The sequence below is a fragment of the Cellvibrio sp. GW822-FHT04B05 genome (genome assembly GCF_058800985.1).
Genome location: NZ_JBXAMU010000002.1, coordinates 230,686 through 346,028, shown reverse-complemented (window position 1 = coordinate 346,028; position 115,343 = coordinate 230,686). Strand labels below are relative to the sequence as shown.

Genomic DNA, 115,343 nt, shown 5'->3' with positions numbered 1-115,343 from the left:
TCATTATCCAATAGCTCCAATGCCAACTACTCATCAACAGCGGGATAAGGAATAAAAAATACATCAGTAATACAAAGCACATCCAACTGTAAGTGCGATGTTTTGGTTTGAGTAAACCCGGGATAAAAATAAGGAGCGGAAATATGGACACTATCCAGGTCGCCAGCTTTACGTTGTCGTTAATAAAATAATTAAGGGTGAATACTGCTAACAGCGCGACGTAACACGTATTGCAAACACCTTGGCCAAGGCGCAATTTTTTATGCAACAGCACGGAATCTTCATCGGTAATGACAATGATTTTTTTGGGTTTTTCATCATCGTACTGTTGTTCATCAGGAGTTTGCGTCATGGATTAGCCTTTCAATTGAAGCGCGAGTATGGCGACGCGTTTGCCCAGTGCCTGGCAAAGTGCAATTTCATCGCTGCTGAGTCTGCTGGGGGTATCGCCACTGGCAAGATGCGATGCCCCATAAGGTGTGCCACCAGTTCGGGTCGTGCTGATACCTGCTTCGCTGTAGGGGATTCCTGCAATCACCATTCCCTGGTGCAGTAATGGCAGCATCATCGATAAAAGGGTCGACTCTTGTCCACCGTGCAATGTGGAGGTGGAGGTAAACACCGCAGCAGGTTTGTTAATCAAATCCCCGTTCAACCAAATACCGCTAGTGCCGTCGAGAAAATATTTCATCGGTGCTGCCATATTGCCGAAGCGGGTAGGGCTGCCGAGAATTAAGCCGCTGCAGTGTTTTAAATCCGCTTCGCTGCAATAAAGCGCACCGCTATCCGGAATTGCTGGCTCAGTCGCTTCGCTCACTGCCGATACCGCGGGAACAGTACGCAAGCGCGCTTCAATGCCGCTAGCCTGTTCAACGCCGCGCGCAATTTGTTTTGCCATTTCGAGCGTAGAGCCGTTGCGGCTGTAATACAAAACTAAAATGTAAGGCGTCATAAATAATTCTTTTGATTCGGATGTTGAAAAGAGTCCAACACCAGCCTGATTAGTATGCGAGACGTGCCGTAAATACATCCCTGTAGGCTCGACTTCGGCGTCCATGTCTCAGACGGTCTTGCATACTAATCAGGGTGGTGCGGAACTCTCGCTATTAAATTACTTGCAAAACATTTTCCGGCGGACGGCCAATCATCGCTTTATCGCCATTAATCGCAATCGGGCGTTCAATCAGTTTTGGGTTTTCCACCATGGCTTTAATCAGCGCGGCCTCGCTCAATTTTTCATCGGCAAGGTTCAGTTCCTTATAGGCGTCCTCACCTTTGCGTAACAAATCGCGTGCACTGATGCCCAATTTAGCGAGCAGGGCTGTAAGTGCTTTGGCATTTGGAGGGGTTTCCAGGTAAAAAACTATCTCAGGCTCATGGCCCTGTTCACGCAACAGGTTCAACGCATCGCGCGATTTTGAACAGCGCGGGTTGTGATAAAGTGTGACCATAATTCTCTCTCAATAACGTCTATTCGCGATGGTGCGGCAGATTATAACGGCTGCGCCCCGACTTGGTTTAAGGATTTAACGTTATGCTTCAAATGCACTCCCTGCGTGAGCTGGCTCATAAGACCTATCGCTGGTTGTGGGGATTTTTCTATTTGATGGTGCGTCAGTACCAAGCCAAAGAATGCCAGAAAAGTGCGGCTTCGCTTACCTACGTCACCCTTTTTGCGACTGTACCGATGATGACGGTGACTTTCTCGATGTTTTCCGTCATTCCGGCATTCCAGGATCTTGGTGGTGAGTTGCAATCGGTTTTATTCCAGCACTTCCTGCCCAATAGCGAACAGGATTTAGGCCGATATTTAACGGATTTTTCCGCCAAGGCGCGCCAACTTACCGCATTTGGCCTGTTATTTTTGGTGATATCTGCTTATTTAATGCTCAAAAATATTGAGCAGAATTTCAACGCGATCTGGGGTGTGGCCCGCGGCCGGCGCGGCGTCGCCAACTTTTTACTGTATTGGGCGATTTTGAGTTTGGGCCCGTTGTTACTGGGCGTCGCACTGGCGATGAGTACCTATCTCACCTCGTTCCGGTTGTTGGTTGGCACTTACGATAGCCTCGGTTTTTTTGAGTGGGTGCTGCAATTTGCCCCCTGGGTTTTAAACTGGGCGGCGTTCACCTTGTTGTTTGTCGCTGTACCTAATTGCAAGGTATCGGTGCGTCACGCATTAATCGGCGGATTCTTCACCACTTTGGGCTTTCAAGGGCTCAAGGCTGCATTTGGGTGGATTGTTGGCCATTCGTCCTTCTCCCTTGTCTATGGCGCTTTTGCCGCACTGCCGTTATTTCTGTTGTGGGTTAATTTGATTTGGACGGTGATCCTTGGTGGCGCGGTGTTTGTGCATACTATCGGCGCCCACCAGATCGACCTGCGCGACCGCAATTATCCCGATCTGTTGGCAAGTTTGCTGATTCTATGGCGCTGTTATCGCGCCTCGGCAGATGGTGCGGCTGTGTCCGAGCGAACGCTGATGCATCAGGGGTTATCGGCGGAGCAGTGGGATCGTATCCGTGAGGCCCTGGTGAAAAACCGGATTATCACCGCCAATTACCAGGGGGATTTCCTGCTTAGCCAGAATTTGAAACTACTTACTTTGCAAGAACTGGCGACTATCCTGAATTTGCCGCGCCAGCTTCCGCAAGATCATCGATATTTACACGGCCTGCCGTGGGGGCCGGCGGCAATCCAGTATTTGGGTGATGTAGATGCCAGCCGGGAGGCATTATTGTCGGTGAATGTCGCCGAGCTTTTTGAGCAAGAGCCTGGCTCCGCAAACAACATTAAGGCTGACTAAACGAAAAGCTGGGTAAAAAATTCTCTGTGGGCAAAAAACCCTGACTATACTCTCCAGTAACTTATGGCAAATGATCGCCCACTATTTCGGATGATCAAATTACCACCAGATGACTAATTACTTTCACTAATTAAAAGATACGTTTACCCCATGGCGACACCTCTGCTGATTTGTGATGATTCCATGATGGCACGCAAGCAAGTTGCGCGCTCATTACCCGAGGGATGGGAGGTCGATATCACCTTTGCTACCAACGGTGCAGAGGGGTTACAGGCAATTCGCGAGGGTAAAGGCGAAATGGTGTTCCTTGACCTGACCATGCCGGAAATGGATGGTTATCAGGTGTTGGAAGCGGTGAAAAAGGAAGGGCTTGATGCCATGATCATTGTGATTTCCGGTGATATCCAGCCTACTGCACATGCCCGGGTCACTGAACTTGGTGCAATCGAGTTTATTCAAAAACCGGTTAACGCTGAAAAATTGGCCGAGACTTTAAAACGATTTGGTCTGATTTAATCCTCTAGTGTTTTCCCATCGTACCCGCTAGATTGCACGGCTTTTGCAAGTCGTGTTAATCAATCTGGTGTTTCTCTATGCAACTCTCCCGTTTCGGCCAAAAACTCTGCACTGATGCCGGTATAGTCACCTTGATGGATGATTTGGGCGAGGCGCTGCGTGTAAATCCCGATATGATTTTTATGGGTGGCGGCAATCCGGCGCGTATTCCTGAAATGGAGCAGGCGTTTGAAGATGCATTGCGGATGACGCTCGATAGTCCCGACAAAACCCATCAATTGTTGGGTCTATACCAACCACCGCAAGGCGATGCCGAATTACTCGATGCTATCGCCGCGCTCTTGCACAGCGAATATCAATGGCCGATTACGCGCGCGAACATTGCGCTCGCCAACGGCAGTCAATCCGCATTTTTTGTGCTGTTTAATTTATTCGCTGGTGACTATGCGGACGGCAGCAAAAAACGTATTCAATTGCCGCTGACACCCGAATATTTGGGTTATAGCGATTTGGGTATCGATACCGATTTTTTTACCTCAAGTCGCCCCGGCATCGAAATGCTCCCCGACGGTTTCTTTAAATACCATGTGGATTTTTCGCAATTAATTATTACCTCAGAAACTGGTGCCCTTTGTGTGTCGCGCCCGACTAATCCTACGGGCAATGTGATCAGCAATGAAGAGTTGGTCAAACTGGATGAACTCGCGCGCTTACACAAAGTCCCTTTTATTGTTGACGGCGCCTACGGTACACCCTTTCCGAATATTTTATTTACCGATGCCGGGCCGCATTGGAATGACAATACAATTCTGGTGTTGAGCCTTTCCAAATTGGGTTTGCCCGGCGCGCGAACCGGCATTGTTATCGCTAATCCTGACGTGATTAACGCCTTCGCTAAAGCCAATACAATTCTCAGCCTCGCAACAGGAAATTTTGGTCCTGTGTTAGCGCGACATTTATTGGCGGATGGAAAAATTCTGCAGTTGAGCCGCGAAATCGTCGCGCCGTTTTATCGCGCACGCATGGAGCATGCAGTGGCAACATTTAAAAAACATCTCGTTGATCTACCTTGTTTTATCCATAAACCGGAAGGTGCGATCTTTCTGTGGTTATGGTTTAAGGATTTGCCGATGAGCAGTGAGGAGCTTTATCAACGCTTAAAAGCGCGCGGTGTTCTGGTTGTTTCCGGACATCATTTTTTCCCGGGTTTGAAGGATGATTGGCAACATTCCCACGAGTGTATTCGTGTGACCTATTGCCAGGATGCCAGTGTAGTAGAGCAGGGGGCGCAAATTATCGCCGATGAGGTCAAGAAAATCTTTAACGTATAAGTGATAGGATGCAATTAATCTTTGCCTGGCTTAAGCATGCGTACCAGCGTGCGGTCGCGCAAAAAAAAGTGATGGATAAGCGCTGCACCAGCGTGAATAAGTACCAGCCCGATCAAAATCCAGGCTACATACTTGTGGGTCAATCCTGCGATGTTCAATTGTTCCACTTCCAATAAGACAACCGACGGAACCTGGAATAAGCCAAAGACATTAATCGATTGTCCTTCGGCAGTACAAATTAAATATCCACTGATCAATATGATAAATAGAAAAACATAGAGTAAAAATTTACTCAGTGGAATGCCGATTCTCGCAGGAAGGGAATTGACAAGTGTCCCGGGTGTCCTGCTGGTCAAGCGCCATAAGAGTCTGACAGTAATTAGGCCCGCTAGAATAATTCCCAGCGCGTAATGCAGATGCGCAATACTCAAATAGTCAGGAGAGTAATAACCGTAGCTGGTGAGATAGGCGCCCACACCAAATAAGAATAAGGTCAGTCCGGCACTTACCCAATGGAAAAAAATGCTCATAATGCCGTAACTGTGTTTTGAATCTCTGATCATGGTTGCGCTCGCTCATTATTTTTATTGTCATCAGTCAGGTTGACTGCTGATGCGTTATTTATATCAAAAAAATCGCCATGTACTTGCCGGAATGTACACAAATACTTCACATTCCGGTAGTTACATGGCGATTTTTTTAATCAATTCGGCTCGCTATGGATCAAATTAATAATCCATAGCGAGACGGGTTTTACAGACCTGCAATAGTGGGAACACTCCAGTCACGATATGCAGCGCCATGTGGACTTTGGTCTGCACGTAGTTTCTGGCCGAGTGTTTGGTAGATTGACGCTTGTGTTTTACCACCCATTTCCACCAGTCGACCACCGGTGATACCTGCCCCGGCAACCAGCATTGGTACATCGGCATTACCATGCTGGTCGGCGTTACCCATATCGGACAATTGAGTCACTATGGTGGTACTTAACAGACCTGCCGAATTCAGTTTATCCAGCAAGTTTTTGGTGAGGCCTTGCATGTAAGCGATGTCTTCCGTGTACTGGGCTTGGTTAAAGTGGTGGGATTGGTGCGAAGAACGACCACCCAATTTATCAAGAATATGGTTGTGGCTGTCATCACCAAACGCAATCGAGACTGATGCGGTCAAATTACAATTCAACGCGAGGACAATAATGTCCGTTTGTAATTTTGACAGCGCATCAAAACCGACCGCCGCAGTATTCGCCGGCTTCGGACATGAGCCGCCACCACCACCGCCAGAGCCAATTGCAGATTCGATCTCTTGAATCGCCGTGAAATGGCTATCCAGTTTATCTTTTTCATGCTGGCCCAATTTCGTTTTCAAACTGTTAACTGCAGGGTAGTGCAAATCAACAATTGATTTTCTGGGGGCAGTCCCGGAGGTGGTAGTGGTACCGCCACTGAACAATATGTCCAATGCTGCCTGCGGGCTGGTGATAGTAGGAATTTCACGCGAACCTTCACGGCTTAAACTGGACAGTGGTGTAGTTCCTACGTTCAGGTATTTGACTGGAAAGTTCGAGCCAATTGTGCGCCCCATATTCACATCAAAGCTGTCTTTTCCCCAACTGGCATTATCAAAACGATGGAACATTACTCCATGGCCAGCACCACTCAGGGAAGCGCCTTTCATCATAGCGATTCTGCTGTAATGCGTTTGCAGTGGCGCTGATTGTGCCGGGAATACGCCGCCATTCGGGTACCATAGGTTGGTTTGGCAACCGCCACCTGAAAACACCAGGCAACTTTTGCTGGGTGTGCCGCTTTGGGCCTCAGCAGCACGTGCCAACATAACCCCACCGATCAAGCTGGATGCTCTGATCAAACCGGCAGAAATACCGGCACGCTGTACGATGCGCAGAAAATCTCTACGCTCTTTATCGAAGCAGTCTTTATATCTCATTTTATTTACTCCAATTCGTTAACAAGGCGAGGGAAGGGTGGGGGGCGCTTAGCGCGCCCACTCCTTCCGATACATCACAGATTCCAATACCGGGATTTCTTCCAGCATTGCGCGTGGGCCTCTAGTGCTTAATACGTTGGTCAGACCAGCAATGTCGCAGCGATATGCGTTCTCTTCGGCTTTGCTAATGCGTCTGTAACCAACATCTCTATCCGAATCGATAAGGAATATGGAGTTGATACCAGAGCTATAACTTACGAATTGGGTAGCCAGACAGGTCTGGGCCAAATTCGATACCTGTGGATGTTCAACGATGGTACGAGCCAGGTCTTTAGCACCGTTGAATTGGATCGCAGGTGAGTAGATGACGCGGTCCGGATCGTTCAGGAACTGCAACTGTGGATAGGGCGAGAAGAAAGTACCGCTAGACACAATGGCATTGCCTTTCAGATCGGTTGTACGAAGACGACCGGCAACGTCAAAGTTTTCCAATCCACCACCCAATGGGTTGATGATTTCGCCGTGGCAATTAGAACAACTGGTGCCTGCCGTAATGCGGTCGAAGATCATACGTTGGGTAGTATGTGGATTTTCATAGAACTCTTTGTCGCGCGCAGCCAGAGCTTCGCGGTCAAGGCTCACGCCAGATGGTGGCTCAGGAATATCCTGGCACATCAGCTTTCTGCGGATTGCTACAGCACGGGTGATCATGTTGGAATCGGTAGTGCTTGCATAACGCGACATGAAGGCACCTGACATCAGGATACCGCCACGCTCGGTGGTTGTTGCTCTGACAAAACCGTCTGCATCCTGAGTACCGCTGAATGGAATACCGTAGTGAGTCGCCAGGCGTGAGTTGACGTGGGTATACGATGGGTTGTAGATACCTGCAAAGGTGCCTGCGGTATCCAACATTGCGTAAGCGAAGTTTTTACCCAACTCGTTTTTCATGTCAGCACCAAGGGTTGCGAAGTTGTTAACCGCAGGTTTGGTGAGCGTCTCGATTTTCTCAGTCATTAGCCAACGGTTCACCAGATCACTCAACAGCAATTTGGTGGTCGCCGAATTCAGCAGGGTAGTTGCTTGGGCGCGAATGCCTGCTGCCGTATTCAGGGTGCCGTTGCCGGCAGCAGTCAGGAGCGCAGCGGTTGGCGTTGTACCGGTGAAGGTGTAACTGAGGTAGGTCGCCATTTCGTAGCCGGTAAGCTTGTAAACACCGTTGCTTGAAAGCTCACCAATTTCCGAGCGATACAAGAATTGTGGTGATGACAACATGGCCGTCAGGGCAACTTGCATACCGTCGGTAACAGAACGGCTACCGGTGGTGCCGTTAGCAACATTCAGGTAAGCAGTTTGCTCATCGGTCGTCAGCGGACGACGGAAGATACGTGGACCCAAAGTATTTACCAGGGTGCTCGCACAGCTGGCCGACGGCGTACAACCCAACACTGCATTCCAACGTGTCGCTACATCAGTAGCAATACGTTCAGCGTGGGCCAGATAAGCGGTGTAACGGCCTTTATCAATGGTCAAGGTGTTGTTATTCACAAACGCACCGGAGATAAAGTCGTCAGGCAAGCTTGAAACCACATCAGTTTGGTAGTTCACCAAATCTCTCACCGAACGTTGGTACTCAGCTTTAGTCAGCAAACGTAAGGTTCTTTGACCATAACTTTGCGCGTTAGATGGGCAGCTGAAGTTGGATACAGGATTATCCGGGATACCGTCTGATGGTTTGCGCCAGGTATGGATGTAGGCTTCAAGATCCGCCGCACATTGTCCGGTACAGCTACCTTCGTTACCCAATGGCATCCAGCGTGCAATGAAATCACGCAGTGAGCGATCCTGGGTATCCTGGCTGTGACGATAAACAGAGCGGTTCGCATTGAGTGATGCAATCACTACGGTACCGTTGGCATTCTTCTCGCCATCGACACCATGACATCCCACGCAGCCGCGTTGGGTCCAAAGCGACGCGCCCCGCGTTGCATCACCTACCAGGACACCGCTGCTGCTCGAGCTACCAGATGAAATGCTGCTGGATGACCTGACAGACGATACCACTGATGAACTGTAAACAGTGCTCACAGAAGATCTTGATGATGTTGATGTTGAAGAACCGGCTGCATACACCAGGGTTAATGGGCTGGTTGCTGCTGATGGAATGCTGTCGGTATAACTGATGATCTTGTAGTCATAGCTGCCGGGGACAGTCAATGCATCGCTGTAGCTGACAGTATTCGCTGCTGTACCGGTAACAGTTGTCCAAAGCTCTGTTGTGCCCAGTTTACGACGTACCAAAAAGCCGGTTTCGTTGTTGCTGGCATCTGCCCAGTTGAGGCTGGCTGAGCCGGTAACATTGCTAACCGAGCCGGTCAGGCCAAGCGGTGCATTGGGTGCAGTTGCCAGGCTGATCGCCGGAATATTGGTGGGATTGTCGCGGTTAAGGAACACTTTGAAATAGACCGGGACTTTCTCGCCAATAGTGGTGAGGCTCATCAGCACTCGTAGCGCTTCAATACCGGCATTCATATCGAAATCAGCTGAATTGATCAGGATAGGTTTGCGCGGAGAGAAACTGACGCTGTTGTTAGCATGCTTCACGACTAATGCATCAAATACCAGTGATTTGATCACGCCATGCAATATCAGGTTACCCGTCACGCTTTGTACTTTAGTGCTACCGGCGGCCATAGCATCAATCGCTGCCAGGTCGAGTTGAGTAGTGAAGTGCAGACTCGGCAAGTATTGGGATTCAAACAGGAAATCCTGCAGGCGTGTATTACGCAGGTCGACACCGGAGGAAATACTGCTCAGCGGGATGGTCAACGTTGCTTGGCCATTGGCTGCCACAGTACCTTGCAACTGGGTAAAGGTCATACTTTCGGGTGTTTCCACGCCGGCGGTATTTTTCTTCACGGTAACAAAGTTGAAGGTAGAGTTGGTGCCATCGAGTAACCAACGGGCAGCGACGGAGGGAACACTGCTGCTACTGCTGGTTGTGGGGGTACTGCTGCGGCTACTGCTGGTTATAGAGGCACTGGTCGCAGGAGCACTGCTGGGAGTACTACTGGCAGCACTGGTATTACCACCACAAGCAGCACCATTCAGCGTAAACGCCGTCGGGATTGTACCCGGGTTATTGACGAGGAAACCAAAGGTTGCAGAGCCATTAGCCGGCAAATTGGCATTGTATGGTGCATTCTTCACGCACACGTTCTTACCGGTTTGGGTGACCACACCATCCCACAGGTTGGGGATGGTGTCGTTCCCGGCAAACGTCCAGCAAAGTTCCCAACTGGTTTTTGCCGCGCTGGTATTGGTGACAACCACCTTGTATTGGCCGCCATTGCCCCAGGTATTAACAGTATCGTAAGCCACACTACAGGCACCCTGGGCATTAGCGCCACCGGATGCCATGATCCCCAGGGTCATTAACCCGGTGGAGAGCATCGACAGTTTCAATAATTTTTTCATGATAGGTTCTCTCTAAGCTTCATCCAATTAACGGGCGTCAAAGACGAGCGCGAAATCCACTGGCACAGCGACGCTGATCGAGGCAATGCCAACTGCTTCACGCAGGGCTTCCACACCATCGGTGAGTGCATAGTCACCAGCCTTAACCAAGATGGGCGACAGACTTTGTACCAGGACACGGCTACTGGACAGTTTTTGGACAGAGACTTTGGTGGTAAGCGCACCATTCACACCATGCAGGTTCAGGCTGGCTGAAATATCGGTAGTGGCTGATTGGCCAACTGCGAGGCTGCTGATCAAGCTGGTCGGTACTGCAACGGTTACGGTGGCGGTCGGGAAGCTTCCTGTCTGGAACAGGAGATCGCGCATACGTTGGTCGCGCAGTGCGACGCCGGTATTCACGGTGCTCAGGTCAATGGTCAGGGTTGCCACATTGGCGCTGCTGATTGAACCGTTAATCGTAGTGAAGTTATGCACTTCCACGTTGTGGGTGTTTTTGGTAGTGACGAAGTTCAGGTAGGACGCAGTGGCATCCAGGGTCCATGCAGCAGTGGTCGCTACCGATGAGCTTGAACGGCTGCTGGAGCTGGGTGCTACTGACGATGGTACTGAACTGCTGGTTACTGCCACACTGGACGATGAAAGGACAATCAGGCTGGAAGAAGATGAACGGCTTGAAGACGACGGAGCCACTGAGCTGGGAGCGCTGGAACTGGCAGGAGGGGTTACAGTCCCGCAGCCGATTGGTTGGGTGGATACCACAATGTCGTCCATCCACACATCGGCAGAACGACCGCTGAAGCTATGGAAGCCAAACATCACATAGTTGAACTTGTCGCTCATCCAGTCAGCACCCAAGGCGCCGTTGTTCCAATCGTTGGCCGAAGTGATGGAGTGAACTTCAGTGCCGTTTACACGCATTTTCAAGGTGTCATAAGCCTGATCAGCCAAATAGTCCACCTCAACGCAGTACCAGGTGTTCGCGGCCATTTGCGTGCCTGAATACCACTGGCTCATCTTGGGCGCAATGTTATCGCTGGGGATATGGTTGGTTCCCAGTACACCTTTGATTTGGCCTACACGGATTTCATCGTTGGCATCGAGAGTTTTCTTGAGGCCGAAGATATGCTCATGGTTATCGCCAGCCACATTACCCATTGCCACACTCATATTGACGTAAGCACGGGTATAAAGACGTTGGGTACCCGTTGGCAATGCGCGGACGATTTGTGCCGGAGCAGCACCGCCTTTGAAGCGGATGGACTTGCTGCCGTTATAGGACTTGGTACTGTCGATCAGGGCGTATTGTGCACCGGTAGCGGTATTGCTGTTATTAGGCACCCAGCCGATAAAGTTTTGCCAGCCAGCTGGTTGGGTGTTAACAGTACCGTTTTCAAAGGTTTCGCTAAACAGCACACCGCCACCGTTGTTAACGGAGGAGCTGACCGAGCTGGGGGCTACCGAGCTTGGAGTACTGGAGCGCGAGGAGCTGGTCACAGTACCGCCATTTTGGCTGATGATGTTATTGCGCACCAAAGTTCCGGAGGCGGTCAATTGGGCTGCAGTCCAACCACCATTGGCACTGGCACCCGGAACCAACGCCGCCGAACCTTCGGCCTTATCGGTCAGCGACCAGTTGGCATGGCTGATGCCGTTGGTTTTGAGGAAGTTGAGCCAGGCAGTAGTTTCAGCGGTATCAACCGCACCGTCACCATCGGCATTGACTGAACCCCATTCGGTCACAAACAGGGCAATACCGTTATTCAGCGCGGTTTGGGCTTTATTGCGCAGGGATTGCTTGTGGGTGCCCGCATAGAAGTGCAAGGTGTAGGCGATGTTGCTGTAACCGGTGATCTTGTCTTGTGATGCTACATCAACATCTTGTGACCAGGTGGGCGTGCCCACAATAATCAGGTTGTCTGGATCAATGGCGCGGATTTCCCTGATCACGTCAGTCGCATAAGGCTTGATCACGTTGCTCCAGGAGACCTGTAGCGGCTCGTTGTACACCTCGTAAATCACGTTGTTGTAGTTACCGTATTTGGTGGCCATCTCTTTGAAAAAGGTGATGGCGGCGGCTTTGTTGGCTTCTGCAGTATGGGTATGCCAATCAATAATTACGTACATATTGTTGGCGATAGCCGCATCAATAACCGTCATTGCGCGGGTTTTGTTCGTTGAATCCGTCAGGAGTCCACCATCTGCTTCAACACCTACCGCCACACGCACCAGATTGGCTTTCCAGTCAGATTTCAACCAGGCCACGGTCTGTGCATTGTAATACTTCTCACCGCCCCAGCCAGTGTTGCTCCAGAACAGGCTCATACCGGCCAAATTGGCCGGTTGGCCATTGGCGGTCACTTTGTTGCCTTGTACTACCAGTGGCGCTACGCCTTGATTGGTGGCAGAAGACGCAGAAGAACGTGAGCTTGATGCTATCGGTGTCGATGAAGGTGCAGCCGAAGAAGTGGCAGTACCGCATACAGAGCCATTGATTACCGGTATTTCAGCATTGGCCGCGCCTTTACTGCCTTGAAAGCCGAATTCAACCGACTGGTTGGGCGCAATACTGCCGTTCCAGCTCAGGTTAGTCGCGCTGTAAGGATTGGTACCGGTAAGCATGGCGTTATAGCTACTGGTAATGCGGTTGTCGCCGCTGTATTGCCAGTTAATGTTCCAGCCATTAATCGCGGTAGACCCATCGTTGGTTATTTTTATTGTGGCGGTAAATCCATTATTCCACTGGTTAGCGACTACATACTGGCAGCCGGCATAAGCCTGGGTGGAAAGAGTGGATACAGCCAGGGAGAACCCTGCCGCATAGAGGGAGCGTGTTAGCACTCCCGCCAGGCGAGGGTTGATCGCAGAGGCTTTAAAGCTACTCATAGTGTCTTCCTCGGAGGTAAATACCGGCTTGCACCGGCAACGGTCATCAACAATCGTTATTGTCAAAACGGGTAAAACGGTGGAACAAAAACAAGAAACGCAAAGAGTCGGGTTGTACAGTCAGGTCGTGTGGCAAAGCGATTACAACGCTGTCATTGCGACCAAAGGCTCGATACGTAAAATATCGAGCCGGGTTTAATCAAACTTGCGGGAGGCGTTTAACCGGATTTGCTCGGTGAGTGTCGGTGGTTCCGGCTCTGCGCGGCGCATAGCGCGCAGCACTTCACCCGCCACTATGAAGGCGGCGATCAACAGACCTGAGTAAATAAACATGACGAAGCTGTAATCCACGGTGTAATTCCAGGGACGGGCAATACCGAGATAACAGGCGAATAACCATGAAACGGAAGAAAGGGCACCTGTCAGCACGACGAGAATTTGTTCGAATGTCGGCAGCCCGAGCAGCCCTTTACGCGAAGTAACACGCGGAAAACTGAAGTAGTGGAGGGCAATCCCATTGAGCGTGAGTAGGGATACAACCGTAAACTTGGCCCACAATTTTTCATTCATCAGGTATTGCTGCGGGTTTTCCAGATAGCCGAGCAGCACCAGGGCCAGGCCGGAAATCCACAATACAACTAATGCAATAAACATAATTTCAGCAGATTTGGTGAGATCCCTGATGGCTGTTGCCGACAGGGCACTACCTTTGGTTTTGGCGAGTGCCAAGTCCTGGATAAGCAAAATACCAACGGCCACACAAGCAGCCAAGAGATGTGCATAAACAATCAACGTCTTCATAGTCGTCCGCGCCTTTGTTGTTGTTTTCAGTCAGGTTATTGTTATTACATTGTTATATTTTGTGATTTATGATTGCGCTAACAAATTGTCAATAAAGGCTTCGGAGGAAAAATTAATAACGAATTTTTACGACCGGAAAATTTCTTTAAAAACGCTCGCGCGCAAATTAATTTCTACTGGAAGGTGAAGCAGAAAAGTGCATAACTCTCGCGAATTGAGCACCTGTTTCCCTCGTTCTTATCACGGTTTTTATAATATTGGCGTCTTAATTATCCGTTTGACGCTATGTGCTAATAACTAAAAATGGCTACTTAACGGTGGATCTATTTTTATGTTTATTATTCCACATTACAGCAAATTGACAGCGCGATCAATTCACAAAAACAAGAAAACTCATCTCATTTTTGACTAAATTAAAAAATAAATCGCCTAAAGCAGATTTTTTATTCATAGGTAAAATTCACATCAAATAAATGTATCAGCAACGAGCTGCGGCCCTGCTTAATGTCCGATTTTCTAACAATTATTGATTTGCACAATTGTTGCCACTGCTTGATGCCGCTGAGCTGATCGAATTAATGACGGAGTTGGCAACTGGGCTTGCTGCCGAACTCGCCATCGAACTTGCAATAAATGAATTTACGCTTGAGGCGGTAGCGCACGCAGAAACCATTCCAAACGCTGCCGGTTGGGTAGTGCAAGTGTGGCAGAGGCTTTGAAGATGGCACCCTTATCTGTACTTATATAGAAGGTACTTCCAGAGAGTCTGGAACGTGGATGGGTTAACACGATCCGCTTCTGGTTCCCGATGCGGGCCTTTCCTGGGGGAACCTTGCCACCAGCTGCCGCCAGCATTCGTAGTAATAACGATGCCCTCGGTCACGTTGGTGGCGAAGAGGCGAATCATGAGGCAGGCTTTTGCTCATATATCCTCAATAAGCAAAATTTGTCACTTAAATGTTAGCGCAATCTTGCATTGACACTATTTGTGGTATACAAGTGCGCAATGAGAGTTTATTCGCAGATAGTAGAGCGCAAAATAATAAATAATAGCGTTAGGGTCATGAAGGAGTAATTCTGTTTGCCAATACACTCCTTATTATTTTATCCGCGAATTTCACTAATAAAAATCATAATTAATGGTGCAATCTATTGGTTTATTAAAGGATTATAGTGTTTTTATTCACGATAAGTTAAGTCGCAATCTTTAGGTTTTTCATTCTAAAAATATCATTTTTACTGTGTTTGATGAGCTTGCCCGGCTTGCTTACTTCCAATAATTAAGATTGCGCTAACAAATCTATTGATGGATCGATAATGTCACAGACAAATTCGTGGCAGCCTTACCGGAATGTAGGGATAAATCAGCGTCGGTGGTCACTGGCGCGAAATAATAACGAGGCTTCTACAGCCTTCCTCACTGGAATCCAGGAGAACTTGAATGACAACTCCCCTAAGAAAAACGTATGGCTTGGCGGCATTGCTAAGCTTTGGTCTGGCCGCAGCCAGCCAGGGTGCTGCCGCTAGTTGTGTCTATAAAATCAGCAATGAATGGAATACCGGTCTCACCGGTGAAATCGTGATTACCAACAGCAGCACAGCAGCAGTGAATGGCTGGACTGTAGGTTGGCAATACGCTACCAACCGCGTCACCAGCTCATGGAACGCAAATTTCAGCGGTAGCAACCCTTATACCGCATCAAACCTCGGTTGGAATGGTGCTTTGCAACCAGGCCAAAGCGTTAGTTTTGGCTTCCAGGTTGATAAGCGTGGCGGCACCGCAGAGGTTCCAGCACTGACTGGCAGTATCTGCTCGGGTACGTCGGTTAGTTCAGCAGCACCTTCCAGCGTGCCAACCACCAGTTCCTCTCGTTCAAGCAGCTCTGCACCTGTGATTGGCAGTTCCAGCTCCAGCGTGATCAACAATGGCGGCCAACAATGCAATTGGTACGGTACTCTCTACCCACTGTGTGTGACTACGCAAAGTGGATGGGGCTGGGAAAACAACAAGAGTTGTATTGCTCGTTCAACCTGCTTGAATGTGGTCGGCGGTTCGTCCAGCATAGCGCCGTCATCAAGCAGTGCTCCAACAACCTCGAGCAGTGTTCCATCTACTACCTCGCGTTCAAGCAGTTCGGTTGTTACAACAACCAGCTCAAGCTCCAGCGTGATTTCACGTTCCAGTTCCAGCGTTACGACGACGTCAAGCGCTGTACCAAGCAGCTCTTCTGTTGCACCGAGTTCACGTTCAAGCAGTTCTGTATCGTCCAACAATTCCAGCCGTATGGATAACCCCTTCGTTGATGCGCGCTGGTACATAGATCCCATCTGGTCCGCTAAAGCACAAGCTGAAACCAATGGTTCAAAAATCGCCGGTTACAACACCGCTGTATGGATGGACCGTATCGGCGCTATCGCACCGGCAGATGGCAGTTTTGGTTTGCGTGATCACCTGGACGCGGCATTGGCACAAAATGCAAATGTAATCCAGATCGTTGTATATGACCTGCCGAATCGCGACTGCCATGCTCTGGCTTCTAACGGTGAATTGGCACAAGGTCCGGAAGGTACTGCCCGTTACCGCACTGAATATGTCGATGCAATTGCGGCAATTTTTGGTGATAGCAAATACAGAAGCTTGCGAATCATTGCAATCATTGAGCCTGATTCATTGCCAAACCTGGTGACCAATTTGAGCGATCCGGAATGTCAACTGGCGACAGATGCCACTCACGGTTACGTAGCCAATACCCGTTACACCTTGAGCAAGCTGTACACCATTCCTAACGTTTACTCTTACGTTGATATCGGCCACTCAGGCTGGTTGGGTTGGACTGATAACTTCGGTAAAGCGGTAACATTGATCGGCGATGCAATCAAAGGCGCAACCGGTGGCGTTAACACTATTGCCGGTTTCGTATCCAATACCTCTGGTTACACGCCGTTGTACGAGCCATTCCTTGATTCCCTCGCTAACAGCGCTTTCCCTGGTAGTGGCGGTGGTACCCAAACCCGTCAAGCGAAATTCTATGAATGGAATCCGCATTTCAGTGAAGTTGCTTTCGTTCAAGCATGGCGTACTGCAATGATCTCTGCCGGTTTCCCCAGCACTATCGGTATGTTGGTAGATACCGGCCGTAATGGTTGGGGTGGTCCAAACCGTCCAACTGCGCAATCAACCAGCACTGTGTTGGATACCTTTGTTGATCAATCACGTCTTGACCGTCGTAGCCACCGTGGAAACTGGTGTAACCAAAGTGGCGGTATTGGTGAGCGTCCACGCGTAGCACCTGTTGCCGGTATCGACGCCTACGTTTGGGTGAAACCACCGGGTGAGTCAGATGGTGCTGCATCGCTTGCGTTGTCTTATGACCCACAAGATCCGGCAAAAGGTTTCGACCGCATGTGCGACCCAACCTACAACTACAACCCGGGCAGTGGTTCTAACGTCGATACCGGTGCGCTGCCAAATGCTCCGGTAGCTGGCCGTTGGTTCAAAGAAGGTTTCCAGATATTGCTGAACAATGCTTACCCACCGTTGCAATAAGCGGGTTAAGCACATCGAGTGAGAGTGAGCATGGACAGGCATTTGGAGAGATGCCCCGGTCAAGGACGACTTTTTCCCCAATGGATTCAGGCGGGCGGGACGGTTTAATTACAGCTCCCGACTGCTTGCCGGATTCCAGGTGTTATCCCTGAAAACAACTGTGAATTTCCGACCTGCATCGCGTGCGAGGTCGGTTTTTTCATGATCCCCATACGTTACTTTAGATTATTTTTGCCGGTTTATTTTTTTTAGGTGATTCGCCAAAAATAATTTCAGCAATGAATTTACGTTTAACCAGGTCAACACTCAGGACTTGCTCGATTCATGGAGTGAATCGCCCATAACAATAATTTATCTTTTCACTACTACAGCAGGGGATACGACCATGCAATCTGCGTTTATGAAAAAAACGCTGGGTGTGGCGACTATGTTGGCGGCAAGTTTTTTCGCGCAACATTCTTTCGCACAATCAGCAAATTGTAGTTACAACATTAGCAACGAATGGAATACCGGTGCGACCGGTGAAATCACCATTACCAATACCAGTATTGCAGTGATCAATGGTTGGAACATTGGTTGGCAATATACGACGAACCGTCTTTCGAGTTCATGGAATGCAAATGTCAGCGGAAGTAATCCTTACGTTGCATCCAATCTCGGTTGGAATGGCACTATCCAGCCGGGGCAAAGTGTTTCGTTCGGTTTTCAGGTTGATAAACGCGGTGGAAGTGCCGAGCGTCCTACCGTAACCGGCAGTATTTGTGGTGCGAGTACGTCATCAACACCTGCGTCTTCTTCTGTGCCTGCTAGCAGTGCGAGAAGTTCTTCGTCTGTCATTACGGTAAGCAGTAGTGTGAGCAGCAGAAGTTCTGTGGTGTCGAGTGCAATTGCATCGAGTGTGTCAGGTAGTCAGCAATGCAATTGGTACGGCACGCTTTATCCGTTGTGTGCCACAACGCAAAGCGGTTGGGGTTATGAAAATAACAAAAGTTGTATTTCGCGTGCGACGTGTACGGGCCAGCCTGCACCTTATGGGGTAGTGGGAGGGAGTTCAAGTATTGCTTCCAGTATTGCACCCGCTAGCTCAAGTGCCCCTTCGAGTGTTACACGATCAAGTTCGAGCGCGTTATCCAGTGTTGTTGCTTCACGCTCAAGTATTGCGTCCAGCATTGCGCTTGGCAGTTCAAGTATTCGCTCATCGTCGAGTGTCGCAAGCAGTGCAAATGGTTTGAGTTTAAAAGCGCTCGCTGATTTCCCGATAGGTGTTGCTGTGCGCGCCGGTTCGGAAGCCAATAGCATTTTGAGCAGCAGCCAACAGCGATCTGTTTTGTTCCAGCATTTTGATCAATTGACTGCTGAAAATATTATGAAGATGAGCTACGTGCATCCGAGCGAAACAACATTCAGTTTTGCCGATGCCGATGCGCTCGTTGATTTTGCCCGCCAAAATGGTATCAGCGTTCACGCGCATGCATTGATTTGGCATGAGGATTATCAAGTACCGAATTTCATGAAAAGTTATTCCGGTGATTTTCCTGCTATGTTGAAAACACATGTGCAAACAATTGCCGCACATTTCTCCGGTAAGGTAGCTAGCTGGGATGTAGTAAATGAAGCTATCGCTGAAAATGGTGATGGTAATGCTGTTAACGGTTTCCGCAATTCCGTGTTCTATCAAAAAATGGGTGTTAATTTTATTGACCAGGCATTTATTTGGGCCAATGAAGCCGACCCCGTTGCCGATCTTTATTACAACGATTTCAACACAGAAACCAACGATGAAAAAACAACGCGCATGCTTGCTCTGGTCGATGGGTTAAAAGCACGCGGTGTCCCCATCGATGGTGTGGGCTTCCAAATGCACGTGCTACCGGATTGGCCAAGTATCGCTAATATCGAAGCGTCATTCCGCGCAGTTGTGCAGCGTGGATTGAAAGTAAAAATTACCGAACTCGATGTGCGTATCAACAATAAATACAACTCGTCAGCACCGGTGTACACGAGCTTGACAGCGGCAGCTGCTGCCGCGCAAAGCGAACGCTACCGCCAAATTGTAGCAGCGTATTTGCGTACGGTTCCCGCTGCACAACGTGGTGGTATTACAGTCTGGGGTATGTGGGATGCACAAAGCTGGTTTGCCCAAGATCCGGATTGGCCGTTGTTGTTTGACAATAATTTCCAACCCAAACCTGCGTTGCAAGGATTTGCGAATGGTTTGACAGGGCAGTAAATCAAAATAAAACAACACCTGCCCTAAAAAAATCCCGCCTATATTGGCGGGATTTTTTGCCTGTGATTGATCAGTTTTGCGGAAAAGGTTAATCGAACCTCTGCTTTCAGGTAAATTTTCTTCTATTTCAGTGAAAAATTTGGCGATATGCACTGGCTATGCTATTTATAACGGAATGACCGAATAATAACGGAGACCCATCATGCCAATATCCCCTGAATTAGTTACCGAAATGCAAGTACTGCGCATGTTTGATACCAGTACCAACCAATCCGGGTTAAAGGTCCATTCGGATGCTTCTGCAGAGATTATTGCCGCTACCCGTCGTCTTTTCGAAAAACAATTAACAACCCAGGTGGATGGCGGTTACCTGACTCCGTTAGGTTATGAATCCTCGGTACATTTACAGCAATTATTGCAAATATTGAATTCAAAACCGTTGCTGTAACCAGCCGATTACTAATACCAACACAATAACGATATATATCCAGCGTAGATATTACGGCACACCACAAAAAAACCTACAAAAATATTCTGTGAGAGAGCAAACATGCCCACTAACTGTCTCTTTTTGCCAAGGGTTGTTTTGCTTATGTTTTTATTTTCCCCATTGTTTGTGCAAGCGGAAGTAGCACGTATTTCGCTGAATAATGGCACAGTCGCGCTTGACATTACGCCGGATATTGGCGGCCGCGTGTTATCCGCATGTCTCGTCGGTCAACCGAATTTTTTGCGTATTGGTGCTGCTGTTGTTAGCGATCCGCATCCGTCCGTAACACCCGAGTCAAATAATATCAGCTACTTTGGGCATGAAACCTGGGTTGGCCCGCAGAGCCAATGGTGGCTTCACCAGCGATTAAACGATGAACGCCGCGAGGCAAAAGCAGTTTGGCCGCCCGATCCGTTTTTAATTCTTGCTAAAAATACAGTGCAGGAAAAAAGCGGGCAGAAAATAGTGTTGCAAAGTCCGAGCAGTCCTGTCTCGGGTGTGATAATGCAGAAAACATTTTCGTTCGTTGATGGCAAACCTAACCAAATCCGATTGGATGTGCGTGCGCAAAATATTCGCGATTCAAATATCGCTTGGGATATTTGGTTTAATTCCCGTGTACCCCATACCACTCATGTGTATGTTCCTGTCGCCAGTATGAATGATGTTCGTATCGAACATTTTACCGATGCAACCTACGGCCCATTGGAGCACAGCTTTAATGACGGAATTTTTGCACTGAAAAATCATTCATCAGCTACCCATCATGGACGTAAGGGAAAAGTGTTTATCCAACCCAGCCAAGGTTGGATGGCCGCATTTAGCGGCCAACAATTATTGATCATCCAATTTGCTTTGCAACCCAAAAGTGCGATTCATCCGGAGCAGGGGCAAATTGAACTCTATCAGGAGTTTTTAAATTCCAGCCTTGATGACGGCCTGTTGGAACTGGAAGTTCATGCACCCTATAAAACGCTTAAGTCACGTGAATCTATGGCTGCAACAGAAATATGGACTCTCTTACCTTATACCGGCGAACACACACCTGTGGCTCACACAGCATTTTTACGTGAACTTGCTATTGGCAACTGATATCACTGTAATAAAAACCGATGCTTGAAGCGGAAAATGTAGTTGCAACACACAATCTGCATAAGTCTTTATCCAGTGAATAAATAAGCCATTTATTTTTCATCTATAAACAAAATTCTATTTGTGAATTCCTTCGCATAATAAATCTTATGTCGTCAAAAGCGTTGGTTCTTATCGTTGTTGATGTCTTATCAATCTCATTAATCAGTAGTATGTAGTTCTGCTGACTATTTTGATCGCAGAGTGTTTGAGCGATCCTTCTTTCTCGAAAATCTTGTATAGCGACCGCTGTATCTAGTCCAAGGCAGATCCTCTCGTCCGTGGGCGATGTTTTCCCTGTGTCGAGTCAATAACAAATAACAACAGGAAAACTACCTGATGAATATCTCGCCGCTCAAAATCCGGATAATTTTTATTAAAAGTTTGAGTAGTTGTATTCACCCTTACACGTGAGTCATGCAAGAGACTCACGTTTTTCGCCATTCGGAGCTCGCAATTTTTCGCTCTGAAAATTCACAATAACGATAGGAGAAATACCTGATGAATATTTCGCAGCTCAAAAAACTCGCGGCGGCGGCGCTGCTTGGCGCAAGCCTGTTTGCATCGCAAAGTTCGCTCGCGCTAAGCTCTGTTGCCCCGATTGCTAACTGCAAATATGTAGTGAATAACTCTTGGGGCAGCGGCGCAACCGCCAGTATAGAAATTACCAATATGAGATCAACGGTAATCAACGGTTGGAGTGTAAATTTGACTTATGGCAGTAACAGGATTACCGGCAGTTGGAATGCGATCGTTAGTGGTAGCAACCCCTACAGTGCTTCCAATTTAAGTTGGAACGCGAGCATCCAACCGGGCCAAACTGTTTCATTCGGTGTGCAGGTTAGTAGTGATGGTTCCATTGAAATACCGATTGTGTCTGGGGCAACTTGTACTGTAAGTGTTGCTAATTCATCTGTAGCAACCAGTAGATCTACTTCTTCTTCAACTGTTCCTTCAAGTCATTCATCTTCATCGAGTCTTGTACCTTTATCCAGCAGTTCGTCCAGCAGTGTGGTTTCATCCAGTTCTTCGCAGGTCTGCAACAACAGTAGCGCGCAATGTAATTGGTACGGTACGCTTTATCCTGTTTGCACAAGCACGCAAAGTGGTTGGGGTTATGAGAACAATAAAAGTTGTATTTCACGTTCCACTTGTACAACGCAGCCGTCACCATACGGTGTAGTGGGCGGCGCATCTTGTCCGGTATCAAGCTCTTCAATGAGTTCGGGTTCGAGCAGTCGTGCACCGTCCAGTTCTTCAGGTTCATCATCATCGCTGTATTGTCCGCAAGGAAATAGTTGGCCTGATTGTCCGTGGACGACCTGGAGTCCGGAATATTGCGCATTGTATGGCCCACCGAGTTGCAGAAGTTCTTCCAGTGCCAGCTCGCGCTCTTCAAGTTCGACTAGCTCAGTAAGTTCAGGTGGTGTTAACAGCGTGGAATTAACCAAGCGTATGGGAATTGGTTGGAACGTTGGTAATTCATTGGATGCAATCGGCGGTGAAACAAACTGGGGCAATCCATTAATTACCCAACAATTAATTAACTCGGTAAAAGCAGCAGGATTCAAAACGATTCGCTTGCCTGTGGCCTGGAGTAAATTTTCTAATGAATCAAATTTTACCATCCAAAGTGCCTGGATGGATCGTGTTGAGCAAGTAGTCAATTACGCACTCAATGCTGATATGTATGTCGTAATGAACATCCACTGGGATGGCGGTTGGATGCAGCCCACTAATGCACAACAGGCGTACGTGAACAACCGGTTGAAAATTATGTGGACGCAAATCGCCACGCGTTTTGCCAACTACGATGATCGTTTGTTATTTGCAGGCACTAATGAAGTCATGGTGGATGGTGATTACGGCACCCCAACCGCTGAATATTACACAGTGCAAAATAGTTTTAACCAAACTTTTGTAACCACTGTGCGTGCAACAGGCGGTAAAAATGCGACGCGGCATTTGGTAGTGCAGGGCTTCAATACCAATATTGACCACACTGTAAACTTCGCAAAAATCCCGACTGATACTGTAAGCAATCGTTTAATGATGGAAGTGCATTACTACGATCCCTATAACTTCACGCTTAACACCAGCAGCAATATCACCCAATGGGGCTCAATCGCCACCAACCCAAGTGCAACTGAAACCTGGGCCAACGAATCCTATACCGATGCACAATTCCAAAAAATGAAAGTGAATTTTGTGGATAAAGGAATTGGTGTCATTCTCGGCGAATACGGCGTGGTGTCGCGCACTAACATTGCTGATCACGAAACTTATCGCAATTACTGGAATGAATACATCACTAAATCTGCTTATACCCGCGGTCTGGTTCCGGTGTATTGGGATAATGGCTTTGGCGGCAACGGTGGTATGGCCTTATTCGATCGCGCCTCCGGCGCCCAGCTGTATCCAAACCTGATTCAGGCGATTGTGAAGGCGGATGATTGATACTGTGACCTAAGTCTTTTATTCAAGTAATGGTAAATAGTCCCCCCAAGTGGGGGACTATTTTGGGGTCTGAAAATTATAAGGAGTTATAAAAATACTCATGTCTGATCAGGCTGTTCCGGTTCAGTCGAGCCTTTGGTCTCAGAGGGATCAATCGATTTCTGTGGTGATTGCTGATCGGTTCTATTTGCTTCTTCAACTACTTCTACAGCGTGTTGCCAATACGCTGTAGCTTTTCCTTCCGGTTTTCCATCTGCTTCCCACAATTGGTAAGCCAATTCACGAATACGCTCTTCGTTACTGCTCATAAAGCACCTCATCGGTTAAATAAATTGTTATATGCCAGATGCCGGCTTAATTGGTCGGTGTGATGTACCTCATAAGCGAGTTTTTTGTTTTTTCCTTTCGCGCACAAACATGGATCCTGCCAGGCCAATTCCCGGCAGCACAAGTGAACTGGATTCGGGTACAAATACGGGTGTAATCGTCCAGTTACCAAAATTGCTAGCACTATTGATTATGATCTTTCCGTAAAACAGTGAATGAAAATCGGGCAGGGAATATTCATTGCCAATAGTGGTATCGGTAGATACCTTCGCATCTTTAATTGTGATTTTCAGTATATAAGAGATGATGTGGATAGAATGCCTGCATTGGTTGATAAAGCATCGAGATTTGCATTGCGAGAGTTTAGTAGCCACATAAGCTAAGGGTATCGGACCAAAGCTGATACAGAGAGCTGTTAACCTGCAAGCCCTCCATAAGTGAGTAAAAGGTGTTGATCTTGATAAATAAACGTCGTATTGCGTGAACTAAAGCAACTAGTCATAACCAAATAAATATGGCTTATATAGCGGGAGAACTTATATGCAATCAAGCCTTTCGGAACAGGATAAAAGAGAACTCCAGGTTGCAAAAAATCTGTTGGAGAATCCTGGCGTCGCTGCAAAGGTTACTAATTTTATTGGCACTCCTATAGAGAAAGGGCTTGCCTTATTACCCGATAGTTGGAATAAAAATATTGGTGAAGTGACACAGGCGGCTTTACTTAAAGCATCACAAGCAGCCATTTTTACTATGAAAGATATTCCAGGTGAAGAATCATCCAATATTTGGCACAAACTTGGTGTGGCTGTCAGTGGCGGTGTTGGAGGGTTTTTCGGAATTGCCGCATTGACCATAGAATTGCCCATATCTACTTCAATAATGTTACGTTCAATTGCAGACGTTGCGAGGAGCGAAGGCGAATCAATTTCCGCTATGGAAACGAAACTGGCGTGTTTGGAAGTTTTTGCTCTCGGTGGCAATAGCGAGTCTGACGATAGTACGGATAGCGGCTATTATGCAGTGAGGGCCACATTAGCGAGATCGCTAGCGGCAGCGTCAGAATTTATGGTGGGGAATTCTTTAGCGGGCGAGGGAGCCCCCATGTTAGTTAAATTTATTGCAACTGTTGCCCAACGTTTTGGAATTCAAGTCACTGAAAAAGCTGCAGCTCAAGCCATACCTGCCATAGGGGCCGCCGGTGGGGCGATAATTAACACGATATTCATAGATCATTTCCAAGACATGGCAAGAGGCCATTTCATAATAAGAAAACTTGAAAGGAAACATGGTAAAGAATTAATTGAAAGCCTATATATGCAGCTTCCTAAGCTTGGCTAAGATATTTTAGTGTCTCCAATGCGCAGCTGAAAAACTTTAAATATCATTCGATTTTTCTACTAAAAAATATCCAGGCATGGCTTGTTAAATTATAAATGGCATAGTTACCTACATCCCGCTTAATCAGCTTGATCAACACCGCGACTTACATTGTCGCCATCGTTTTTGCGTAGCGACCAAAAAGACAGTGATGACACGATAGTTAAGCCACCAAGCGTCAGGAACGCATGGTGCAGTGCACTCGCGACGGCTAAGCGATTTGATTGCGGAAGATCACCGAGGTACAACGCGGCAATGATGGAGGCGAATGCCAGCCCAAAGCTGATGGATAACTGTTGCAGTGAGCTGGCAATAGTACTGGCCATGCTGGCTTCTTCTGCTGATACGTCGGCATACGCCATTGAATTCATGCTGGAATATTGCAATGAATTGAAAAAGCCCTGCGCCAGGCTAATCGCTACAATCCATGCGATGGCTGTTGTGCTATCGACTGCGGCAAACAGCATGATGGTGAAGCCGATCATCAGGGTGTTGACGATCAACACAGTACGATAACCGAATTGTTTTAGCACTCGGATCGAAATTACTTTCATAAACATTGCCGCTGCGGCAGCGGGCATCAATAATAAACCGGATTGCCAGGCGGGGAATCCCAAGCCGATTTGATAAAACAACGGCAACAAAAACGGCATGCCGCCGAGCCCGAGTCGGGTGATAAAACCGCCGGCCACCGCGACACGAAATGTTCTGGTCCTGAACAGGGAAAGTTGCAGCAGGGGATGAATATGGTGGCGGGCATGCCAGCCATAAGCTGCAAGCAAGGCCAGCGACAAGCTCACCAAAATACCTGTCGAGGTCGCATCCAAATAATGTTCGCCGAAAATTTCGAGCACCCACGACAGTAGCGCTATACCGCAACCAAAAAGGACGAAGCCAATAATATCTACCGGGGGTGTATTCGCGGAGCGGTAGTCGGGCATGTGACGGCGGATCATCCATAATGCAGCGAGACCGACAGGTACATTGACCAGAAAAATAGCTTGCCACGGCAACCAGTGCACAATTAATCCACCGATGGTTGGTCCCAAAAGTGGTCCTATTAGCGCGGGAATGATGACGAAGTTCATCGCGGCTAACAATTCTGATTTGGGGAACGTCCGCACTATGGCGAGTCGCCCTACGGGCAGCATCATCGCCGCACCAATGCCTTGAAGGATACGCGCAGCGACCAGCATCGGTGCATTCAATGCCAGCCCGCAGAGAATCGAGGAGATGGTGAATATTCCGACAGCCGCACCAAATACACGGCGGGTACCAAAACGATCTGCCATCCAGCCACTAATCGGAATGCAAACTGCAAGGCTCAATACATAACTGCTAACGACTGCCTTCAGGCTTAATGGAGTCACCTCCAGACTGGCTGCGATAGCCGGTATTGCGGTATTCAGGATGGTCGCATTCAAATGCTCCATGAATAGCGCAATTGCCACGACCCAGGGCAGATATCGTTTTACCGTCGAATTTTCCATTAACTCAAATGTCCGGCGTTAAGAATAGGAAGGAATTCTAACGCGGCCTGGTTACCTCGGCAGTTTGATTTCGCACAAAGCGATGAACAGCTACTGGCTTACATAAATGGATTTTGACGGGGTACAAAAAATTCGTTCAGCGGGAATACCTGCCTGCTCGCTTTTCCTGCGATGGTTGCCAATGCCTTGATGTTGCTACAGCATTGCAGGAATAAATAATGAGCGTCGACTTATGTGTTTTCCGGACACCATAAATTTCCCATCACCGATGTAATGCAACGTCTCAATATTTTTGGGTGACTTGGCAACATGGGCTTTAACGACTTCAAAGATAAAAAAATTGTATTTCTTAACCAGCGCGGAATCATACAGTCGGCATTCGAAATTTGCGTGGCATTCCCTTATAAGGGGTGCATTAACTTGCGTCGCTTTTTCTGCAGTTAATCCAAATTCAGAAAATTTATCTATCTCTGCGCCGGAGGTGTTGCCGATTTTTACTACGACATCAATTAACGCTGCAGTTGGCAGATTGATTACACATTCTTTGCTTTTGCGAATAAACTCAAAACTGTGATTGGCAACTGAAATCATGCAGCCGATGAGCGAGGGTGAAAATTCCATAACGGTGTGCCATCCCATCGTCATAATATTGGTTTTGCCTTGCCACATGGATGACACTAATACGATGGGGCCCGGCTCTAAAAAGTGGCGGATATTGCCAACAGGGAAATCTTTTTTGCCGGGTTTAATATTCATTGTGACACTCCTTATTTCTTCTTTGTTAAAAGAGTAAGCGTGCTCAGCACTGGTAATCGTTAAGGTTTCTCGCCTGTCCATTTCCACTGCCGAATTTCCGGCAAGTCCTCTCCATGCTCTTCAATATAGCGTTTATGTTGCATGAGTTTGCGGTTAACAAAATCCGCTACCCAGGGTTTTCTTTTGGATAGTTTGGCTACGCGTTCTACAACGTTTTTCATAATATGAAAGCGATCAAGTTGATTGAGCACGGTCATATCGAAAGGGGTAGTAGTGGTGCCTTCTTCTTTGAAACCGTGTACATGCAGGTTTTTATTATTGGTGCGCTTGTAAGTAAGTTTATGAATCAATGTCGGATAGCCGTGGTAAGCAAAAATAATCGGTTTATCTTTGGTGAACAGATGATCAAAATCCTTATTGCTTAGGCCGTGCGGATGCTCGCCAGCAGATTGGATTTTCATCAGATCAACAACATTGACGAAACGGATTTTTAATTCAGGGAAGTGCGCCCATAGCAACTGTACGGCTGCAAGTGCTTCCAGTGTGGCGACATCGCCAGCACTGGCGATAACTACATCCGGCTCGCTATTGGAACAATTACTTGCCCATTCCCACTCACCAATACCGGCGGCGCAATGTCGGGCAGCGGCTTCAATATCCAGCCATTGCGGTTCCTTATGTTTGCCGGCGATCACTACATTGATTTTGTTGTAACTCTTCAGGCAATGCTCGGTAATCCATAACAGGGTATTTGCGTCCGGTGGTAAATAGACACGTACGATTTCAGCTTTTTTATTGACAACATGATCAATAAAACCGGGATCCTGATGGCTGCTGCCGTTGTGATCTTGCCGCCATACATGTGATGACAATAAATAATTAAGCGAAGCAACCGGTTTGCGCCAGGCAATATGGTTTGCAGTTTTCAGCCATTTCGCATGTTGGTTAACCATTGAGTCGACAATATGGATAAACGCTTCATAGCATGAATAAAATCCGTGTCGGCCTGTCAGCAAATAACCTTCAAACCATCCCTGACATTGATGCTCACTGAGCACTTCCATAACGCGACCGTCGACATCCAGTTTATCGTCGTCATCGCATCGTTCCGCAACCCAGGTGCGTCCCGTTGCATCAAGTGCATCTTGCCAACGGTTGGAATTATTTTCGTCCGGACTGAATAAACGAAAGTTTTTATTGCGACTATTTTTCTTCAATACATCGCGCAGGAACTTGCCCATTACTGTGGTGGATTCTGCATCCACAGAGCCGGGTTCAAAAATGTTAATAGCGTAATCGCGGGGATTGGGAAGCTCCAACTCCTTAAGCAGCAAGCCGCCGTTTGTGTGCGGATTGGCTCCCATCCGGCGATTGCCTTGCGGAGCAAGTTCGGCAAGCTCGTTGCGCAACTTGCCGGATTCATCAAACAGCGTTTGCGGTTTATAACTTTGCAGCCATTGCTCAAGCACGACGATGTGGTTGTGTTCCTCCATATGATCGAGAGGTACTTGATGGGCGCGAAACGAACCTTCGGTTTTCTTGCCGTCAATTTCTTCCGGGCAAGTCCAGCCTTTGGGAGAGCGTAAAATAATCATCGGCCAGTGTGGCCGCTGCGTATCATTATTGTTTCTTGCGTTATTTTGGATGTGTTTTATTTCGGCGATAACCTTATCCAATGTTGCCGCCATTTGCTGGTGCATTGTCAGTGGATCATCACCTTCGACGAAATAAGGCGAGTAACCATAGCCGTTAAAAAGCGCCTCCAGTTCCGAATGCGGAATGCGCGCTAATATGGTTGGGCTGGCGATTTTAAAACCGTTGAGGTGCAGTATGGGCAGCACCGCACCATCGCGCGCAGGATTTAAAAATTTATTGGAATGCCAGCTGGTCGCCAATGGGCCGGTTTCCGCTTCGCCATCACCGATAACACAGGCAACAATCAGATCCGGATTATCAAACGCGGCACCGTAAGCATGCGATAGCGCATAACCGAGTTCGCCACCTTCGTGAATTGAGCCGGGTGTTTCGGGCGCTGCGTGGCTGGGAATTCCGCCAGGAAAAGAGAATTGTTTAAACAGACGTTGCATGCCAGCTTCATTCTGCGGGATTCTGGGGTAGAGTTCGCTATAAGTCCCTTCCAGATAGGTGTTCGCAACCAGTGCCGGCCCGCCGTGGCCCGGACCCGCGATAAAAATCATATTGAGATCGGATTGTTTGATGACACGATTCAAATGTACGTAGATAAAATTAAGGCCCGGTGTTGTTCCCCAATGGCCCAGCAACCTTGGCTTAATGTGTTCGAGTTGAAGAGGCTGTTTGAGTAGCGGGTTGGCGTAGAGGTAAATTTGTCCAACGGATAAATAATTTGCAGCGTTCCAATAGTTATTTATTTTAATCAGTAGGTCGTGATCCAGTGGTTCAGGTGCAGGATTCTTTTCAGCGTTGAGATCGTTCATGATGTAGTCCTTTGTGCTGATCTAAAAATGTAGCAACATTGTTAGCGATGACGAGTTCTTCATCGGTCTTGATGACACGCACGGTAACCTGGCTATTGGGAGCGGAGATAATGAGGTTATTGGTTTGGTTTCTCTCCGGATCGATAGCCACCCCGATAAAGTTCAGGTTTTCACAAATGCGTGCGCGAACCTCTGATAAATTTTCGCCAATACCACCGCTAAAAATAAGTGTGTCAACGCCACCCAGCGCGCCGGCGAGTGAGCAGATCCATTTTCGGGTCTGGTAGCAAAAATAGTCAATCGCCTCAGCTGCATGGCTATCGTTTGGTACTTGCGCAAGTAATTCATTGATATTTTCGCTGGAGCCGGAGATGCCTTTTAATCCGGATTCATGGTTAACCATGTCGTGGAATTGTTTTACTTTCATTCCTTCCAATTGTTTCAGCTGCAATACCAAACCTGGATCAATATCGCCGGAGCGCGAACTCATGGGAAGGCCGGAGCAAGGCGTTAGACTCATGCTGGTGTCGACACTTTTTCCGTTATTAACTGCGGTGATGCTGGCGCCGCTGCCGAGGTGCGCGAGTATCACTTTGCTACGTGCCGCTTCAGTGCCTGCTAATTCACGCAAAGTATTCATTAAATATTGGCAAGATAAACCATGAAAGCCATAGCGCCTTATTCCCAGATCAAAATAACGTCGTGGAATGGGAAGGCGTTGGGCGATGTCGGGCATGTCGCGGTGGAAAACAGTATCAAAACAGGCGACTTGCGGAATGTCCGGAAATAACTTGCCGGTGAGTTCGGCGAGCAATATTTCTTCAGGCAAGTGATCGGGATCAAGTGAGCTTAAACGGCGCAGTTCCGCCAGCATATCGTTATCAATAAATTGCGGATCGAAGTAATTTTTGCCGCCGTGTACAACCCGGTGGCCAATGGCCGCGATTTTATGGCTCTTGCCAAATTGCTTTAGCCAGTCCATCACCGTATTCGTGGCATCTGCATAATTTTTTGTGGCGATGGATTTAATTGATGCTTCACTATCCTCTGCCTTAATGGAGAATTGCCCTTTGGTAGAGCCAATGCCTTCCAGTTTGCCAGTCAGGATTTTGCGTAAGTAGTTTCCGGATTCAAATACCGCAAACTTAATACTGGAGGAACCGCCATTCACCACCAATATCAACTGTTTCGCTAATCCCATACATTACCTTTTTTGATAAAACGTTAGTGTAGAGAGAATTTTTTCGAATGAGAATTGACTCTAATCATAAGTGACTTATTGTTGTCGCTTTGTTAGCTACCTAACTTAGCCATCCATTAATAATGTAACCGCTTTCTCATTTTCTTAACCAATGTATGCAAACGCACCGAATGAGCGAGCTGCGGAAGCGAATACTGCTTTTCATAAACGTGGTGTGCATCGGGCGGTGGTAAATGAGTGCGATGATTTGGTGCCCGAACCGGTTGGTGTGCGCAGCGATTTTTTAAGTAAAGACGGTGACGCATATGATCGGCTGATTGGCTTATCCTCGATAGTAAAGGTGCGTTACTGGTGGCAGATGATGTGGGCAATCTCATTTGGCGAGTCAGTGCTATTGTGCCTTAGTCGAATATGGCGTGTGTATGAAAATTAAATTCATCTGCTCTGTGTGCCTTGCTATGCAAATACTTTGTGTTGGTTGTACCCCTTCGACGGGATTGAATTCAGAAGGGCCAATCATGAATACCGATACGCGCTCAGTGAATTTGGCGAGTCCGGATGAGCGCTTCGGGGATTTATTTGTCGCTGTGCAAATGGCGGGAATATTCAGCGATTCAAAAACCTTTGTAGATGCAATTCCGCTTTATTCCGATGCAGAAATCCTGGCAAGTTATGAGTATCGTAAAAACCAACCGGGTTTTACGTTAAAGGATTTTGTTGCTGACAATTTTATTGCTCCGCTTGATACCGCTTCCAACTTTACTACTGATCCATCCAAAACCGCTGTTGAACACATGGATATCCTCTGGGATGTACTCGTACGCCAACCCGGCGCGGTGGTAGATACCGGCACATTGATTCCGATGCCCAAACCCTATGTAGTTCCCGGCGGTCGTTTCCGCGAGATTTATTATTGGGATAGTTATTTTACTATGTTAGGTTTGCAGGCATCCGGTCGGTGGGATTTGATTGAAAATATGGTCGAAAATTTTTCCTATTTGATCGATACGCTTGGTTTTATTCCCAATGGTAATCGCACCTATTATTTAACCCGCTCGCAACCGCCATTTTATTCGCTGATGGTGAAATTGCTGGAGAGCGAGCAGGGTAAAGGCACTTTGCAAAAATATACCGCGCAATTGCAGAAAGAGTACGATTTCTGGATGGATGGTGCCGCAACCCTGACGCATGAAACTCCCACACACAGACGCGTCGTTTTATTACCTGATGGTGCGATTATGAATCGCTACTGGGACGACCAGGCAACACCGCGCCCCGAGTCCTACATTGAAGATATTGAGTTGGTAAGAGCGCATCGAATTCCAATAGAGCGATATCGCGATATTCGCGCGGCTGCAGAATCCGGTTGGGATTTTAGTGGCCGCTGGTTTAAAGACCATGCGAAAATGACCACAATCCATACCACAGAAATTATTCCGGTAGATCTCAATGCGTTGTTATATCACCATGAAAAAGTATTGGCCGAAGCTTATCAACAAGCGGGTAACACGCAGCTAAATAAAAAATACACCGAGCTGGCAGAAAAAAGAAAACAGGCATTGCAACGCTACATGTGGGATGAACGCGACGGTTTTTTTCACGACTATGATTTTATGGCAAAACGGACAACCAATAACCAAACTCTCGCGGCTATGTTCCCACTGTATTTTAATATGGCAGGACAGGAACAAGCGGAGCGTGTTGCCAACAGGATTCAAAGCGAATTTCTAAAGCCAGGTGGCGTGACGACAAGCTTAAATGATACCCATCAACAATGGGATGCCCCGAATGGCTGGGCACCTCTTCAATGGATAACGATCAAGGGGTTACAAAATTACCAGCAATATGCGCTGGCAGATATTATCCGGCAGTGTTGGGTCGGCTTGAACCTGCGCGTGTACAAAAGCACAGGAAAAATGGTGGAAAAGTACAACGTCTATGATAGCGAACTTGAGGCTGGGGGAGGGGAGTACCCGGTTCAGGATGGCTTTGGCTGGACGAATGGCGTGCTATTAAAGCTACTTAAAAAATAAGATAGTTAATTTACTCACTAAAAAAAGCAGGCGATTTAAACGTCGCCTGCTTGTTTAAGCTAATCCAACAATAAAAATGAACAAGCAAACGTCATTAGAATTCTAGTTTTTTGCTGTCGATTTTTTATGATCTAATGGATCGACCCGTGCTAATTCGGCCTCATCCAATCCACCGCCTCCGCCAATTTCATTTTCGTTGACAATAGTCAGCGTTTTATCAATTGGCGTGATACTACCCTGCTCACGTTCGCGCGGAGAGCGCGCACCATCTTCTACTATTAATGTCTCATTGGTCAGGTCATCGTTAGTCGGGCCTTGGCCGGGTTGAGATGCCTCTGTGAGTCCCGCATTACGAGCTTCACGATCATATCCTTGTGCACTGCGTGGATCTTCAAGGTTTGGCGTAGGTTGGTCATTATCAAAATTCAATTCATCCGCTTCTGCTGGACGATCCGCCGGGTTTATTGCTATTGCTTCAGGGTGTTGGTTCATAATGTATCCTCCAAATAAGTCCTTCTCTGTTGGCAATTTCTGGTGGAAATAATTCCATTTTTTTATGCAGGTGATCGGTTAAAGATAACTTATCGCCATATAGAAAAGATAAAAGCAGGGCGCAATAGCGATAGCAAAGGAGAGTGTTCTTAACTTATCCAGATTAATGAGATAAAAAACGGCATGGAACAGACGGGCTACCAGGACAATTATTGCAGCTAACGCTAACTGTTCGACAATGACTCCTGATGCCACTACGGCCAGTAGGGCCGCGCTATAAATTGCCAGCGCTTCCCAGGAATTTTGTTGTGCCGCCACCGCCCGTGCACCCGCGCCTTGAAGCTGGGTATATTGTTCACGGGGTTTCTGGTTATCGACTTTACCAAGCTGCTTCTGTCGATAAAATCCTGATATGCAGGCCATTAAATATGGCATCAGGCATAGGCAAAGAAGGACAAAAATGGCTGTTTGCATTGGTACGCCCCTGGAAATTATTCATCCACCATCATTTCAAAACCGCCGAAAATCATGCGCTTCCCGTCAAATGGCATATCGCTGGATTGCATACGCGGATCATCCATCGACTTTTCCATACCTTGGTCACGCACTTCCTGATTTGGCCAAATGATCCAGGAGAATACTACAGTCTCATTAGGTTCTAATTTAACAGCCATTGGAAATGAGGTGTGTTTACCCTCCGGAACATCATGTCCCCAGCACTCAACTACCCTGAGTGCACCACATTCTTTAAATACGGCGGCTGCATCTAAGGCAAACTTTTTATATTCCTCTTTTTTGTCGCTCGGCACGGCAACTACAAAGCCATCAACATAATTCATAGCATCAATCCTCACAATTTTTTCTATCATGGATCTTTCATAACGTAGAATTTTTATAGCACAGTCCACTTTCACATTAAGTGCGCTAAACAACTAATAAATCTAAATTAGTATTTTTTGGGGATGAATAGCTATGAGTATTGATGAAGCGGAATGAAAAGCTGAAAGATATCTCAGGCCGTTGAAGAGTTTGTGGTTAACGCAATTGGCTATCTTTACTACCACGACGATTGATGGGGGCTTGAATGGTGTCGTCGGCATCGTGAATTTCCTGACACTTTACACAGAGGCGAACACCAGGAATTATTTTTTGGCGAGCCACAGGAATTGCAGTGCCACATTCTTCGCAATGAGTAAGGCTCTCTCCGCCAGGTAAACGACTGCGCGCCTGTTTAACAGCATCTTCAATGCTGGCATCTATCTGATCTTGAACAGCGCCATCTCGCGCCCAACCATTGGCCATTTCTTATTCCTCTACTCTAATAATGGAATATAATGCGGAATCATAAATTTTTGTCCACTTGCCGCTCCGAAAGTTCAGGGCTATTACAATACTCTCCTGTTATTCAAGCAATTTTCCTATCAATACTTCATGACATCACAGTGTGCAAGCGCACATACATAAGGTTCTGGAAGGGAAACAATAAATGGTATGTTCTACACCATCCTTATTGTAAAAGGATCTAAAAATGATGCTGTTTGACCAGCTCAAAGATGTGGCGTTTATTTTTCGTGATACATTCAATCAATGGTTAGAGCGAGAGCCGTTCAGGAATGCTGCGGTCATCGCTTTTTATACAATCTTTTCACTGCCGGGATTATTGGTCATTATTATTAACCTGGCTGGTTATTTCTATGGTGAGGAAGCTGTAACTCGCCGTATAAGTTCAGAAATCCAAGGGATGATTGGTGGGAATACTGCAAAGGATATTGAAGCAATTATAGCAAATGCAAGTATTCACCAAGATTTTACCTTTGCCTCTTTAGTGGGCGTTGGGACATTGATTTTCGGTGCGACAGGTGTGTTTTATCAGTTGCAGCAGACGCTCAATCTGATTTGGGAAGTAAAGCCAGAGCCAGACCGCAAGATATTAAAAATGGTGTTGGACAGGCTATTTTCGTTCGGACTGATTCTTGCCGTGGGATTTTTATTGTTAGTATCGCTGATACTTTCGGCAGTGCTCACAGTCCTAAGTGATTGGGTCGCTTTTTATTTTTCTGAAACATTCAATATCGTTTTCCGCTTTCTGGATTTAACACTGTCACTTGCGGTAGTTACCTTTTTATTTGCCGCTATTTTCAAATTTCTTCCGGATGCAAAAGTGCCGTGGCGCGATGTATGGACTGGGGCCTTGGTTACTGCACTATTGTTTGTGCTCGCTAAATTTGGTTTGGGGTTGTATTTCGGTCACAGTAATCCGGCTTCTGCCTACGGTGCGGCAGGCACAGTCATTTTAATTATGCTATGGGTTTCCTACGCGGGTTTAATTTTGTTATTCGGCGCTGAATTTACACGCATTTATTCCGATCGACATGGCGGGCGGGTTAAACCTTTGGATTTTGCAGTATCTACCTGCGCTTCAATTCCGGAAGAGCCTTCAACTATGAAATCAGAAAAAAATACATCGACCAGCGAAATCATTAATAGCGATGCAGCATCCGCAAATCATGATTCGCCGGCAACAGATCTCATTTATCCCGTGAATAAAGATATGATTTTAGAAAGCAAGGCAAGCGAAGCAGCAAGCCCTGCAAACATGTCAATTAGCGGGGAAGAAGATCCCGGTGTTGGCCTGGAATTTTTGGTCACCAGTAATAAACAGGAAAAATAATAATTTATCGCCTTCCCGATGCAACCTCTTTAGCGCCGCCCGCGATTCCCAGCATCAATTCAAATTGCGGCGCTGACATGGGTTTGCCAAATAGATAGCCTTGTCCTTCATCGCAATTCTCCTGCCGTAGATATTTATATTCAGCCTCTGTTTCAATACCTTCTGCAATGCTCGCCAAATCAAAATTGCGGGCCATATCAAGGATTGCGCGCACGACAGAAGCATCGCGTTTGGAGGTCAAAATGCCGCGCACAAATGATTGATCAATTTTAATGCGCGACAGTGGGTAGGATTTTAATAAACTGAGTGATGCATAACCGGTACCGAAATCATCGAATGCAATACCTACGCCGTGATCATGCAATCGCTGCAAAATATCCAGCACTATATCGTCATTATCGAGCACAATATTTTCGGTAACTTCAAGCTCCAATGCTGCTGGTGGTAATCCATGGCGTTCGAGTGTTTCAATTACTTCAGCTGCCAAATCGCCCACACGAAATTGCGCACTGCATAAATTAACGCCGATGCGAAATTCGGGAACACCATTGCGTCGCCAATAAGCGGCTTGCGAGCATGCTTCATTGATAATCCAGGTACCTACAGTTGCTGCTAATGGTCCGCCTTCAAGGGCTGGCAGAAAAGCAGCGGGCGATAAAATACCGCGTTCGGGATGGTGCCAACGAATCAATGCTTCGGCGCCGATAATTGAACCATCGGCCATATTGATTTGAGGCTGATAAAACAACATGAATTCGCCTTTATCGACGGCGCGATGTAATTCCAATCCGTAAAGCCGGCGCGCCATGGCTTCCATTCGCAACGGCGGGACAAACAGGAATAAGCGGCCGCGCCCGATGCTTTTGGCTTTGAACAAGGCCAAATCTGCATCGCTCACCAATTCCAATGCTTCTTGCGCTTGGGTGGGTGCCAATGCCACACCGCAACTTGCTGCGACGCGCACCTCATGACCGTCCACTGTAATCGGTTGTGCAATTGCGGTGATCATTACGCTGGCAATCTGCATAGCGGTATTGGATTCGGTAACATCTGCCAACATGATGGCGAACTCGTCGCCGCCGATACGCGCAACTACATCATCGGCACTCGCGAGTTTTAGCAAACGGTGGGCAACTTCGCGCAAGATGGAATCGCCAAGTGTATGACCAAGGGTATCGTTAATGTCTTTGAAGCCATCCAGGTCGATCATCAACACTGCAGCAGGGGCGGGACTGGTAAGAACTTCTTCCACACTCCGATAAAATTTCCCGCGATTGGCAAGGCCGGTAAGTCCATCAATATTGGCTTGCTGGCGCAGCTCTTCCTCTTCGCGCTGCTGCAACGTCAGGTCTTTTAAAACAGCTTCGAATTGCATATGGCCTGCGACGCGCCAGCCAAAAAGTGCAAAGCCAAAGCGAAACTCACTGCCGTTCTTGCGTAGCCCATTCATTTCAAGGGGTATAACTGTTTTGTCGAGCGAACCGGTGGCAATAGCGTGGTCAATCAGCTGGCGAAAACCAACCCGCTCCCGCTCGGGAAGCAATAAATCAACGTGAAGGGCTAATTTATCGAGGGGGTCATAACCATGGATATCCGCAGCGGCTTTATTCCATTCCACAATTTGCAGGTGTTCATCGAACCAGATGACTGGCGTAGGAGAGCTGCCCGCATACTCCTGAAATGGAGGTCTGGTTCGTTCTGCTGATACTTCAATGCGCCGCAATTCCAGGCGATCGGACGCCATCTTTGCTAATTCTTGCAGGCGTTGGCGATCTTCCTGCGAGAAATCCAAATGGGGACGATCATCAATGATACAAAGTGCACCCAATGCCAGCCCTTCGGGGGTGAATAAAGGAACTCCAGCGTAAAAGCGGAGATGGGTATCACCTGTTACCAGTGGATTATCGTGGAAGCGTTCATCCAGGCTTGCATCGGGTACAACCATCACATCTGCTTGGGTAATGGCATGAGCACAAAATGAAACATCGCGGCTCATATCCACTTCGCCCACACCTACACTGGCGGCAAAAAAAACATGATCACTACCAATCATATTTACTGCGGACACCGGCATATCAAACATACGCGACGCAATATGTACTACCGGGTCCAAGCTCTTAAGCATTTGCTCGTCATCAAGCCCATAATCAGCTAGCGCCTTTAGCCGTTTTGATTCATTTGGAAATATCGCCGGGCACTTCATCTACGCGTCCTCATATTTGTTTTTTCCTGATAAAACATCGTAACTGTTTGAGTATAGGAAAATAAAAAAATGCCGGTTTAGTATGTAGCTATAGATGCCATAATTTTTCAGTGTCCTAAATACTGCTATTTAAAGTGCTATGCCATTACAGATCATTACCAGCGCAATTTTGCAGACCGATTCCGATAATACAAAATAATTGTATAAACCACTTTCAGCGATGGTGGCACTGTTAATAAAAAGTTAATATAAAAAATGCATTTAATTACCTTTCTGCTATTTATGATAATTAACGGAATTTTATTTGCGTTTAAATCCTCCCGCACGGTTTTTTAACCTGCATATTAACTATTTTCCAAACTGGATGAAGTTTTGCTTGTCACTGAATAAGGAGCGCTTTAAATAATCATTATTCACAGGCGAGGTACATATATGAAAGCTACCGACGTACTATTGGTCAGTGCTGCATTTGCGGCGGGATATGCGCTAACCGGAGCGAGAGAAAAACAGCCTTTCGACTTGGCAGAATTTATTGAAGAAGCGGTTGCAAAAGGTATTGCCGAGGTTGAAACCGCAAAACTTGCTTTGCAAAAAACCGACTCGACCGATATTAAAATCTTTGCGCAATTAATGATTGATGATCATATCGCGCTCAACCAGGAATTGTTGGCGATAGCAAGGCGAAAAAATCTGAATGTTCCTGATGAGGCCCAACTAATGGAATCTGCCAGGCAGCATCTTTTACCCCTTGAAGATGAGAGCGTGTTTGATAAAGATTATGTCAGTCACCAGTTGCAGTTTCATAAAGACACAATCGATCATTTTCGTACCGCTGCACGCTCAAATGATCAGGAAGTAAGGCAATTTCTATTTTTTATCTTGGACAAACTCAATCATCATTTACGCATGGCGCAAGCACTGGAGACTAAATTCCATAGCAATGTAATCCCCACTAGCACTGATGAAAAAGCTATGAGTGATAGTGCCAAATTTGTTGAAGAGCCAAATTATACTGTGGAATCCATAAAGCATTGATTCATAGGTAACGGTGATTTTTACTGGCTTTGTGAAATACGGCGTGACTCAATAAGATGAAAAATAGCTATCCCCTATGCGTTTACTGGCAGGTTTTGTTGTGGTAATTACGATGTTGTTCTTGCCCAACCTGGTAAAAAAATCAGAGGATGCATTTGTCGCTTCGCCAATATGGGCAGACAATAATTTGATCGCATTGACAGCCACTGGTGAGCTATTGGTCTGCGGTTTAAAAAACCAGGCTAAATAAACCTGTTTTTCATTCCCGGATAATGTTCAGGAATAAAGCTGTTTACCGTTAAAAGCCTTCCGGTTTTTGCATTGCCCACAAATGCGCAGCAACCAGCGCGCGCCAAGGGGAAAATCCCGCGAGCCAATCTTGTGTTGCTGCTTCGTTAAATTTATCGGGTGTGTTTAGCAGCCACTGTAAATTGCGCCTGACCGCTACATCGCCATGTAATGAACCGTCGAGCCAGCCGAATCCGCGCAGCAACGTGTAATTAACTGTCCAGGGACCAATGCCCCGTAGGCGGATAAGTGCATCGTAAATATCTTGTGTTGCTAATGTGTTGCCTTGCCAATAATCATTCAGCCAGTTATCGAGGGGGAGCTCGCCGCTATCGATAATCTGGCTCAGTTCTATCATTGTGCGGGCTTTGGTTTTTGAAAAACCCAGTGGGCGCAGATCATTTTCTGTTAATGCCGCAACTTGCGTCGCACTGGGGTAACACCAAATGCCGGATGAATGCCGTAGGCCTGCGTGCTGGATAAATTTCCGCCGCACAGATACTGCGGCACTTACGCTGATTTGTTGACCGATAATTGCCCAGGTCAAGGCTTCAAATGTGGTTGCCGCCTGTGGGACTCGCAGGCCGGATTGCCGGATGATCAATTGCCCCAGTTCGGGGTGGGCTGCGACAAACTTTTCAAAGTCGCTAACCGTCTGGTTCAAGCCGAGCATATGTTGCGCATGCTGTTGCATACGGGATTGGATTTTTTCTACATCCAGTTTTTTCCGGCCGGAATCGATATGGAGTTTTACATCGACTTGTTTTTTATTAGTAAAGCTAAACGCAATACAAGCAGGCATCGCTTGCCAGATGATTCCTTTTTGCAATTGTTTTTGCAATTGCTTGTCCGTAACCGCTTCTGCGAGCATTTGCGCATCGCGCTGGTGAAATGCTAAAAAGTCAGTAAGACGGAAATTGCGTGGTAATGAAATACTGGTTTCGATAATAGTCGGCATATTTATGGCTTGGTTAATTCCGCTTCCTGTTGTAACAATTTTTGTTTGCGTTCAACCCCCCAACGGTAACCGGATAAGTTCCCGTCATTACGCACTATACGGTGGCAGGGAATAATCACGGCAATTGCATTGGCCGCGCAGGCTCCGGCAACGGCGCGCACTGCTTTAGGTGAGCCAATCGCCTCTGCAATCTCGCGATAACTACGCGTCTCACCCGCGGGAATTTTTTGCAGTGCTTGCCAAACCCGCTGTTGAAATAATGTACCGCGTATATCCAGCGGCAAGCTCAGTGCAAGTTGTGGCTGTTCGATAACATCGATGATTTTTTTTACGTTATTTTGGAATTCGCCATCACCCGCAACAATGGTGGCCTTGGGGAAACGCTGCTGTAAATCGTCGATTAAAGGTTGCTGCGCATCGTCCAACAACAACGCGCAAATTCCTTTTTCACTTTGTGCGATCAAAACATGTCCCAGCGAACATTTATCCAGTGCATACGAGATTACCATGGCAGATTGTTTCCGAATGTTGGAGGAAGTACGTTGTGCCTCATATTGCTGGCGATGGGCTTTTGCATAGGCTTTGGGTGTTAAACCGGTGGCTGCTTTAAACAAGCGCTGCAAATGATAACTGCTGATGCCGGAATATTCGGCCAGCTCCGCAAGGCTGGGCTCTCGCTCTACATTTTCAATAAACCGGCACAGGTCAGTGATTCTTTGGGTCTGTAATGTGTCGCTGCTTAAATATTGCGGATGACAACGTTTGCACGCGCGAAAGCTCGCCGCTTCTGCTTGGGTGTGATGGTCAAAGAAACGTACATTATCAGGATTGGGACGGCGCGAAGGGCAGCCGGGGCGACAGTAAATTCCGGTGGTGATAACGGCGTAGACGAATTGCCCGTCAGCGCTGGCATCGCCTAACAGGAGCCAGCGTGGGTCAGTAAGTATGTCGGCGTTTGTCATGGTCATAGCAATAAACAGGTGAAGATGTTGGGTTTACTCTAACGATAAACCCGCAACACTACATCCCCAATATTGCTATTACATTCAAAATAATTATTGCCCGGGGCGCTTAAGTAATTGTGGCAGGGCGAGGCCCAGCAATAACAAGGCCGCGAATACTGCCAGTGGGCCACTGCCATACAGCATAAAGGGCGTCCACTCTTTTACGGCGTGAATTACACCGGTGAAGGTTTGCGCTTTGAATGAATCGCTGCGGCTGAGGATTTTGCCATGGTTATCGATAATAGCACTGGGGCCATTGTTGGTGCTGTAGACCAGATAGCGGCCGGTTTCGAGCGCGCGCATCTGCGCCATTTGCAGAAATTGTTTTGACTGGATGGAATCGAGGAACCAGCCGAGGTTGTTCACACTCAACAATACCTGGGTTTCTTTTGCGGCTTGTGCGATTAAATCCGGATATACAATTTCATAGCAAATCGCAGGTGTGATGCGCACGCCTTTGGCAATCAGACCATGCTGGTCTTGCGGTCCCAAATGAATAAACGATGTCGGCAAATTAAAAAACTCAATTAAACCGCGCAACTGATCTTCTAATGGTACGTATTCCCCGAACGGCACTAATCGGCGTTTGTGATAAAAACCGTAGCCTTGGCCGAGTCCGGCGATAGAATTGTAATATTTTTGTTGAGCGCGATCTTCGTAAATCACACCGGTAAATAAGGCGGCGTCGTTTTCGCTGGCTTTGGTATTCATCTCTTCCAAAAAGGGCAAAGCATCGTGATAAGTCAGCGATGTGGGAATGGCTGCTTCCGGCCAGACTACCCAATCGTTGCTCCACAAATCAGTACTCAAATCGCGCAATTGATCCAGTGCAGCGAGAGTGCTGTTGTGGTTAAAACTGAGCTTGGTGCTCTGGTCGATATTGGGTTGCACCATACCGATTTTGATTGGTGCTGTGTCTGGTTCTGCCCAGGTAATATTTTTAAAGCCGGCGCCTGCAATCCAAAAAGCTGCGCAGCAAACACTGGCCACAATCAGGAATGATTTTTTTGCCGGTGTGGATTTTATTCGCCATATCCATTCGGCAAAGACAGCGGCAGTGAGGACAAGAATAAAACTAATCCCCATCACGCCTGTCACTGGTGCCCAACCAGCAAGCGGAGTATTCAAATGCGCATAACCTAAAAATAACCAGGGAAATCCGGTTAACAACCAGGTGCGTATCCATTCGCCCAGTAACCAGCAGGCGGGTAGAGCAATAAGTAAGCCGAGTGAATGGCGGTTGAACCAGCGCGCAACAATATAAAAAGGCGCGGTAAAAACAGCGGCCATAAAACAGGCAAATACAAAAACCAGAAAGCCCGCAAGTACGGGTGATGCGCCGCCAAAATTATGGATACTGACGTAAATCCAATGAATACCGGCGCCGTAAAACCCTACGCCAAACGCAAAGCTGCGCCACAGGATTGTTTTGAGTGATTGCTCTTTCAACAAGAGCGAAAATGCGATCAAGCTGATAATTGTAATCGGCCAGATATTGAATGGCGCAAAGCTCAAAGTGATTAATGCACCGCTGATGAGTGCGATTAACCATGCAATCGGTTGGGAAAGATTCAAAATTTTATCGGGCATGGAGTTTGTCTTATGTGTCCGGTTAAAAAAATCCCGCCGATTGGCGGGATTAATATCAAATGCATTTGTTACAGGTTATTCAGCTAATATCGTCAGGCGCAGTAGATGAATTTGGCGATTATCGGCGTAGAGCACACGGAATTGCATGTTGTCCATTTGCACCACCTCATTGCGTTTGGGCAGATGACCAAATTCCTTCATAAGTATACCCCCGATAGTATCGAAATCTTCATCGCTGAATTCTTTATTAAAAAATTCGTTAAAGTCTTCGATAGGCGTTAAGGCTTTGATGATGTAATCATTTTCGCTGACACGTTTGATAAAATCGGTTGCTTCTTCTTGTTCGTCAGTTTCGTCTTCAATTTCACCGACGATTTCTTCCAAAATATCTTCAATAGTGAGTAAGCCGGTAATACCACCGTACTCGTCCATTACCAGCGCCATGTGATAGCGGTTTTCGCGGAACTCGCGCAGTAATACGTTAACGCGTTTGCTTTCCGGAATAATAGTGGCGGGGCGCAAAATAGTTTCAAGATTGAAATTGTCCGTGCCTTTCAGTGCAAGCGGTAACAAGTCTTTCGCCAGCAGAATGCCTTTGATGTCATCGATATTTTCGCCGATGACCGGAAAACGCGAGTGACCGGATTCTATCAGCTGTGGCAAATATTCTTGCGGGGAATCTTCAAGGCGGATCGCCACTATGTGGGAGCGCGGCACCATGATTTCACGTGCTTGCAGGGAGGATACATCCAGAGCACCTTCGATAATGCTTAAGGCTTCCTGATCCAGCAACTGGTTATCAGCCGCATCTTTAATAATTTCCAACAGTTCATCGCGGGATTTTGGTTCCGCACTGAACGCATGGAGTAATTTATCGAGCCACGATCGTTCATGTTTCTCAGGGCGCTCGTGCTTTTCGGTAGTTGTGCTACTCGGATGGTCGTCCGACATGATGTAATTTCCCAAGGTCTTTTATTCTTCAGTGATTTCTTGATAAGGGGCAGGATATCCTAAACCGGTTACGATTTGGGTTTCCAGGGTTTCCATGGTGTCTGCTTCATCATCTTCAATGTGGTCAAAACCGACCAGGTGCAAAGTGCCATGTATCAGCATATGCGCCCAATGCGCTTGCAGGGTTTTGCCTTGCTCTTGTGCCTCGCGCTCCACCACGGGGGCGCAAACCACCAGGTCGCCAAGCAATGGTATGCCGACTTCTTCGGCAATATCGGCGGGGAAGGAGAGCACGTTGGTCGGATAGTCTTTGCCGCGGTACTGCGCGTTTAACTCCTGACTTTCTTCCTCGTCGACGATATACACACTGACTTCGGCGTCTTCAAATTCCTGGCTTTGCAGCGCGGCACTGATCCAGCCTTCCAGCTCGGCCAAGGCGGGAATCTGCTGGCTTTGGCTATTGCTGTCGATATCGATCCGATAGGCCATGATTACTGGTCTTGCTTCGGCTGCTGCTGTTCAAAGGCTTCGTAGGCTTCCACGATGCGTTGGACAATAGGGTGGCGAACAACGTCTTTGGATGTGAAGTTGGTAAAGCTGATGCCGTTGACGTTATCTAATACTTCAATTGCGTGACGCAGGCCAGAAGCCATACCGCGTGGCAAATCGATTTGGGTCGGGTCGCCAGTAATCACCGCAGTGGTTCCAAAACCGATGCGGGTCAGGAACATTTTCATCTGCTCACGGGTGGTGTTTTGGCTTTCATCGAGAATAACAAAGGAATTGTTAAGCGTACGGCCGCGCATAAACGCGAGAGGCGCAACCTCGATAACACCACGCTCCATTAATTTACCGACGGTATCGAAACCCAGCATCTCAAATAGGGCGTCATAGAGCGGGCGCAAATAGGGGTCTACTTTCTGGGCAAGATCACCGGGCAGGAAGCCAAGCTTCTCTCCCGCTTCAACCGCCGGACGTACCAGCAGGATACGTTCGATGTCGTTCTTCAATAATGCTTCTACCGCGCAGGCGACGGCCAGATAGGTTTTACCCGTACCGGCCGGGCCAATACCAAAGTTGATATCGTGCTTTTGTACTGCGCGCACATAACGTTGCTGGTTTAAACCCCGTGGTTTGATCGTGCATTTCTTGGTGCGGATCAGGGTAATGCCGCCTTCATCAACACTGTTGTCAACTGTAGCAGCCGCAGGCAAATCACCAGCCAGCGCTTGGGTTTCAACATTATCCAATTGTTCCATAAGCTGTTCGATACCAGAAGTTTGCAGTGCTAAATGCACTTCGTCGGGAGTGAGTTCGGTTTTTTCGGTCGTTAGATAAAGTTTGCGTAGCAGTTCGGCACCAGCGCGGATTTTTGAAGTGGGACCGGTAAGTTCAAACTCGCTACCACGATTGCGGATTTCTATTTCGAGGCGTTCTTCAATCTGGCGCAAATGCTGGCCGAGAAGACCGCAGAGACTGGCAAGGCGACGACTATCACTGGGTTCCAGCGTTAACGACTGGGTGGCGATTTCCGGAGGGGTTATAACCTGGGTGTTCAAAGTAATTAGTAAGCTCTTTTTACGAAGGAAAAGTAAGACTAAACCATTCAGCGAGAGGGATAAAGCCTAAATTGCAGATGAATTTAACCTGAATAACCACGCTACTTTGTGATGTTTTCTAGATAGTCCGGCTAAGCTGTTGTATTTACTATCGTTTTGGTTTTCAACGTGGTGATGGATAACAAGGGATGAAAATTACCCCTTGTGCCTTAAATACCAAGCATTTGCGCTATGACTTTACTTGCAAATTGTTAACGACAGCTTTTACATCATTATGTTTAGCGGCGATTGCTTGCGCCAAGGCCTTTTGTTCTGCAGTATCTACTTTACCTGATAAGGTAACCTGGCCGTTAAGGGTATCAACGGCAATGTCCAGGCCTTTTATGTTTTTGGAAGCAAGCAGTTCGGTTTTGATGGCGGCAGTGGTGGTCGCATCGTCAACATATTGAACGAAACTGCGTTTTTGTGGCGTCGCAGTATTGGCTGCTGGAGTGGGTTTTTGCACCACTTTCAGATTGTTGGCTACGGTATCAATGCCCTCCACGCCCAGCGCAATATTGCCCGCGAGTTCCTTATCGATATCAGAGTAAACCACACCTTCCAGCGTGGCTATGTTGTTGTCTACGTTGATGTCGATGTCATAAGGACTGAGATATTTATTTAGGTTGATTGCCGTTCCCAATTTGCTTTCAATCCAGCCATCTTTAAATGCTGCTTTACTGTCTTTCCAGGTTTGTTTGCTATCTTGTTTAAAATCAGCCCAAAACTCTTCCGAAGATTTTTTCTCCGCATAGGTTGCGGTGGCAGAAGTTGTGTTGCTAGCGTCTGCTGAAGCGGTCATTGAGGCGGTCAACGCAAGCACAGTGAATGGAATTGAAATTAGTTTCAGGGATAACGTCTTCATAGTGCTCTCCTTCTGGTTGGTCTTTTAGCCCGCTGCATCTATTGCGGACAGCAATTTCTTAACAACCCTATTTTAATAACATTAATGCTTAAAAATAGATTTTCTAAAAGCGCTCGCTACTTACTGTCAGATACATACTAAATGTATAACTGATCCCATTGATATCGTGCGGATTTCATGCCAGTCAGCGAAAAACCGCAGTAAGTCGCTTTACTATTGGCTGCTTCAGATTTCTTATCCGTAAATCATTTTTATTGCGATAAAAATAAAACCACGTTGCTTGAAATAACTACAAAAGTTGTAAATTTTTAGATGAGCAGGGTGTAAATAGGGCGATTTACCTGCTGTTCCATAGTGATTTTCATAAGAAATAGCAGCTGGTATGAATATGGCAGGAAGTGGGTAATCAAATACAGGTTACAAGGATTAAAAATGAATAGCCCATTAATTATCCGTACAATAACTGACCGAAAGGAAAGTACTATCGCATTGGCATTAAATATTCTGGTGATAATTGCTGTGCTCTACACAATGTACTTTTGTCGCACTTTATTGCTGCCTGTGTTTGTAGCTGCATTTATTGCATTATTCTCAAGTCCGTTAGTGCGGTATATCGCACGTTGCGGTGTGCCGCAGCCGGTTGCAGCAGCATTTGTAGTTGCATTTTTAATTTTTGCACTCGGCTCTTCTTTTGTCTTATTAGTGGAGCCTGCTGCACAATGGCTCGATAGTTTGCCTGCTCTGGGCGATAAGCTTACAGTGCAAATGAATGTCTTGTCCGATAGGTTTAATATGCTGCGCTCGCAAATGATTAGTGATGCGGATGGACAAAATAATGCGGTTGCCAGCGCATTGGAAACAGTATTTTTCTCGGCATTTTCGGTGGTTGCAGGTACTACGGCGATGTTTTTAGTGCAGGTTTTCGCTGTATTTGTTATCACCTATTTTTTTCTGGTTTACGGCGATAATTTGATGCGAAATTTTGTACGTACCCAGTCATCATTTTCAGAAAAAAAGAAGGCCGTTATTATCTTTCAGGCAGTGCGCGATGATATATCCCGCTACGTATTATTGATGTTTATTATCAATATAGGATTAGGGGGCGCGACATTTTGTGCGATGGCCGCACTTGGGGTAGAGGATCCATTGTTGTGGGGCGTACTGGCAGCTATTTTGAACTTTGCTCCCTATGTTGGTCCCTTGGTGCTAACAATTATTCTCACCGGGGTCGGCTTGGTCGAATTCGAATCCCTGGCGCAAGCATTGATGATCCCAGGTGCATTTTTGGTGTTGAATTTTATTGAGTCACAGTTTGTAACGCCGCAGTTATTAGGACAACGCTTTAACTTAAATCCGCTATTAGTGGTGCTCTGGATGTTCGCATGGGGTTGGGTGTGGGGCGTAATTGGATTACTGATTGCGATCCCGTTGCTTGTCTGTTTTAAAATACTCTCATCACAACTGGATTTGATTGGTGGCTGGATCAATATTCTCGACGGCGATACTACGACTAGCAAAATTGATAATACTAAATCGGGGGTGTAAGGATTTCCCTCTTTTGCAATCTTTGCAAATTTCCCTCTGTTTTATTTTCTCCATTCACATCATTAGTCGTATGACTTGGGAAATATCAAGGTCTTTTACGGCTTAATTTCCTCCAGATTAACGTTCTTTGAGGATATTGATCCGATTTGATAAGGCTTTTCGGTTGTTTCATTGATTAACAGAATAAATTGAAAGTTGGCATGTTCATTGAGTGTATTTAATTGAAAAAGCAGTTAATTGATCAAGCAATTAAGAAGGAGAATCCTATGCTCTATTATTCCCTGGTATTTTTTGTCGTTGCCATTATTGCCGGTCTTCTGGGTTTTGGTGGCATTGCCGGTGCAGCATCAGGTATAGCGCAAATTTTGTTCTTTGTGTTTATCGTGCTGTTTGTCTTGTCGCTTATCTTTGGCAGACGTCGTCTATAGTATTCAGGTGGTCGCAGTTTTTACTGATGCGTTGTTAATTTGGAAATTTTATTCAATAAACGAGAGGAAACATCATGGCTACTCAAACTTCAGTGAACAATGAAAACGGTAAGGTTGACGATATTACAATGGCTGAGGCAATTGCCCAGTTCAAGGAAGCAACTTCCAGTATTTATGATGCTGTAGGTTCAATTGGATCGGCGACCGCGGCTAACGCCAAAGTACGTTTGAACGAAGGCAAAGCTCGTGCAATTGAACTGGAAGAGCAGGCGGAGGAAGCAGTTCGCGCCCGTCCGCTGGCAACAGTGGGTATTGCGTTTGCGGCTGGTTGGTTGGTGTCTTATTTATTGCATCGTCGCCCATAGGCGCTTGACCATGAATATCGATAACTCTACCAAGGCTCCTCCTGAAGCTACCCGGCTTCAGGAGGATATATTTGAGAGTAGTCCTTCGGCTAATAACTCAGCGCAAGGTAAAAGCCCGAGCTGGTCAGACGATATGCAGGAGACCCTTAAACTTGGTGATCAGTTTGTCACCTTTTTAGGGGGTATTATTGATTTGGCACGTATGGAAGCGTTGTTGGCGATCCGTACTTTCCCCAAAGTGTTGATGCTCTGGTTATTGATAATGCCAGTCATATTGCTGACATGGGTTTCTTTCTCGGTGTTGGCTGGTTGGGGTGTATATGCGCTAACCGGAGAGCTTGGTTGGGGTATCTTTACGGTTTTTTTCCAGCAGCTTTTGCTCTTGCTGGTCTGTCGTTGGTTGTTTATAAAATACCGCGTGCTAATGACCTTGCCACATACACGCGTGCAAATTGATAATTTTGTACGGAGCGTACAACATGGATTTAGCCACCAGAGTGAAACTAAAGAATAGCGAGTTGTTGGTGCAAGGTGTCGCTCTGCAACAACAGCTAGGGGCGCGGGTAGAAGTGCCGGGTGTAAGATCGTTTCTGGTTACATTTGTCGTTGCTCCCTTCCTTATTGGCGCGGCCATTCGGCTTTTGCCGGGAGATGCGGGAGTAACGGCGCGATATCTTGTTCGTATAATTTTTCCGGAGCTCCGGCTTTGGGCATTATTTTAAGTTAACCCCCCCCAATTAGTGAAATCTATCGCTAAGTTCTTTATAGATGCTGCTTTCTGCTCTCCGACTGATGCTAGAATGAGGCTCGATATTAGCTAGCTCTCACGCATGAGGATTTGGATTGTGGCTGAAGTCTTATTAGTTGATGACGATAAGCGGTTTTTGGAAGCGACTGTACAATTATTAGGGTTATTGGGTCACCGCGTAACTGCCGCTGATTCGGTAGCTGAAGCACGTGAATTGGTGAGTAAAAACCAATACACTCATATGATTCTTGATTTGATTATGCCTGATGGCAGTGGTTTACATCTCCTTGAGGCTTTACCTCCGAAAAGCAACACAAAAATTACGCTTATCACCGGGCACCCCTCGATTAAATCCATTGTTAAGAATTTATACGGCTCGAATATTAGTTACCTCATCAAGCCGATTGATTTACAACAATTGGAATCCTTATTTGAAGATAAAAAATCACTCGCCGCAGAGCAATCCTCTTCAGTCAAATTGCATTTTAACAATTTGGTCGGTGAATCCGAACCTATGCAACGCGTTTATGAAATGATTGAGCGTGTCGCGACGACCAAAGCGAATGTTATGCTCATGGGTGAAAGCGGCGTTGGTAAAGAGATGGCCGCCGCTGCCATTCACTATGCCAGCCAGGTTGAAGGTGATTTTGTTGCAGCCAACTGTGGTGCTTTTTCGCGTGAATTGATTAATAGCGAATTATTCGGGCATGAGAAGGGCGCATTTACCGGGGCGACTTATCGTAAAGCCGGTGTTTTTGAGCAGGCAAATAAAGGCACGCTGTTTCTTGATGAAATTACCGAAATGCCAATCGATCTGCAAACCAATTTATTGCGTGTGCTCGAGACACAAAAAATTACCCGTTTGGGTGCGACCAGCAGTGTTGATATAGAGGGGCGTGTGGTGTCCGCAACCAACCGCACGGAGCAGGATCTTGCACAGCAAGGTTGTCTGCGTGAGGATTTGTATTTTCGCCTGGCGGTATTCCCCATTCATATTCCACCGCTGCGTACACGTAAAAGCGATATTCCATTGTTAGTCCAACACTTTTTAAGTGGGTTTAACCTGGAGTATGGCGGCGATATTGATGTTAGTGAAGCAACTCTGCAACGTTTAATGGAATACGATTGGCCGGGTAATGTGCGCGAATTGCGTCATGTTATCCATCGCGCTTACATTATGGCTGACCAGGATCAAAACTTGTTGGTACTGCCGGAGAAACTGTCATCGCCTTTCTCTAAAGTGACACCACAAGCATCGGCTGGTATTCGCGTCGGCAAAACGGTTGAAGAGGTTGAGCGCGAGCTGATTGCTTCGACGCTTGAACACTTTGGTGGCGATAAACGACAGACTGCCGAGATGCTCGGGATCAGTTTAAAAACTCTTTACAACCGTCTGAATAGCTACGGCGATGTTGAAATATAGGATCTGGAAATGGATGGTGAAAAAAATCGGTTTGTACATGATTTGCGCAACCCGCTCAATACAATTTCAATCAATGCAGAATTAGGAAAGCTCACACTGGAGCGCACAGGTGATGTACGTAAAGCGATTGCTGTGTTTGAAACGATTCTCGCAGAATGTCGCCAATGCAGTACTATTTTGGACAGCTTGAAAAACACACGCTTTGTTCGTACAGATGAGGACAATGATCAGTGAGCGATGCTCCACCCGCCCATGATAATACGCTGGATAAGTTTAGTATCAATAAACTCCCGAATTATGTATGGGTGATGGTGTTGGCTGCTGCCATTACTTTTTTTGCAGTGAGTGCTGTTCTTGCTTATCGTTCAATTAATGTCATTACTGCAAATAACATCAGTATTAACAACACACTGCAAGCGATTAATTTCATCAAGGATTTGAATCGGGAACTGGCAGCGGCAGAGTCCAGTCAAAGGGGATACCTGTTAACGGAAGATCCCGAGTATCTGCAACCCTACCATCAGACTCTCGCTGTAGTGGATGATTTGCTTAATAAACTTGAGGATGCCACTGCCTATTCTCCCCGGCAAAAAGATCGATTTAAATTGCTTCATTCATATGTCACCAGAAAAATTGGTGAAATGCAGCGTATAGTTGCGTTAACCAACAGGGAAGAAGTGCGCGCAGCAATTCGTCAAATCAAAACAGACGAAGGCTTGGAGTTAATGCGGTCTATTTCCCAACTTATAGAGGAGATGGAGGGCGATGAATTCATATTATTAGAAAGTAATAAAAAGGTTGCTGCAGAAAATCGCAGTTTTATTCTTATTGCCTTTTTATTTGCTAACGGCGTAGGCCTTTTTCTATCACTGGGTGTTTTTTTTATTTGGTATCGCAATTCCACGCGCTTTGCAGATCTTAATACGGCACTCTCCCAGGCTAATGCAGAGTTAGAAGAGAAGGTCGGCGTGCGTACCCAGGCATTGCTGCAATATTCGGAGGAGTTGCAGCGCAGTAATCGGGAATTGGAAGAGTTTGCGTTTGTCGCATCCCACGACTTGCAGGAGCCTTTGCGCAAAATCCGCGCCTTTGGAGATCGGTTGCAGCAAAAATGTGGTAATGAGCTTGGGGAGGCGGGTACAGGTTATGTAACGCGAATGCAGGCCGCATCAGAGCGAATGTCTATCCTGATTGATGATTTATTAAGCTTTTCCCGTGTGACCACGAAACAACGGCCGTTTGTTAGTGTCGATTTAAATGTAGTGATGCACCGTGTTCTGGATGATTTGGATTTTGCTATTGAAGAACAAAATGCCCAGGTTCATATCGATCCTCTGCCGGTGATTGATGCAGATGCATCGCAAATAGCCCAGGTTTTCATGAATCTGATTGTGAACAGTTTAAAATTTCATCAGAAAGATGATCGTCCCAGAGTGACCGTCACTTGTGAGACCAATGTGGCGTCGCCGTTTGATGATGATGAGCGGATCTGGTGTTGTTTGCGGTTTGCTGATCAGGGAATCGGATTTGAGACACAGTACGCTGAACGGGTTTTCAGCTTATTCCAACGGTTGCATGGACGCGACGAATATTCCGGAACTGGTATAGGTTTGGCATTGTGTCGCAAAATTGTTGAGCGGCACGGTGGTATGATTACGGCCCAAAGCGAACCTGGTGCTGGAGCGGTTTTCACGATTTATCTTCCCATGGCTCAAGCGGTAATTGAACCTCTGACCAACCTTCTGGCGGATGCTCCATAGCAAGATGATGTCGTTACACCGGCACATTCTAAGGATGTAGTTATGAATCTTCCCAATAAGACCCTCATTATCCTCATGGCTGATGACGACGCAGATGATCGTCTTTTAGCGCAAGAGGCTATGCATGAAAGCCGCGTTGTAAACGATCTATACTTTGTTGAAGATGGGGTGCAATTATTAAGCTATTTGCGTGGTGATGGTCATTTCCATGACCGTACGCTTTACCCCATGCCCGGGTTGATCTTGCTCGATTTGAATATGCCGAAAATGGACGGGCGTGAAGCGCTTGCGCAGCTTAAAGCTGATCCGAGGCTGCGACGTATTCCGGTGGTTATCCTGACCACATCCAAAGCAGAAGAAGACAAAATGAAAGGTTACGATTTGGGGGCAGCGTCCTACATAACGAAACCCGTCACTTTCGATGCGTTGGTTGAGTTGATGCGAACCCTGGGCAAGTATTGGGTGCAGTTTGTAGAGTTACCATAATGTGTAGTTACCTTAGCTTGTAGAGTTACCCTAAACGTTAGGCAGGCGCTTTATCACATGCATAATGTAAAGTTGTTGATTATTGATGATGACGAGGAAGATTTTTTTCTCGTCCAGGATTTACTGGCGGATATCAGCCAAACCTGCATTTTGGATTGGGCTTCGACCTATGAGGCTGGTCAACAACTATTGCGGGAAGATAGACACGACCTGTGTTTGATGGATTACAGGCTCGGTGCGCATGATGGTATCGAATTATTAAAGTTTGCACATGAAGTCGGTTTTTCCGGGCCGGTTATTTTACTCACCGGTATGCACCAAATTGAAGTTGACCGACAGGCACTGCATGCCGGTGCGGTTGATTATCTTGTCAAATCCAAATTGAGTGCAGAACAACTTGCGCGCTCTATACGCTACGCACTTGCGCGGCGCGAAGTGGAGCGCGAGCGTGTTGAACGTTTGAAGGCGGAGGCAGAGAATCGCTCCAAGAGCGAATTCCTCGCCCATTTGAGCCATGAGTTGCGTACACCGCTATCCGCGATTTTGGGTTTTACTGAATTATTATTGAATAAAAATAACGATCCCGAAAATTCGGCCCATTTGCGCATTGTTCATCGCAACGGCAAACATTTATTGGGTTTGCTGAACGATATCCTCGATCTCTCCAAAATCGAAGCGGGAAAATTGGAATTGGAGAAACAAGCCATTTCATTGTCCGAGTTTCTCACCGATATTTATTTTTTAATGCAGGGCGCTGCGCTGGATAAAAACCTGCAATTGAATGTGGAGGCTCCCCAGCCGCTCCCCATTACTCTGTTCACTGATCCTATGCGTTTGCGGCAGATTTTGTTAAACCTGATGGGGAATGCAATCAAGTTTACCAATCAGGGTGACGTCACGTTAAAGATCGATTGGGTCAATGAAGATCAGCGCGAAAAAATTCGCTTTAGCGTAAAAGATACGGGTATTGGCATCTGCAGCGAAACCTTGCAGGTTATTTTTGAGCCTTTTGTCCAATCCAAAAATGCGCAGGTACATCCCCGTGCCGGTACTGGTTTGGGGCTCACCATTAGTAAAGAATTAGTGGAACGTTTGGGTGGCAACATCCAGGTGAGTAGTGAAGAAGGCAAGGGCAGCGAATTTACATTTACGATGGATGTTGAAGATTTTGAGCGCACCGATACAGAAATGTTGCGTTTGAATTTTGCTTCAGGTCCGAAAATGGCAGTTGAAGTTCCACATCTTTCCGGACGTGTATTGGTGGTGGATGACCTACGCGATATTCGCCTGTTGATTGGCCATTTTGTTCAGCTCACGGGTATCGATGTTATCTATGCAAAAGACGGTGCCGATGCAATACGCATAGTCAATGCGGATAAAGATCTGGGCAAAATATTCGATGTGATATTGATGGATATTCATATGCCGGTAATGGATGGGCATGAGGCAGCGCGGCAATTGCGAGCGCAAGGTGTTACCCAGCCGCTTGTCGCATTGACCGCAGCGCATATGAAAGGCGATATGGATCGCTGCTTTGAATCAGGTTTTACCGCGTATTTGGGTAAACCGCTTGATCAAGCGCGGCTTTACGAATGCCTTGCGCGCTTTTTACCGACGACTTCGGGTACTCCGCCCTTATCGGCGAAGGTAAAGACATTGATCGTTGTAGAGGACGATGCAGATGCATTAGCTGCTATGGAAGGTCTGTTGACCTTATTAGGTTGGCAGGTCATCGGGGCACAAAATGCTGCTGCTGCTTTGCGTGGCATAAGAGAACACAACCCGCATACTGTGCTAATTGATTTGAATTTGCCTGATATGAACGGTTATGTGTGTGCCGCGCAGATTCATGAGTCCTACCCCGATGTGCGGATTATCATCGCCAGCGGTGAAGACGTTGATCGGCAGCGTGCAGCCGATGCCGGCGTAACGGCCAGTTTGCTTAAGCCGGTTTCGCTTGCGCAATTGGAATCGGTCCTGCAATAGACTGATTCTTCCAACCAGTCTTGCAATTTAATGGCAAAAAGATGTGTAAATTCTGCAAAATACATCCCGTATTTTAGTTTTCCTCCTTCCACTTTCACTCGCGCGCCACGTAAATGCTGCTTTACGCGAAATTGGCACGTTATCCGCTATATAGTTCATGCCGATATGAAAATAGATAAGGAGTTAAAGATGGACTTGATGAAACGTTTATTTCTTATGGTATTTTTAGTTTTACCTCTGGCTGCCTGTGATTCCAATGATGGTCCTGCCGAGAAGGTTGGCAAAAATGTGGATGAAGCTACGGATAAGGCTCGCGATACTTTGGATGATGCTGCGGACGAACTTAAGGATGGGGTTGAGGATGCTTGTGAAAAAGTGTCTGATAAGAACTGCTAGTTTTTAATAACTCGGTTCAAGGAAATAGAAAATCCCGCGTTGTGAACTGCAGCGTGGGATTTTTTTTGCCCATTATTTATTTAATCCAATCAGCATCTAACTCGGAGCTTAATAACGTTCCGCGCAAGGAATTGGTGAGCGCTTCTTCAATTAGTATATCGGCGAACTTGCCAATTAAATCGGCATTATCAGAGCGAAAATTCACTACGCGATTGTTCTCGGTACGACCGCAGAGTTGACCCGGATCTTTTTTGGAATAACCAGTCACCAGAATACGTTCGGTATTGCCCACCATCCGCCGACTGATTGCCAGTGCTTGTTGGGTCAAACGGTCTTGCAAAATAGCGAGGCGATGTTTTTTCACTTCTTCCGGTGTGTCATCCGGAAAATCTGCCGCCGGTGTGCCGGGGCGTGCGCTGTAAATAAAACTATATGACGTATCAAAATCCATATCCTGGATCAGTTTTATCGTTGCTTCAAAATCGGCATCGGTTTCGCCGGGGAAGCCGATAATAAAATCGGACGAGAAGCTGATATTCGGACGATTCTTTTTAATACGACGAAGCTTGGATTTGTATTCCAGTGCCGTATGGCCGCGCTTCATCGCCATCAGAATACGATCCGAACCACTTTGTACCGGCAAGTGCAAATGACTCACCAATTCAGGTACCTGGTTGTAGACCTCAATCAACGCATCAGTAAATTCAACTGGATGCGAGGTAGTGAAGCGAATGCGGTCGATACCATCAATCGCCGCTATATAAGTAATCAGTTCAGCCAAATCAATCACGGTGCCGTCAGCCGCATCGCCGCGATAGGCATTCACGTTTTGCCCAAGTAGATTCACTTCGCGCACACCTTGTCCTGCGAGGTGGATAATTTCAGCCATAACATCGTCAACCGGACGACTGACTTCTTCGCCGCGAGTATAGGGCACCACGCAGAAAGTACAGTATTTGGAACAGCCCTCCATAATCGACACAAACGCGCTGACGCCATCGGCATCCGGCTGCGGCAGGCGATCGAACTTTTCAATCTCGGGAAAGCTGATATCCACAACGACAACGCCATTATTCTTTTTGGTTTCCATCATTTCCGGCAGGCGATGCAAGGTTTGCGGGCCAAAAATCAGATCGACATAGGGCGCGCGCTTGGCGATAGCTGCACCTTCCTGGCTGGCGACACAACCGCCTACGCCGATAACCAGATCCGGGTTCTTCTTCTTGAGTTTTTTCCAGCGGCCTAATTCATGGAACAGGCGCTCTTGCGCTTTCTCACGGATGGAACAGGTGTTGATAAGGATGACATCGGCATCTTCCGGATCTTCCGTCGGCACCATATTATGCGATTCACCCAGCAAATCCTTCATGCGCGATGAATCATACTCATTCATCTGGCAGCCATGGGTTTTGATATAGAGCTTTTTAATAGGCGCTTCTGTGGTGGTGGACATCGAACTACTACCTGCTTGGAATGACGCTAACAAATGCGCGTGCTTGCTAAACGGTTGATAAAGCTGTTGATCGAAAAACGCGCAGAAAAAGAAGGCGCGCATTATAGCTATCTTATGGTGCAAAGCCTATAGAAAAGCCCTTGGCTTTCGCCGGTCGATGAATTAGCCTGCCGGACTTTATTATTCGGAACGGCGACTTGTTATGAACGAACTCCTGGTAAAAGTAGCTGATTACTATATTCCTTTCCTGTTACTGGTGACCTTGGGGGTCGGAACCCTTGAAATAATGCGGGGATATCGCTGGTTTTGGGTCAAATTATTCGCGTCGGCGATTTTGGTGTTCAGCGTGATGTTGCTGGATTACTACTTAAAGCTGTGGGCGGCCCTCGGGTTGGATTATTCAACCCACACTGCCTTGGCGCTGGCCTTGGTGATATTTGTCGGCACCGGTTTGCAATCGCGCTTGGGCTGGGTGTGTTTGGTGGGCAGTTTGCTGGCCTATATGGAACTGATGTTCTATCTCGGTTATCACAGCTGGGGCGATATGGGCCTGACAGTGGTGGTGATTGGTGCGGGAATAACCATACTTTATCGTCTGTTACCGAAACGTAAGGCTGCCGATGCGTAGCGTGATACCATGCGCGCCCGGTTTAATCCGTTACCCTTAAATTGCGTACCGCCCTTAGTTGGATATCACAGGTAAAACATGAAAAAGACGTTCAAGCTCCACATCGAAGGTAAAAACAGCGACCGCGTGTTGGAGGCCATCAAACACGACGTGCGTAAATACGTTAAACGCGAGCGCCGTAAAACCCTGCCTAAAGGCGTCGATTATTGGGCGTTTGATTGCAAGTTTGGCGTGACGTCAGAAGCTGCCGAAGTGGTACGTTTGGGCGAACTCACCCAAAAGATGGATGAAGTCGCAACCGCCGGTGGCGATAGCTTCTATGTAGAGATCCTTGCTGCCCACGGCATTCGCAAACCGCGTGAAGAAGGCGATGACAGCATTGATGACGATGAAGATTTGAATGATTGATACCAGCTTCTGTGTTACCGCATACTTTAGGAAAAATAAGGATATCTTTTATGGAGTTACATTTACCATATTCACATACGTATTATTTCGGCTCGCAAAGCTACCGCAAATGAAACTAAACAGTATGAGGGGTGATTTTATGCGCGATGAATACGATTTTAGTAAAGGTGAGCGTGGCGGATTTTATCGTCCAGATGCCAAAGTACATTTGCCTTTGTACTTGGATGACGATGTGCAACAAGCACTGGTGAAATTGGCGGCCGCAAAAGGCAAAGATTATTCTGTTTTTGTAAATGATTTGCTTAAGAAAGATATTGAACGGATTCAGTTCGCAAGCTGAACGCAATAAATCATCACCATAAAAAAGCCGCCCCCGATGGCTCGGGGGCGGCTTTTTTATGCCTGCGATTTGCTACTTTATTTCTTTTTAGGGCGGGTCGATAAACCTAATTTGCTTGCCGGGCGCGCATCTTTGGCGCCGCTTATACGGGTCGGTTTTGTCGCCGCTGTGCGGCCGCTGCTTGTGCTGCTTTTGCCTGCGGCTTTACCGCTGCCAGTTGCGCCTCTACCAGATTTGGCAAAGCCCGATTTTTTAGGATCGCCCGCGCGGGATTTACCGGTCGGTTTGGCAGCCAATTTCAGCAGACCGCTTTTAGGTTTGGTAACGACTTTAACGACCTGTTCGGTCACATCAAAGCCTTTGATTTTCTCGCGTTTGATTTTGGTGCCGATCACTTCTTCGATCAGTGAAATTTTGTGTTCTTCCGCTGGCGTCACCAACGAAATCGCCACGCCTTTTTTACCGGCGCGGCCAGTGCGGCCCACGCGGTGAACATAATCTTCGGTAAAGAACGGCAAGTCGAGGTTGACGACATAGTCCAGTCCCTGAATATCCAAACCGCGTGCGGCCACTTCAGTTGCGACCAGCACTTGCAGCTTGCCATCCTTAAAATCTTGCAGCGCACGGCGGCGCGAGCCTTGGGTTTTTTCGCTGTGGATCACCGCAGAATCGATTTTATCGACCTTCAGCGCCTTGATTAGATTCTCCGCCTCTTCACGGGTACTGCTGAACACCATTACCTGATACCAGTTCTGGCTGCGCAACAAATGAATGAAGAGCTCGTATTTGCGATCGCTGTCTACCGGGTAAAGCACATGGTCAACCGTCTCTGCTACCGAATTGCGTTTGCTCACCGTAATCAGGGTAGGGCGATTCATTGCCTGTTTGGACAGGTTGGTCACTAACGGCGAGCTGGTCGCCGAGAAGAACAGGGTTTGGTGTTTGCGGGTGATACTGGTGAGGATCGCATGCATATCGATCACAAAACCCATATCCAGCATACGGTCGGCTTCGTCCAACACCACAAAATCCACTTTGGCGAGACTGACGTTTTCCAGTTCGATGTGCTCTTTAAGGCGACCGGGCGTCGCGACCAGAATATCCACACCCGCGCGCAACTTGGCGCCCTGGCTGGTGACTTTCACTCCACCGTAAATACTGGCGATTTTAAACGGTGTGAATTGCGCGAATTCTTGCATTGCTTTAGCGATTTGTTCTACCAGTTCGCGGGTAGGCGCCAGGATAAGCGTGCGCACAAAACCGGCTTCGGTGGCCTTGGGTTTTTCCAGCATTTGCTGCAATACCGGCAGGCTGTAAGCAGCAGTTTTGCCGGTGCCGGTTTGCGCGGTGGTGAGCAGGTCGATACCGCGGCGCGCGGCGGGGATAGCTTGTTCCTGAACCGGGGTCAGGGTTTTGTAGCCAATCACTTTAATGGCGCGGAGCAATTCTGGCGCGAGGCCAAGGGAAGCGAAATTCATAAGCAAATCGACAGGGAGAGCTGAAAGGGCGCGCAGTATACCGTTTATTCACTGATTCAGGCTAACCGCCTGTTCAGCAATTCAAGCCAACCACCGTCCGCTCAGGGCAATCACTTTATAACCAAAAGGCCTTTTTTGCGCCATACCAAGACTAAATCCATCTTTTGTAAAATAGTAAGCTATGTATATTATATATCTAACTGCTTATGAGGATGGTTTATGAGTTCTTCCAGTTCCACTCCCGATGCGCTAGCCACTAAATGGCCAGCGATAAAACCTGAAGATGAAAGTCTGGGCTTTTTGCTATCGGACAATTTACGCCTGACCCGGCGTATTGCGGCGCGCTATTTCGAGCGCTACAACCTGACCCTCGCCCAGACGCGCGCCTTGCTCGGCGTATTTCGTTGGCAGGGGATTCGCCAGGTCGATTTGGCGGACTTTATGGAAATCCAACCGATTAGCCTTGCGCGATTACTGGATCAGTTGGCAGGAAATGGATGGATAGAGCGCAGGCCAGACCCAAAAGATCGCCGCGCTTTCCAACTGTATTTGACACCAGCGGCAGCGCCCATCGTTAAGTTGATTCAAGAGGCATCCTGCGAGTTTCAATCTTTCGCGCTTGCCGGTTTTACCCCGGAACAACAAACGGCTTTGTTCCTTGGGTTAAACAAGTTGCGCGAAAACCTCACGTCTCTAAGTAAAGAAGACTTGAGTAGAAAAGAGTTAAAAGTTCCTGCTAGCCAGGAGTCATCAGAGGTAAATGAGAAATGAGCGAAGCTAAATCATCACGTCGTTTGATTCTGTTAGTCGTGATTCCCGCAGTTGCCGCCGTATTGGGGTTATTGATTTATCTGGCGGGCGGTCGTTATGCGACTACCGATAACGCCTACACCAAGGCCGATGTCGTCAATATTCGCCCGCGTGTTGCCGGTGCAGTTGCCGAGCGTTTGGTCGCTGAAAACGAGCATGTAAAAGCCGGCCAATTGCTATTGGTGCTGGATGCCAAACCCTACGAAGTAGCATTGGCCAAAGCCGAAGCCAAACAGGGTGAAGTACGCACCACGCTTGCGTCACTTTATGCCAGCTACCACGAAAAGCAATCCGAGCTGCAACTGGCCATCGCCAATCGTGATTACGCCGCTAACGAGCAGCATCGCCAGGCCGATTTGGCCGCGCGCAAGTTAGTCGCCAAGGCTGCCTATGACGAGGTGACTCATACTCGTCGTATTAATGACCAACACGTCGTAACCCTTGAACGCGATCTGACGCGCATCGCCGAATCCCTCGGTGGTGATGCCGAAGCGCCTCTGGAGCAGCATCCAAGTTATCGCGCTGCGAAAGCCGAAGTTGAGCAGGCGCAGTTAAATCTGGATTACACCCGCATCACCGCGCCGAAAGACGGCATTGTTACCAAACCGCCGGAAGTCGGTGAATTTTTAGCGGTAGGCGGTTCGGCTATGTCTTTGGTGGCGAGCGATAACCTCTGGGTTGAAGCCAATTTTATCGAGACAGATTTGACCCATGTGCGCATCGGCCAAACCGTAAAAGTGCGTGTGGATACCTATCCCGATGTGACATGGGAAGGTGTTGTGCAAAGTATCAGTCCGGCGACCGGTGCCGAGTTTTCAGTGATCCCGGCGCAAAACGCCACCGGCAACTGGGTGAAGATCGCCCAACGTGTACCCGTGCGTATCAGCATCAAACCCAATAAAAATGCGCCGGCATTGCAGGCGGGTTTGAGTACCGGGATTGAAATCGATACCGGCTACAAGCGCTCGCTGTTGGGTATTTCTATCTAGTCCGTTCGCCGGGTAAGCCAACCTCGGGTAAGCCCGCCTGTGGAGTATTTTTGTGTCACAGACAACGATTGATCAAGCTGCTGGAGATCCAGTTCCAGCAGCTCCAGCTGCCCCCACGAATCAAAGAATGGGAGCCAATAATCGCGCACTGATTACCGCCTCGGTGATGCTGGCGACGATTATCCAGGCGCTGGATACCACCATCGCCAACGTTGCCTTGCCTCATATGCAAGGCAGTATGTCAGCGACTCAGGACCAGATCTCCTGGGTGTTGACCTCTTATATTGTAGCGGCGGCAATTTTCCTGCCGTTGACCGGTTTCCTATCGGATCGCTTCGGGCGCAAGCGCTTGATGCTCTGGTCTATTGCCGGGTTTACCATCACCTCCATGCTCTGTGGCGCAGCGCAAAACCTGCCGCAAGTGGTGACGTTCCGTCTCTTACAGGGCATATTCGGCGCCGCCCTGGTGCCGCTGTCCCAATCGATTTTGCTCGATACCTATCCCAAGGAGAAACACAGCCAGGCGATGGCGGTGTGGGGAATGGGCGTAGTACTTGGGCCAATCCTCGGGCCAACTCTTGGAGGATTATTGACCGAGCATTACAGTTGGCGCTGGGTGTTTTATATCAATGTACCTTTGGGGATTCTTGCACTCCTCGGCGTGATGGCATCCGTTAAAGAAACGGCGATCAATAAAACCCGCCATTTCGACCTGCTCGGTTTTGCCTTCCTGAGTTTGGGCATAGGCGCGCTACAGATGATGCTCGACCGCGGCGAAAGCCAGAATTGGTTCCATAGCCCGGAAATTATTGCCGAATGTATTTTGATGGGGCTGGGCTTTTACTGGTTTATCACCCATATATTTACCTATCGTCAGCCGTTTATCGAACCGGCGATATTTAAGGATCGCAATTTTTCCATCGGCCTGATTTTCATGTTTGTAGTCGGCATTATTTTGCTCGCGACTATGGCGCTGCTGCCGCCATTCCTGCACAACCTGATGGGTTATCCGGTAGTGGATGTCGGGTTAGTGATGGCGCCGCGTGGTATGGGGGTGATGTTCTCGATGGTGATCGTGGGCCGTATCGCCGGCAAGGTTGATCCGCGCTACCAGGTATTTTTTGGCTTGTTACTGACGATTATCTCGCTGTGGGAAATGACCCTGTTCACCACCAGCATTACCAGTTGGGACATTATTCGTACCAGCGTTGTGCAAGGTATTGGTCTGGGCTTTATCTTTGTGCCGCTGTCGGCGATTGCCTTCGCGAGTCTGGAAGGACGGTTCCGCAACGAGGGTACAGCGCTGTTTAGCCTGACCCGTAATATCGGCAGCAGTATCGGTATCTCGGTGGTGATGGCGGAATTGCAACAGAATATCCAGAAAAATCACGCCGCTTTTGCGGATTACATCACTCCCTATAATCAGGCATTGGCAAAAGTGGGAGAAACCGGCCATTGGGATATCAATACCACCCAGGGCTTGATGGCGATCAACAATGAAGTTCAGCGGCAGGCAGCCACCTTGGCTTACTTGCAGGATTTCCAGTTGATGATGTGGGTAACTATCGCGGCCTTGCCATTACTGTTATTGCTCAAAGCGCCGCAGAAAGGTGCTGCGCCGCCGCCAGAGATGGCAGGGGACTAAACGGTTAATGCGAAAGACCGGGGGAGTAATAACGCAATTGACTAATAGCGCTGTATGAAAATCAGGCACGCGGGGCGAGAATAGCGAACTTGTGCTATTCTGCGCGACCTTTGCGAATCAGTGCAAAGGCACGGCGTCCCGCTGCTTACCGAGTTGTTACCAAGAGCGAAAAGCATCAAGAGAGAGTTATGGCTGTTAAACCCGTTTACAAAGTGATATTCCTCAACCAATCCCAGGTTTACGAAGTATTTTGCTCCGCAATTTACCAGAGCGAAATGTACGGCTTTATCGAAATTGAAGAGTTTGTCTTTGGCGAGCGCAGCGGTCTGTTGATTGATCCCGCCGAAGAAAAACTGAAAACCGAATTCGCCGGTGTAAAACGCTCTTACATTCCGATGCACTCGATTGTGCGTATCGATGAAGTAGAAAAAGAAGGCCCCGCTAAAATCAGCGAGATTAAAGGCGGCAGCGATAAAATTGCCCAATTCCCCTACGGCGGATTTGTTCCCAACCCCCAATCCAGTGAATAACTGAGGGGCGAATAGTTTTAATTTCCCCACTACACTTGCTCAATAACATTATTGAGCAAGTGTCATGTCCCAACCGCGATATCTCCCTGACGATGCTTTCCTCGTCACTGATCTCTTTTTAGCGACTGATCTCTTTCTGGCAATTGACCAGGGCGGTCAAAGCACGCGCGTCGCAATTTACACCGCAACAGGCGAACAACGCTGTAGTTTTGCTGCCGCCTGCGCAACCACACATCGCAAGGCAGAAAATACCGCCACTGATTTTATCGAGCAAGACGGTGAAGAAATTCTCGCCGGTATTCGCGCTTGCCTGCAAAAAATCCAGCAGCATCTTGGGGGTGACGTAAAACATATTAAAGCCGCCGGTTTTGCCGGGCAGGGCTCTTCGCTGTTATGTTGGAACAATCAAACCGGCGAAGCGCTTACGCCGGTCTTGAGCTGGCAAGATATTCGCGGTGAATCCTATCTGCATAATATGTCGCTCACGCACCAGCAAACCCAGCAACTGACCGGTTTGCGTTTATCGCCGCACTACGGTGCAACCAAAATGCGCTGGTGCTTGGAGCAGGATGAAAAAGTCGCGCAGGCAAAAGCCGATAACTGTCTCAGTATCGGTCCCATCGTCAGTTATATTTTCCGACATTTGTTAATAGCAAACGATAAAAAATCCCTTGTCGATCCCGGTCACGCCCAGCGCACACTACTGTGGAATTTAGCGCGCAACGAATGGGATCAAACGCTGCTGGGTGCTTTCCAAATTCCGCGCGATGTTTTGCCGCAGTGCCTCCATCACAATAGCCACTTCGGCAATGTGCAATTAGGCGATTGCATCATTCCATTCACTGCGAGCGCCCGCGATCAAGGTGCATCACTTTTTGCGCGTGGTTTACCGGAGCCAGATGCCTGCTACATCAATATCGGCACCGGCGCGTTTATCCAGCGCCTGAGTGAAAATTTAAATGCACCGGAAGGATTGTTGGTAAGCCCTCTGTGGTTGCCAGAAAATGTGAAAGACAAAAAATATTACGCATGGGAAGCAACCGTAAACGGTGCAGCAGCGGCGATCAGTTTTATCCAGCAACACACCGGCTTGGCGGTTACCCCGCAAGAAATAGATCATGCACTTGAATTAAATCCCACTCGAGATTGTTATTTCCTCAACGCCGTCGGTGGCCTAAGCGCTCCTTATTGGCGAACTGATTTACAATCGCGCTTCAGCGAAAATTTATCCGCAGAAGAAAAAATTCTCGCCTGGATTGAATCCGTCATTTTCCAAATTGTTATCAACGTGCAATTAATGAATCAATCCGGCACTACTAAAAAAATAATTATCAGCGGCGGATTCAGTAAGGCCGATGCCGTCTGCCAAAAAATTGCTGACCTCACGCGAACCAAAGTCCACCGCAGCGATAACGCCGACGCAACCGTACAAGGCGCCGCCTGCATGGCCGCCGGGTTACCGCAAAGCTGGAATCCTGCATTGCATGAAGATGTATTCACCCCGCGCCAAAATCCGCAGTTATTGCAGCGCTTCACCAAGTGGCAATCAGCAATACAACAGTGGATCACGTAGGGGCGCCGCTTTGATTTTTAATGGATTAACCCGTAGGGGCGCTGCTTGCTGCGCCCATTTCATTTAATAAAAACAGGGCGCAGCAGGCAGCGCCCCTACATGTTTGATATTTGGGCGCGGCACATTATCAATGTTACCAATGCGCCCATTGCGCATCATGTAATAAGCTGTAATATTGCTTGGCACATTAATCCGCATAGTCTTTGTCGCCGTACCGTTTGATAAAGTGTTTTATTTAAGAGAGTTCACGTACGCATATCTACATTAATTACAATAACAATATGGAGCTTTTATGGAAAAATCCACGGTTCAGCAGCGTTATCGATTCATCGAATTAATCGCCTATTGGGAAGGGCGAGTCAATGCTAAGGATCTGGAAAATTATTTTAATCAAAGCCGTCAGCAAAGTAGTCAGGACATCAACAACTATAAACTGGCTGCACCTACTAATTTGCATTACGATGCATCCCTCAAGGCCAATATTCCTTCCGCCCATTTTTTCCCGCTTTATATTTCTACAGAGGCAGAAGAATATCTTCATTGGTTCCACACGGGCCAATTTGTTGAACAAAAGATTCATGCTCATTCGCAAAGTCTGAATATTCCCTCCCGGAAAATTTCTCCCGAAACTATGCGTGGATTAGTCGCTGCGATGCGCCATCAAAAACGTATCGAGGTAGATTATGTTTCCCTCAATAATCCTAATCGCGAAGGGCGCATTATTGCTCCCCACAATTTTGTAAATACCGGACTGCGTTGGCATTTGCGCGCGTGGTGTGAAAAATCCGAACAGTATCGCGATTTTGTCCTCAGCCGCTTTCGCGGTGTACCTGAAATACTTGATAAAACCCATCACTCTGCAAAACAGGATATCGGTTGGAATACCCAAGTCACCATTATCCTTCAGCCTGACCAACGACTATCTCCTGCAAAACGTGAAGTATTGGAAAATGACTATCAAATGCAAAATGGTCAACTGCACATCACCACTAAAGGTTGTCTAGTCCAGTATTTATTACGCGAAATGCAAGTCAGCACCAAAATGCTGGACGGTACTCCCGAAGCGCAACAATTAGTATGTGTAAACCTGCCTGACATAAAACAATGGTTGTTTGAGGGATAACGTCCTGTAATTGAATTTAACCTGCAAAGTTTGTTTACCTGTGTTTTTGTGCAGGGTTGTGGAATTTTAAAATGGCCGTAAATTGCTAAAGTATTAATCGAAACAGGTGTTGCGTGATGGATGATTTATCGCCTTCGGATTTAAAAGCAATTCTGCACTCCAAACGTGCCAATCTGTACTATTTGGAACATTGTAGAGTCATGCAGAAAGATGGTCGCGTGCTCTACCTGCAAGAAGCTAAACACGAAAACCAGTACTGGAATATCCCCATAGCCAACACCACGGTTTTATTGCTGGGTACAGGCACCTCCATCACCCAAGCTGCTGTCCGGATGTTGGCGCAGGCAGGGGTATTATTTGGTTTTTCCGGTGGCGGTGGTACGCCACTGTATATGGCTAATGAAATTGAATGGCTTACACCACAAAGCGAATACCGCCCAACGCAATATTTACAAGGCTGGTTATCCTTTTGGTTTGATGATGCGCAACGCTTCCAAGCTGCAAAACATATCCAAATGGCACGGATAGATTTTTTAAACACTGTTTGGCAAAAAGATAAAGATCTGAAAGCAGAAGGGTTCAATGCAACAGAGGGAGAGATTCAGCAAGCCTTGCAGAATTACAGCCAACGGATAGATGCCGTACAAAAATCCGCCGATATCTTATTAACCGAGGCGCAGCTTACAAAAGCACTCTATAAATATGGAGCTCGTTTAACCAAGCACGATGGCTTCTCTCGTGAACGCGAGGGGTTGGATAAAGCTAATGCATTTTTAAACCACGGCAATTATTTGGCTTATGGTTTGGCTGCCTGCACCTTGTGGGTGTTGGGTATTCCGCATGGGTTTGCAGTTATGCATGGCAAAACACGCCGTGGTGCTTTGGTGTTTGATGTAGCTGATTTAATAAAAGACGCTATTGTTTTGCCTTGGGCATTTATCTGTGCCAAAGAAAAGGCCACCGAACAAGAATTTCGGCAGCAATGTCTACAATCGTTTACTAATCATAAAGCTTTGGATTTTATGTTCGATCAAGTCAAAGCAATCGCTTTGCGTGGCGAGTCTGAAGAGGGTGAATCGCTATGATGGTCACCTTTGTTTCGCAATGCCAAAAAAACTCCTTGAAAAAGACGCGCAGGGTGTTGGATGCGTTCGCGGACAGAATTGGCGATAACACATGGCAAACGGTGATAACCGAAGACGGCTTAATCACCGTTAAAAAAATGCTGCGCCAAACCGCGAGTAAAAATACCGCAGTAACCTGCCATTGGATACGTAGCCGTTCGCGTAGTGAGTTGTTGTGGGTGGTGGGAAATAAAAATCAATTTGATGAAGTGGGTAGGGTGCCGGTGAATAGTACGGAAGATGAGATAAAAACAGATGAGACAAAGATGATGATAGAAAAAGCATTTGCAAATACTAAACAACAGCCTTTGGATCAGCATTTGTTTGCTGTGGGCTATGTGGCTTATAGTTTGATAAGACATCTGTTAGATGATGATAAGTTAGCGATTGCTGCATTTGTTGCTGGTGGTTTGCATGATATTGGAAAGCTTGATCCTGCATTTCAATCGTGGCTGGAAGGGATGTTGAATAAAAGTTCGACAAACGAGCTTCCTGAAGATGGTCTGCATATAGACAAAGGGAAATTTACTTTTGAAGATCATGCTCGCCATAATGAAATATCGTTATTTTTTTATCATTTGTTAGATGATGAAAATTTTAAAGGAATTAATGGAAGAAATAAAAATTTAATAAGACATGTGATTTATTGGCACCATGCAAAGCCTATCCGAAAAAATGAGTTTACTTCCTTGGATTTTATCTATAAGAAACTTAATAAAAGTTTGGGGGCTGGCAAACTAAAGGACTTATTTTCAAATGTGCATTCTGTAATCAATTCAGTTAATTCTCTTGCAGTACAATACGAAGAAGATAAGTTGCAATTATCTGGTTTTCTGAAAACTGTCGATGATGACAAGATTTACGACTTAACAAAGATTAAATTGCCTGAGTACAAGTCTTATTCTTTAAGTAATGAAGAGGTGGGTGATTATGTTTCTAACGTGAATGAAAATGCTAAGCAAAGCATTGCAAGAGCTGCCGTAATTTCGGCGGACAGATTAGTATCAGCGCTAACTAAAGAACAATTGGCTAATCATATAGAACAGTGCACCTTGGAAATTTTGCTAAATGCAGTAGTGAATAAAGAAAGCGATTTGATAAGTCATATTCAGCAATGTTTACAGGGCTTTGATTCTTCTTACCCTAATAGTGACCGTAATGTGCAACAGCGTGAAGCTGCTAAAAAGCTAGTAGGTGTGAGTGGCGTTGCTGTGCTAAATGGTCCTGCTGGTTGCGGGAAAACTAAAATTGCATTGGAATGGGCCAGTAATTCGCAGGTTAAAAAAATAATCTGGGTGTGCCCTCGTGTGCAAGTGTGCGAAGGGTTGTATAACGATTTGACGTCAAATGAATACCTACCTAATGCAAAAATTGAAATCTACACAAGTGAATTTAAAACAATTAAACAATCAGGTATCGAAATCCCCACGCTAGAAGGTCAAGAGTTTTCAGGTGATGTGGTGTTAACAACTATAGATCAAGTAATTAATTCGCTTATTACGCACCGCAATGTGACTAGCCTTGTGGATTTTATGTCTACACATGTGGTTTTTGATGAATATCATGAATATATCAATATGCCTGCGTTTAATTTGCTCTTTGCAGAGTTGGTGCAATGTAAGAAGTTGCAGGGTAATACCGCAAAAGCATTGTTGGTGTCTGCCACGCCAAACTATTTTTTCTTGGAACACTTGCTGGAAATTGAGGGTGAAGATGTGGTTGGCATTGATAGTTTTAATCACCGAGATTACCAAATAACTTTTAAAACATTTGATGAAGCTAAGCTAGATGCTGAAAATCCATTATTTGCATTGCAACCCAGTAACACTATTGTTATCAGCAATACCGCCACTACAGCACAAATGAGCTTCATTGGTAATCAAGAAAAAGAAAATTCCGTATTATTTCACTCAAAATTTAAGAAGTCCGATAAGGCTGTACTGTTTACTAATATATTCGAGGCATTCAAACAAAAAGGTAGCCGTGTTTATGATGTGTTGCGCAGTGGCCCTGTAGTGCAAGCTTCACTTAATATTACTTGTAAAAATATGGTGACAGAGTTCACTCATGCTGAAAATTGGCTGCAGCGTCTAGGCAGGCTAGATAGATTTGGGGAGAATGAATCGGTTAATCAGTATGTTATTGCAGTGCCGCAAACATTGGCGGATGGTAAGCGAACGGGTGCTTGCGCCAGGTTTTTAAGTGGACTTAATAGTTTGCATAGTGCAATTGCATGGTATGATTTTTTGAAGTTAAATATAACTGAGAAAACAATTACTATTGCCCAACTGTATCAGCTTTATGAGGAATTTTATGCGAGTATTTCGGGGAAAAAATCTGTTGAAAGCGATTTGCTTTCCTCCCTTAAAAAAAGTGTGCAAGTCATTGAGGCTAAGGTGCATGACCCTATATCATTTCCTAAAAGTAAGCCCAAGAGTAATAAAAACAAAATCAGCAAATCATCATTGCGGGGCGATAGCCGTTATGTGCAAATGGCTGTATGCGAGGTATTAGAAAGTGGCAGTTTTAATTTTCTACCTGAATATGCTTGTAATGAAATAGATGATGCATACACTATGGCTGTAAATGAAATTGAAGGCTATGATCCGGCAGGCGACAAAAACCTGATTAGTTATATGTACCAGAAACATCATAAAATTCTCAGTGCTAAGGGTCAGAAAAAACATACGCAAGCGCATAAATCCTTTCTACTTAAAAATGAAGCTATTGATCCGGAATACCCAATATATGTCAGTTACACTCAGCAAGATTTAGATTTGTGTAACGACATCCCCCATTCACATGCTATTTATTATGCTGTGAGTAAAAAACAGCCAATTGGCGCAATTTCAATTAACAAACTAAATAACCAATCTGTCAATGAGGAATAAGACATGGAAAAAGTAACCGGTATTAAAAGCGTAGATTTTAAAATTAAAGCACTTGGTCATGGTGTGGTGAATTGGAATGGACCAACAACTATGCAAAGCGAGGGGCGAATTATTGATAATCATACAATGCCAAAATTGCGTGGTTATACAAATTTAACAGGTAAGGAAAGTGAAAAAGGCTATAAGCTTAAAAAAGACCCTGCTGATATTAACTTTAAAGAAACCCCCCTTTACATAAGCCAAAACTGCATTAGGCATCATCTGTTTAGGGATCAAGCTTTTGATATGCATTATGCCAGTGATAAGAATTTGCAAATGGTGCTTTCTTCTATTACTGGTTTAATTCGCGGTTATGTAATTCCTTCGAGTCAATGCAAGCGTACAAGCCCATTATTACTTGAGGATTTTGTTGATCAGTTGGGGAATGGTAACTTTGAACAATTAGGACGATCGGGTTCAAAAGAAAAAGAACTTAATAAAAAAGGTGAGGAGTCAAGTAATTCATTTTTTTCAAAAACCACTTTTGGTAATACGGAATACATTTCCTACGGCTCAATTAGTGTTGAGCAATTACAATTCATTTCATTAGATAAAAAGTTTGACCGTGCTGCAATAGTTGTTAAAGAAGGCCAAGGCGAAAAAATCGCTGAAGAAGTTACTGATTTTATTAAATCTCTTAATCCACAATTAAATCCACAGGCTACTTTTCATACTAATTTTGTTCGCAAGGGCACTATTTTTGAAGAAGGTGAAGTGGGTGTTTTATTGAATGATGACGCTATCAAGGCATTGGTTGAGCATACACTTGAGCGAATTTCAGAGCTATCCATTCGTCAGGCTAAAGGCTATATGTATGTAGACGAGGTTTTAGTTGACTATAACGATAGTAACAAAATGATGCGTATCAAACGAGATGAGTCTGAAATATCGGAGCAGCCTGAGTCAATGTTTGCCGTGTATTTTTATGCTAAGTAGAGGTGTTCAATGAAGATTTCAATTGAATACGAGGCGTCTTGGCGAAACTCATTTTTAGATGGTGATAATAATAGCCCACTACCGAAAGGTGGAAGAAAGTTTGTTGCTGCCAGCTCTAATCTTAATGACAGAGAGAGACGTGATAGTTTCAAAGAGGTTAGTCTGTCAAAACAAACTGTATTAGGGGTTCTTTCTCGATTAATTGGTGACCAAAGAAAACTTTATCAATCGCGGATGAGTGATAGTTATTTTTTTAAAGAATTTGAAGATCGGATAAGCTTTATAGACAAGCCTTTAATTTCTAATGAAATTGTATTTATAAGAAATATGACTGGAAGTTTTGACCGTGAGTCTTACACAGGAGTAATTAATACTGACCATTGGTTATTTAACTCTCAATATTCCAGCGAATTATGGAGCCTAGTATTTTTGGAGCCTCGATTTTTGCTAGATTTCATTAAAAACGATAGCCAATTTTGTTCTCATAAAAATTTTGATCCTAGAACAATTGTTGATCGTTTTAATAACTTCAAATCTGTTTCAATTGGAAAGTTAGTTGATATTGATGTAAATGAAAATAGTGTCTTGGATGCAATTAAAGTATTGAATGATGATAAGGTTAATTCACAACTAAAATACATTTTCCCTACAATGAAAAAGACATTTTCTGATATTGAATACATAAAATCAGATAAAGTTGATTTTAGAGCACTTTATTGTTCGGCTCTATATTTAAAGTTTCTGAGATTAAACAGCACTGGAACAAAGATAATTGGAAATATCAAAGGATTTTCTGTTGCTGGAATAACGCCTAAAGATTTTATGAGTTGTTTTTCTCAAGGAAAGAAAATCGTATATGGAAATCCATATCTCAAGAAAGAAAAAATAAAAGGTCAGGGTGAAGTCACTTCTATGCTTACCAAAGCCAGTGGCCAACTCGAAATAACTATTGATGTTGAAGCAGAGAAAGCGCAGGAAATAAAAAACCTTATCGACAATGCTGGTGTATCCGCATTTTACTTAGGGAAAAAGGGTTTGGCTTATGTTTCTAAAATTCGCATTTAGGAGAAAGCAATGGATTATTACATAGACATAGAGCTAAAACCTGATGCCGAGATGCGGGTAAATGTTCTGCTAAATAAGGCGTATACCAAGCTTCATAAAGCTTTATTTGATTCCAATAGTGAGTCAATTGGTGTCAGTTTTCCGGCTTATAAGGCTACTCTCGGCGCGATGATTCGTGTGCATGGTAGTGCTGGTGATTTAGAGGAATTACAATCGTTGAATTGGTTGGGTGGTTTGAGTGGTTATTGTGCTGTAAGCGAACCGAAAAAAGTGCCAAGTGATGCGTTGCATCGTGTTGTATCGCGTAAACAAAGCAATATGACACAAGCAAAGCTTAACCGTTTAATCAAACGTGGTAGCATAAAACTAGAAGAAGTTAAAAATTATCGAGCAAAAATGTATGCGGTAGGTTTGGATGAGCCTTATTTGGAGTTGGAGAGCACATCTAATGGCAACAAACATCGTAGATATATTCAATTCGGTGAACTAAAAGCAGAGCCGAGTTCCGGCGCCTTTGATTTTTTTGGATTGTCTAAAAGTGCCACCATCCCCTGGTTTTAATTACCTTTAATAAAAAGTGGCTTAGCCAATCGGTGACAATTTGTCACCGATTGGCTATTTTGCTTCTTGATGCCAATACTGTTTTTATATACAGCATTGGCTTCGCAAGTAATTAACCAAGGGATGAAGCGATGAGCAGCCAGTTACAGGTATTAGAGCAAGAAATAGGCACATCACAAGCCAACGGCATCGAGTACATTTGTATTACGGATATTGCGCGATACAAAAATCCAGACAGGACGGGTGCTGTTATTGGAAACTGGATGCGTAATCGCAATACCATCGAGTTTTTGGGGATTTGGGAGCAACTCAATAACGTCGATTCTAAACTCATCGAATTCGATGAGTTTAGAAAGCAAGCAGGGCTGAACAGCTTTACCCTCACTCCTACACAATGGGTTGAATCTACGAACGCGATTGGTCTTATCTCCAAAGCGGGGCGCTACGGCGGCACCTACGCCCAAAAGGATATAGCCTTCGAGTTTGCCAGTTGGATTTCAGTTGAGTTCAAGTTATATCTCATCAAAGAATTTCAACGCTTGAAAGAGCAGGAGTTTGTTCAGCTGGGGTGGGACATTCGTCGTAACCTTGCCAAAGTAAATTATCAAATTCATACCGATGCGATTAAAGAAAATCTAATTCCCGATACGCTAACCAAGCAGCAAATCAATGCTGTTTATGCATCGGAGGCGGATTTATTAAATATGGCGTTGTTTGGTGTTACCGCTAAACAGTGGCGAGATCAGAATCCTGCCATGAAAGGAAATATGCGGGATTATGCCAATATCCATCAGCTGGTTTGTTTGGCAAATTTGGAGTCAATGAATGCACATTACATTGCGGAGGGCTTAACCCAATCTGAGAGGTTACCTAAATTGAATGCTTTGGCGATATCGCAAATGAAGGTGTTATTGAAAAGTGTCTCTCTAAATACCATGAAAACCACTCGGTAATTACCATCTTTCAGACCATTAAAAATAACCCTTCAAAAAACCTTTTTTAAATCAAATAGTTAAAGAGTCTCAAAAAATAATGGTAAAAATGGGTTATTGGGTATAACTCTTTGTTGCATAAGTATTTTTTGCAGTTAGACTATTATTCACTGCCGCACAGGCAGCTTAGAAAGTTTTAATGTCTTGCGTAAGTGCGCCATAGACATTCACTGCCGCACAGGCAGCTTAGAAAAGTCAACTGCCCCAACGGCTGATGGCTGGGAAATTCACTGCCGCACAGGCAGCTTAGAAAAACATCGCCCTGTAATGATGTGCGCGCAGCCGATTCACTGCCGCACAGGCAGCTTAGAAAGTAAACACCTCGCTGATCGCTGGCGAAGTTGAATTCACTGCCGCACAGGCAGCTTAGAAATTATAGGTACAGCAATTGGAATCTTGGGGATTATTCACTGCCGCACAGGCAGCTTAGAAAATTTGTATGGTGTATTTTCCATCATCCCGTCCATTCACTGCCGCACAGGCAGCTTAGAAAACGAAAAGACAAGGAGAGAGCCAGCGTTTATTATTCACTGCCGCACAGGCAGCTTAGAAATGCCGGAAACACTATTTACAATTGAATCAATTATTCACTGCCGCACAGGCAGCTTAGAAAATGGTAATCGTAAGGTGAAAGGCTCAAGTCCAATTCACTGCCGCACAGGCAGCTTAGAAAAACTGGATCTTGGTCGGTTAACAAGGTGGATGATTCACTGCCGCACAGGCAGCTTAGAAAGATTCTTTACGAGCTCGTTCCGATCTCGAATCATTCACTGCCGCACAGGCAGCTTAGAAAGTTTATCGGCCTTAGTGCCACGCCGTACAGCAATTCACTGCCGCACAGGCAGCTTAGAAAAGAAGCCGCTATTTTGGTTGTGGAAAGTTAAAATTCACTGCCGCACAGGCAGCTTAGAAAGTCCTGTGCTTGCCACTTGCGATTGCGTAGCGATTCACTGCCGCACAGGCAGCTTAGAAAACAGATCGAAAAGCAGTTGGGCAAGAAGAACTATTCACTGCCGCACAGGCAGCTTAGAAAGGTATCCCGCAATACGTCAAACATTATCGGGAATTCACTGCCGCACAGGCAGCTTAGAAAGTGAGTCAGGATACATTGGACTGGTGGAAGAAATTCACTGCCGCACAGGCAGCTTAGAAAGTTGGCAGACAGTGGCGAATGGGGCGGCGTTGATTCACTGCCGCACAGGCAGCTTAGAAAAAACAAGAGCGCGCTGCTTATTCCAAGGCTCGATTCACTGCCGCACAGGCAGCTTAGAAATTATTGAGCAGCTCGAAATATTGAACGCCGAAATTCACTGCCGCACAGGCAGCTTAGAAACGCAATTACCCCGCTCGGCGCTATTATTGCCAATTCACTGCCGCACAGGCAGCTTAGAAATGGAGAGTACTGCGCGAATTAAATCTACAGCCATTCACTGCCGCACAGGCAGCTTAGAAAGGTTGGTTGTTGCTGAAACTCTATCATTGCTGATTCACTGCCGCACAGGCAGCTTAGAAAATCGCGCACGCTAATAGCGGTTTTAGTAGAGGATTCACTGCCGCACAGGCAGCTTAGAAAAGCGGAATTTTGCGGCTCTCGCTGCCCTCACTATTCACTGCCGCACAGGCAGCTTAGAAAATATTGTTTTCGCTGCCTGCTTTTATTCCCACATTCACTGCCGCACAGGCAGCTTAGAAAGTGATAGACAATAGCGAGTACCTGGGGTTCTAATTCACTGCCGCACAGGCAGCTTAGAAAAATATGGATCGGTAACGGTGCCGCAGTGAATAATTCACTGCCGCACAGGCAGCTTAGAAAATATCGAGCCAAAGCCCACAGAATGGGTTCGCATTCACTGCCGCACAGGCAGCTTAGAAAGATTTTGCACTCGGAAAGAACCATGCCTTCAGATTCACTGCCGCACAGGCAGCTTAGAAAAATAATTCAACGCGTAGAGGCAGTGTCAGAAAATTCACTGCCGCACAGGCAGCTTAGAAATTAATACTGTCTGCCAACTCTTCAATTGTTTGATTCACTGCCGCACAGGCAGCTTAGAAAATTCGGCAACATCATAATGGCAAGTTACAGCCATTCACTGCCGCACAGGCAGCTTAGAAAATACAGAGCAGCCTGAGCTGCCATCCAGTTCCATTCACTGCCGCACAGGCAGCTTAGAAAGGATTTAGGCCCGTGGATTGGGATGTTAAAGAATTCACTGCCGCACAGGCAGCTTAGAAAAATTCAGTACGAGTTTCAGCGATGGCGGTAGCATTCACTGCCGCACAGGCAGCTTAGAAATAAATTGAATGCAGATATAAAAGCAATTAACGATTCACTGCCGCACAGGCAGCTTAGAAAAGTGCTACCGGTGACCGGTCAGCGGCCAGTGCATTCACTGCCGCACAGGCAGCTTAGAAAAGCAATTAGAGGCGGAAGAAACTCAACGTGACATTCACTGCCGCACAGGCAGCTTAGAAATCCACGCAGCAATCGTATGGGTCCAGATAGCGATTCACTGCCGCACAGGCAGCTTAGAAAATTAATCGTACTAACTCATCCCAAGTGAAATCATTCACTGCCGCACAGGCAGCTTAGAAATCGGCAAGAGCGGGGCACACGCTATTACCGCAATTCACTGCCGCACAGGCAGCTTAGAAAATTTCAGACAAGGCCAATGACCGCAACCCTGAATTCACTGCCGCACAGGCAGCTTAGAAATCTACAAGAGCATTCCCGATAGAACCATAAAGATTCACTGCCGCACAGGCAGCTTAGAAATAAGTTTTGTAAACGTAGAGTATTCATAACTAATTCACTGCCGCACAGGCAGCTTAGAAAGTCAATTTGTATTGTTCCGCTGCCAGGAGAGGATTCACTGCCGCACAGGCAGCTTAGAAAATGAAGGCGATGACAAAGAGGATTACAGTCAGATTCACTGCCGCACAGGCAGCTTAGAAAAGACTCAATGATCGATGGTATGACGCGCGACTATTCACTGCCGCACAGGCAGCTTAGAAATCTTGTTGCCCAGTTGTTAACGGTCTGACGAGATTCACTGCCGCACAGGCAGCTTAGAAATTATTATAAGTGGCTGGCAGTGCGCTTGAAATATTCACTGCCGCACAGGCAGCTTAGAAATAGTGCATGACACAAGGTAAGCGTATTGGATTATTCACTGCCGCACAGGCAGCTTAGAAATTGCTTCACTCCACTGATGGCTGCTAGTTGCTATTCACTGCCGCACAGGCAGCTTAGAAAACATCAGCAGCCGCCACCCAGTTGCGCTGACTATTCACTGCCGCACAGGCAGCTTAGAAAAATACTGTTTGGGGATGACAAGAAAGGATTATATTCACTGCCGCACAGGCAGCTTAGAAAGAGGTAATCAGCTCCACATTCAATTTTACCCTATTCACTGCCGCACAGGCAGCTTAGAAATCAGTGTGGTATTTATACACTTGTCCAATTGTATTCACTGCCGCACAGGCAGCTTAGAAAATCACCAGTACTCAACCAGTACGGGTTGATGTATTCACTGCCGCACAGGCAGCTTAGAAATCAAGTAGACCGGTAGCGGCTTCAATAAGTCCATTCACTGCCGCACAGGCAGCTTAGAAAAACATTCGCCATCTTCATTACACGGAAGTTTGATTCACTGCCGCACAGGCAGCTTAGAAAGCTGGAACAGATTTAACAACGTAGTTCATTAAATTCACTGCCGCACAGGCAGCTTAGAAAAGAAGGTATGCACGATGTTTACGCAGCCCCAGATTCACTGCCGCACAGGCAGCTTAGAAATGAGAGTGTCCCTGTCCATCAACCTGGGTTATATTCACTGCCGCACAGGCAGCTTAGAAAACTACTTTACTGATTCCGGGCTTCAACAAGCTATTCACTGCCGTGCAGGCAGCTAAGAAAACGTCAATCGCAAGTGCTGTTATTGCGCGCTCATTCACTGCCGTGCAGGCAGCTAAGAAATTTGAGGCAGTAGCCGCGATCCTGTGTGCACAATTCACTGCCGTGCAGGCAGCTAAGAAAGAACGGAGAGAAGGGATTGAATAGAGTGATAAATTCACTGCCGTGCAAGCAGCTAAGAAATACTACGGCATCAGTACGCAGTGCAGCGCCGAATTCACTGCCTGCAGGCAGCTAAGAAAATGACGACACTCCATGCTCGCAATACCGGTTCATTCACTGCCGTGCAGGCAGCTAAGAAATTGTATAGAGCCCAATACTCAATAGGGGAGAGTAGTAGTGGGTTTAAAAATTGAAGCAGGGAGAGCATGAGACACTATGTGAAATTACCCCTCAATGCTAAGCAAGCTCAAGTGATAATAATGTCCGATTATTTGAATACCGATTATTTGAATACCGATTATTTGAATACCGATTATTTATTATAATAGGGCTAAAGAGCAAGCAGTAGATCCTGATTTCCAATTTCCACTCTTGACCGAAGCTGTCACCATCAAACATCAAGGCAGTCACCCGACCGCCTCTCAAAAAAACCTACCTAATCTTCCTCTTACAAAACTCCTGCATTCGATACATCAATTCCGCCAAGCCACACACAGCTTGCGCTGGTAATTCAATGTCCTGATTAAGATGACCTAAAAGCGATTCCACCAAACATATTTGGTCACGCAATTGAATATCATTGTTGTGGAGGTTTTCTTTTTGGATGTCGCGGCCGATGGTTTCTAAGTGATTGCCATCGGGCGAGTGAATTTCTACGCAGCTTTGTTGATAAAAAGCGTTTTGAAAGGGATTGAGAGTGACGACGCAATTGGAGTCGGTGCCAGGCACCAGAGGGGTAATATTATCCATAATAGTATCTCTGTGTTGAGTTGTTTATCGTGCCTCCATGAGGTTGCAATTCATGGAGGCGGACTGGACAAGGTTGCAACCACCGGCCTCAACAACACCGGCCCGCCCGAGGGCGGCCTCATCCAGCCGCCATAACGTAGGCGTAGCTGTACGAGGACACAAAACACTAAGGAAGTGTCGTGTGCCTGTTGAGAATTACCGGGGGTTGCAATCCCGACAGCGGATTTTGCCGCTGCGCGAGCAGATTAGTGGAAGAGGGTAGGACTGTCAATTTGATGAAATAGTGAGCGCAATTCCAACTGTTATGTGGTTGCACAAATCAATTGTAGGGGCGCTGCTTGCTGCGCCCAGTCTTTTTTGTTTGGTCATTTTCTTTTATATGGTAGATAGGGCGCAGCAAGCGGCGCCCCTACATGAAAAAATCTTGGTGGTGCAAGGTTTTTTCGTTATTTGCTAGACGGATTTTTCGACTTCATTTTTCGGGCAGCAAAAATACCAATCAGGGCAGATATAAGAAGTGCAGATGTTAAAGGTTCGGGAACAGAGGTGTGTTTTACGGAGAATCTGGGAAACTCAGGAATATCATTTGGATATTCGCCTTGATAGTCTCCGTAGAATCCGGCTTCGATATCAATGACCGCGTCATAACCTGATCTGCTGTACTGTAAATTATCCACGACCAGACCCATAGAGTCCGTATCGCCACCGGAGTAAATAAATGCACGTGCTGTAGTGCTATTTGGCAAATTGTTATTCACAAAATCAACTATTAAATTCCATTCTGTGTATATGTGCCCCTCATATTTATATGCTAAGAACCAGAACGTACTGTGTTCAATAGTATTTGTTTCGAAAACCCCGGAAGACCTGACATTTGTTGCTACATTGTTAATTCTCTTTTCTATTACTTCCAATTCATTCATTGAACCAAAGTCAATGTCGGGAATGACAAAGCTGATTTCAAATTGGAACGTCTCGCCTGAATAAAGATCAAGATATAGTGGAGTGCCATCTTGAAGCTGGGACTTTTCGCCGGTCCATTGCATCACTGCTGTTTCATAAGTAAGTAACATATGTGCAGAGGCGCTTTGCATAAAAGCAAGCAGAAACAGTGCGGATAGCGTGGATAAAAGATATTTACTGATTTTCATTTTTCAATCCTTAAATGGTAGTGAAAAAGCGGGAGGTAGCAGGGATAACAATAGGTAACACGAACTATCTGATGGTGAAATTAACTTATTCTTTTAATTCTTCTGCGGGTAAAAACTATAAGGCTCAAGCCAGTTAACAGCAGCCCCATTGAAATGGGTTCCGGTACGGACACTTTTTCAATAGTTAATTGACTATCATAATTTGCGAAGTGAACATCCGTATTTAATATCCACTCCATGTCATGTCTTTTATAAACCCAGTTGTCCCAATAATACAAAAAATTAGCGCTGCCGCTGCTGACTCCGGATCCGTCTGGATTTAATTCAATTAAGCCGCCCACCGAAAATGATCCGCCGCTTGCTGTACCGTTTACCAGGGGCGCGCTATCAATAACATCAAATGTCAGGCTCCATGAGGTGTACAAAGGAATATCGGGTATGAGTTCAAACCGGCTTTTAGTCACTAGCGGAGAACCAAATATGCTGGAGGTATTTATATTGGTAATCACGTTATCGAAAATTAAATGTGTTGGCTCTGTAGCGGAAAATTCCGGGATAATAAAATCAACATTGAAACTAATGGTTTGATCGATAAAGAAATCTCCGTAATAGACATAATCTTCATCCCCAAAGCGGAGTTCTTCGCTCTGCCATGTGAGGTCGGTGCTGTTGTAACTAACCTTCAAATAAGCAAATGCGCTGGAAGCCCATGCAGCACAAAGAATAAAAATAAGATGTTTAGCAAATACGGAATAGAATCCTGACACTTTCATAATCGACTCCTTCTCGCTTGTGATGGATTGAAGACGCATGGAGATCATGCTACTGGCGCAAAGTAGCAGCCTCTGAAGGGATTTAGTAGTGTCCGATAGTTCATTTGGTAGTTCATTGCAATTCAATCAAAACCATTTGGCGTGTAACTCAATATTTGATAAGTAGCTGTTATTCCTTCCATATGTTTTTATGTGCAATCAACATCCCTTGATACTTCTTATTATTCTTAGCCTTCTGCCATACCTCATAAAAAATTTCCGCGCTGCGAGCTTTTTCTTCATCAATCACTTTGGGTAATGTTTTTCTGCCGTGTGCACCGCTTTGGCCTTTTTTATCTTCGGGGACGGGGCCGTCGTATTTTTTGCCGCTCTTGTGGTTGGCGTAGCGGCGACTGCGGGTGTAGCCCATTTGCAGGAATTTTCTGGCCATATCGGCGCCGACAAAATCATCGGCTTTTAAATATTCTTTAAACAGCGTATAAATTTTTTGCGCGGATTTTTTAGCTAATGCAGGTGTTTTGAATTTCCAGTGCGGAAGTATTTCGCTTTTGTAGGGTTCGACCAATAAAACCCCTTGCTCACCAATTCCTGTTCGATAAAGCTCCGGGTGATGGCGAAGATTCAGGTTTTTATAACAGAGCGAATAATCAAATTTTGCGAAGGGCATTTTCCATCTCTTAATTCGAATTTTGGGAAGCTGGGCGATATGGCGCGTCGGCCTACAAGTAGCATCATTGTAATGTTGCACATTTACCTTGGCAGTTTGATTCCGTACAAAACTATTAGGTTTGGCGCCGGTAGTCGGTGTATAGGTAGGTTGTTTACCGCACGGTTCATTAGTTGATGTAGGTATAAGGTGGACAGGTATATGTTGCATTCGCAACGGTCACTTTTTAACGCCATTTAAGTGAGGTTATTATGGACTCTATTAACAAAAATCAGACAGAACACAACCATGAAGATTTAAACGGTGCTGCAGCGGTTGAAAAAATCAAACACATCATTGATAAAGCGGAAAGTTGCTTTTTTAGTACTGTTGTTGCAGTTGCTGGCTCTTGCGGTACGCGCCCCATGGGTGTGCAGAAGGTAGATGACGAAGGAAACCTGTGGTTTTTGAGTGCGAGTGATAGTCATAAAAATCAGGAGATCGCGATAAATCCTGATGTTACTTTGCATTTCCAAGGCTCTGCACATTCCGATTTCTTGGTATTAAAAGGCAGTGCTACTGCGTCGCGAGATCAAAATAAAATCAAGGAATTATGGCAGCCTATCTTCAAGACTTGGTTTACCGAAGGTGAAGATGATCCACGTATTTCCGTTGTTAAATTTACTCCAATCGAAGGCTACTATTGGGATACCAAACACGGCTTCGCGGTAGCTGGCATTAAAATGGTTGTAGGTGCGCTCACGGGTAAAACATTAGATGATTCGATTGAAGGAAAAGTGAGAGTGTAAATCGACTATTCTACTCACACATCTGAATGGGTCTATTCAGGCTTTATGAGCTTGAATGGATTTTTTTTGTTTCATTACTCTTTAAAATTTTATGAGGAGAGTTGATATGACTACACAAGCAAAAAATACAATTTGCCTTTGGTATGATGGCGATGCTGAGGAAGCGGCGCGCTTTTATGCTGCAACATTTCCTAATTCTTCGGTGGATGCAGTAAATCTTGCGCCGGGAGATTATCCGTCCGGGAAAGAAGGCGATGTGTTAACGGTGGAGTTTACAGTATTGGGAATTCCATGCATTGGGCTTAATGGTGGCGATACCTTCAAGCACAGTGAAGCATTCTCGTTTCAGATCGCAACCGTTGACCAGGCCGAAACAGATCGCTATTGGAATGCGATTGTGAACAACGGTGGAGTGGAGAGCGAATGCGGCTGGTGCAAAGATAAGTGGGGTTTATCTTGGCAGATCACTCCCGAAGTACTCAGCAAAGGCGTAACCGATCCCGATCCCGCCGTTGCCAAACGCGTGTTCAACGTAATGATGACAATGAAAAAAATCGACGTTGCTAAAATTGAGGCGGCGTTGCGCGGGTAAATCGCGAGCGAATGTCGAATATATAAATTGTAGGGGCGCTGCTTGCTGCGCCCTGGTTTTTAATTTATCTGGTAACTTGTGCACTAAATCAAATCGGGCGCAGCAAGCGGCGCCCCTACGGATTGGATATTCCCGTAGGGGATATTTAGATACCGCCAATAATTCAAAGGAGTGAGATATGAAATACAATCTGGATGTGCATCATCGCCGTTCAATCCGTTTTAAAAATTATGACTACTCACAAGCAGGTGCTTATTTCATAACACTGTGTATACAAAACCGGGAATGCTTGTTGGGCGGCATTATCGATAGAAAGATGCAATTTTCACCTGTTGGTGAAAATGTGTGTTTGCAATGGACTAATTTGCCGCAACGTTTCTCCGGTTTGGAATTAGATGTATTTGTCGTAATGCCCAATCATTTTCACGCAATTATTTCCATCAATCCCGCATCTCATGCCACATCCGACACCACGACCGTAGGGGCGCCGCTTGCTGCGCCCTGCTTTACACCAAACGAAAAGGGCGCAGCAAGCAGCGCCCCTACAATTGGGAGGATGTTACGCGCGTTTAAATCTATCTCCGCCATTGAAGGAAATAAATTACTGAATAGATCTAACCAACCGTTTTGGCAGCGCAATTATTGGGAGCGTGTTATCCGCGATGAAAAGGAATTAATGATTTTACGTCAATATATCTTGAATAATCCGGCTCAGTGGGAATTGGATTCACTATACGAGCCCACCACGTAACGGGGATCTTGCCGGTTTATACCAACATGTAGGGGCGCCGCTTGCTGCGCCCTGCTTTACACCAAACGAAGCAGCGCCCCTACGGTACGGCAAATGGCATAAACGTCGAGCCGTCGAACATTTTTACATCCCTGTTCTATACTTCCCTCTGTCTTTTATGCGGAAGTGCAAGAATGAAATATGACATTGTCGTCATTGGGGCAGGAATCCAAGGGGTTGGTGTTGCGCAAGCAGCGGCAGCGGCTGGGTATTCGGTATTAGTGGTCGAGCAAACTGCACCGGCGGCAGGTACGTCGAGCAAGTCATCCAAGTTGATCCATGGCGGTTTGCGTTATCTGGAGACGGCGCAATTTGGTCTGGTGCGTGAAAGCTTGCACGAGCGGGCGCTACTGTTGCGCCTCGCACCCGAGCTGGTGAAGTTGCAGCCGCTCCATATTCCTATCTATGAAGATTCAACCCGTTCCCCGCTGACCATTCGCGCCGGCCTTAGTTTGTATTCGCTGTTGGCGGGATTAAACAAAGACTCGCTGTTTACCCAATTGGGGCGTGATCATTGGTCATCATTGACAGGACTGCGGCAGGACAACCTTAAGGCCGTTTTCCGCTATTACGAAGCTCAAACCGATGATGCAGCCTTGACTCGTTCGGTGCTGCAATCGGCGGTGATATTGGGGGCAGATTTGCTGATGCCGGCGCGTTTTGTCGGCGCCGAGCGCAACGGGCAATGTTGCAAGGTGGATATCGAAACGGACAAGGGCCACGAATCAATCAGTTGCCGCGTATTGGTTAATTGCGCCGGACCTTGGGCTGGCGATGTTTTAGCGCACATCACACCGGCTGTGTCATCGCCTTCAATTGAGCTGGTGCAGGGTAGCCATCTGTTGTTGCCGCCGGTATTGGATCAATATTTTTATCTGGAAGCGCCCAAGGATAAACGCGCTGTGTTCGTCCTCCCCTGGGAGGGGCGCTTGCTGGTCGGCACTACCGAGAAAGTCTACCGGGGCGCACCCGGGCAGGCGGCTTGTTCGCCGGAAGAACGGGATTATCTGCTGGCGACCTTGCGCCATTACTTCCCGCACCTTGATCTCCCGGTTGCGGATAAGGTAGAAACATTTGCCGGTTTGCGTGTGCTACCCCGGAGCGATAAAAATGCCTTTGCACGTCCGCGTGAAGTGATGTTTGCAGTGGATGACGAAGCTCGCCCACGGGTGTTATCGATTATGGGGGGCAAATTGACTACTTATCGCGCAACCGCACAGGAAGCCATGTTGCGCCTGGCGCCGTCATTGCCGACGAAAGAGCGGCGTGCGGACACGGCGCTGGTCAGCTTGATTCCGGTACATTGACTTCTGCGTCATTGATTGATGGTGGGAATTGATCCGGCGCAATATTTTTAGCGGATGCCATTGGTATCCGCGCTTTGCTGCCGCTAAAATGGCGCCCGTTTTCCATCTCACTCTTCCGGGCTAATGCCTTCCTTGCCAGCGGTTTCCGCTAAGGAACTCTTGTGAACTTTACCGGTGCGCACATTCTTTCCATCAAACAATTTGAACGTGCTGACATCCAGCGCGTTTTCGACGTGGCCGACTCCATGGAACCCTATGCCTTGCGCCGCAAGGTGACGCGGGTGTTGGAGGGAGCGATTCTGGGCAATATGTTTTTCGAGCCGAGCACGCGTACACGGGTGAGTTTTGGTTCTGCGTTTAATCTTCTGGGTGGCAACGTGCGCGAGACCACCGGTTTTGAAAGCTCATCGCTGACCAAAGGCGAGTCGCTGTTCGATACGGCGCGGGTGCTTTCCGGTTACAGCGACGTTATTTGTATGCGCCATCCGCAAGCGGGGTCGGTTGCTGAGTTTGCCGAAGGCAGCCGGGTGCCGGTACTGAATGGCGGCGATGGCGCCAACGAACATCCGACCCAGGCGCTGTTGGATTTGTACACCATCCGCAAAGAACTGCGCTCCAAAAATCGCACTATTGATGGTTTGCGTATCGCCATGATCGGTGATTTAAAACACGGCCGCACGGTGCATTCGCTGTGCAAACTTTTATGCGTGTTCGACAATATCAGCGTTACGCTGGTATCACCTAAAGAATTGGCGATGCCGGAGTACATCGTTGAAGATCTGCGTAATGCCGGCCACATAGTGGCAATCACCGATGATTTAACCGCGAGTATTTCCCATATCGATATTGCTTACTCAACCCGCATTCAGGAAGAGCGTTTTACCAGCAGAGAAGAGGCGGATCAATATCGCGGTCGCTTCCGCTTGAACCAATCTATTTACACCCAATTCTGCGAACCCAATACCGTCATCATGCATCCGCTGCCGCGCGATTCGCGCGCCGATGCGAATGAGTTGGATAATGATTTGAATGCAAATCCAAACCTCGCCATTTTCCGCCAAACCGATAATGGTGTATTAGTGCGTATGGCATTATTTGCGTTGGTGCTGGATGTGGCAGATCAAGTGGAAAAATTTTCGCGCGACGTGAATTGGTATAATTCATTGCGCTCGAATTAATTGTTGGCGATTAAATAAAAAATCCGCGTAAACATTGTTTACGCGGATTTTTTATTTGTGCAATGAGGAAGGAAGTTAGTGAATAAGCTGAATGATTTTATTCAGCAGGGCAGGTCCGCCGAGGGTTTTGTCAAAACCGGCTTTGATACCGAGTTCTTTTACTTGTGCCAATTGGTTTTCATCAGGCAGGTCGCTGACTTGCGCAAGCGTAATCCCGGCAGTTTTTGATGTGCGCGCCAAAATTTTACACAATTCAATACCAACGTCGGTGTTCAATAAAGTGTTGCCGAGTAGAATTAAATCCGGGTGCAGATCAACTGCCAGTTCCAGACATTCTTTGTGCGATTCAGCGGTTAGCAAATTGAAATGTGGTTGCAAGAGCGCACTGAAGTGGCGAATCAATTCCTGGTTCGAATCGGCTAATAGCAGGGTCTTGTGTGTAGCAACTTCATCAACCCAACTGCGATTGCGTCCCGCGCGTTTGGCCTTATAAAGCGCGCGGTCGGCATTTTTAATTAACTCTTCCAAGTCGTGTCCGGTCGTACGCAAACAGGTTGCGCCACCAATACTGGCAGTAACCAAATTGCTGGAGGGCGATACATCGTGACGCATCTGGATATTTTCAATGGCTTCGCTGATCGCCTGGGCAACACGCATTGCACCTTTTGCATCGGTTTCCGGCAGCAGCACAATAAATTCCTCGCCACCGTAGCGGCCTAAAATATCCGCGCTGCGGTGCAAGCAACTTTTAATTGCTTGGGTGACTTTCTTCAAGCAGGCATCACCCGCCGGGTGGCCGTAGTGATCGTTAAACAATTTGAAATGGTCAACGTCGATCATCAACGCACTAATCGGTTGTTGATGGCGTTTGGCCAATGACCATTGTTGCTGTGCTAATTCATTAAAGGTGCGGCGGTTGTAAATATGGGTAAGGCTGTCGAGTTGGCTTAACGCTTCCAATTCTGAATTGAGACGATGGAGTTGATCGCGCATTTCGGCGATGCGTTCCATTGCGCGAATTTTCGCCTTAATGATCATAAAGCTGACAGGTTTGATCAAATAATCATCCCCGCCCGCTTCGATACCTTCGCGATAATTTTCATCTTCGTTTAATCCGGTGACGAAAATAATCGGGATCCAGTGGCCGGCAAGCCATTCGCGAATCAGACGGGTGGTTTCAAAACCATTCAGGCCCGGCATTTCCACATCCATAATGATCATATCGACTGGCGTGTTTTCCAGCAGTTGCAGTGCCTCTTCACCGCTGCGCGCAAGCAAAGGTTCGTGACCGGCGTCAATGATGTAATTGCGCATGGCGAAACGGAGGGTTGCACTGTCTTCAACCAGAAGAATTTTCATAGCGTTAGCGCGAATGGCATGTAATCGATAGGGACAAAAATGAGTGTAGCCGTTTTTATTACTTTTGTAGCTTATGGCGTGCGGCGCAGTTTAAGCAGCGAAAGTCGATGAGTCGAATAGATACCTGTATAAACGGTGGTTTTTTGTCCATATCGGCGTATAAGTCACACTTTGCCATCGGTATTTTTCAATTTTATGGCTGGTGATCAACATAGAGCCATTTATTGAAAACTTTTTTGAATTGCGACGCTTCATGGTGTTGCTGCAGCTTTCCGTTGTGGTGAAACAGCGCAATGAACTCCACAATGCCCTCGCTGTCAGTTGCTTGGCCTTGTTTGGTTGAGAGGATTTGCAACCCCAGCCATTCACAGCTTTCAGCCCAAACGCGAATATCCGCTTTCGATGAGCGGATGCGTTGCTCGGGACTCCAGGTTTCCCACAGATAATCAATCGCCAGTACTACATGGGCGCTGTAGCGTGAGCGCATTAGTTGCTCGGCCGTTGCAGGGTTCAGTTTGCCCTCAATATAGGGTAAGCAGCAATTGCGTAACCATTTTTGAGAGCCGCATGGGCAGGGTGCATCGGCGTCAGATAGCAGCGTTTTTGGTGGCATTTTGTGGCTCTTTTCGGTATTTTGTGCGCCTATTTTCGCTGGGTGCGGCCATTTAGCCAAGCCCATAGCGCCACCCGGGTCGACAATCCTGAATTTCAGTTTTGTGCTCGATTTTTGTGCCAGACTTAACGGCTATTGATGCCAGACCTAACGCTACAGTTGATCTTCGAGTGATGACCTCCCGCCATGAATGAATTTGATGATATCCGCCCCTACCGCGATGATGAAGTGCGCCCGACATTGGATCGCATGTTGGCCGATCCGGAATTGGTCGATGCAGTAACCCGTCTTAGATTTCCGTCGTTGCACGGCTGGTTGGGATGGTTATTAAAACCGGTGGTGCGCGCCAAGCTGATGCAACAGCTTTCGGGCATAAGCGATGTAAAGGGGTTTCAGGACGTCGTTGAGAAATACATGGCGGCGATGATCACGACCCGTGTCAAAGCGCTGACCTCATCAGGTTTGGAAAAGCTGGATAAAAATACGGCGTATTTATTTATCAGCAACCACCGCGATATCGCGATGGACCCGGCATTTGTTAACTGGGTTCTTTATCACAACGACAGTAATACGCTGCGTATTGCGATTGGTGACAATTTGCTTACCAAACCTTTTGCGTCGGATTTAATGCGCTTGAATAAAAGTTTTATCGTTAATCGTTCGGCCAAAGCGCCGCGTGAAAAATTAAAGGCCGCTAAATATTTATCGAGTTATATCTACCACTCAATTTGCAATGAGCACTCCAGCATCTGGATTGCACAGCGTGAAGGCCGTGCAAAAGATGGTTGCGACAAAACCAATTCTGCGGTGCTGGGAATGATTGCGCTCAATAAACCCAAAACCGAAGCGCTTGCCGATTATATTCGCCAGTTGCGCATAGTTCCGGTTTCTATTTCCTACGAGCTTGATCCTTGTGATGCTGCCAAAGCGCGCGAATTGTATTTGCAGCGCACCGAAGGCAGTTATCAAAAAGAAGAGCATGAAGATGTAAAAAGTATTGCAATGGGCATTGCGGGTAATAAAGGCAATGTGCATTTGGCATTCGGTGATGTCCTGGACGGTAACTATGAAGATACCGATGAGTTAGTCGCCGCCCTGGACCACCAAATCCTGTGCAACTATGTATTGCATGCGACCAATTGCTTCGCCTACGAAATTCTGCACGGCAAAGTACCTGCGGTTAACTACGGTGCCAAAAACCAGCCTTATAATCCTGCGCAATTAGTTGCCGAAAAAGCAGAGTTTGAGGCTCGCATGCAAACCATTCCTGAAGAGCAGCGCAGCATTGCTTTGGCGATCTACGCGAATCCGGTAGTGAGTAAACTTGCTGAATGCTAACTGATGCGCTTAAAAAACAGATTCAAGGTGCTTACAGCCAGTTTTTGGAAAACAAAGGTTTAAAATCCCGTTACGGCCAAAAATTGATGATTGCCGAAATTGCCAAGACCCTTGGCAGTATCGAGCTGGATGACGAAAACCACCGTGAAATTGTAGAGCGCGCCGGCGGTCATATTTGTGTTGTTGAAGCGGGTACAGGTACGGGAAAAACCATCGCGTATCTGTTACCTGCCATCGTTATGGCTAAAGCGCTGGGTAAAAAGCTGGTGGTATCGACCGCTACTGTTGCGCTGCAAGAGCAAATTGTTAATAAAGACCTGCCTGAATTGCATCGCAATAGTGGTTTATCGTTTTCGTTTACCCTGGCGAAAGGCCGGGGGCGCTATTTGTGTTTGAGCAAGCTTGATAATGTGATTGCGGAATACGAAAGCGGCATCAATCCAACCCGTGCGCTTTATGAAGATGAATTCCCCAGCGTTTCCGCGCAGGGGATTAAACTTTACCAATCGATGATGGACGCGCTTGCGGGTAATAAATGGAATGGCGAGCGCGATACCTGGCCGCAAGCGCTGGAGCAAAACGAATGGCAAATTATTACCACGGATCATCGTCAATGCACCGGGCGCCGTTGTTCAAACGTGACGGCATGCAGCTTTTTTAAAGCGCGGGATTCCATGCACTCCGTCGATTGCATTGTTACCAATCACGATTTGGTGCTTGCCGATTTGGCCTTGGGTGGCGGCGCGATATTACCCGCACCGGAAGATACGATTTATGTCTTCGACGAAGGCCATCACCTGCCGCAAAAAGCGCTCAATCACTTTGCTCATCACAGCCGCATGCTCTCCACCAGCAAATGGTTGGATCAATGCAATAAATCCCTCGGTGCGATGCTCGGTGTTATCAGTGGGGCAGGCAATGTAGATCGTTACGGTGAGCAATTGCCCGCTGCGTTAATCGATTGCAAGCAGCGCCTGGATCAGTTGTATCCCGTATTTGAACAGCTCGCCCAATCCATCGCCTTTGATGATCGCCAATCCCACTACCGTTTTGATAATGGTGTAGTGCCGCAGGATTTAATAATTCCCTGCGTTGAACTCTACAAAGGGTTTGATCGCCTGGGTGAATTGCTCAAAAAAATGTGCGATGAAATAAACGAGGCGATGGAAGATGCGCATTGTCCGGTACCCAAAGTGGATTTGGAAAATCATTATCCCATCCTCGGTACCTGGCAAGCGCGTGCCGATGCAAACCGCGATTTGTGGGCGAGTTTCGCAACACCCGATACGCCGTCATCTGTACCTAAAGCGCGTTGGTTAACCCCAGTGGATGCGGGTGGCAATATGGATCTTGAGGTTTGCTCCAGCCCGATACTCGCATCCAAAACATTGGAATACAGTTTGTGGGAAAAAGCCTGCGGTGCCGTGATTACTTCGGCAACCTTAACGGCGCTGGGAAATTTTCACCGTTTTCAAATGCGTGCAGGAACTCCCAACGATTCGCACTATCAAGTTGTGCCAAGCCCATTTAATTTCCAACAGGCAACCCTGGAAATTCCCGCTACCGCGGTTGAAGCAACCAATGCCGATGTGCATACCCTCGCGATTATTGATGACTTACCCAATTTGATTGATCCGGATGCCGGCACTCTGGTGCTTTTTTCATCGCGCAAACAAATGCTCGATGTATTTGAAGGTATGCCGCAAGACCTGCGCGATATCATTTTAGTGCAGGGCGATAATTCCAAACAGGAAATGTTGGTACAGCATAAAAAAAGTCTCGATGAAGGGCGAGGCAGTGTGCTGTTTGGCCTGGCGAGTTTTTCTGAAGGTGTGGATTTGCCCGGTAAATATTGTACGCATGTAATTATTGCCAAATTACCTTTTGCTGTGCCGGATGATCCTATCGAAGCAGCTTTGTCTGAATGGGTTGAGGCGCGCGGCGGTAATGCGTTTATGGAAATTACTGTGCCTGATGCATCGCTCAAATTAATCCAGGCTTGTGGGCGATTGTTGCGTACTGAAACAGATACGGGAAAGATAAGTTTGCTGGATCGCCGGATTATTACCAAGCGTTATGGTAAGGCGATTTTGAATTCGTTGCCGCCGTTTACGCAGGCAATTCATAAATAAAAAATGTGTTGGACATGGCTGCCCAACCTACGGAGCGCTCTGTAGGTTGGGCAGCCATGCCCAACATTGAATAAATGAGATGTTCTATGAACAATATCCACATCACCGCCGCCGAAATCTTAATGGATATCGAGAAAGAATTGCGCGAGCTACAGCTGTGGGATATTGAAATGATTTCTGCAGAAGCCCTGGCCAGCGAACAACCCTTCGCCGTTGATACTATGACATTTCCCCAATGGCTACAGTTTATTTTTTTGCCGCGCCTGTATTTTATGATCGAACAACAAATGCAACTGCCGAATAATTGCGGTGTTGCACCCATGGCAGAACAATATTTTTCTGTGCTCAGCCTGAACTCTTCACTATTGATTGATCATTTGAAAAGAATAGATACTCTGCTAACAGAGCAGTAGGCATAGGGCTGGAAATCCTATGTCCTCCAGCACATCTTATTTTAATAATTTCCCCAGCTCTTTCAATTCCACATTGGCTTTAATTTCCTTCGCTACCAATCCTGCAATTGCCTCCGCGCCATTCTTTTGGAAATGGGTTCCGTCCGGTGCCTGGATACTTCCTGCAACACCATTGGCATAAAAACTATTGATGACGGGATCAACTACTAACCAATAGTTTTTCCAGCCATCCTTTGCCAAGCTATTTGCAAATTTAATACTGGCCTCTTCCAGATCAATAAGTGGGACTGCGTTGGCGGTAGCGGTGTTGAGAATTGTTTGGGTGTAATCGCCAACAAATAAATAACGCCGTTGCGGGTTTTGACTGATGAAATGGCTGTGTACAACCGGTGTGGTTTGTTGCCCTTGCGCATTTTTAATCCGCGCAGTAGGCGTAAACAAAATTGGGATTGCATTGTGTTGTCGCGCAATTTTTATATATCGTTCCAGCGAGTGTTGAAACGATAGTTCTTGCTGCTCGCCTGGAAATTGTGGTTGTCCTTCAGGATTATTGGGATAAGTGCAAAGGTTATTAACGTCAGCCGCCCCGCGCAATTCTCTGCTGGAATCGCAGTTCTGATCGTTGTGGCCGTGATTAATAAAGACATAGTCGCCTGCCTGGATTAGCGGTTCCATCTGTGCAAACCAACGGCCATTATAAAAATCGCGCGAGCTACGGCCTGCACGCGAACCTACAATTACAGCTACACCGCTGTCTGTTTTGAATTGCGCGGCAAGTGCTTGCCCCCACCCCATACGGGGAAAGCGCAATTGCTCATAAACAGCGGATGTTGAATCACCTACAATAAAAATGCGTTTGGATGCTGTTTGAATTTCTTGTAACTCTTGTTGCGCACGGCTCAGGTTAAAAGTTTCATAGGCGCCATTTGGAAGAAGACCGGTAATAGGGCGAAAACTGATATCGGTTAATGTTGTATGACCGGTCTCACCGGTATTGTTATCGTAATTGCGGTTATGGTGGATCAGGGAAAAAAGTATGGTGACTTTATCATTTGGATTTATTGGATAAGTCGCAGGATCAAAATGCACCAGGTCACTGACGCCCGATAATTGCAGCGCTTGTGCAAAGCCTTCCCGAACTTCACCGCGTGCAGTTTCGATTTGGTTGGTGATGCTTGATGAAACTTTTCCGCTGTTAACCCACTGCTGCGGGCCAATAAAACCTTGGGTAACAGCGACATCGGATGCAATGCGGTCAGTGAGTGGGTTGATATTGCCAACCTGTTGTTTAATATCATTAGTCTTTTCAATTACCGCTGCCATACAGATGGGGCGCAAGGTTGAGTTCTTAATACAATCTTCTGCTTTTCCATCAGCTACTACAGAAAGCAGTAGTGGGAATTTAATTCCGTTCAGTGGTAATTGGTATCGGCCCTCTGCATCTGTGATCGTCTGTAATTGTTTACCATTTGAATCAATTAATTGAATCTGGGCATTAGCCAAGGGTTTCTGCTCGAATGCCAAGCCGGTGAGTTGCATTGACGGAGAAACATGTTGGCAGCCAACCAATGTTGCGAGGAGCGTTGCTGCCAGTGTTGTTATAGGGGCAGTGAATTTTATGTTATTAATACAGGTGGTATTGTTCATGGGTTTTCCTAAAGATATTGCTGATATTACTCAAATGGTAACAGTCGGCTAACCTTGGTTCAGATGCGCAATATTACTGCGCACCCCAGCCTGCCTTCAAGCTCTCCCACATTTCTTCAAAATGCTTCTGCTCGTGTTCGCGTAAGGCGTCATATTGTGCCTTGCCTAAATTTGCCCGTGCGGTAGCTAAATAATTATCCTGATAATCTTGTAAGGCTTCATAGGTCTTTTCGATTAAAAAAGACTTTTCCTCTGCTGATGCTTTATTAATGGTTTGGCCTGTAGTTTCCAAATAACGGGTGAGTTCCTGCTTTTGTTCCAATTTGCTGAGTAAAAGCGTTTCGCGTTTATCCGCGGGAATAGGAATGTCGGCTTGTACTTGGTCAAAAAAATTATTCATTTGATATTGTTCGTAAGCAGAATCTTTGAGCAAGTCATAGGTTTTTCTGTCTTCCGTTGAGTGCAGCAGAAGCGTAATCTGGCGATCAATTTCCAGCAGGCTTTCCTGTTGTTTACGGATTGCCTCTTCGGTATCCGCTTGCGATGAGTAATAGCCAATACTGCTTGCACCTAAAATTTGCTCGCGTTGCAATAATAAATCCTGCAGCTCATTACGTGCATGGCCAGCCAATGCCAGTTTTGACATCAGCAGTGCGTATTTTTTTTCCAATGTACGGTTCAGGTTTTCTTGCTGGATACTGGCAAATTCATTCATTTTGGTTGATGGCGTGATTGGATTTGCAGCAGTGGTTTTGTTTGCAGAAGGTAATGCATTTTGCCCGAAGCTAATAAAATCTTGCAGGCCATCAATTTTCTTCTGATAGGTGGCGTGTTCTTGTTGCAGGCGATTATCAAAATCCGTTTGTTGTTGCACAAGTTGCTGATGCAAGGTCTGGTTATCCAGATAAAGCACGCCATAGCGAATGCCAAGCAGAATGAGTGCGGCGGCGAGAAAAATGCTGAGAAGTTTCATCTTTACCTCCGTAAATACGGATCATTATTATGAATTGAGGTAAATCTGACCGAGGTATTACCGACATGGTCTAACTAATAATTATGGATTGTGCTGTCGCCAATCATTATAAGTCAGGATTAGATTACATTTTCCCCGTGGCTTCAAGCCCTCAGGGTGATAATCGGAACACCCCGCGCAGGCTTGTGAGAAATTCCGCATTATTTGAGTATGTATTCACCGATGCAACCGGATTCAGCCGCTCAACGGTGCTGCCGCAATGATAGTGTGAATCCTCCTTCAGATAAGTAGATGGACAATTCAGGTATCTTAATAAAGGATAAGGTGGAAATGATGGTGTGAGTTATTTTGTGGAAGGATAGATGCTGATTTTTTATAAAATCTTACTCCACAGTAAATCCCGATGTCACTGGGATTTACTTTATATTTAATAGTGGTTTCTAACGTCGCTTATATTTTTTTCGTTCTTCTCCAAAAAATACCCATAAGTCCCGTTAACAGCAGTAAAAATATTGAGGGCTCGGGCACTGCTCTCGTTTCAAATGTCAGATTATCGATTTGTGGTCCGGTGCGTAAGCCAAAAAATGAATAAATATACATTCCTGTAATACCTTCAGAAGCATTAATCGATACAAGTTCACCCGGTATATAAGGTGTGCTGTTTTCTTCAGTGCCTTGCCATCCTGAACTTGTATGGGTGAATAAATAACCATTTACACCATAGATGTCCATATATGACGCTTCCACTTCCAAAGAAGCATGAATGTTAAAACTCACAAAGTTTGGCAGGGCGCCTGTAAATTCCAGCGATATTCCGTTTAAACCCCAGACAATATTCTGGTTAGTGCCATCTGGTAATGTTCCCCCAATTAACCAGCTACTGGATCCATTAAAAATCAGTCCTTGTGACTCATATTCGTTACTGAGTGTGTGACCGCAAAAACAACCGGTAAATGGCTCGGATGGACGTGCAGCAATATCATCAAAATCAATGAACACTGCGTGAGCATTGGTCGATACCATCCCGAGGAGCAGTATGGAAACTGATGATAGTCCGAAAATATTTTTTATCTGCCTTGCAAACATAACCGTCTCCTTCAGATTAATTTAAGTTAACAAAAAGCGCGTGACGGATATTGCCAAAACAATCCGCATTTGGCTTTTTGCGTATAAAAATATTAAAAATTAAAGCGTAACCAGTCCCGCTCTCATCATTCCTTCATCTGTATTGCTCGGTGCATCTGCATAAATCAGAATGCCTGAAGGGAATATCATCAAGAAATAATAGGAAGAGGAAGGTGGGATACTAATACGATTTTAAAAAGAACGTGCAGTTTTGCGGTTTTAGATGCCGGGAATATTGTTTTATGAAAATGGCTCATCAATAAGCAAAACTTATTGATGAGCTTAACATTTAATTGCACTAGTTATTAGTGATATCGAATAGGGCTTTTAGATGAGTTGGTTACATGCGTTCCATTACTTGTATGCCTAACAAATCCAATCCTTGCTCAATGGTTCTCGCAACCAAATGACACAAGCGTAAACGGCTATCGCGGATTTCCGGTTCAACACCTTCTTTCAAAATTGGACAAGCTTCATAGAAGGTCATGTAAAGGCTGGCGATTTCGTACAAGTAGGTACAGAGCAGATGTGGCATTGCCTCGCGTGCTACTTGATCTAACACCTCACTAAATTGCAGTAATTTGATGGCGAGAGTTTTTTCCTGCTCTGTTCCGATCACAATGGCATTTTGCAATGATTCAGGTGCGATACCGGCTTTGCGGAAAATACTTTGCACGCGGGTGTATGCGTATTGCAAATAGGGCGCGGTGTTGCCTTCAAAGCTGAGCATGGATTCCCAGCTGAATACGTAATCGTTGGTGCGGGTTTTACACAGGTCGGCATATTTCACCGAGCCGATGCCAACCTTGCGGCCAATCTCTGCGACTTCATCGCTGGTTAATTCGGAATTTTTTTCGCTTACTAATGTGGTCGCGCGTTCAACTGCTTCGACTAATAGCTCGGCAAGTTTAACGGTACCGCCGGTGCGGGTTTTAAAGGGTTTACCATCGCTACCCATCATGGTGCCAAACGCCAGGTGTTCAAGGCTTACGGATTCACCTACAAATTTTGCTTTGCGTGAAAGTGTAAACACTTGCTGCATATGCAGTGATTGGCGTGCATCGATAAAATACATAATGCGATTGGCATTCAAGGTTTTTACACGATAGCGCAACGCTGCCAAATCGGTTGTCGCATACAAAAAACCGCCGCCTTGCTTCTGGATAATGACAGGTGATGGATTGCCTTCTTTGTCGGCCAATTCTTGCAAGAATACCACTTGAGCTCCGTCACTTTCTATTGCGAGGCCTTGGTCCTGTAATTCTTTTACCAGCGGTGCCAAATCGTTATTGTAAAAACTTTCACCGCGCACATCGGTATCTTTCAATGTGACATTCAGTTGTTGGTAAATTTCGCTGCTGTGGTGCAGTGAAATAGTTTTGAATTGTTCCCACAGTTTTAACATTTGCGTATCGCCGGATTGCAAGCGTACTACGTAATCGCGCGCTTTATTGGCGAAGGCTTCATCATCGTCAAAATGTTTCTTGGCCTGTTGGTAAAATACTTCCAAATCTTTGAGTGCCATAGCTTCATCGCCTTTGGCTCCCAATTGCTCTTCCAATTCGGCAATCAACATACCGAATTGCGTGCCCCAATCGCCTACATGGTTTTGACGGATGACATTGTGCCCCTGAAATTCCAACAGGCGGGCGAGTGAGTCGCCGATGATGGTGGAGCGCAGGTGGCCGACGTGCATTTCTTTGGCGAGATTGGGACCTGAATAATCGATTACCACATTTTGCGGCGCAGCGACTTGTTCAACGTGCAGGCGTGCGTCAGTTTGCGCTTTTGCAATCTGCTCGCCCAGCCATTCGGGTTTAAGGTCGATATTGATAAAACCCGGACCGGCGATTTCTACTTTTTCGGCAATTCCATCTAGATCCAGCGCCATGACAATCTTGCCTGCCAGCTCGCGTGGATTGGTGCCCATTGCTTTAGCGGCGCCCATGGCACAGTTGGCTTGATAATCGCCAAAACCGGCTTTTTTACCAGGGGCAATCAGGGCGGGCAGCCCAGCAGGCACACCCACGGCGGCCATGGCGTTGAGGACTTTCTGGTTCAGTAATTCGCGGATATTCATAGGGTAAATTCGGTCGCTGCAGCTAAATACGGGAGGTGGCGAATTGTACCCGCCGGGGGTGGGTGATGCCATCTTTTATGGCTGGTCGCCCCGCTTGTGATGGTCGTCTGCGCAGGGGCAGGTGATTTGTCTATACTCAGTCCACTTATGTCCAACAAGGATTCGACAATGATAGCCAGCCCCATTCCCCAAGTAGTTGCCCGGCTCGATAACCGGGTGCTGACCCTGAGTATGAATCGCCCCGACCGTAAAAATGCGCTCTCGCTCGCGATGTACGCGGCGTTGGCCGATTTGATCGCCAGCGCTGATACCGATGCGGAGGTACGTGTACTGGTGCTCACCGGCACTGACGAGTTTTTTACCAGCGGTAATGATCTGCTGGATTTTATGAATGATCCGGAGATTCATGATAAACATCCGGTAGTGCGTTTTATGAACGCTTTGCGGGATTGTGGTAAACCCGTGGTGGCGATTGTGCGTGGTCATGCGGTGGGGATAGGTACTACCTTGCTATTGCACTGCGATCTTGTTTACGCCGCTGATGATGCGCGGTTGCAATTGCCCTTTGTTAATTTGGGTTTGTGTCCGGAATATGCGAGCAGTTATTTGGTGCCGCGTTTGGTCGGCCAACAAAAAGCGGCAGAATTATTTTTATTAGGTGAACCTTTCTCCGGTGCAGACGCGGCGAATCTTGGCTTGGTTACCAAAGCGTTACCTTGGGATGAATTAACCGATTACGCACGTGCAAAAATTCAACGGCTTGCCCAGCAACCTCCTGCTGCGGTACGCCGTTCCAAAGCATTGTTGCGCGCGGGAACCACATCAGCCGTGGATGCTTCATTGCAGGCGGAATATGCGGGTTTTGCTGAAGGCTTGGGCTCGGAAGAATGTAAAGAATCGGTGACTGCTTTTTTTGAAAAGCGTGCACCGGATTTTTCACGGTTTTAATTTGGAAACATATTATGAGTACACCTTTTGATTTTCAGAATAAGAATGTCCTTGTTGTTGGTGGCACCAGCGGTATCAATCGCGGTATCGCGGAAACCTTTGCCAAAGCAGGTGCACGTGTTGCGGTAGTGAGTCGCGCGCAGGAAAAGGTGGATGATACGATTCAATCGCTAAAAAAATTCGGTGCAGCTGACGCACGCGGGTTTGCCGCAGATGTACGTGAACCTGAAGCGATTAAAACCGGCGTGGCAGACATTGCGGCGGCTTGGGGAAAGTTTGATGTTGTCGTTTCCGGTGCAGCGGGAAATTTTCCGGCACTGGCGACGGGAATGTCGGCCAACGGATTTCGCTCGGTAATTGAAATTGATTTGCTCGGCACTTTTCATGTGATGCAAGCGGTTTACCCGCATCTGCAAAAACCCGGTGCATCTATTATTAATATTTCTGCACCGCAAGCCATAATTCCAATGGCCGGGCAAAGCCATGTATGTGCGGCTAAAGCCGGTGTGGATATGATTACCCGCACCTTGTGTTTGGAGTGGGGCGTTGAAGGCGTCCGTATCAATTCGATTATTCCGGGGCCGATTGATAATACCGAAGGCATGACGCGTTTGGCTCCTACTGAAGGTATGCGTGTAGCAGTTACCAAATCCGTGCCGCTGCAACGTATGGGTTCAACCGATGATATCGCCAATGCCTGTTTATTTTTGGCTTCAGATTTTGCGAGCTATATCACCGGTGCCGTAATTCCGGTTGATGGCGGTTGGGCGCAGGGTGGTGCAGCTGTGGTCGGTGCGGGTTTGGCAGAGATGTTAAAGTCGATGCCGGCAAAAAAATAGTTTGAGGCATCGACACGGCTGTAAAAATACCCCGCTGTGCGGGGTATTTTTTATCAGGGCTTGATACGAATCAAAAACATTTTCGGCCAGTTTTTTCCTGTCACCCAGAAAGCATGCCGCTTCTCATCCCACGCGATGCCGTTCAATACTTGCTCACTATTATCAAGTTTCAGTTTTTGTTTTAGTCCTGACAAATTAACTTCCCCTATTATTTTTCCGGTCGCAGGATCTATTTTGAGAATGCGGTCGTCGTACCAAATGTTGGCCCAAATAAATCCTTGCGCAAATTCCAATTCGTTCAAGCGTGAAACAGCGGTGTTTGCATCCGTTACTTTTAGTGTCTTGGTAACTGAAAAATCGCTTGGGTTATGAAAATATAAAGTATCGCTGCCATCGCTGCGGATCAGCTGTTTGTCATCGCTGGTCAACCCCCAGCCTTCGCCTTTGTAGGTGAGGCTTTTTTGATAGGTAAGCGTACTTTTGTCGTAGATCAGCAGGGTTTGTTCTTGCCAGGTTAGCAAATACAGTTTGTTATCCAGTAGTGCCAGGCCCTCGGCAAAATAACGGGCGGGTACGCTTTGCTTTTGCGTGAAGGGAGCTGATAGCTTTGCCCAGGTGCCGGTGGGTTCGGCAATGGGGTAGCTCACCAATAATGATTTATCGTAAAGCCCGCTGCTCTCATAAAAATAATCGCCGTCGACTAATAAACCCTGGGTAAACAGTGTCGGTTTATGGGTGCGTTCGGCCAGTATTTCAAAAGAAATCGGCGCGGCAGCCTGTACCGATGCTGGTAGCAGGTTCGCTATAAACAGTAAGCTGGTGCACAATAGTGCGCAAAGAAACTGGTTCACTCAGTCAATCCATCTTTATTGTAGAAAGGCTCTAATCATGAAGCGTTTGCGTTCGTTTGTCAGCATTACCTTGCTCGGTGGATTTATGGTAATCCTGCCGATTGCGATATTCCTGTGGCTGGTGGAATGGCTGTTGGGGTTAGTGCGCGCGATGATCCAACCGTTGAGCCATTGGTTGATCGAACAAACGGCGTTCACCAATATTATGGCCGATGTACTCGGCGTACTCCTGCTGTTGACCGGCTGTTTTATGATCGGCCTGTTTATTAAAACCACCGTAGGCGGCTGGGTTCACGATCAATTGGATGCCTGGCTGACCCGCCTTGCACCCGGCTACAAAACTATCCGCGAAGTGGTGTCGCAATTGTTGGGAGGCGAGGGAAATACGTCGCTGCTCAAGGGTGAGGTGTGTCGTGCTTATTTGATGGGGCGTGCAGCAGGTGTATCGGTGACGGCGATAATCACAGCCAAGCATTCCAACGGTGATTACACGGTCTATGCGCCTACTGCGCCCATACCTACCTCAGGTTTTGTGTATCACTTATCGGCCGAGTGCGTAGATTTGCTGCCGCATGTGAGTGTGGAAGAGGCGATGCGTACGGTGATTGCCTGCGGTAGCGGCTCGCAGGTTATTTCTGAAATTCCCCAACCAGCTTTAACCGGTAGAAAATAAAAAAGGCCATTGCTGGCCTCTTTATTAGGTTTATTTGGTTATTGGATTCAATTGGATTGCTTTATCTTTATTTAAAGCGCTCAGGATTTCTTCTTGGGCGATTTTGTCTTCGCTGCCTTGGCAGGTTTGGGTTCATCGGCAGCTGCTTTTTCCGCCTTGGTGGGTTTTGCCGGTTTATCGCCGCGGGTAGATATAAGGGATACTTCTACTGGTGGTAACCGCGGTGACTCGCCTCGCTCACGGCTTTCCACATAATTCAACGCATCGGTAACAGCCTGACTGACTTTGCGTTCGATCTCGACCATATCCTGCGGAGACATAAAAAACGTCATATCCACATCGTAGCGGATATAGCGCGGCGGCAGACGATTTAATGCCACACAGGCTACATCAGCGAGGAAATCCCGGTCGCCCTGTTGGACCCTCTCACTTTGGTCATGTACCTCCTGCACTACCAGGCGCTCGTAGTAATTGTGCAGAAAATCCACTTCATCGTCCAAAACATAAGTGCGGTTGGTCAGCATGGCATTACCTCTTTTCATGGAATGCATAGGAGTATAGACAATTGCTGGAAAAGCACCGCGCTATTGCCGAAACAATAACGTCTTAGCGTTTGTTTTTAATCAGATCGCGGATTAAAAACCGTGCAGGGTTTAAGGCGTTGGCTAATTCGCGTGCTAGTGGTTGGATTTCCTGATTAATGTGCGCCGCAAGTAATTCTGCGCATAAGGGTGTGTAGGCCAGGCCGCGTGAGCCATGGCCGATATTAATAAATAAACCTTGGTGATAACTTCCCGACTTTAAAATTGCCGCTCGTGCATTTTTTCGCAAAGGGGAAAAATCCTCCAGCATCACCTGCTCATCCGGAACTGCACCCACTAAAGGCAAGTAGTCGGGCAGGGTGCAGCGGAAGGCAACGCGGCCTTGCAGGTTCTCTACTTCCAATTGTTCCCATTCGTTCGCCAGTTCCGGCATGGGCGCATGCAAGTTGTGGAGGTTGGTGCGATGGTCTTCCGCACGAACATCGGGGCTTTCATCTTTCAAATTAAAGGTGGCACCCGTGCAATGCAGACCATTAACCGCTGGGCCAATATAACCCTCACTGCAAACCAGCGTTTTTAATTCTTTGCTCTGAATAGTTTCAGGGAGATAAGTGATTTGCCCGCGAATTGATTTGATAGGTAAATGCGCTGTGAGTGCGAGATTTTTTGCATCCTGCGCATTGGCAATAATCACAACAGGCGCGCGCAAATTCAGATCATTATTGATTTGCCAAACATCCGCTGTTCTTTCCAGCGTTAATACTTCGCAATTGGTAATAACGTCAATAGCAGGATGGTCTGTCAAATGTTCGCAAAGCCGGCGAGGGTTAATCCAGCCAGCGCGTGGGAAATATAACGCGCTGTGGTTCAGTGTTATCCCGGCAATCTCGCTCGCCTGTGCGGCTGATAAAAATTGTACCAAAGCATGCGCATGGGAAAATTTTTTGCGCAATTGTTCGTGTAGCTGTTGTTCTGATCCGCTGTGCGCTAATTGCAACACACCACAGGCTTCACCTATTGCTTTCCAGCGCGAGTGATAAAACTGCTGTGCAAACTGCAACGCATGTAAATTAAATTCTGCTTGCGCTTCATTTTTGGGTGATAGCTTTGCGTAAAGCACGCCCTGCGGATTGCCTGAGGCTTCTTGCGCAAGTGCTGCATGGCGTTCTACTAATGTGATTTTCCAGCCTCGCTCTGCCAGCGCGCGTGCACTGGTGCAGCCGGCCAATCCACCACCGATAATGCAGGCGTGCTTTTCCGTTGGAATAATAGCGGCGCTATTGATTGTCCAGGGAACGGGGTAGGGTGAATAACTGCGATATTGCGAGAGCTCTTCAGTCTCTGCGATTGGCGCTTGTGTCATGCGCGCTTTTACCATCTCGCGCTTGCGGCCAAAACCCGGTACTTTTTGAATTGCAAATCCAGCGTGTTTTAATCCCTGTTTAACAATACCGGCTGCGCTGAAGGTTGCAGCTGTAGTATCGCAATAACTGAGCTGGCGAATTGCAGTAAATAATTCGTTGCTCCACATTTGTGGATTTTTAGACGGAGCAAATCCATCTAAAAACCAGGCATCCACTTTTGCGCAGTAGTGTGCAAATGCCGGGTGCGAGGTGGCTAGCAGTTGCGCGAAACCTGCAGCGCCATCATCAATAATCAAAGTGAGTTGGATGCGGTTGTCCATAAAGCCCAACCGATGAAAACCTTTACCCACAAATACCGGATAAGCGTTGATTAGTTCCGTCGCCAGTTCATTAAGTTCAGGCCAGAGCGCCAGGGCTCTTTGTAAATCAGCTTTTGTCAGCGGGAATTTTTCCACACTGACAAAATGTAATTGCGCGCTGGCCGGTGCTGCGGTTAACCACAGCTGCCACGCGGCTAAAAAATTTAAGCCGGAACCAAAGCCGGTCTCCGCAATAGTGAAATGCTCGCCCGCTGTTAATGCCTGCCAACGTTCGGCGAGTTGATTGTGTTGCAAAAACACATGGCGCGTTTCTTCCAGCCCATTTGCACTGGAGAAATACACATCGCCAAATACACTGGAAACCGGTTGACCATCTTCATCCCATTGCAATTGGGCGTGGTCGACAGAAGGTGAATCACTCACAGCCAAATTCTTGCAATACTTGCGCACACCATTGTTGGATGCGTGCATCGCTTAATTGAAATTCATTTTCATCGTCAAGCGCGAGGCCGACAAAATAATTTTCATCGGGTGTCAGCGCTTTGGATGCATCGAATTGATAACCCGCACGTGGCCAATAACCGCAGGGTGTTGCACCGCGATGCACAAGTTTACTGTGCAAATAACCCATCGCATCCAGAAACCATTCGGGATAACCAATTTGGTCACCCAATCCGTAGATGGCAATTTTTTTGCCGCTGAAATCCAATGTATCCAGTTCATCCCACACTTCCTCCCAATTTTCCTGCAACTCGCCGTAGTCCCATGTGGGGATACCAAAAATCAGGTAATCGTAAAATTGGGTCTGGATTAAAGGTGTGTCGGCGATATTAAAAAAATCCACTCGCTCTTCTCCGATTGCCTTGCGGATTTTTTCGCCGGCCATTTCGGTATAACAAGTGGAGCTGCCGTAAAACAGCCCGATGGTTGTTGTGTCGGTCATAATCGGTACTTATATTCGGGTAATTATATTAAGCAGTTAAATATCAGAGCAGTTAAAAACCAATGGCGTTAAAGCAGTGCCGCCCATTGTTGCACCCATTCGCGGGACATGGCGTCTTCGTCATCACCAGTGCAGGCATCCAACACCAATGGCTCACCAACACGTACGGCGCCAAGATCTTCAAAGGCGGCATCAAGCATTTTTCCACCTTCATTGAAAGTGCTGTAGCTACTATCACCCAGATTGACCACGCCATAGCGGCGACCTGCAATGCGCGGGTAATCGCGGGTCAGGTGCAGATAAAGTGGTTGGATGTTGTCCGGCAGCTCGCCCGAACCGGTGTTGGAATGGCACAGCAGGATAACTTCGTCCGGGTCGCGCGCCAGATCTTCAGCGCGCGCATAGGTATTCGTACTCACTTCATGTCCGAGTTTGCGCAGCTCTTCGCTCAATATCTCGGCTACTTGTTCGGCGCCGCCATACACAGTGCCGACAAAAATCTGGATCTTGCTCATAACATCTTCTCTATACGGGCGATATATATCGGCTCCTAAAGCGCGCCAGCATACCCCAATTGGCGCCAGGCTTCATAAACCATCACTGCGACGGCATTGGATAAATTCATGCTTCTACTATTAGGTGCCATCGGGATGCGCAGCACATGAGACCTTGGGAGCGATTCGCGAATGCTGGCTGGCAGGCCGCGCGTCTCCGGGCCGAATAATAAATAGTCACCCGACTGGAAGCTGGCCCCACTGTGGCATTGAGTACCTTTGGTGCTCAGGGCGAATATTCGCACTGGTTTTTCGTCAGCCAGAAATTGCTCCCAACTGCTGTGCAGGCGCAAATCCTGTATTTCCGCGTAATCCATTCCGGCGCGATTTACGCTCTTTTCATCCAATTTAAAACCTAATGGTTCGATCAAATGGAGCTGGCAGCCAGTATTTGCCGCCAACCGAATGATATTTCCGGTGTTAGGTGGGATTTCCGGCTCAAAAAGAACTATGTGCAGCATTTGGCTTTTTGCACCTTTATGGTCTATGTTTTTGGTTAACGGTTATGTTTCTGGCGTCAATTATAAGCAAGAGTTATTAGCTGTTCTGCAAAATATTTTTCGCTCGCTACAAATCTGTAGCAACGGAATTATCTCAGAAACCCGGATTCGAGAGTCCAGATTTGAAACAGCTTGTTGAAAAAGTAACTGGCGTTTTGCGCGGCGGGAAGCGTCAAAATGAAATTGTCGGTGTGGACTTCGGTTCCGCAGGAGTCGCTTTCGCTCATATTCGCCGTCCTGCGACCCAGCAACCTTATCTGGTGAGCTGCGACTTTTTGCCTGCTGAACCCGGTATCGATATCGCTGACCTGTTACGTGCCCGCCTGATTAAATTGGGATTAGCGGGTGCTCCCTGCAATCTGGTTATGAGTGCCGGTAACTATCAATTAATTTTAGGTGAGGCGCCAAAAGTGCCCGCAGAGGAATTAGCCGAAGCATTGCGCTGGCGGATTAAAGACCTGGTGCAGTTCCCGATTGCAGAAGCGGTTATCGATGCTTTTCTACTGCCGGAAGATAGCGCGCGCGGCACCAGCCGCATGGCATATGCCGTTGCTACCCAGCGCAAAAATATTGAATCCCTCGTCGCTTCAACCAAATTCGCCGGTCTTACGCTGAAAAATATTGATATTCCCGAATTAGTACTGCGCAATCTTGCTGAGACATGCTGCGACACCAAACGTGGCGTCGCCATAGTGAAGTTGCAACAAGGTGGTGGCAGCCTGCAAATTATTCGCGATGGCAATTTATATTTATCGCGTCAATTTTCGCTGTCCTATAACGCTGGTCTATTAGACGATTTACCCGGCGAAGCTCTCGTACTTGAACTGCAGCGCTCGCTGGATTATTTCGAGCGGCAAATGCGCCAGGTTCCGCCGAGCCACATTTATCTCTGCGGTGAAAATGTCACTGCCGATAAACTGACCCCCGAAATCCGTAACGCCTTGGCTGTCACCATAAATGTATTGGATATCAGCGCGGGTGTGCAAATTGATGAGTCAATTCCCGAGCATGTTCTTTCATTATCATTGCACGCAATAGGTGCCGCATTGCGCCAAGATCAAGTGGGGCAGGGTTGATATGCAGCAAATCAACTTATATTTACCGGAATTCCAACCCAATCGCGAACCGCTGCGCAGTGTGCAAATGTTGTGGGGCTTGGGTTTATTTATTGTGGTTTTGATCATTGTCAGTGTACTGAGCGCGAGTGCCAATCGTGAGCGAGAAGTGGCTTTGGCGCAAAGCCGTGCACAGTTGCAAGAATTAAAGGAAAAAATTACCCAATTGGAGCAACAGCGCCCACGCAATAACCTGGCGGAGTTGGATGGGCAAATTGTGCAATTAACCCAGGAGCTGGACCGTCGCGAACAAATTTTTAATATCATCGCCAATAAAAATTTGGGTAACAACACCGGCTTTTCTGCCCATCTGCAAGCCTTGGGGCGGCAGTCGTTGGATACGCTAAGCCTCGCGGTTTTTTCGCTGCAACAGGGCGGTAATTATGCCGAGTTTGCAGGCAAAACGCGCGCGGCCGATCAAATTCCCCTGTATATCCAGCGTTTGCGGAGCGAACCTGTCTTTGCCCAGGCTGCGTTTGGCGTATTGGATATTGAGCCGGTAAAAAATAACCAGGGATTGTTTGATTTCTCGCTCGCCAGACAAGCAGCGGCAACCGGCAGTGAGCCAGAAACAAAAACCGCAGTGCAGACATTGCTTGAATTAAATAAACAAGGGCGAGGTGCACGTTAATGCCACCGGCAATTACCGATATGTTGGAAAAGATCGACAGCCGTGTGTTGCGCGAGCGCGTGCTGATATTTCTTACATTGTTAGCACTGATTTTTCTGGTGTGGAATTTTCTGGTGCAAGCCAAATTTGATCGCGAGCGCAATGCTTTACAAGCGGAAGCCGTAAAAGTTGCCGGTGAACAAAAAACACTGGAAACACAAATCAGCACGTTGGCGATGGCAATGGCGAGCGATCCGGCTATCGCCAAAACCAACGAGATTCGCACTCTCAACGCCCGTATTTCCGAAGTGGAAGCGCGTTTGTCCGGTTTATCCCAAGGGTTAATCAGCGCGGAGCAACTGCCTAAAGTGTTGGAGGAAGTCCTGTTGCGCACTGCCATTGTAAAACTCTTGCAGGTGCGCACACTGGCCGCCACTGAATTGCAACTGGTTGCAGCAACGCCCGATGTAAAAAACTCAGGAGCAACAGCCACAGGGGGAACCGGCGTTTATAAACACAGTGTATTGATTCGTGTTGCAGGAAGCTATTCGCAATTAATCCAATTGATGACTGAAATAGAAGCACTGCAATGGAAGTTTTATTGGGAATCTTTGGATTACACCGTCAAGCAATATCCGAATGCGGAGATTGATATCCGTGTATTTACCTTGAGTTCAGAGGAGGGACTGTTAGGTGTATAAAATCATCGCAAGTTCCTTCTGTGTATTGTTATTCAGTGCTTACGCCCTGGCGAATGAAACCGGGGCACTTGATGTGCGTGACCCGACCACGCCTTTAGGGCATGTTGCAACCAGCGCAACCAATAATAGTGTGCAGCAATTTACCTTGAATTCCATTTTAATCAGTCCACAGCGTAAATTGGCCATTATTAATGGCAATACCCTGCGTGAAGGGCAAACAGTGCCCGGAACGGGCAATGTGAAAGTACAACAAATTTCAACGCAGATAGTTGTGCTGCAACAGGCCGGCCAAACCCGGGTGTTGAGGCTATCCCCTAACATTGTGAAACGGCATTAATCGATTGAACAAAATAACCGAGGCAGTGACGAATGTTCACCAACCCTAAAAAAATATCCTGTTTTATGCTGACAGCATTCATGTTGAGTGCATGCAGTTCAACGAATACCAGTGATAAACGTCTGGCTACTGAAACTGCAATGGATCAAATTGTTGAACAACAACGCGAACAAAACGCCGCCGCTAAAACTGTGCCGCCGGAAGTGAATAAAGCACTGCTTGACAATCAATCTATAGCTTCAAATAGTTCGACAAAAAACAATTATGAGCGCTTTGATGTTTCTGTACGTAATGTACCTGCCAAAGATTTTTTTCTTGGTCTGGTAAATGGTACTGGTGTTAACGTAGTTGTACACCCGGCAGTGGATGGCACTGTGACGCTTGATCTAAAAAATGTAACTGTGGATGAAGTGTTACGTGTTACGCGCGATATCTATGGTTATGAATTTAAAAGGGATCGTGGCATTTATACTATCTATGCCAATGCTATGCGTACGGAAGTGTTCCAAATTAATTATCTCGATGTGCAGCGGGTTGGTGTCTCAGACACCAGTGTAATGATTGGCCGTTCACCGACATCTAATAGCAATTCCAATTCCGGTGGAAATAGCAATGGTGCTGATGAGAATTCCAATCTGCTGGGGATGATTGAAAACGCAGAGCAGCAAAGTGGCGGGAATGGTAGTGCCACATTATCACCAGGATCACGCGTACAAACGTTGAATCGTACTGATTTTTGGAACTCCATTAAAAAAACTCTGGTTTCCATTATTGGTGGCGAAAGTGAAAATCGTTCTGTCATGATCACGCCGCAGGCTGGCATGGTGGTAGTCAAAGCGATGCCGCATGAATTAAGTGCAGTACGTGATTTCCTGGAGCGTTCACAGTTAAGTATCAAGCGCCAAGTAATTTTGGAAGCAAAAATTTTAGAAGTCCGTTTGAATCAAGGTTTTGAAGCGGGTGTTAATTGGGGGGCGATTAGCGGACAGATAACAGCCACCAAAAACATTCAAGATGGGTTTCCTATCAATACCGATGGCTCAACCGCGTTGGTCGGCGAGTTTCGTCCAACGGTTGATCCCTTACTCTATGGAAATAATATCGGCAGTACAGTAGCGGGTTTAATTCAGGTGACAGACATAACCAAGCTGCTATCTTTATTGGAAACTCAAGGTGCTGTTCAAGTACTTTCCAGTCCCCGCATATCTACCGTTAACAATCAAAAAGCAGTCATCCGTGTTGGCTCGGATGAATATTTTGTAACAGGTATTTCCAGTAACACGACATCGAATGCGGCATCGATAACCAGCACTCCGAATATTGAATTGTCACCTTTCTTTAGCGGTATTTCCTTGGATGTCACACCACAAATATCGGAAAACGGTGAAGTGGTTTTACATATTCATCCGGTGGTGAGTAACGTTCAGGATCAACAAAAGGTTTTCACTGTTGGCGACGAGGAGTTTGCCTTACCTTTGGCATTGCGCGGTATACGTGAGTCTGACAGCATCGTAAAAGCTGCCAATGGTCAAGTAATTGTCTTGGGTGGTTTGATGACGGAATACAACGACAATGCAAATGGAAAGCGCCCTTTGTTAGGGGATATTCCCGTCGTAAACGCATTATTTAGATCAAAACGTAAGATGAGTTCAAAGACAGAGCTGGTTATTTTGCTGCGCCCTATAGTAGTGGACGATAGTTCTTGGGACGCGCAGCTCAAGGAGGCGCAAAGTAATATGCAGCAGATGGGCAATGCTTACAGAAACCCCTAATGGCTGCCAATTGTGTACAGAAACAGATAGCAAGCAGGTTACTGCTGGCATGAGAGGCTTCCCATGTATCGTCAACACTTTGGATTGAAGGAGCATCCTTTTTCATTAACGCCCGACACACAATTTTATTTCAGCAGTCAAAGTCATCGCGAAGTATTAAGTACGTTGTTGTTGGCTTTGCGCCATAGCGAAGGATTTATAAAAATTGTAGGTGAAGTAGGCACTGGAAAAACACTGCTGAGCCGAAAATTGTTGGCCAGTCTTGGTGATAACTTTATCACTGCCTATATACCTAATCCCTTTCTTACACCTGACGAACTCAAGTGGTTTTTAGCTGAAGAAATCGGCATCGCTTATTCGCCAGAAATTCCCTCATACCAATTATTAAAAGATATTAACCTGCGTCTGGTTGAGCTTGCGCAGCAAAAGCGACAAGTTGTATTAGTGGTCGATGAAGCCCAGGCAATGCCGCGTGAGACGATAGAGGCCTTGCGTTTGCTCACTAATTTGGAGACCGAAAAAAGCAAATTGCTGCAGGTCGTATTGTTTGGGCAGCCGGAACTGGATGAGTTACTGGATCGCCCGGATCTACGCCAGCTTAAGCAGCGAATTGTATTTTCAGAATATTTACAAACTATTCCTAAAACCAGTTTACCCGATTATCTCGCATACCGTTTAAGTTCAGCGGGGTATCGCGGTGCCTCTTTATTTTCACATTCCGCTATTGGACTTTTGTATAAAGCCTCCGGCGGTGTTCCGCGACTTATTAATGTTATGGCACACAAGGCTATGCTTGCGGCCTATGGGCAAGCCGCTGGGCGTGTCAATCGCAACCATATGGTACGGGCAATTTCCGATACCGCCGAAAGCCGCTCATTGGGACGTTGGCTGGCACGCCGTGATTATTGGTTGTGGCCGATGTTAGCTGCAAGTGCAGCTGCCGGGATTGTGTTTACCCCGGGATTGTTGGGGAGTATTTAATGAGTTTACTTAATGACATGTTGCGGGATTTGTCGCATCAACAAAAAGCGAGTGAGACTGTTTGTGTAGCCCGGCAAGAAGAGTTGGATTTTAATGCGCAGGAACCGCGCGAATTATTTTACAACACTAGTACAGCAAAACCTTTGCCGCGTACGCTGGTGCCAACTCTCGTAGTATTTTTGTTGGTATTGTCAGTATTAGGTTTGTGGAAATTGGATTTTTTTGCTCAACCAGGAACATATACGGATGCTCTTGCGAATTCTGTTGTTGAACCTGTTGTTCTTTTCAGCTCAATCGCAACTAGCCAGCCAGTAGTTCAAGAAAAACCAGCGGTATTAAATTCAGACTCAGTTTCCACTAATCAATTAAATAATCAGGTTGGAGTGGATTTGGGAGAGCGTATCTCGGCATTGGAGTCGGCCATAACCAATTTATCGATGGTGGTAGCAAATGCAAGCCACAATGCAGATACCGAGATTGTTGATAACGTTGAAGCGACTGAGCATGAAGTAACAACGTTAAAGTTGAACGCTCAAGCTGCGGATCAATGGGTTGAAGATGAGATGGCAACGGAGACAGTTGCTGCAGGAGAGCCGTCATCAGTAAGTATTAAGGAACCGTTTGGTCAGCTCATAGCCGAGCAGGGTGAATCCCGACTTTCTATATCACCTAATACTAAATGGAAGGATGAGCAGCAGGCGGAACAAGCCATGCTGTTAGTGGCGCAAGGGCAAACTGATGTCGCTGTAGAAAAGCTTCAACAGTTTATTGCTACAGCGGAACAACCACGCGAGTCAATGAAAGCACTTCTCGATATTTTCGTCGGACAGGAAAATATTGGTGCCGCTCACGTATTACTGGAACAAGCTACCTATTTATCGGTTGTAGATAAAACTTTTTATTCAGCCAAGGTTGCTGTTGCTCAACAACAGGATGCACAAGCAATTCTTTTGCTGGAAGCCCATTTACAGGACGCTGGGAAAAATGAAAATTACCGCGCTCTATTAGCAAGTTTATACCAGCGTACCGGTTTGCATTTAGAAGCGGCGAATCACTATCGTCGTTTGCTGAGTGTGTTCGGCGATAAGCCTGCTTATTGGCTGGGCTTTGCTTTATCGCAGGATGCGCTCAACCAACCGCAGGTGGCTGCACAAGCTTTCCAGCGTGTAAATCAATATGCAGATTTGCAGCCACAAGTTCGCACGTATGTCCAGCAGCGTATTGCTGCGTTGCAGCAATAATCACGGAACAGTATCAACCGGTTAAATAGTTATGATGAACACATTTTCGCAAAAACGTATTCGTATTGGCGATTTGCTTGTCGAGAAGAATATAATTTCCGAGTCGCAATTACAGCATGCGCTACAGGAACAAAAGCAGACCGGGCGCAAGCTGGGTGCTACCTTGGTCGAATTGGGTTATGTTGAGGAAAACGCATTACTCAGTCTATTATCCGCGCAGCTCAATATTCCTTTCGTTGAATTAAAGCAATTTCGCTTTGACCGTGAATTGGTCCAAAAACTACCCGAAACCAGCGCACGCCGTTATCGTGTGATGTTATTGCGCGAGGATTTTGATGGTCTGTTATTGGGCATGGCAGATCCCACTGATATTTTCTGCCTGGATGAATTGCAGCGCATATTACAGAAAAACCTCAAGCCGGCAGTGGTTCGCGAATCAGAGCTGCTGGATATTCTTGATATCGCTTATACGCGCGCAAGTGAAATTGCCACGCTCGCGGGTGAATTGGATGAGGAACTGCAAGAGTCGGCATTGGATCTGGCGGATTTCGCGGCAGATGCAACCGATAGCGAAGCGCCGGTAGTAAAACTCCTGCAAAAAATATTTGAAGAAGCAATCAACACCAAAGCGTCGGATATTCATATCGAACCAGATGAAAAAGTGTTACGTATTCGCAATCGTATCGATGGTGTATTACTTGAGCAAGTAATGAATGAAAAACGTATTGCCTCTGCATTAGTGGTGCGACTGAAATTAATGTCAGGCATGGATATTTCGGAAAAGCGTTTGCCTCAAGATGGTCGCTTTAATTTGAAAGTAAAGCACCACAATATCGATGTGCGTATCTCTACCATGCCAGTTCAATTCGGTGAATCAGTAGTTATGCGTTTGCTTGATCAAACCGATGGTGTGCGCCCATTAAATAATGTAGGTATGCCGCCACATTTAATTGATCGCTTCCGCAAAGCTATTACTCGTCCACACGGTTTGGTGTTAGTAACTGGCCCTACCGGTAGCGGGAAAACAACTACACTGTATGGTGCACTTTCGGAATTAAATAAACCCGAGAAAAAAATCATTACGGTAGAAGATCCGGTTGAATACCGTTTGCCACGTATTAGTCAGGTTCAACTCCATGAAAAAATCGGGTTAAATTTTGCTAATGTTTTGCGTGCGACTTTGCGGCAAGACCCGGATATTTTATTGGTAGGCGAGATCCGCGATGCCGAGTCTGCCGAAATTGCGCTGCGTGCATCCATGACCGGTCATATGGTGCTATCGACATTACATACCAACGATGCAGTGACATCTGCTTTACGTTTAATGGATATCGGTGTTGATGGTTACCTGGTGGCAACGGCGCTTAAAGCAATTGTTGCGCAACGATTGATCCGTCGGATTTGCACCAGTTGTATTCAATCTTACACGCCTGATGCAAATGAACAGCAATTGTTGGCAGCAATAGGAAAGGAGCGTGATTTTAGCAGCGTTCCGTTTAAACAAGGTGCTGGATGTCCCCATTGTCACAATACGGGTTATCGCGGACGGATCGGTATTTTTGAAATGCTTGAATTAAATCAAGCAATGGCAGAGGCACTGCGTATGAATGATATTAATGGTTTTACGCGCGCGGCAAACGAAGTTCCCAATTTTGTCACCCTTAGCGAGGCTGCCTTGGGTTATGCAATTGATGGTTTGACTACACTTGAAGAGGTAATGAGTATTTCGGCACAGGTTGACGAAATTTAATTCGTTGCAATAGATGATGAGTAAATACTGACTATGGCACTTTATGAATTCAAAGGTCGTAATGTTGAAGGCCGTTTAATTAGTGGGCAGTTGGATGCATCCAGTCAGGATGCGGCGGTTAACCAATTGCTGGGACGCGGCGTCACGCCCGTCGAAATCAAAGAATTCATCGAACAGTTGAGCTTATCCGAGCGTTTCGCGCGTGCCACTAATCGTGGGCGTGTAGAAGCAGTGGAACTGATTATGTTTTGCCGCCAAATGCATACCATTACCCGTGCCGGCATTCCTTTGGTGAAAGGATTGCGTGGTTTGGCCGCATCCTTGCGTAATTATACCTTCCAGCAAGCACTGAATGATATTGTTGAGCGTTTGGAAGCCGGGGTTGAGTTATCGAATGCTATGCGCGCTCACCCTAAAATTTTCAATAATTTATTCGTCAGTCTCGTCAATGTCGGAGAAAATTCCGGCCGTTTGGATTTAGTGTTTAAGCAATTGAGCGACTATATGGAGCGAGATCTGAATACGATTAAAAGTATTAAGACAGCATTACGTTATCCATCCTTTGTGTTGATTGCAATCTCAATTGCCATTGTCATTATTAATATAAAAGTGATTCCTGCTTTTGCTGGTATGTTTTCCAAATTTGGTGCGCAATTACCTTTGCCAACGCGAATACTCATTGGCATCTCTGATTTTTTTGTCAATTACTGGGTGTATTTATTAGTTGCAGTTGCTGCTTTGGTTGCGTGGACATATCACTACATAAGAACACCTGAAGGAAGCAGGGTGTGGGGGCGTAAGAAGCTTCGCCTGATGGTGATTGGCGATATTATCGAACGCGCGTCCCTTGCTCGCTACGCTCGATCATTTGGTTTGATGCTCAATGCAGGTTTGCCGCTTTCCACTGCATTGGAGTTA

101 protein-coding genes and 1 CRISPR repeat array (2 of these 102 only partly in view) are annotated in these 115,343 nt (G+C 46.6%); of the genes, 58 read left to right on the top strand and 43 right to left on the bottom strand.

Annotated elements, in window-relative coordinates; genetic code table 11:
- The 3 genes from AC1RJL_RS07145 to arsC all read right to left on the bottom strand — a co-directional run.
- A protein-coding gene (locus AC1RJL_RS07145) for a DUF2069 domain-containing protein (RefSeq protein WP_492912370.1) crosses the window boundary here: on the bottom strand, positions 1-352 show its 5' portion. It extends 98 nt beyond the left edge of the window; 352 of the gene's 450 nt are visible here — the first part of the coding sequence; its start codon is at positions 350-352; its stop codon lies off the left edge, out of view.
- Between the two features lie 3 nt (positions 353-355).
- Positions 356-952 carry an NAD(P)H:quinone oxidoreductase gene (gene wrbA, locus AC1RJL_RS07140; RefSeq protein WP_492912368.1) on the bottom strand — a complete coding sequence of 199 codons (597 nt, stop codon included), beginning with the start codon at positions 950-952 and terminating at the stop codon, positions 356-358.
- A 154-nt stretch (positions 953-1,106) separates the two neighbouring features.
- Entirely contained in the window at positions 1,107-1,451 is a 345-nt protein-coding gene (gene arsC, locus AC1RJL_RS07135; protein WP_492912366.1) for an arsenate reductase (glutaredoxin), read from the bottom strand.
- Positions 1,452-1,534: 83 nt separating this feature from the next.
- Here arsC and AC1RJL_RS07130 point away from each other — a divergent pair, with 83 nt between their 5' ends.
- From AC1RJL_RS07130 to AC1RJL_RS07120, 3 genes are all read left to right on the top strand, one after another.
- Positions 1,535-2,806 carry a YihY family inner membrane protein gene (locus AC1RJL_RS07130; protein ID WP_492912364.1) on the top strand — a complete coding sequence of 424 codons (1,272 nt, stop codon included), beginning with the start codon at positions 1,535-1,537 and terminating at the stop codon, positions 2,804-2,806.
- A 150-nt stretch (positions 2,807-2,956) separates the two neighbouring features.
- Entirely contained in the window at positions 2,957-3,322 is a 366-nt protein-coding gene (locus AC1RJL_RS07125; RefSeq protein ID WP_492912361.1) for a response regulator, read from the top strand.
- A gap of 77 nt (positions 3,323-3,399) precedes the next feature.
- Positions 3,400-4,653, top strand: a complete 1,254-nt coding sequence (locus tag AC1RJL_RS07120) for a valine--pyruvate transaminase (RefSeq protein WP_492912359.1) — start codon at positions 3,400-3,402, stop codon at positions 4,651-4,653.
- A gap of 14 nt (positions 4,654-4,667) precedes the next feature.
- Here the strand turns inward: AC1RJL_RS07120 and AC1RJL_RS07115 are convergent, their stop codons facing one another.
- The 5 genes from AC1RJL_RS07115 to AC1RJL_RS07095 all read right to left on the bottom strand — a co-directional run bounded on the left by AC1RJL_RS07115 (position 4,668) and on the right by AC1RJL_RS07095 (position 13,764).
- On the bottom strand, positions 4,668-5,216 hold the full coding sequence (locus AC1RJL_RS07115; protein WP_492912357.1) for a cytochrome b: 549 nt from the start codon (positions 5,214-5,216) through the stop codon (positions 4,668-4,670).
- Positions 5,217-5,406: 190 nt separating this feature from the next.
- Positions 5,407-6,600 carry a DUF1552 domain-containing protein gene (locus AC1RJL_RS07110; RefSeq protein WP_492912355.1) on the bottom strand — a complete coding sequence of 398 codons (1,194 nt, stop codon included), beginning with the start codon at positions 6,598-6,600 and terminating at the stop codon, positions 5,407-5,409.
- 48 nt (positions 6,601-6,648) lie between these two features.
- Positions 6,649-10,077: a DUF1592 domain-containing protein gene (locus tag AC1RJL_RS07105; protein ID WP_492912353.1), complete on the bottom strand. Its 3,429-nt coding sequence runs from the start codon at positions 10,075-10,077 to the stop codon at positions 6,649-6,651.
- 27 nt (positions 10,078-10,104) lie between these two features.
- Positions 10,105-12,963: a cellulase family glycosylhydrolase gene (locus AC1RJL_RS07100; RefSeq protein WP_492912351.1), complete on the bottom strand. Its 2,859-nt coding sequence runs from the start codon at positions 12,961-12,963 to the stop codon at positions 10,105-10,107.
- A 195-nt stretch (positions 12,964-13,158) separates the two neighbouring features.
- Complete coding sequence (locus AC1RJL_RS07095; protein WP_492912349.1) at positions 13,159-13,764, bottom strand: DUF2214 domain-containing protein; 606 nt, start codon at positions 13,762-13,764, stop codon at positions 13,159-13,161.
- A gap of 539 nt (positions 13,765-14,303) precedes the next feature.
- On the opposite strand from AC1RJL_RS07095, the gene AC1RJL_RS07090 reads away from it, so the two are divergent.
- The 6 genes from AC1RJL_RS07090 (at position 14,304) to AC1RJL_RS07065 (ending at position 23,619) form a co-directional block, all read left to right on the top strand.
- Positions 14,304-14,483, top strand: a complete 180-nt coding sequence (locus AC1RJL_RS07090) for a hypothetical protein (RefSeq protein WP_492912347.1) — start codon at positions 14,304-14,306, stop codon at positions 14,481-14,483.
- A gap of 722 nt (positions 14,484-15,205) precedes the next feature.
- Positions 15,206-17,311: a glycoside hydrolase family 6 protein gene (locus AC1RJL_RS07085; protein WP_492912345.1), complete on the top strand. Its 2,106-nt coding sequence runs from the start codon at positions 15,206-15,208 to the stop codon at positions 17,309-17,311.
- A 385-nt stretch (positions 17,312-17,696) separates the two neighbouring features.
- On the top strand, positions 17,697-19,541 hold the full coding sequence (locus AC1RJL_RS07080; protein ID WP_492912343.1) for an endo-1,4-beta-xylanase: 1,845 nt from the start codon (positions 17,697-17,699) through the stop codon (positions 19,539-19,541).
- Positions 19,542-19,743: 202 nt separating this feature from the next.
- The gene (locus tag AC1RJL_RS07075; protein WP_492912341.1) at positions 19,744-19,989 is read left to right on the top strand and encodes a TIGR02647 family protein; all 246 of its coding nucleotides are present in this window, start codon (positions 19,744-19,746) and stop codon (positions 19,987-19,989) included.
- Positions 19,990-20,133: 144 nt separating this feature from the next.
- Positions 20,134-21,123 carry a DUF4380 domain-containing protein gene (locus AC1RJL_RS07070; protein WP_492912339.1) on the top strand — a complete coding sequence of 330 codons (990 nt, stop codon included), beginning with the start codon at positions 20,134-20,136 and terminating at the stop codon, positions 21,121-21,123.
- A gap of 540 nt (positions 21,124-21,663) precedes the next feature.
- A complete protein-coding gene (locus tag AC1RJL_RS07065; protein ID WP_492912337.1) occupies positions 21,664-23,619 on the top strand; it encodes a cellulase family glycosylhydrolase in 1,956 nt (651 codons plus the stop codon).
- A gap of 98 nt (positions 23,620-23,717) precedes the next feature.
- Here the strand turns inward: AC1RJL_RS07065 and AC1RJL_RS07060 are convergent, their stop codons facing one another.
- On the bottom strand, positions 23,718-23,927 hold the full coding sequence (locus tag AC1RJL_RS07060; protein ID WP_492912335.1) for a DUF2934 domain-containing protein: 210 nt from the start codon (positions 23,925-23,927) through the stop codon (positions 23,718-23,720).
- 559 nt (positions 23,928-24,486) lie between these two features.
- Between AC1RJL_RS07060 and AC1RJL_RS07055 the strand changes: the two genes are divergently transcribed.
- Positions 24,487-25,284 (top strand): EcsC family protein, encoded by a 798-nt coding sequence (locus tag AC1RJL_RS07055; RefSeq protein ID WP_492912333.1) that lies wholly within the window; start codon positions 24,487-24,489, stop codon positions 25,282-25,284.
- 119 nt (positions 25,285-25,403) lie between these two features.
- Here AC1RJL_RS07055 and AC1RJL_RS07050 read toward each other — a convergent pair whose 3' ends face one another.
- From AC1RJL_RS07050 to AC1RJL_RS07035, 4 genes are all read right to left on the bottom strand, one after another.
- Entirely contained in the window at positions 25,404-26,813 is a 1,410-nt protein-coding gene (locus AC1RJL_RS07050; protein ID WP_492912331.1) for a DHA2 family efflux MFS transporter permease subunit, read from the bottom strand.
- Positions 26,814-27,008: 195 nt separating this feature from the next.
- The gene (locus AC1RJL_RS07045) at positions 27,009-27,650 is read right to left on the bottom strand and encodes a flavin reductase family protein (protein ID WP_492913447.1); all 642 of its coding nucleotides are present in this window, start codon (positions 27,648-27,650) and stop codon (positions 27,009-27,011) included.
- Entirely contained in the window at positions 27,629-30,025 is a 2,397-nt protein-coding gene (locus AC1RJL_RS07040; protein ID WP_492912329.1) for a phosphoketolase family protein, read from the bottom strand. Before AC1RJL_RS07040 ends, AC1RJL_RS07045 begins: the two co-directional genes overlap by 22 nt.
- Positions 30,006-31,226 carry an acetate/propionate family kinase gene (locus AC1RJL_RS07035; RefSeq protein ID WP_492912327.1) on the bottom strand — a complete coding sequence of 407 codons (1,221 nt, stop codon included), beginning with the start codon at positions 31,224-31,226 and terminating at the stop codon, positions 30,006-30,008. The genes AC1RJL_RS07040 and AC1RJL_RS07035 overlap by 20 nt, the downstream gene beginning before the upstream one ends.
- A 518-nt stretch (positions 31,227-31,744) precedes the next feature.
- Between AC1RJL_RS07035 and treA the strand changes: the two genes are divergently transcribed.
- Positions 31,745-33,259, top strand: coding sequence for an alpha,alpha-trehalase TreA (gene treA / locus AC1RJL_RS07030; RefSeq protein ID WP_492912325.1), 1,515 nt, complete (start codon positions 31,745-31,747; stop codon positions 33,257-33,259).
- Positions 33,260-33,361: 102 nt separating this feature from the next.
- On the opposite strand, the gene AC1RJL_RS07025 is transcribed toward treA, so the two are convergent.
- From AC1RJL_RS07025 to AC1RJL_RS07010, 4 genes are all read right to left on the bottom strand, one after another.
- Entirely contained in the window at positions 33,362-33,751 is a 390-nt protein-coding gene (locus AC1RJL_RS07025) for a hypothetical protein (RefSeq protein ID WP_492912323.1), read from the bottom strand.
- Between the two features lie 78 nt (positions 33,752-33,829).
- Positions 33,830-34,225, bottom strand: coding sequence for an MAPEG family protein (locus AC1RJL_RS07020; protein ID WP_492912321.1), 396 nt, complete (start codon positions 34,223-34,225; stop codon positions 33,830-33,832).
- A gap of 17 nt (positions 34,226-34,242) precedes the next feature.
- Positions 34,243-34,620 carry a DUF1428 domain-containing protein gene (locus AC1RJL_RS07015; RefSeq protein WP_492912319.1) on the bottom strand — a complete coding sequence of 126 codons (378 nt, stop codon included), beginning with the start codon at positions 34,618-34,620 and terminating at the stop codon, positions 34,243-34,245.
- A gap of 166 nt (positions 34,621-34,786) precedes the next feature.
- Positions 34,787-35,053, bottom strand: coding sequence for a DksA/TraR family C4-type zinc finger protein (locus AC1RJL_RS07010; RefSeq protein WP_492912317.1), 267 nt, complete (start codon positions 35,051-35,053; stop codon positions 34,787-34,789).
- Positions 35,054-35,279: 226 nt separating this feature from the next.
- Here AC1RJL_RS07010 and AC1RJL_RS07005 point away from each other — a divergent pair, with 226 nt between their 5' ends.
- A complete protein-coding gene (locus tag AC1RJL_RS07005; protein ID WP_492912315.1) occupies positions 35,280-36,422 on the top strand; it encodes a YihY/virulence factor BrkB family protein in 1,143 nt (380 codons plus the stop codon).
- A 4-nt stretch (positions 36,423-36,426) separates the two neighbouring features.
- Here the strand turns inward: AC1RJL_RS07005 and AC1RJL_RS07000 are convergent, their stop codons facing one another.
- Positions 36,427-38,547 (bottom strand): putative bifunctional diguanylate cyclase/phosphodiesterase, encoded by a 2,121-nt coding sequence (locus tag AC1RJL_RS07000; protein ID WP_492912313.1) that lies wholly within the window; start codon positions 38,545-38,547, stop codon positions 36,427-36,429.
- 510 nt (positions 38,548-39,057) lie between these two features.
- Here AC1RJL_RS07000 and AC1RJL_RS06995 point away from each other — a divergent pair.
- Positions 39,058-39,660, top strand: coding sequence for a DUF4142 domain-containing protein (locus AC1RJL_RS06995; protein ID WP_492912311.1), 603 nt, complete (start codon positions 39,058-39,060; stop codon positions 39,658-39,660).
- Positions 39,661-39,958: 298 nt separating this feature from the next.
- Here the strand turns inward: AC1RJL_RS06995 and AC1RJL_RS06990 are convergent, their stop codons facing one another.
- The 7 genes from AC1RJL_RS06990 to AC1RJL_RS06960 form a co-directional block, all read right to left on the bottom strand.
- Positions 39,959-40,906, bottom strand: a complete 948-nt coding sequence (locus AC1RJL_RS06990; RefSeq protein WP_492912309.1) for a DNA-3-methyladenine glycosylase family protein — start codon at positions 40,904-40,906, stop codon at positions 39,959-39,961.
- Positions 40,907-40,908: 2 nt separating this feature from the next.
- Entirely contained in the window at positions 40,909-41,874 is a 966-nt protein-coding gene (locus tag AC1RJL_RS06985; RefSeq protein WP_492912307.1) for a bifunctional transcriptional activator/DNA repair enzyme AdaA, read from the bottom strand.
- Positions 41,875-41,961: 87 nt separating this feature from the next.
- Positions 41,962-43,500 (bottom strand): apolipoprotein N-acyltransferase, encoded by a 1,539-nt coding sequence (gene lnt / locus AC1RJL_RS06980; RefSeq protein WP_492912305.1) that lies wholly within the window; start codon positions 43,498-43,500, stop codon positions 41,962-41,964.
- A 75-nt stretch (positions 43,501-43,575) separates the two neighbouring features.
- Entirely contained in the window at positions 43,576-44,451 is an 876-nt protein-coding gene (locus AC1RJL_RS06975) for a CorC family transporter (protein ID WP_492912303.1), read from the bottom strand.
- A 21-nt stretch (positions 44,452-44,472) separates the two neighbouring features.
- Entirely contained in the window at positions 44,473-44,940 is a 468-nt protein-coding gene (gene ybeY / locus AC1RJL_RS06970; RefSeq protein ID WP_492912301.1) for an rRNA maturation RNase YbeY, read from the bottom strand.
- A 2-nt stretch (positions 44,941-44,942) separates the two neighbouring features.
- Positions 44,943-46,010, bottom strand: a complete 1,068-nt coding sequence (locus AC1RJL_RS06965; RefSeq protein ID WP_492912299.1) for a PhoH family protein — start codon at positions 46,008-46,010, stop codon at positions 44,943-44,945.
- 229 nt (positions 46,011-46,239) lie between these two features.
- Positions 46,240-46,914, bottom strand: a complete 675-nt coding sequence (locus tag AC1RJL_RS06960) for a BON domain-containing protein (RefSeq protein WP_492912297.1) — start codon at positions 46,912-46,914, stop codon at positions 46,240-46,242.
- Positions 46,915-47,346: 432 nt separating this feature from the next.
- Between AC1RJL_RS06960 and AC1RJL_RS06955 the strand changes: the two genes are divergently transcribed.
- The 10 genes from AC1RJL_RS06955 to AC1RJL_RS06910 all read left to right on the top strand — a co-directional run bounded on the left by AC1RJL_RS06955 (position 47,347) and on the right by AC1RJL_RS06910 (position 56,051).
- A complete protein-coding gene (locus tag AC1RJL_RS06955) occupies positions 47,347-48,459 on the top strand; it encodes an AI-2E family transporter (RefSeq protein ID WP_492912295.1) in 1,113 nt (370 codons plus the stop codon).
- 266 nt (positions 48,460-48,725) lie between these two features.
- Positions 48,726-48,887: a DUF1328 domain-containing protein gene (locus tag AC1RJL_RS06950; RefSeq protein WP_492912293.1), complete on the top strand. Its 162-nt coding sequence runs from the start codon at positions 48,726-48,728 to the stop codon at positions 48,885-48,887.
- A gap of 74 nt (positions 48,888-48,961) precedes the next feature.
- The gene (locus AC1RJL_RS06945; RefSeq protein WP_492912291.1) at positions 48,962-49,252 is read left to right on the top strand and encodes an ElaB/YgaM/YqjD family protein; all 291 of its coding nucleotides are present in this window, start codon (positions 48,962-48,964) and stop codon (positions 49,250-49,252) included.
- A 10-nt stretch (positions 49,253-49,262) separates the two neighbouring features.
- Complete coding sequence (locus AC1RJL_RS06940; RefSeq protein WP_492912289.1) at positions 49,263-49,766, top strand: hypothetical protein; 504 nt, start codon at positions 49,263-49,265, stop codon at positions 49,764-49,766.
- 331 nt (positions 49,767-50,097) lie between these two features.
- Positions 50,098-51,423 (top strand): sigma-54-dependent transcriptional regulator, encoded by a 1,326-nt coding sequence (locus AC1RJL_RS06935; protein WP_492912287.1) that lies wholly within the window; start codon positions 50,098-50,100, stop codon positions 51,421-51,423.
- 9 nt (positions 51,424-51,432) lie between these two features.
- A complete protein-coding gene (locus tag AC1RJL_RS06930; protein ID WP_492912285.1) occupies positions 51,433-51,657 on the top strand; it encodes a histidine kinase dimerization/phospho-acceptor domain-containing protein in 225 nt (74 codons plus the stop codon).
- Positions 51,654-53,183 carry a sensor histidine kinase gene (locus tag AC1RJL_RS06925; protein WP_492912283.1) on the top strand — a complete coding sequence of 510 codons (1,530 nt, stop codon included), beginning with the start codon at positions 51,654-51,656 and terminating at the stop codon, positions 53,181-53,183. The genes AC1RJL_RS06930 and AC1RJL_RS06925 overlap by 4 nt, the downstream gene beginning before the upstream one ends.
- Before the next feature lie 42 nt (positions 53,184-53,225).
- Positions 53,226-53,669 carry a response regulator gene (locus tag AC1RJL_RS06920; protein WP_492912281.1) on the top strand — a complete coding sequence of 148 codons (444 nt, stop codon included), beginning with the start codon at positions 53,226-53,228 and terminating at the stop codon, positions 53,667-53,669.
- A 57-nt stretch (positions 53,670-53,726) separates the two neighbouring features.
- Positions 53,727-55,655 carry a response regulator gene (locus tag AC1RJL_RS06915; RefSeq protein WP_492912279.1) on the top strand — a complete coding sequence of 643 codons (1,929 nt, stop codon included), beginning with the start codon at positions 53,727-53,729 and terminating at the stop codon, positions 55,653-55,655.
- 189 nt (positions 55,656-55,844) lie between these two features.
- Complete coding sequence (locus AC1RJL_RS06910) at positions 55,845-56,051, top strand: hypothetical protein (RefSeq protein ID WP_492912277.1); 207 nt, start codon at positions 55,845-55,847, stop codon at positions 56,049-56,051.
- Between the two features lie 76 nt (positions 56,052-56,127).
- On the opposite strand, the gene miaB is transcribed toward AC1RJL_RS06910, so the two are convergent.
- Positions 56,128-57,504, bottom strand: coding sequence for a tRNA (N6-isopentenyl adenosine(37)-C2)-methylthiotransferase MiaB (miaB, locus tag AC1RJL_RS06905; RefSeq protein WP_492912275.1), 1,377 nt, complete (start codon positions 57,502-57,504; stop codon positions 56,128-56,130).
- 202 nt (positions 57,505-57,706) lie between these two features.
- Between miaB and AC1RJL_RS06900 the strand changes: the two genes are divergently transcribed.
- The 3 genes from AC1RJL_RS06900 (at position 57,707) to AC1RJL_RS06890 (ending at position 58,880) form a co-directional block, all read left to right on the top strand.
- A complete protein-coding gene (locus AC1RJL_RS06900) occupies positions 57,707-58,132 on the top strand; it encodes a hypothetical protein (protein WP_492912273.1) in 426 nt (141 codons plus the stop codon).
- A gap of 78 nt (positions 58,133-58,210) precedes the next feature.
- Complete coding sequence (locus AC1RJL_RS06895; protein ID WP_492912271.1) at positions 58,211-58,540, top strand: DUF6172 family protein; 330 nt, start codon at positions 58,211-58,213, stop codon at positions 58,538-58,540.
- Positions 58,541-58,679: 139 nt separating this feature from the next.
- Complete coding sequence (locus tag AC1RJL_RS06890; RefSeq protein ID WP_492912269.1) at positions 58,680-58,880, top strand: hypothetical protein; 201 nt, start codon at positions 58,680-58,682, stop codon at positions 58,878-58,880.
- Positions 58,881-58,957: 77 nt separating this feature from the next.
- Here AC1RJL_RS06890 and AC1RJL_RS06885 read toward each other — a convergent pair whose 3' ends face one another.
- Positions 58,958-60,358 (bottom strand): DEAD/DEAH box helicase, encoded by a 1,401-nt coding sequence (locus AC1RJL_RS06885; protein WP_492912267.1) that lies wholly within the window; start codon positions 60,356-60,358, stop codon positions 58,958-58,960.
- A gap of 219 nt (positions 60,359-60,577) precedes the next feature.
- Here AC1RJL_RS06885 and AC1RJL_RS06880 point away from each other — a divergent pair, with 219 nt between their 5' ends.
- The 12 genes from AC1RJL_RS06880 to AC1RJL_RS06825 all read left to right on the top strand — a co-directional run bounded on the left by AC1RJL_RS06880 (position 60,578) and on the right by AC1RJL_RS06825 (position 74,597).
- Entirely contained in the window at positions 60,578-61,129 is a 552-nt protein-coding gene (locus AC1RJL_RS06880) for a MarR family winged helix-turn-helix transcriptional regulator (RefSeq protein WP_492912265.1), read from the top strand.
- Positions 61,126-62,157, top strand: coding sequence for an HlyD family secretion protein (locus tag AC1RJL_RS06875; protein WP_492912263.1), 1,032 nt, complete (start codon positions 61,126-61,128; stop codon positions 62,155-62,157). Before AC1RJL_RS06880 ends, AC1RJL_RS06875 begins: the two co-directional genes overlap by 4 nt.
- Before the next feature lie 52 nt (positions 62,158-62,209).
- Entirely contained in the window at positions 62,210-63,802 is a 1,593-nt protein-coding gene (locus AC1RJL_RS06870; protein ID WP_492912261.1) for a DHA2 family efflux MFS transporter permease subunit, read from the top strand.
- A 188-nt stretch (positions 63,803-63,990) separates the two neighbouring features.
- Positions 63,991-64,332: a DUF1820 family protein gene (locus tag AC1RJL_RS06865; RefSeq protein WP_492912259.1), complete on the top strand. Its 342-nt coding sequence runs from the start codon at positions 63,991-63,993 to the stop codon at positions 64,330-64,332.
- Positions 64,333-64,396: 64 nt separating this feature from the next.
- On the top strand, positions 64,397-65,905 hold the full coding sequence (locus AC1RJL_RS06860; protein WP_492912257.1) for an FGGY family carbohydrate kinase: 1,509 nt from the start codon (positions 64,397-64,399) through the stop codon (positions 65,903-65,905).
- A 292-nt stretch (positions 65,906-66,197) separates the two neighbouring features.
- Positions 66,198-67,028 carry a helix-turn-helix transcriptional regulator gene (locus AC1RJL_RS06855; RefSeq protein ID WP_492912255.1) on the top strand — a complete coding sequence of 277 codons (831 nt, stop codon included), beginning with the start codon at positions 66,198-66,200 and terminating at the stop codon, positions 67,026-67,028.
- A 116-nt stretch (positions 67,029-67,144) separates the two neighbouring features.
- Positions 67,145-68,113, top strand: coding sequence for a type I-F CRISPR-associated endonuclease Cas1f (gene cas1f / locus AC1RJL_RS06850; protein ID WP_492912253.1), 969 nt, complete (start codon positions 67,145-67,147; stop codon positions 68,111-68,113).
- The gene (locus tag AC1RJL_RS06845) at positions 68,110-71,043 is read left to right on the top strand and encodes a CRISPR-associated endonuclease Cas3'' (RefSeq protein WP_492912251.1); all 2,934 of its coding nucleotides are present in this window, start codon (positions 68,110-68,112) and stop codon (positions 71,041-71,043) included. The genes cas1f and AC1RJL_RS06845 overlap by 4 nt, the downstream gene beginning before the upstream one ends.
- Positions 71,044-71,046: 3 nt before the next feature.
- Positions 71,047-72,018, top strand: coding sequence for a type I-Fv CRISPR-associated protein Cas7fv (cas7fv, locus tag AC1RJL_RS06840; protein WP_492912249.1), 972 nt, complete (start codon positions 71,047-71,049; stop codon positions 72,016-72,018).
- 9 nt (positions 72,019-72,027) lie between these two features.
- The gene (cas5fv, locus tag AC1RJL_RS06835) at positions 72,028-73,083 is read left to right on the top strand and encodes a type I-Fv CRISPR-associated protein Cas5fv (protein WP_492912247.1); all 1,056 of its coding nucleotides are present in this window, start codon (positions 72,028-72,030) and stop codon (positions 73,081-73,083) included.
- Between the two features lie 9 nt (positions 73,084-73,092).
- Positions 73,093-73,644: a type I-F CRISPR-associated endoribonuclease Cas6/Csy4 gene (gene cas6f, locus AC1RJL_RS06830; protein WP_492912245.1), complete on the top strand. Its 552-nt coding sequence runs from the start codon at positions 73,093-73,095 to the stop codon at positions 73,642-73,644.
- Between the two features lie 131 nt (positions 73,645-73,775).
- Positions 73,776-74,597 carry a KilA-N domain-containing protein gene (locus tag AC1RJL_RS06825; RefSeq protein ID WP_492912243.1) on the top strand — a complete coding sequence of 274 codons (822 nt, stop codon included), beginning with the start codon at positions 73,776-73,778 and terminating at the stop codon, positions 74,595-74,597.
- A 144-nt stretch (positions 74,598-74,741) separates the two neighbouring features.
- A CRISPR array of direct repeats spans positions 74,742-78,729; the repeat unit is 28 nt; unit sequence ATTCACTGCCGCACAGGCAGCTTAGAAA.
- A gap of 411 nt (positions 78,730-79,140) precedes the next feature.
- Here the strand turns inward: AC1RJL_RS06825 and AC1RJL_RS06820 are convergent.
- From AC1RJL_RS06820 to AC1RJL_RS06805, 4 genes are all read right to left on the bottom strand, one after another.
- On the bottom strand, positions 79,141-79,458 hold the full coding sequence (locus AC1RJL_RS06820; RefSeq protein ID WP_492912241.1) for a hypothetical protein: 318 nt from the start codon (positions 79,456-79,458) through the stop codon (positions 79,141-79,143).
- Positions 79,459-79,904: 446 nt separating this feature from the next.
- Entirely contained in the window at positions 79,905-80,609 is a 705-nt protein-coding gene (locus tag AC1RJL_RS06815; RefSeq protein WP_492912239.1) for a hypothetical protein, read from the bottom strand.
- Positions 80,610-80,689: 80 nt separating this feature from the next.
- The gene (locus tag AC1RJL_RS06810) at positions 80,690-81,382 is read right to left on the bottom strand and encodes a PEP-CTERM sorting domain-containing protein (protein ID WP_492912237.1); all 693 of its coding nucleotides are present in this window, start codon (positions 81,380-81,382) and stop codon (positions 80,690-80,692) included.
- Positions 81,383-81,551: 169 nt separating this feature from the next.
- Positions 81,552-82,049 (bottom strand): DUF4385 domain-containing protein, encoded by a 498-nt coding sequence (locus AC1RJL_RS06805; RefSeq protein ID WP_492912235.1) that lies wholly within the window; start codon positions 82,047-82,049, stop codon positions 81,552-81,554.
- A 251-nt stretch (positions 82,050-82,300) separates the two neighbouring features.
- On the opposite strand from AC1RJL_RS06805, the gene AC1RJL_RS06800 reads away from it, so the two are divergent.
- The 5 genes from AC1RJL_RS06800 (at position 82,301) to AC1RJL_RS06780 (ending at position 86,704) form a co-directional block, all read left to right on the top strand.
- The gene (locus AC1RJL_RS06800) at positions 82,301-82,837 is read left to right on the top strand and encodes a pyridoxamine 5'-phosphate oxidase family protein (protein WP_492912233.1); all 537 of its coding nucleotides are present in this window, start codon (positions 82,301-82,303) and stop codon (positions 82,835-82,837) included.
- A gap of 106 nt (positions 82,838-82,943) precedes the next feature.
- Complete coding sequence (locus tag AC1RJL_RS06795; RefSeq protein WP_492912231.1) at positions 82,944-83,429, top strand: VOC family protein; 486 nt, start codon at positions 82,944-82,946, stop codon at positions 83,427-83,429.
- Positions 83,430-83,607: 178 nt separating this feature from the next.
- The gene (locus AC1RJL_RS06790) at positions 83,608-84,180 is read left to right on the top strand and encodes a transposase (RefSeq protein WP_492912229.1); all 573 of its coding nucleotides are present in this window, start codon (positions 83,608-83,610) and stop codon (positions 84,178-84,180) included.
- Positions 84,181-84,353: 173 nt separating this feature from the next.
- On the top strand, positions 84,354-85,526 hold the full coding sequence (locus tag AC1RJL_RS06785) for a glycerol-3-phosphate dehydrogenase/oxidase (RefSeq protein WP_492912227.1): 1,173 nt from the start codon (positions 84,354-84,356) through the stop codon (positions 85,524-85,526).
- Positions 85,527-85,687: 161 nt separating this feature from the next.
- Positions 85,688-86,704 carry an aspartate carbamoyltransferase gene (locus AC1RJL_RS06780; protein ID WP_492912225.1) on the top strand — a complete coding sequence of 339 codons (1,017 nt, stop codon included), beginning with the start codon at positions 85,688-85,690 and terminating at the stop codon, positions 86,702-86,704.
- A gap of 75 nt (positions 86,705-86,779) precedes the next feature.
- Here the strand turns inward: AC1RJL_RS06780 and AC1RJL_RS06775 are convergent, their stop codons facing one another.
- Complete coding sequence (locus AC1RJL_RS06775) at positions 86,780-88,063, bottom strand: diguanylate cyclase (protein WP_492912223.1); 1,284 nt, start codon at positions 88,061-88,063, stop codon at positions 86,780-86,782.
- Between the two features lie 193 nt (positions 88,064-88,256).
- Positions 88,257-88,676 (bottom strand): YchJ family protein, encoded by a 420-nt coding sequence (locus AC1RJL_RS06770; RefSeq protein WP_492912221.1) that lies wholly within the window; start codon positions 88,674-88,676, stop codon positions 88,257-88,259.
- Between the two features lie 186 nt (positions 88,677-88,862).
- Here AC1RJL_RS06770 and AC1RJL_RS06765 point away from each other — a divergent pair, with 186 nt between their 5' ends.
- From AC1RJL_RS06765 to AC1RJL_RS06755, 3 genes are all read left to right on the top strand, one after another.
- The gene (locus AC1RJL_RS06765; protein WP_492912219.1) at positions 88,863-90,014 is read left to right on the top strand and encodes a 1-acyl-sn-glycerol-3-phosphate acyltransferase; all 1,152 of its coding nucleotides are present in this window, start codon (positions 88,863-88,865) and stop codon (positions 90,012-90,014) included.
- Complete coding sequence (dinG, locus tag AC1RJL_RS06760; protein WP_492912217.1) at positions 90,008-92,146, top strand: ATP-dependent DNA helicase DinG; 2,139 nt, start codon at positions 90,008-90,010, stop codon at positions 92,144-92,146. The genes AC1RJL_RS06765 and dinG overlap by 7 nt, the downstream gene beginning before the upstream one ends.
- Positions 92,147-92,232: 86 nt before the next feature.
- Positions 92,233-92,559 (top strand): YqcC family protein, encoded by a 327-nt coding sequence (locus AC1RJL_RS06755; protein WP_492912215.1) that lies wholly within the window; start codon positions 92,233-92,235, stop codon positions 92,557-92,559.
- A 36-nt stretch (positions 92,560-92,595) separates the two neighbouring features.
- On the opposite strand, the gene AC1RJL_RS06750 is transcribed toward AC1RJL_RS06755, so the two are convergent.
- From AC1RJL_RS06750 to argS, 4 genes are all read right to left on the bottom strand, one after another.
- Entirely contained in the window at positions 92,596-94,206 is a 1,611-nt protein-coding gene (locus AC1RJL_RS06750) for a GDSL-type esterase/lipase family protein (RefSeq protein WP_492912213.1), read from the bottom strand.
- A 73-nt stretch (positions 94,207-94,279) separates the two neighbouring features.
- Positions 94,280-95,179 (bottom strand): hypothetical protein, encoded by a 900-nt coding sequence (locus AC1RJL_RS06745; protein WP_492912211.1) that lies wholly within the window; start codon positions 95,177-95,179, stop codon positions 94,280-94,282.
- A gap of 450 nt (positions 95,180-95,629) precedes the next feature.
- Positions 95,630-96,265, bottom strand: a complete 636-nt coding sequence (locus tag AC1RJL_RS06740; protein ID WP_492912209.1) for a PEP-CTERM sorting domain-containing protein — start codon at positions 96,263-96,265, stop codon at positions 95,630-95,632.
- A 379-nt stretch (positions 96,266-96,644) separates the two neighbouring features.
- On the bottom strand, positions 96,645-98,384 hold the full coding sequence (gene argS / locus AC1RJL_RS06735) for an arginine--tRNA ligase (protein ID WP_492912207.1): 1,740 nt from the start codon (positions 98,382-98,384) through the stop codon (positions 96,645-96,647).
- A gap of 168 nt (positions 98,385-98,552) precedes the next feature.
- Between argS and AC1RJL_RS06730 the strand changes: the two genes are divergently transcribed.
- Both AC1RJL_RS06730 and AC1RJL_RS06725 read left to right on the top strand, forming a co-directional pair.
- Positions 98,553-99,332 (top strand): enoyl-CoA hydratase, encoded by a 780-nt coding sequence (locus tag AC1RJL_RS06730; protein ID WP_492912205.1) that lies wholly within the window; start codon positions 98,553-98,555, stop codon positions 99,330-99,332.
- A 14-nt stretch (positions 99,333-99,346) separates the two neighbouring features.
- Positions 99,347-100,171, top strand: a complete 825-nt coding sequence (locus AC1RJL_RS06725) for an SDR family oxidoreductase (RefSeq protein ID WP_492912203.1) — start codon at positions 99,347-99,349, stop codon at positions 100,169-100,171.
- Between the two features lie 53 nt (positions 100,172-100,224).
- Here the strand turns inward: AC1RJL_RS06725 and AC1RJL_RS06720 are convergent, their stop codons facing one another.
- Complete coding sequence (locus AC1RJL_RS06720) at positions 100,225-101,022, bottom strand: glutaminyl-peptide cyclotransferase (protein ID WP_492912201.1); 798 nt, start codon at positions 101,020-101,022, stop codon at positions 100,225-100,227.
- A 37-nt stretch (positions 101,023-101,059) separates the two neighbouring features.
- Here AC1RJL_RS06720 and AC1RJL_RS06715 point away from each other — a divergent pair, with 37 nt between their 5' ends.
- Positions 101,060-101,695 carry a DUF502 domain-containing protein gene (locus AC1RJL_RS06715; RefSeq protein ID WP_492912199.1) on the top strand — a complete coding sequence of 212 codons (636 nt, stop codon included), beginning with the start codon at positions 101,060-101,062 and terminating at the stop codon, positions 101,693-101,695.
- A gap of 80 nt (positions 101,696-101,775) precedes the next feature.
- Here AC1RJL_RS06715 and AC1RJL_RS06710 read toward each other — a convergent pair whose 3' ends face one another.
- The 5 genes from AC1RJL_RS06710 to trmL all read right to left on the bottom strand — a co-directional run bounded on the left by AC1RJL_RS06710 (position 101,776) and on the right by trmL (position 105,879).
- Positions 101,776-102,219 (bottom strand): late competence development ComFB family protein, encoded by a 444-nt coding sequence (locus AC1RJL_RS06710; protein ID WP_492912197.1) that lies wholly within the window; start codon positions 102,217-102,219, stop codon positions 101,776-101,778.
- Positions 102,220-102,301: 82 nt separating this feature from the next.
- Positions 102,302-104,344, bottom strand: coding sequence for a bifunctional tRNA (5-methylaminomethyl-2-thiouridine)(34)-methyltransferase MnmC2/FAD-dependent 5-carboxymethylaminomethyl-2-thiouridine(34) oxidoreductase MnmC1 (mnmC, locus tag AC1RJL_RS06705; RefSeq protein ID WP_492912195.1), 2,043 nt, complete (start codon positions 104,342-104,344; stop codon positions 102,302-102,304).
- Complete coding sequence (fldB, locus tag AC1RJL_RS06700; protein ID WP_492912193.1) at positions 104,337-104,864, bottom strand: flavodoxin FldB; 528 nt, start codon at positions 104,862-104,864, stop codon at positions 104,337-104,339. The genes mnmC and fldB overlap by 8 nt, the downstream gene beginning before the upstream one ends.
- Positions 104,865-104,932: 68 nt before the next feature.
- The gene (locus tag AC1RJL_RS06695) at positions 104,933-105,379 is read right to left on the bottom strand and encodes a flavodoxin domain-containing protein (protein ID WP_492912191.1); all 447 of its coding nucleotides are present in this window, start codon (positions 105,377-105,379) and stop codon (positions 104,933-104,935) included.
- Positions 105,380-105,414: 35 nt separating this feature from the next.
- Entirely contained in the window at positions 105,415-105,879 is a 465-nt protein-coding gene (trmL, locus tag AC1RJL_RS06690; protein WP_492912189.1) for a tRNA (uridine(34)/cytosine(34)/5-carboxymethylaminomethyluridine(34)-2'-O)-methyltransferase TrmL, read from the bottom strand.
- A 161-nt stretch (positions 105,880-106,040) separates the two neighbouring features.
- Here trmL and AC1RJL_RS06685 point away from each other — a divergent pair, with 161 nt between their 5' ends.
- From AC1RJL_RS06685 to AC1RJL_RS06645, 9 genes are all read left to right on the top strand, one after another.
- Positions 106,041-106,994 (top strand): MSHA biogenesis protein MshI, encoded by a 954-nt coding sequence (locus AC1RJL_RS06685; RefSeq protein ID WP_492912187.1) that lies wholly within the window; start codon positions 106,041-106,043, stop codon positions 106,992-106,994.
- Between the two features lies 1 nt (position 106,995).
- Positions 106,996-107,664: an MSHA biogenesis protein MshI gene (locus AC1RJL_RS06680; protein ID WP_492912185.1), complete on the top strand. Its 669-nt coding sequence runs from the start codon at positions 106,996-106,998 to the stop codon at positions 107,662-107,664.
- On the top strand, positions 107,664-108,344 hold the full coding sequence (locus AC1RJL_RS06675) for an MSHA biogenesis protein MshJ (RefSeq protein ID WP_492912183.1): 681 nt from the start codon (positions 107,664-107,666) through the stop codon (positions 108,342-108,344). The genes AC1RJL_RS06680 and AC1RJL_RS06675 overlap by 1 nt, the downstream gene beginning before the upstream one ends.
- Positions 108,337-108,681: a hypothetical protein gene (locus AC1RJL_RS06670; protein ID WP_492912181.1), complete on the top strand. Its 345-nt coding sequence runs from the start codon at positions 108,337-108,339 to the stop codon at positions 108,679-108,681. Before AC1RJL_RS06675 ends, AC1RJL_RS06670 begins: the two co-directional genes overlap by 8 nt.
- A gap of 32 nt (positions 108,682-108,713) precedes the next feature.
- The gene (gene mshL, locus AC1RJL_RS06665) at positions 108,714-110,453 is read left to right on the top strand and encodes a pilus (MSHA type) biogenesis protein MshL (protein WP_492912179.1); all 1,740 of its coding nucleotides are present in this window, start codon (positions 108,714-108,716) and stop codon (positions 110,451-110,453) included.
- Between the two features lie 63 nt (positions 110,454-110,516).
- Entirely contained in the window at positions 110,517-111,434 is a 918-nt protein-coding gene (locus tag AC1RJL_RS06660; protein ID WP_492912177.1) for an ExeA family protein, read from the top strand.
- A complete protein-coding gene (locus tag AC1RJL_RS06655; RefSeq protein ID WP_492912175.1) occupies positions 111,434-112,675 on the top strand; it encodes a tetratricopeptide repeat protein in 1,242 nt (413 codons plus the stop codon). The genes AC1RJL_RS06660 and AC1RJL_RS06655 overlap by 1 nt, the downstream gene beginning before the upstream one ends.
- 31 nt (positions 112,676-112,706) lie before the next feature.
- A complete protein-coding gene (locus tag AC1RJL_RS06650; RefSeq protein WP_492912173.1) occupies positions 112,707-114,425 on the top strand; it encodes a GspE/PulE family protein in 1,719 nt (572 codons plus the stop codon).
- 33 nt (positions 114,426-114,458) lie between these two features.
- Positions 114,459-115,343, top strand: partial view of a type II secretion system F family protein gene (locus AC1RJL_RS06645; RefSeq protein WP_492912171.1) — the 5' portion only. It continues 336 nt past the right edge of the window; the window shows 885 of its 1,221 coding nt (coding positions 1-885); its start codon is at positions 114,459-114,461; its stop codon lies off the right edge, out of view.

Excerpts from the sequence above, each read along its gene's own strand:
- argS (WP_492912207.1), bottom strand. The coding sequence starts at position 98,384 with ATGAATATCCGCGAATTACTGAACCAGAAAGTCCTCAACGCCATGGCC.
- AC1RJL_RS06860 (WP_492912257.1), top strand. The coding sequence starts at position 64,397 with ATGTCCCAACCGCGATATCTCCCTGACGATGCTTTCCTCGTCACTGAT.
- AC1RJL_RS06885 (WP_492912267.1), bottom strand. The coding sequence starts at position 60,358 with ATGAATTTCGCTTCCCTTGGCCTCGCGCCAGAATTGCTCCGCGCCATT.
- AC1RJL_RS06910 (WP_492912277.1), top strand. The coding sequence starts at position 55,845 with ATGGACTTGATGAAACGTTTATTTCTTATGGTATTTTTAGTTTTACCT.
- miaB (WP_492912275.1), bottom strand. The coding sequence starts at position 57,504 with ATGTCCACCACCACAGAAGCGCCTATTAAAAAGCTCTATATCAAAACC.
- AC1RJL_RS06865 (WP_492912259.1), top strand. The coding sequence starts at position 63,991 with ATGGCTGTTAAACCCGTTTACAAAGTGATATTCCTCAACCAATCCCAG.
- AC1RJL_RS06915 (WP_492912279.1), top strand. The coding sequence starts at position 53,727 with ATGCATAATGTAAAGTTGTTGATTATTGATGATGACGAGGAAGATTTT.
- AC1RJL_RS06740 (WP_492912209.1), bottom strand. The coding sequence starts at position 96,265 with ATGTTTGCAAGGCAGATAAAAAATATTTTCGGACTATCATCAGTTTCC.
- AC1RJL_RS06730 (WP_492912205.1), top strand. The coding sequence starts at position 98,553 with ATGATAGCCAGCCCCATTCCCCAAGTAGTTGCCCGGCTCGATAACCGG.
- AC1RJL_RS07115 (WP_492912357.1), bottom strand. The coding sequence starts at position 5,216 with ATGATCAGAGATTCAAAACACAGTTACGGCATTATGAGCATTTTTTTC.
- AC1RJL_RS06750 (WP_492912213.1), bottom strand. The coding sequence starts at position 94,206 with ATGAACAATACCACCTGTATTAATAACATAAAATTCACTGCCCCTATA.
- wrbA (WP_492912368.1), bottom strand. The coding sequence starts at position 952 with ATGACGCCTTACATTTTAGTTTTGTATTACAGCCGCAACGGCTCTACG.
- AC1RJL_RS07005 (WP_492912315.1), top strand. The coding sequence starts at position 35,280 with ATGATGCTGTTTGACCAGCTCAAAGATGTGGCGTTTATTTTTCGTGAT.
- AC1RJL_RS06775 (WP_492912223.1), bottom strand. The coding sequence starts at position 88,063 with ATGAAAATTCTTCTGGTTGAAGACAGTGCAACCCTCCGTTTCGCCATG.
- AC1RJL_RS06770 (WP_492912221.1), bottom strand. The coding sequence starts at position 88,676 with ATGCCACCAAAAACGCTGCTATCTGACGCCGATGCACCCTGCCCATGC.
- AC1RJL_RS06675 (WP_492912183.1), top strand. The coding sequence starts at position 107,664 with ATGCCACCGGCAATTACCGATATGTTGGAAAAGATCGACAGCCGTGTG.
- treA (WP_492912325.1), top strand. The coding sequence starts at position 31,745 with ATGAATACCGATACGCGCTCAGTGAATTTGGCGAGTCCGGATGAGCGC.
- AC1RJL_RS06880 (WP_492912265.1), top strand. The coding sequence starts at position 60,578 with ATGAGTTCTTCCAGTTCCACTCCCGATGCGCTAGCCACTAAATGGCCA.
- trmL (WP_492912189.1), bottom strand. The coding sequence starts at position 105,879 with ATGCTGCACATAGTTCTTTTTGAGCCGGAAATCCCACCTAACACCGGA.
- AC1RJL_RS07020 (WP_492912321.1), bottom strand. The coding sequence starts at position 34,225 with ATGCAAACAGCCATTTTTGTCCTTCTTTGCCTATGCCTGATGCCATAT.
- AC1RJL_RS06950 (WP_492912293.1), top strand. The coding sequence starts at position 48,726 with ATGCTCTATTATTCCCTGGTATTTTTTGTCGTTGCCATTATTGCCGGT.
- AC1RJL_RS06990 (WP_492912309.1), bottom strand. The coding sequence starts at position 40,906 with ATGCCGACTATTATCGAAACCAGTATTTCATTACCACGCAATTTCCGT.
- AC1RJL_RS07130 (WP_492912364.1), top strand. The coding sequence starts at position 1,535 with ATGCTTCAAATGCACTCCCTGCGTGAGCTGGCTCATAAGACCTATCGC.
- AC1RJL_RS07055 (WP_492912333.1), top strand. The coding sequence starts at position 24,487 with ATGCAATCAAGCCTTTCGGAACAGGATAAAAGAGAACTCCAGGTTGCA.
- cas7fv (WP_492912249.1), top strand. The coding sequence starts at position 71,047 with ATGGAAAAAGTAACCGGTATTAAAAGCGTAGATTTTAAAATTAAAGCA.
- AC1RJL_RS06755 (WP_492912215.1), top strand. The coding sequence starts at position 92,233 with ATGAACAATATCCACATCACCGCCGCCGAAATCTTAATGGATATCGAG.
- AC1RJL_RS07065 (WP_492912337.1), top strand. The coding sequence starts at position 21,664 with ATGAATATTTCGCAGCTCAAAAAACTCGCGGCGGCGGCGCTGCTTGGC.
- AC1RJL_RS07105 (WP_492912353.1), bottom strand. The coding sequence starts at position 10,077 with ATGAAAAAATTATTGAAACTGTCGATGCTCTCCACCGGGTTAATGACC.
- AC1RJL_RS06975 (WP_492912303.1), bottom strand. The coding sequence starts at position 44,451 with ATGTCGGACGACCATCCGAGTAGCACAACTACCGAAAAGCACGAGCGC.
- AC1RJL_RS07035 (WP_492912327.1), bottom strand. The coding sequence starts at position 31,226 with ATGGGATTAGCGAAACAGTTGATATTGGTGGTGAATGGCGGTTCCTCC.
- AC1RJL_RS06960 (WP_492912297.1), bottom strand. The coding sequence starts at position 46,914 with ATGAAGACGTTATCCCTGAAACTAATTTCAATTCCATTCACTGTGCTT.
- AC1RJL_RS06765 (WP_492912219.1), top strand. The coding sequence starts at position 88,863 with ATGAATGAATTTGATGATATCCGCCCCTACCGCGATGATGAAGTGCGC.
- AC1RJL_RS07085 (WP_492912345.1), top strand. The coding sequence starts at position 15,206 with ATGACAACTCCCCTAAGAAAAACGTATGGCTTGGCGGCATTGCTAAGC.
- AC1RJL_RS06820 (WP_492912241.1), bottom strand. The coding sequence starts at position 79,458 with ATGGATAATATTACCCCTCTGGTGCCTGGCACCGACTCCAATTGCGTC.
- AC1RJL_RS06660 (WP_492912177.1), top strand. The coding sequence starts at position 110,517 with ATGTATCGTCAACACTTTGGATTGAAGGAGCATCCTTTTTCATTAACG.
- AC1RJL_RS07025 (WP_492912323.1), bottom strand. The coding sequence starts at position 33,751 with ATGAACCAACACCCTGAAGCAATAGCAATAAACCCGGCGGATCGTCCA.
- AC1RJL_RS06695 (WP_492912191.1), bottom strand. The coding sequence starts at position 105,379 with ATGAGCAAGATCCAGATTTTTGTCGGCACTGTGTATGGCGGCGCCGAA.
- AC1RJL_RS06895 (WP_492912271.1), top strand. The coding sequence starts at position 58,211 with ATGAAAAAGACGTTCAAGCTCCACATCGAAGGTAAAAACAGCGACCGC.
- AC1RJL_RS07075 (WP_492912341.1), top strand. The coding sequence starts at position 19,744 with ATGCCAATATCCCCTGAATTAGTTACCGAAATGCAAGTACTGCGCATG.
- AC1RJL_RS06945 (WP_492912291.1), top strand. The coding sequence starts at position 48,962 with ATGGCTACTCAAACTTCAGTGAACAATGAAAACGGTAAGGTTGACGAT.
- cas1f (WP_492912253.1), top strand. The coding sequence starts at position 67,145 with ATGGATGATTTATCGCCTTCGGATTTAAAAGCAATTCTGCACTCCAAA.
- AC1RJL_RS06815 (WP_492912239.1), bottom strand. The coding sequence starts at position 80,609 with ATGAAAATCAGTAAATATCTTTTATCCACGCTATCCGCACTGTTTCTG.
- AC1RJL_RS06745 (WP_492912211.1), bottom strand. The coding sequence starts at position 95,179 with ATGAAACTTCTCAGCATTTTTCTCGCCGCCGCACTCATTCTGCTTGGC.
- AC1RJL_RS07045 (WP_492913447.1), bottom strand. The coding sequence starts at position 27,650 with ATGGACAGGCGAGAAACCTTAACGATTACCAGTGCTGAGCACGCTTAC.
- arsC (WP_492912366.1), bottom strand. The coding sequence starts at position 1,451 with ATGGTCACACTTTATCACAACCCGCGCTGTTCAAAATCGCGCGATGCG.
- mshL (WP_492912179.1), top strand. The coding sequence starts at position 108,714 with ATGTTCACCAACCCTAAAAAAATATCCTGTTTTATGCTGACAGCATTC.
- AC1RJL_RS07125 (WP_492912361.1), top strand. The coding sequence starts at position 2,957 with ATGGCGACACCTCTGCTGATTTGTGATGATTCCATGATGGCACGCAAG.
- AC1RJL_RS06855 (WP_492912255.1), top strand. The coding sequence starts at position 66,198 with ATGGAAAAATCCACGGTTCAGCAGCGTTATCGATTCATCGAATTAATC.
- AC1RJL_RS06810 (WP_492912237.1), bottom strand. The coding sequence starts at position 81,382 with ATGAAAGTGTCAGGATTCTATTCCGTATTTGCTAAACATCTTATTTTT.
- AC1RJL_RS07040 (WP_492912329.1), bottom strand. The coding sequence starts at position 30,025 with ATGAACGATCTCAACGCTGAAAAGAATCCTGCACCTGAACCACTGGAT.
- AC1RJL_RS07070 (WP_492912339.1), top strand. The coding sequence starts at position 20,134 with ATGTTTTTATTTTCCCCATTGTTTGTGCAAGCGGAAGTAGCACGTATT.
- cas6f (WP_492912245.1), top strand. The coding sequence starts at position 73,093 with ATGGATTATTACATAGACATAGAGCTAAAACCTGATGCCGAGATGCGG.
- AC1RJL_RS06955 (WP_492912295.1), top strand. The coding sequence starts at position 47,347 with ATGAATAGCCCATTAATTATCCGTACAATAACTGACCGAAAGGAAAGT.
- AC1RJL_RS06650 (WP_492912173.1), top strand. The coding sequence starts at position 112,707 with ATGATGAACACATTTTCGCAAAAACGTATTCGTATTGGCGATTTGCTT.
- AC1RJL_RS07010 (WP_492912317.1), bottom strand. The coding sequence starts at position 35,053 with ATGGCCAATGGTTGGGCGCGAGATGGCGCTGTTCAAGATCAGATAGAT.
- fldB (WP_492912193.1), bottom strand. The coding sequence starts at position 104,864 with ATGACCGACACAACAACCATCGGGCTGTTTTACGGCAGCTCCACTTGT.
- AC1RJL_RS06680 (WP_492912185.1), top strand. The coding sequence starts at position 106,996 with ATGCAGCAAATCAACTTATATTTACCGGAATTCCAACCCAATCGCGAA.
- AC1RJL_RS06655 (WP_492912175.1), top strand. The coding sequence starts at position 111,434 with ATGAGTTTACTTAATGACATGTTGCGGGATTTGTCGCATCAACAAAAA.
- AC1RJL_RS07120 (WP_492912359.1), top strand. The coding sequence starts at position 3,400 with ATGCAACTCTCCCGTTTCGGCCAAAAACTCTGCACTGATGCCGGTATA.
- AC1RJL_RS06985 (WP_492912307.1), bottom strand. The coding sequence starts at position 41,874 with ATGACCATGACAAACGCCGACATACTTACTGACCCACGCTGGCTCCTG.
- AC1RJL_RS07110 (WP_492912355.1), bottom strand. The coding sequence starts at position 6,600 with ATGAGATATAAAGACTGCTTCGATAAAGAGCGTAGAGATTTTCTGCGC.
- AC1RJL_RS06890 (WP_492912269.1), top strand. The coding sequence starts at position 58,680 with ATGCGCGATGAATACGATTTTAGTAAAGGTGAGCGTGGCGGATTTTAT.
- lnt (WP_492912305.1), bottom strand. The coding sequence starts at position 43,500 with ATGCCCGATAAAATTTTGAATCTTTCCCAACCGATTGCATGGTTAATC.
- cas5fv (WP_492912247.1), top strand. The coding sequence starts at position 72,028 with ATGAAGATTTCAATTGAATACGAGGCGTCTTGGCGAAACTCATTTTTA.
- AC1RJL_RS06995 (WP_492912311.1), top strand. The coding sequence starts at position 39,058 with ATGAAAGCTACCGACGTACTATTGGTCAGTGCTGCATTTGCGGCGGGA.
- AC1RJL_RS06795 (WP_492912231.1), top strand. The coding sequence starts at position 82,944 with ATGACTACACAAGCAAAAAATACAATTTGCCTTTGGTATGATGGCGAT.
- AC1RJL_RS07080 (WP_492912343.1), top strand. The coding sequence starts at position 17,697 with ATGCAATCTGCGTTTATGAAAAAAACGCTGGGTGTGGCGACTATGTTG.
- AC1RJL_RS06930 (WP_492912285.1), top strand. The coding sequence starts at position 51,433 with ATGGATGGTGAAAAAAATCGGTTTGTACATGATTTGCGCAACCCGCTC.
- dinG (WP_492912217.1), top strand. The coding sequence starts at position 90,008 with ATGCTAACTGATGCGCTTAAAAAACAGATTCAAGGTGCTTACAGCCAG.
- AC1RJL_RS06715 (WP_492912199.1), top strand. The coding sequence starts at position 101,060 with ATGAAGCGTTTGCGTTCGTTTGTCAGCATTACCTTGCTCGGTGGATTT.
- AC1RJL_RS06940 (WP_492912289.1), top strand. The coding sequence starts at position 49,263 with ATGAATATCGATAACTCTACCAAGGCTCCTCCTGAAGCTACCCGGCTT.
- AC1RJL_RS06920 (WP_492912281.1), top strand. The coding sequence starts at position 53,226 with ATGAATCTTCCCAATAAGACCCTCATTATCCTCATGGCTGATGACGAC.
- AC1RJL_RS06875 (WP_492912263.1), top strand. The coding sequence starts at position 61,126 with ATGAGCGAAGCTAAATCATCACGTCGTTTGATTCTGTTAGTCGTGATT.
- AC1RJL_RS06725 (WP_492912203.1), top strand. The coding sequence starts at position 99,347 with ATGAGTACACCTTTTGATTTTCAGAATAAGAATGTCCTTGTTGTTGGT.
- AC1RJL_RS06805 (WP_492912235.1), bottom strand. The coding sequence starts at position 82,049 with ATGCCCTTCGCAAAATTTGATTATTCGCTCTGTTATAAAAACCTGAAT.
- ybeY (WP_492912301.1), bottom strand. The coding sequence starts at position 44,940 with ATGGCCTATCGGATCGATATCGACAGCAATAGCCAAAGCCAGCAGATT.
- AC1RJL_RS07095 (WP_492912349.1), bottom strand. The coding sequence starts at position 13,764 with ATGAAGACGTTGATTGTTTATGCACATCTCTTGGCTGCTTGTGTGGCC.
- AC1RJL_RS07050 (WP_492912331.1), bottom strand. The coding sequence starts at position 26,813 with ATGGAAAATTCGACGGTAAAACGATATCTGCCCTGGGTCGTGGCAATT.
- AC1RJL_RS06825 (WP_492912243.1), top strand. The coding sequence starts at position 73,776 with ATGAGCAGCCAGTTACAGGTATTAGAGCAAGAAATAGGCACATCACAA.
- AC1RJL_RS07000 (WP_492912313.1), bottom strand. The coding sequence starts at position 38,547 with ATGCTTAAGAGCTTGGACCCGGTAGTACATATTGCGTCGCGTATGTTT.
- AC1RJL_RS06845 (WP_492912251.1), top strand. The coding sequence starts at position 68,110 with ATGATGGTCACCTTTGTTTCGCAATGCCAAAAAAACTCCTTGAAAAAG.
- AC1RJL_RS07100 (WP_492912351.1), bottom strand. The coding sequence starts at position 12,963 with ATGAGTAGCTTTAAAGCCTCTGCGATCAACCCTCGCCTGGCGGGAGTG.
- AC1RJL_RS06800 (WP_492912233.1), top strand. The coding sequence starts at position 82,301 with ATGGACTCTATTAACAAAAATCAGACAGAACACAACCATGAAGATTTA.
- AC1RJL_RS06900 (WP_492912273.1), top strand. The coding sequence starts at position 57,707 with ATGAACGAACTCCTGGTAAAAGTAGCTGATTACTATATTCCTTTCCTG.
- AC1RJL_RS07060 (WP_492912335.1), bottom strand. The coding sequence starts at position 23,927 with ATGAGCAGTAACGAAGAGCGTATTCGTGAATTGGCTTACCAATTGTGG.
- AC1RJL_RS06790 (WP_492912229.1), top strand. The coding sequence starts at position 83,608 with ATGAAATACAATCTGGATGTGCATCATCGCCGTTCAATCCGTTTTAAA.
- AC1RJL_RS06785 (WP_492912227.1), top strand. The coding sequence starts at position 84,354 with ATGAAATATGACATTGTCGTCATTGGGGCAGGAATCCAAGGGGTTGGT.
- AC1RJL_RS07015 (WP_492912319.1), bottom strand. The coding sequence starts at position 34,620 with ATGATAGAAAAAATTGTGAGGATTGATGCTATGAATTATGTTGATGGC.
- AC1RJL_RS06710 (WP_492912197.1), bottom strand. The coding sequence starts at position 102,219 with ATGCTGACCAACCGCACTTATGTTTTGGACGATGAAGTGGATTTTCTG.